The following is a 115,343-nucleotide window of genomic DNA, read 5'->3' as shown; positions in this document are numbered from 1 at the left end:
TTAAGCATCACCACCCTGTCTGAACTCATATCAATAACAAAGCCATGATGTCTCATCATTTTAGTACCAATAATTGCTGTAATGGTTTTTCCTGTTCGTGTTTTAATTGAGTGAACAATATTTGATATATCATATGCTAAAATATTACCTTCAAGTTTCACCTCATGAAAGCCAATTTCTGCTTTTCGGATGGTATACATATGATTTAATTCTGTACCCAGACCCTGAATTTTATATTTTGTATTATCAAGCTTATAAGACTCATATTTAAAACGATTTTTAGTAGCAATGTTTAGAATAGTGTATTCTGATCCTGTATCGAGCAGTGCCCAAATTTTTTTCCCGTTTAAAGTCATTTCCACTATAGGTTTACCTATAAATTTAGATTCTTTACTTACTAACCCTTGCGCAAAACAAGTATTAATGGCCAGTAATACTATTATTACTGCTGTAATTTTAAAAGTTTTCATGGATTTTTAGTTTATGTTTTCATAATTCAAACTAAATCAAATCCATGTTTTCAGGTGTCACGCCCAGGTAAACAAATGTAAAAGATTGTCACAAAGTGTTCATATCATTTTATAACCTACCCCATGCACAGTTAAAATTATTTTAGGGTCGTTAGGGTTAAGCTCTACCTTTTGCCTTAACCTCAAAATAAAGTTATCTATTGTCCTTGTAGTAGGGAACTCATCATAATGCCAAATATTTTTAAGAAGCTCATCCCTGCTCACCACCTGATGCTTATGTTGTAGCAAAAAATGAAGCATCTCAAATTCTTTATGACTCAACTTTACTTCCTCCCCTCTACTATTAGCCAGGTAGTGTTCAAAATCTACTTCAAGCAGACCTATTTTAAAAAGCTTATCCGGTTTAACCGTACCTCCTGAATTTTGTGTCCGTCTTAAAATAGCTTTTATTCTGGCAAGTAGTTCTCTTAAACTAAAAGGTTTGGTGATATAATCATCGGCACCTAACTCTAACCCCAATACCCGATCTATTTCTTCTCCTTTAGCGGTGAGCAATATCACAGGTGTTTGTATATTTTTCTGTCTTAACTTCTTACAAACATCAAATCCAGACATTTCAGGCATCATAACATCTAAAATAATTAGATCAAATGAATTGCTCTCTGCCCTATCTAAAGCTATTTTTCCGTTTTCGGCAAGCACCGTCTCATAGCCCTCAAATAATAAATTATCTGAAAGCCCTTCACGCATTGCTTTTTCATCATCAACTATTAATATTCTGATCATTTTTAACTTCAAGAGGGAATTTTAAAATAAAAGAACATCCTTTACCAAACTTGTTTTTTAATCTCACTTCACCTCTATGCGCCTCCATTATATGTTTTACAAGGCTTAACCCCAATCCTGTCCCTTTCGTTTTTTGGGTTAAAGAACGTTCCACCCTATAAAATTTATCAAAAATCTTGGATTCTTCACCATCAGGTATCCCTATACCATTGTCTTTTACTTCGCAATATGCATACTTGGTATCACTATAGGTTGAGATAATGACTTGTATAGAGCTTTCATTATATTTAATTGCATTATCAATTAAATTAGAAATAGCTTCTTCCAACGCTTGTTTATCAGCAGATATATAAATTTCCTTTTCATTCAATTTCAACTGATTCTGAACCTGCTTTTCCTCAAAGCTATGCGAATATTGCTCATAAACATCCTTAACAACCTCATTTAAAGATATTTTACCCATCTGATAAGTTTTTCTGTTAGCCTCTATCCGGGAGAAATCTAAAATATTATTTACCAGATAAGTAAGTCTGCCTGATTCCTGAAATATAACATTGTAGTAATGCTTCTTCTTTTCGTCAGTAGGAGCTCTACCTAATAAAAGAGTTTCTGAATACATTCTGATAAGCGATAGAGGGGTTCTTATTTCATGGGAAACATTAGCTACGAAGTCAGACTTTAATTCCGCAATCCTTAATGCTTCTCTGATATTTTTAATAATTACTATCACACCTATTACTATAATTAACACTGTGATAATTAAGAATGTGAGATTTTTTCTACTTCTTTGGCGCACTAAGTCAATATAATTTTCCCCGGATGACTGTATTGCGATTTTCATGTTTGGCAAAATCCATAAATTATTCTTTACGTATCCTTTTGCCAGGTTGAAGTTTCCTGTACTGTAAATGACTTGAGGAGGAGCTTCATTATTAAATTGCAAAACTGCCAGTCCAAAATTATCAGTAGCTATTTTTTGCATTTTCCCTCCTAAAACACCCTCAGTCCAATACCTCTCTTCCAGTAAAATCAAAGCATTGTAGAGGGTGGCAGAATCCTGATCAAACAACATAAATGTAACACCTACCTGATTATTCCCCAAGCTATCCTCATCAATCCACTCAACAGGCTGAATTTTCTGAAAACCAGCCTTCATATAGCTTGAGAGCTTATTTAATAGGCTATCATTCTTTGCAAGCCACTTCCTCATTTTCTCGCTATTATGCTGCGATTTGTTAATGTAGTCGCTGTAAAACAGCGTATCTTTTTTGGAATTAATATTGGTTATTGCCAGCAATTGAATGGATTCGTTTGACAAAATGAGCTCTTCAGCATTTTCATATAGGGAACTCTCTCGAGCACCTAACTGCCTGGCCCAGCCCGACATTACATCATCCGCATATTGATTGAGTGAGAAAAGAACAGTTTCCATCTGCTTCTGATATATTTTTTCTGCCATTTGCTCATCATCGCTCAATGATAATAGCTGCAAATATCCATAAAACAAAACCGGAACAATAATGACCGCTATAATTAGTAATATGATGCGAAGCTGCTTACCCATAACCTCTCAAAGGAATAATCTAAAGTAGTAAATTAATCAATAGTTAAACTAATTTCTTCACCTGCTATTTTCATTATAAATTGTTGGGTACTTCCACTTTTCCACTATACCTTTACATAAAATAAAAGGGGGTGCCTTATAACAACGGGCTGAGAGTATACCCTAAACCTGATCCCGGTAATGCGGGCGTAGGTATTTTTAACTTAACTAATTCTATAACAATGCATACTTTAAAAGTAGCACTTGATTGGACTCCCAACACCAATCATACAGGCTTTTTTGTAGCTAAAGCAAAAGGCTTCTATTCGGACATTGGTCTGTCCATTGAATTAAGGTCACCGGAGGAAGATAATTATCAGACCACCCCTGCAAAGTTAGTTGCTGGAGACAAGGCTCATTTTGCTATAGCTCCTTCAGAAACTGTAATCAGCTATCAAACGCTTCCTGCCAAACCAAATTTAATAGCTGTGGCTGAAATGATTAAAAAAGAGGGTGGCAAAGGAAATCATATTAAAATAACACCAGCAAAGCTGGGAATTTGGGCTTTTGAATGGAGCAGCTGAAATTTTAGCCAACTCATCAAAGCACGACAGCTTGAATGATATAGAATTTCTGAAAGAAAGCCAGACGTATATTGCTCAATTCTATGTTAATAAAGAAAACAAATGGGGCCGGATGGAAGCCTCCAGATGGGATTCATTTTTGCACTGGCTCATCAAGAATAAATTAATTACCAAAAAAGAGGAAACTTTGTTGGCTCAACAAACATTGTATACCAACAAGTATTTATCATAAAAATTTAGCTTTACAAAGCTAGGGGTGCCTTAATACAACGGGCTGAGATTATACCCAATGAACCTGATGCCGGTAATGCGGACGCAGGGAGAGGTTTAAGGAAAAACAAAGAGAAGTAAGTACCCCGCTTCTCAAATGTTCAACTTACAAACAACAACTAAAATGTTAAAAAAAATCACCAAGTGTGTAGCAATTATATGGATGTGTATAGCTACTAATGCTGCTGTGGCACAGTACACGCTAAGCGGAAAAATTACTGACAATCAAAACGAACCTTTACTAGGTGCCAATGTGTACCTGCCTGAATTAGAGAAGGGTGCTGCAACAGATGCCTCTGGCAATTACAGGATAGATGACATTACTGCCGGATCCCATCAAATTAAAGTCACTTTTGTCGGCTTTGACGAAGTGCTTAAGCAAGTAAACTTCAGTAAGAACATGATTCTCGATTTCACATTAAGCCCTAAGACATTTCAATCTGAAGAGGTAACGGTAAGGGCTATCAGAGCAGAATCACTTGCTCCTATTACCCAGCAAACGCTCAATCAGGTAGAAATAAATGAGGTTTTTAATGGGCAGGACGGTGCATTTGTATTGGAAACTTTAACTCCCTCCATACAGGTAAACTCGGATGCAGGAACCCGCTTTACCAACTATGGAAGCATGCGACTGCGTGGAATTAGCCAAAAGAGGATTAATATTACACTTAATGGTGTGCCTTTAAATGACATGATGGATCAGGGCGTTTACTTTTCCAACTTTACGGATTTCACCAACAGTATAGAGTCAGTTCAGGTACAGCGAGGGGTAGGCACCTCAACTAATGGAACAGCCTCTTATGCCGGTTCTATCAGCTATGAATCAGAAAATCTGAATCAGCCAAATCCTGAAACAACGGTTTCTTTATTAGGAGGTTCTTTTAATACATGGCAGGGAAGTGCAGAAGTAAAAACAGGCCTTTTGGAGAACAAAACAGCTTTTTATGCCAGAATGAGTAAAACTTACAGCGATGGCTATCGCTACCATTCAGGCACAGATTCTTACTCAATGTTTTTCAGCGGAGGTTATTTCGGAGAAAAAGATGTAGTGAAAGTGACCGGATTTTTAGGTAAAACCAAAAATGACCTGGCCTACAGCCCGGTGCCTCTATCACTTATTCAGCAAGACCCTAAAACCAATGTAAACAGTTCTAACGACAATGATGATTTCGGACAATCTCTGCTTCAGGTGGAGCATGCTCATTTTTTTAGCGGACAAAAAAGTATTACTTCTTCTGTTTATTATGGTGCAGCCGGTGGTGATTTTCCTTATGGTTATGATGATGAAGGAACCTTTACTCAAATCAACTATCCATTGTATAATGACCACTTTGGAGCAATGAGTTATTACAATGAGCAAGCTGGTAATTTAGATTGGAGCGCAGGTGTACATGCTTATACTTTCCTGAGAGAAAATATTGAACAAATTGTACCCAACTATACTGACCCATACTATCAGGATCAATCAACCAAAAATGAAATCAGTGTTTTCGCCAAGGCCTCTTATCAATTGAATAATTTAACTGCCTTTGCTGATGTGCAAGCACGATTTGTAAGTCTGGACATGGAGCCTGACCCAGAGTTTTTAGGTTCTGATCAGACTATACCTACCTATAACTGGCAATTTTTAAACCCAAAAGTGGGAGTTACCTATCAGTTAAATAACTGGAGTAATGTATATGCTTCCTTTGGAAGAAGTGGAAGGGAGCCCAATAGAGGTGACTACCTGGGAGATACACAAATTAATGCAGGAAATATTGACCTTCTGCAAGATCAAGAGGCTGTTCAGGCCGAATATGTGAATGATTACGAGTTGGGATACCGTTTAGGAAGATCAGATTTTCAAGTAAATGTAAATGCTTTCTATATGGATTTTGAAAATGAAATTGCTCCAATCGGTGCGTATATTCCTCAGTATTTCCTTCAATTATATGAAAACCAGGAAGACTCCTACAGGACTGGAATTGAACTGGACTGGAATGCAAAGATCATTAATCCGCTAACATTCTCAGGAAATGCCACCTTTATGCGAAGTATAATTTCCAGCTATAGCCCTGAGGGAAGTACTGAAACCTTTGAGGATATAAAAACACCGTATAGCCCGGAAGTATTATTAAACGCCCTTTTGCAGCTAAAAGCAACCAAATGGCTAAACTTTGGGATTCATGGCAGGTATGCAGGAAAAAGCTATACAGAGCTAACCAACAATGAAGACTTTATTTTACCTTCCTACTTTGTTACCAATGCAAGAGTGAATACTAAATTTGCTAAAAACTATAGTTTTGAAGTAGAATGGAATAATATTTTTAACGAGAGATATTATACTGATGGCGCGCCAAGTGGAAATGAAATGGCGTTCTTCGTGCAGGCACCTAGCCATTTTTACTGCACTTTTACGGCTAAATTTTAATCCTTCTTAATAAGAACCTATCCAATTTTTTCAACTTTGGATAGGTTTATTTCCCTTTAACAAAGAAAAAAATATGACTATCAAGACTTTTATCCCTTTTTACGACATTAAAAATCATCCTGATGAGGTATTAATAATTGATGCGCATCATCCACTGGGGTTTGACCTCTCTCATTGGAGAGGAGCACCCGTGCCGGAAGGATGTGAAGCTGACACAAGTACGGAGATAGTACTTAAAGCTCTTGAAAAAGGCATTCCTGAACTGGATAAAAAGTATGTAACTAACAATCATTATGATATCGATGGTTTTCTGGGGATATGGGCTGTCTGCAACCCGGATTTAGCAATACAAAACAAAAAGCTATTAATTGAAATGGCTCAAATTGCTGATTTTAGAGAGGTAAATTATAACAATCCGCAATGGAAACTTGCTTTAAAATTAGTATGCCTGCTAAACAAACTGGAAGCCGAGAAATTCTATCCTCCTTTTGGAGCACCTGATATTGCAGAAAAAGAGATGGAAGCCTGCGTTCCTAAATACCACTACTTCCTGGAAGAGTTTGGAAAATACCTGCTAAGTCCGCAAAAAGTCGTAAAAACAGAGGAATACCATCAAATCATGCGAGAAATTGAAGGGGAAATAAGCAGAACTACTCTTCCTTCCATAAGAATGCATATTGCGGAAGCCAAAAATCCTCTTCATTATTACAACTTATATGCCCAAAGCCAGCAGGCAGATATAGTAATGAGTATATATGGCGAGAATAGGTATGAGCTGGAATATAAATATACAACATGGGTCAGTACCACCAGAAAGCATTACCCAAGAATAAGTCTTCAATTATTATGCGATACTTTAAACGCATTAGAGCCCTCAGAAAAAAAGTGGACTGCAGAACACTTTACTGATACGGCACCTATACTAAGGCTGCAGGGAAAAAAGTTATCTAAAAAAGAACGCTACCTAAGTCCTACTGAACGCCCTATTTACAGTTCAGGAATCTCTCCGGAAGTATTCAAGAATATTTGTATCGAGTACTTCGAAGAATTCTACAAAGAATTAGAGCCTGGTGAAACACTGGAATGGAATGAAGTGAGAAGAATTAATGAGACACTTTTCAAAAGCGTAAAAAATTAATTGCTCAGCTTTAAGAAAATTAAACAAAGGACAATAATCACCCTTGAAAATTTTACTAACTCCACTAAAAGCAAACTTTTATACTGATTAAATAAATAAAAACCATTAACAAATAACATTTTTTGTGATTTTACTTTATTTCTAAATAATAAAGACTTAGTTTTCGGACATCAAGTAAATAATGTCACAAAATCTAAGTACATATTGCTCTTCTTGTTCCGCTCGTATTTCTCAATACGCCAGTGGATTCATAGCTATTGGCATTTCATTTACTACAGGCATTACAATTACCCCTTTGCGGGGTTAAATTTCACATATCCTCCCAGAAGCAGGGCTTCGCACTTTCAACTTAAGTTTTAATTATTACTTTAATTCAATATTACCATGCAGGTTTTAAAATTTGGAGGTACATCCGTAGGTACCCCGCAAAACATACGTCTTGTAAAAGAAATTGTAGCCGAAAAATCATCTCATGAAGCTACAGTAGTTGTAGTTTCAGCATTCAGCGGCATTACTAATAAGCTTATTCATTGTAGTAAATTGGCAGCCAAAGGAGATGAGAACTATCAGGAATTGCTGAATCAAATCATTCAAAAACATATTGAAACTACCCAGGAGTTAATTAGTGTGAAAAATCAAAGCCCTATAATGGGGCAGGTACGCTTACTTTTAAACGAGTTGGAAGATATTCTCCGAGGTGTGTTTCTGGTACAGGAACTTTCCGCTAAAACCACAGACAAAATAAGCTGTTATGGTGAGATATTATCCGCCAGGATAATAACCTACTACCTTCAGGAAATGAAAATGGATGTTGCTGCTGCAGATCCTAAAAAATTTATATTTACTGACAACCATTATGGAAAAGCCAATGTGTTCTTTCAAGAGACCAACGAGGCCATCCATCAATATTTTGACGGCTCCAGGAAAGTCTACGTTTGCCCGGGCTTTTTAGCATCAGCCCTTAATGGTGAAACCACCACTTTAGGGCGCGGTGGCTCAGATTACACTGCTGCCATTATTGCAGCAGCTTTAAATGCTCCTTGCCTTGAAATCTGGACCGATGTAAGCGGAATGATGACCGCTAATCCGCAATGGGTACCTAATGCTTATGTAATTGATGAAATGGATTATGAGGAAGCGATGGAACTAACGCATTTCGGAGCAAAAGTACTTTATCCACCTTCTATAGCTCCCGTACTGAGAAAAGGAATCCCAGTTTATATCAAAAACACTTTTAAAAAAGAAGATGCAGGCACCAAAATTCATGGCTTAGGTAAAAAGAACGGGAAGATCATAAAAGGTCTTTCATGTATTGAGAATATTGCCCTGCTCAATTTGTCAGGCAGCAGCATGGTAGGTATTCCTCACTTCTCTTTCAGGCTTTTCCAAACGCTGGCTTCAGTAAATATTTCTGTGATTTTAATTACTCAAGCTTCCTCTGAACACTCAATTTGTGTGGCAATTGATCAGGAAGAAGCTGAAAAAGCAAGAGTGGCAATTGAAAAAACCTTTGAAGAAGAAATCCGCCAGCAGAAGTTAAACCCATTGACTATCGATATGGATTTGGCCATTGTTGCCCTTGTGGGTTCCAACATGAAAGAACAGATTGGGGTAAGTGGAAGAATGTTGAGCATTCTGGGAAATAACGGAATCAACATTATTGCCATAGCCCAGGGCTCATCAGAAAAAAACATATCTGCGGTTATTCAAAAGAACCAGATCAAAAAAGCACTTAACAGTTTACACGAAAGCTTTTTCCTCTCTGATATCAAACGTGTAAATCTGTTTGTAGTAGGCACCGGAAATGTTGGAAAAGCTCTTCTTAAGCAGTTAGCACTACAAAGTGATTATTTAAAAGAGAAGTATCATTTGGATTTGCAGATCGTTGGAATCTCCAACTCAAGGAAGATGTGTTTTGATGAAGAAGGGATTGATCTTAGCGATCCTGTTGCAAAATTAGATCAGAGTACAGAAAAAATGGATATCAATAATTTCCTTCAACGTATGATCAGCATGAACCTTCGTAATAGCATCTTCATTGACAATACTGCTAACGAAAGTATTGCTGAAACCTACGCTTCCATCTTACGGCAAAGCATTTCAGTGGTTACACCCAACAAAATTGCCTGCACAGGAAAATATGCTGATTATAAAAATTTGAAGACCACCGCATTACGTTATAAAAGTCATTTCCACTTTGAAACTAATGTGGGGGCAGGCCTTCCTATCATCAATACACTAAATGACTTGATTAAAAGTGGGGACGAAGTAATGGGCATTCAGGCAGTACTTTCAGGAAGTCTAAACTTCATTTTTAATAATTACGATGGCAAAGGAGCTCAATTTTCTGAAGTGGTGAAGCAAGCACAAGTGGAAGGTTATACAGAGCCGGACCCAAGGCTGGATTTAAGTGGTGCGGATGTAAAAAGGAAAATCCTGATTTTATTACGCGAAAGCGGATTTGAAATGGAAATGGATGATATTAAGGCAATTCCTTTTATTCCTGACGAGTGTATGCAGGCTCCAACTGTTGATGCATTCTTCGATTTGATGGCCAAAAACGAACCTGTATTTAAAGCAAAAATAGAAGAAGCTGAAAAAGCAGGTAAAAAGTTGAAATATGTAGCTACTTATAGTAAAGGAAAAGCAGAAACAGGATTGCAGCTGATAGAAAAGTCTCATCCACTTTATAACCTGGAAGGAAAAGACAATATTGTGCTTTTTACTACGAAGCGATATCCGGAACAGCCTTTAGTTGTAAAAGGGGCCGGGGCCGGGGCAGATGTTACTGCCTCTGGAATTTTTGGAGACGTCATGAGAATAGCCAATACTTTTAGAGAAAATTAAAATGGACAAAATTAAAATTTTCGCTCCAGCCACTATTGCAAATGTGGGCCCGGGATATGATATTTTCGGGCTCGCTTTAGAGCATATTGGCGATACTATTGAAATGAGTTGGAGAGATGACGACCAAATTCAAATTGATCCATTAGATGGATTTCCTGAAATTCCGGTAGCAGCTTCCAAAAACATTGCCGGAATAGTAGCACAGGAAATGCTCAAGAAACAAAACATCAAAAAAGGACTGAATATCCGAATCAGCAAAAATGTAATGCCTGGTAGCGGACTGGGGAGTAGTGGCTCCAGTGCTGCAGGGGCTGCCTTCGCCCTGAATGAACTGCTAGGAAAGCCCTTTTCTTCAACTGAACTTATTCAATTTGCTATGTTAGGAGAAAAAGCCACTTCAGGAAAAGCGCATGCAGACAATGTAGCGGCTTCTCTTTTAGGAGGTTTTACTATTATTAAAGGCTACAAACCTTTGCAAATTTTCAATATTCCATTCCCTGAAAACTTGTATATAGCAGTGGTACATCCTCAAATTGAAGTAAAGACTTCTGATTCAAAAAAAGTGCTTAAAAAAGAATTAGGGCTTGATGCCGTTATTCAGCAAGGAGGAAATATAGCAGGACTGGTTGCCGGCTTAATGGGCAATGATTTTAAATTAATTGGAGCCAGCATGAATGATTTAATTGCTGAGCCCATCCGCTCTTTTCTTATTCCTGGCTACCATCAGGCAAAAAAAATGGTGCTTGAAAATGGAGCTATTGGTTGTAGCATTTCAGGATCAGGACCTTCTATTTTTGCTTTTACGGATGGAAAAGCGAAAGCAAAAGAAATTGCCAAATTACTTTCAGATTTTTATAATCAGCTGGAAATTGACAATAAAGTATATTGCTCTGCTATTAATAAAAAAGGATGTGAGGTTAAACTGTAATCCTCACATCCTTTCAAAAAAGTTAAATTCTTTACTTCTTAAATATTTACTAGTATTTAACACAAACATTTTTACTCTCTGTAAAGAAATTCAAGGCCTGTAGACCTCCTTCCCTACCAAGTCCACTTTCTTTCATTCCTCCAAAAGGAGTGCGTAAATCGCGGTTCATCCAGCAGTTAACCCAAACAATGCCCGTTTGTAATTGCTCACTAACCCGGTGGGCTCTATTCAGGTTACTGGTCCAAATAGTACCTGCCAATCCGTAGTTTGAGTTATTAGCCATTGAAAGCGCTTCATTCTCCTCTGCAAAAGATGCTAAGGTGACTACCGGACCAAATATTTCCTCCTGATTCACTCGGCAGTTGGGCCCAAGCTTCTCAAAAATATGGGGGCCTAAAAAGTATCCGTTTTTGCAACGATTATTATAAGCTTCTACTTCTTTTCCATATAAAAGCTTCCCTCCTTCCTCTTTGGCTAAATTGATATAAGATTTGATTTTTTCAAGGTGATTAAGAGATACAATAGCACCTAAATTATTCTCTTCCTCTAAAGGGTCTCCAACTCTTAATTGCGCTACCTTTTCTACAAATCTTTTTTTAAAATCCTCATAAATAGATTTTTCCACAAGAATTCTGGAAGCGCATAAGCAAATCTCTCCCTGGTTGGTAAAGCTAGCTTTTACCAGCTCCTGCACAGTGAATTCTAAATCACAATCAGCAAAAACCAATGCCGGATTTTTACCCCCCAACTCAAGTGAAACTTTCCGCAACATAGGTGCTGAAGTTGCTGCAATTTTTTTACCCGTGGCTGTTCCGCCTGTAAATGAAACTGCTTTTATATGTTTATTCTCAATGAGTGCATTTCCAATTCCTGCTCCTGACCCATGTAAAATTGAAAGCACACCTGTCGGAAGACCTGCCTCTATGCATAATTTACTAAAAAGATAAGCTGTATAAGGAGTTACTTCAGAAGGCTTGGCTATTACACAATTGCCAGTTGCCAATGCGGGGGCTATTTTCCAGGTAAATAAATATAGAGGTAAATTCCATGGAGAGATACAAGCAACAATTCCCAGTGGTTGTTTTAAGGTGTAGTTAATTGCATCAGGTGTAGCATGTGACTCAGAACTGAACTGAGTGATTGCCTGAGCGAAGAAACGCATATTAGCACTTGCCCTGGGAATATCTATTGTGCGAGCCAACCGCAAAGGCTTGCCTGTGTCAGTAGTTTCTGCCAGAGCTAATTCTTCAGCATTGGCTTCTATCAAATCTGCTATTTTAGTTAAAACTGTTGCTCTCTCCATAGCAGAGCTACGGCTCCATAAAGGAAAAGCTGATTGAGCAGATTGAATAGCCTTATCTAAATCAACAGCTTCACACTCGGGTACTAATGAAAAAACTTCAGCCGTAGCAGGATTTATACTTTCGTTATACTTTCCGGACGAAGGAGCGTGAAGTTCTCCCCCAATATAATTACTTATTTTCTCCATTTACATACAATCTAATCTACCTCCATCAACCGGTAAATTGACACCTGTTATATAGGCCGCTCTTTCGGAAGCCAGGAATAAAACAGCATCAGCCGTTTCATGAGGTTCGGCAAAGCGCCCTGCAGGAATTTGCGCATGCATTTCTGTTGTAACTTCTTCCATGGATTTGCCTGAATCTTTACTTTTTTTCTGAATGAGGGATTCCAAGCGCCCTGTTAATGTATAGCCAGGTAAAACATTATTAACCGTTATGCCAAAACCACCTAACTCTTTAGATAGCGTTTTAGACCAACTCGCCACAGCACCTCTAATGGTATTGGAAACACCCAAATTAGGTATTGGCTGCTTTACTGAGGTAGAAATGATGTTGATAATCCTTCCTGAATTAGCTGCTTTCATTCCTGGCAAAACTGCTTGCACCAAATATTGATTACATATTAAATGCTGCTGAAAGGCCTGCAAAAAATCATTGACATGGGCATCGGAAATAGCCCCGGGCCTTGGCCCTCCTGTATTGTTAATAAGTATGTCAATTGCATTTTGCCCTACATAATTATTAATTTCACTTTTAACCAATTGAGGGTTGCTAAAGTCTGCCACTAAAAGATGATGTTCCTGCCCCTCATCAGTGGCTAACATACTTAAAACACCTGCAAGCTTTTCCTGATCTCTGGCCATTAAAGTAACAGCCGCACCTTCTCTGCTTAATCCTATAGCAATAGCTTTTCCTATGCCGGCAGTACTTCCACAAACTAATGCCCGTTTGCCCTTAAGTTTTAAATCCATGATTTCAATTTGTAAATTTTATCTATTTTCAGATCTTTTTAAGATACGATTTTGCGTATATGTCGCTATAAGAATAATGGAATTTTTTACCCTATAATTATCCTTGAGACTTTATTCTCAGTCTTAATTTCATTAAATTTAAAGGATTAACAAAGCGTGAGCTGATTTTACTTCCTGAAAAATATATTAAATATTTGACTTTATGGCAATTAATAAACCTTTCAATTTAATTAAGTGGGTTGAGGAAAACCGTGAGCTATTAAAACCACCAGTTGGAAATAAAAATTTATATACTGAAGCGGATGATTATATAGTGATGGTAGTAGCCGGCCCCAATGCACGTAAAGATTACCATTACAATGAAACGGAGGAGTTATTTTACCAATTGGAGGGTGAAATAACGGTAAAAGTTCAAGATGAGGGAAAAGCTGTTTCTATGGATTTAAAACCAGGAGATATGTTTTTATGCCCGGCCAGAACGCCTCACAGCCCAATTCGTAAAGAAGGTTCTATCGGCTTGGTGGTGGAAAGAAAAAGGAAAGATACTCCAATGCAGGATGGGTTAATGTGGTTTTGCGATAATTGCAACAATAAACTACATGAAACTTTTTTCCCCCTGCATGACATTGAAAAGGATTTTCTTCCTCGTTTTAAGGATTTTTATGGTTCTAAAGCATTAAGAACCTGTAATAATTGCGGGCATGTAATGGAAACAGATCCAAGATTTGTCTGAAATGGAAAAAATAAGCGACATAGCATATAAAAGACCTTTAAAAGTTGATATCCATACCCATATTTTACCCAAAACATGGCCTGACTTAAAGGAACGTTATGGTTATGGAGGATTCATCAGGTTGGAGCACCACAAACCGTGCTGCGCAAGAATGATGATGGACGATAAATTTTTCCGCGAAGTAGAGGATAATTGCTGGGATCCTGAAGTAAGAATCAAAAGCTGCAACCATCATCATGTGGATGTGCAGGTGCTGTCTACCGTACCGGTTATGTTTAGCTATTGGGCAAAAGCACATCATGCATACGATCTTTCCATGATTTTGAACGATCACATTGCATCGGTAGTAAACCGCTACCCCGACAGGTTTATTGGATTGGGCACACTTCCTATGCAATCTCCTGAATTAGCCATTAAGGAATTAGAAAGGTGTGTGAAGGAATTGGGCCTGGCAGGCATCCAAATTGGCACGCACATTAATGAATGGAACCTGGAAGCCCCGGAAGTTTTTGCTGTATTCCAGGCAGCTGAAGATCTGGGGGCCTCTGTATTTATCCATCCGTGGGATATGATGGGTAAAGATGAAATGAAAAAATACTGGCTTCCCTGGCTGGTAGGAATGCCGGCAGAAACCAGCAGAGCCATTTGCTCCATGATATTTGGAGGAGTATTTGAGCGCCTCCCTCAATTGAAAGTCGCTTTTGCGCACGGTGGAGGTTCATTCCCTTCTACTATTGGTAGAATTGGTCACGGATTTGAGGTAAGGCCGGATTTATGTGCTATCGACAATCCCATTCACCCAAGAAATTATTTAGGGAAATTCTTTGTGGACTCCCTAGTTCATGACACAAACAGCCTGAAATATCTGATTAAAACAATGGGGGAAGACATGATTGCTCTCGGAACAGACTACCCTTTTCCATTAGGAGAACTAGAGCCCGGTAAACTTATTGAAGAAAGCAATATAAGCAATACGCTGAAAAATAAATTATTAGGCCAAAATGCCCTCAATTGGTTAGGGATTCATCAGGAAAAACATGTCGCACAATAGCTACTATTATTTACAAACTCCTCTCGGCTTTTTAAAAGTTGAAGTCTTAAAAAATAAGTTAATTGCTATTTCATTTGTGGATGAAAAGCAGGAGACTTCAGGTATAAAACCAGAAGTGATAATGCAATTAGAACAACAATTGCAGGAGTATTTTAACGGTCTGAGAAAAAAATTTACCGTACCTTACCTACTTCAAGGCACTGAATTTCAGATTCAGGTGTGGGAGAAATTAAATGAAATAGCTTGTGGAAAAACCATCAGCTATGGTAAATTTGCTGCACAATTAGGAGATATTAAGAAAATTAGAGCTGTTGCAAATGCAATAGGCAAAAACCCCTTACCTATTATTATACCGTGCCATAGAGTGGTAGGTGCACAAGGCCAGTTAACTGGTTACCTGGGAGGTTTACAGAGAAAAAAGATTTTAATAGAAACTGAGCATCAAAAGCAACTGAATCTATTTGCAAAATAATTGAAGCAGAACAAAGTGGATTAGTTGATAACATGACAGCTGCACAAGCTGTTAGAGAATTAAATTTTATAAGAACTGAATGAGTCAATCATACGAGAACACATTGGCATTTGCCAAAAAAATGGATCAGGAAGATCCTTTAAAAAAATATAGACAAGAGTTTCACATTCCGGTAATTGACGGAAAGCAAGTGATTTACTACACAGGTAACTCATTAGGTTTGCAACCTAAAAGAACACGTTCTTTTATAGAAAAAGAATTGAAAGACTGGGAGCTCTTTGGTGTGGAAGGTCATTTCAATCAACAAAAAGAAAACATCTGGTATAATTTCCATAAGTACAGCAAGAAAGCACTGGCTGGTATTATGGGCGCCAAAGAAGAGGAAGTGGTTTCAATGAATAACCTGACAGTAAATTTACATTTGCTAATGGTTTCCTTTTACAGGCCTACTGCCAAAAAATTTAAAATCATTGTAGAAGCAGGTGCTTTCCCTTCCGATCAGTATGTATTTGAATCTCAACTTAACTGGCACGCTTTCCATGGGGGCAATAAATTATTTGATCCGGTTGAAGCTTTAGTTGAAATAGCACCAAGAGAAGGTGAAAATACCTTAAGGAATGAGGATATTATAAACACTATAGAAAAACATAGTGAAGAATTAGCCCTGGTACTTATGGGAGGCATACAGTACTATACAGGCCAATTTTTCAATTTGAAGGAAATCACGGAGGCTGCACACAAGGCTGGTGCTTATGCCGGTTTTGATTTAGCCCATGCAGCAGGAAACATGCACTTGAAGCTACACGATTGGGATGTTGACTTTGCCACCTGGTGTACCTACAAATACCTTAACTCAGGTCCTGGAAATGTATCCGGAATTTATGTTCACGAACGTTTTGGCAACAGTCCGGAAATTCCGCGATTAGCCGGCTGGTGGGGACATAAACAAGATGAACGCTTTAAAATGAAAAAAGGCTTTATTCCTATGGAAGGGGCTGATGGATGGCAATTAAGTAATATGAATATTATTGCAGGAGCTGCACATTTATCTTCTCTGGAGATATTTTCTGAGGTAGGAATGGAAGCATTGCGCAGTAAAAGTATTTTACTTACCGGCTATTTAGAGTACCTGATCAAAGAAATTAATAAAGAAGAAAAAATCTTTGAAATTATTACTCCGGAAAATCCGGAAGAGAGAGGTTGCCAGCTTTCTCTTTTCACTCTAAAGTATGGCAAATCCTTATTTGATAAGCTGATGAAGAGAGGTGTTTTAGCAGATTGGAGAGAACCTGACGTTATCAGATTAGCTCCAGTACCACTTTATAACACTTTTGAAGAGCAATATCAGTTCGCTCAGATTCTGAAAGAATCTTTAGCAGCGCTTAAACAATAAAATTTTGAGCAGAAAAGTAGAACATATCGGTGTATTGGGTGGCGGTTTAGTAGGAGCCCTTAATAGCATCTATCTCAGAAAAAGGGGATACAGGGTAAGCCTCTTTGAAAAACGCCCTGATATCAGAAAAGCAGGAACTGACTCTGGACGGTCTATTAATTTAGCGCTTAGCAGAAGAGGGATTAAAGCTATGCAAGATATAGGTGCCTTTGAATCAGTAAAAGACATTTTACTACCTATGGAAGGACGGATGATGCACAGCCTGGAAGGCGAACTAACCTTTCAACCTTATGGAAAAGAAGGCCAGTTTATTAATTCAGTTTCACGAGGGAGATTAAATGAAATCCTCATCAACAAAGCGGAGGAAGCCGGAGTGGAAATTCATTTTGAACATACCTGCCATCATGTAGACCTGAATAAAACTGAAGTGAGCTTTACGTCTCCAAAGGAAAATGTAACTTATCAATTTGATTTAGTGATTGGTTCAGACGGTGCATTTTCGCAGGTAAGACAGGAAATGGTTAAAATCCCTCGTTACAACTATCAGCAATACTATATACCTCATGGTTACAAGGAGCTGACCATTCCACCTACTGAGGCGGGAGACTTTGCTATTGCCCCCAATGCGCTGCACATTTGGCCCAGAGGGAAATATATGCTGATTGCACTTCCTAATGTAGATAGAAGTTTTACCTGTACATTATTTTTTCCCTTCGATGGAGACCCGTCCTTTGAGAGCCTAAAAACACCGAAGGATGTAAAGCAATTCTTTCAAAAGACTTTTCCTGACAGCCTGGAACACATCAGAAATATTGAAGAAGAGTATTTTAAAAATCCCACTTCAGCTCTGGTTACCATAAAATGCTTTCCATGGGTGAAAAATAATTTTGTTTTAATTGGCGATGCTGCCCATGCCATCGTTCCTTTCTATGGGCAAGGAATGAATGCCGGCTTTGAGGACTGCCACGTGTTGAACCAACTTTTAGATAAACATAATGACAATTGGGACGCTACACTTACAGAGTATCAACTGCTCAGAAAAGATGATGCAGACGCCATTGCTGATTTAGCTTTAGATAATTTTGTTGAGATGCGGGATTTAGTGGCAGACGAAAAATTTTTAATACAGAAAAAAATTGAAGCTCGCTTGCACGATCAATTTCCGAAACAGTGGATCCCTCTTTACACGATGGTTACTTTTAGCGATTTAAGGTATTCAGAAGCTTTAGAGGCAGGAAAGAAACAACAAGCCATAATGGATGAAGTGATGAAAAGAAAAGATATTTTGAAAAACTGGGAATCTTTAAATCTACAGGAGATAGTTGATCAATTATAACCCTCTGATTAACCCTTATTATTTCTATTCTATCTACTATTAAAAAACAGTCATGATCAGTATGTCTTGTTATATAAAAAAACAAACCAATTGTAACACGCTATGCTATCACAACTTGTATTCAACTGGTTGAAGGGGGAACCTAAAACCATTATGAATTTATATGACAAAATAAAAGAAGATAGCAGACACACTAATTGTATAATGGTATCTCCTTCTCCTAACTAATTAAGGAAAAAACATTTCCAAGCTGGCATATGGGCTCTAAAAATGTAAGTGAAAATATAATGGATTATCACCATAGAAGAACATTTGATAATATACTTGCAGGTAAGGAGCAGGAAGGGGAGAGTGATAAATACTCTTAAGAAATTCTCTAATAGCAACTAAAGCTGCGATTCTCCATGGAGAAGGCCTGTTGATCGGTTAGAAATTTTCTTCCTATTTGATAAGTTCTAACATTATTCTTACAATATTTGGTCTTCCAGCCCTAATTCCTTTGTAAGTTTTGAAATTGTAGAATTCTCTTCAGCCGAAATTCCATCTGAAGCATGTGCGAATAGGTACATTGTTTCAATTACGAACTCTTTAGCCGCTTCATTCTTTTTTAAATATTCCTTCAAAGCTTGTAAAAACTTCTTTCCCCAAAGCTCCGAATTCTTGATCAGATATCTGAATTCTTCTTTGTAAACCAGCATTAGATTCTCTTTCTTCTCCTTACCCAGGTTTTCAGAAGCAAATTCATCTCCCAGAATCTTGGCTAATCTTTTAACAGCAACCCATTCCTCATCGTCTACCAATCCATCACTTAGTGCTACCCTTAATGCAGGAAAAAGTGTGATAAGATACATAAATTGTTCTTTATCCAACCTGATGGATCGCTCATCAGAATATTCAGCATAAAGTTGATCCAACTGTGCCATATTTTCTCATTGTGAATACTTCACTTTAAAGTACGGAATTATTTGCCTGTAAATTGTTATCCTCCGGTTTTTTTAACAATTGTTTATACTGTTTAAACCTTTCAAAAATTTCCTCTACATAATTTACCGGTTCTGATCCTCTGCAATAGCCATATTTCACAACAGGATCAGTATAATATTTCAATTTTGATTTGAGGAGTAAATACTTAGCAACATTTCCTTCCCATACATCAGGATCGCCACCATACTTTTCCGTTAATCTACGAGCATCCTCTACATGGCCTATTCCAACATTATAAGCAGCTAAAATAAATTTTTGCCTCTCTACACTGTCTTCTATATATTCCTTCATGGTGTTTTGCAACCAGTTAATATAGGCCGCCCCTGCCGTTAAACTTTGCCGGGGATCATTGAGATTTTCAGCTCCAAATTCTGCCGCAGTATTCTCTACTAATTGCATAAGTCCCTGCGCTCCTGCCCATGAAGAAGCATTGGGATCAAACCTGCTTTCCTGGTAAATTAAAGAAGCTAAAAGTCTCCAATCCCAACCAATTTTTTCTGCAGTCTCTTTAATTTGTTCATCATAGGGAGAGAGCTTATCTCCGCTTACGGATGAAAATTCACTGTAAGATCGACTAGCAGATCTTTTCAGATTCTTAAAATACTTATTATAGATGACGTAGTAATCCGTCTTTTTCTGTTTATTTTCCAACCATTGATTAACAGTTGTTTCAAGAGAATCTGCATTAGAGCGGATAGCCCAGGCAATGCGCTGCGAGAAGCTGATGGGTGTTTTTACATCTATTATAGGGTAAAATGTGGCGCTAAGCATGGCAACATCTTCATCAGCAATTGTATACTCAATCTCTCCTTCTGCTACCATCCTGATGAGTTCTTCAACTTCCAGGCTACTGCTATCTTCCAGAATTACTATATCTCCTCCTATCTCCTCAGATAAATTTGCCAGTCTGGCCGCAAAAGCCGAACTTTTCCTCACATGTACATTCTTACCAATCAGTTCCACAGGATCCCGGATTAATTCTTTTTCAATTTCATGAATTTTCATTCTGCGCCAGTTCTTCGGCTTCTTTTGCACCAGTACCTGCCTTGCCAGGTATAATGGCTCTGTAAAATCCACATATTTCTTCCGCTCCTTGGTAATGGTAAGGTTGAATGCGGCAATATCTCCTTCTCCACGATTGAGTTTTTCGAGTGCTACTGCGATATCATTGGTGATGATAATCCTGAGCTCTACGCCTAAATCATCGCAAAACCATTTCAGCATTTCATACTCATAGCCCATTGGGCGACCTTTATAGATAAAATAGCTCGTTGCGCTATTGTCTACAATTGCGTTTAAATATCCTCGCTCCTTAATTTTATTAAGGTCCAGATCAACAGGCTCAATTGCATAACTCTTTTCAAGTTCCTGATCACTATTTTGATTATCTGTTCGTGTAGAACAGGAAAGAATCAGGCACAAAAGGGGTAATATTAAGAACGTTTTCTTCAGTAGAATCATAAATTTGAACAGAAAACTAGCTGGCTGACCAGCTGTTTTCATTTTTCCAATTTATAATATACGCCATTATGCCTTATTATGTGACATAAATTTCATTTTTTCGATAAAAAAGTGACTAAAATCGGCAAAAAGTACATTTAAGATAGCCCGAACCTGATAGTCCCTTCAACTGAAAGGCAAAATAGTTCTCTCCTTCCGGATGGCATCCTGATTGAAAGCATGGATAAAATGTATTCGGTCTAACCTATATACTTTCAGGAATAAATGAGATTAATGAAAAAGTAACAAGGAGATTCCTCAATCTGCTACAGCAAGGTTTCCGCTAGTTGCTAATAAATCTATTTCAGCAAGTTTTGCCTGATAAATAGCTGTTAACAATCTGCTTTCCGCTTCTATTGAATTTTGCTGAGATTCCCTTAATTCAATGGCATTAGATCGACCCAATTTATATCTATCCATAGCAATTTCAGCATTCTCCTTAGCCACCTCAACATTAGCATTTTCCAGATCGATCAGGTTAAGCTTATTTTCATAGGTTACATAAAATGAGAGCAGATCTCCTAAGAGTTGATTTTCCAGCTCTGCCACTTCCACTGCATTATTCTCCAATGCAATTTTGGTAGTCTGGTGTCTTCTTAATCTGTCCAGCTTATTAAAAATACGCCAGTTCAGGCTTAAACCATAATTAAATCCGGTTGACAAATTCTGAATTAAGAATCCAGCATCTGAATTGGAATTTTGATAAGCATAACCTCCAAATAAATCTATCTGAGGAGCAAGTTCAGTATGCACAGTTTTATTCTGAATCCTAAGGATATTTTCCTGCTGCATGAGTGCGAGCAATTGCTTATTATGCATTCTGAAATCTTCCCTTAACTGAGATAAATTCAGGGAATTGTTCACTGTTATCGTATCAACAGGAATGATTACTTCGGAAGGATCCTGCCCAATAAGTAAGTTCAAGTTCACAATGGCTTGTCTTACCAATTCATCCTGCTCAAGCACCGCACTTTTATCTCTATTCAGGTCAACTTTAGCTGATAAATAATCCGTTTTTGAAAACCTTCCTAATTCATAATTATTTTTCGCAATCTCTAAACGCTCTTCGGAAAGCTCTACAGCACTTTCAAAAACTTCCTTTCTCTTTCTTTCAAATACCAAATTATGATATGCCTTAGCTATTTCACCAATTGTATTTTCAATAACGGCCCTGGTTTCCAGCTGAGTCTGCTTGTATTCAAGCTTTAGCCCATTATAATCAAGAAACATTTTTGTGCCATCAAAAATTGTCCATGTTACTATTGCAGAAGCTGTTAAAGCATTAGATTTGGCATTATTAATTTCCGTAGGCGCTCTTTCTACGAAAGTTTGGTTTACATCCTGAACCTGGAAATTATACCTTCCTGTAGCGTCCAAAACAGGAAGAAATGAAGAATAAGCCAATTTGGCTCCCACCTGCGATGTCTCTTCCATATTTCTTGCAGTCCTGATAGAATAATTATTTTCAAGGCCGATTTCCAATGCTTCGGAAAGTGTTAATTCCTGTGCTTTTACTGAAATAATAGCAGTGACAAGTATAATTAATAAGCAACTTACTTTTTTAAACATAATATTAAGAATCTACTCGTGCTAACCTTGCTTTTTTACTGGTTAAATATGGATAGATAGCAGGAATAATAAATAAAGTTAATCCTGTTGAAATTATAAGGCCTCCCACAATGGCAATACCCATTGAAACCCTGCTTTCTGAACCAGCACCTAAAGCCAAAGCAATAGGTAAAATTCCCAGCACAGTAGAGAGGGAAGTCATTAAAATAGGTCGGAACCTCGATTTAGCAGCTTCCGAAATAGCATCTACTACGTTAAGTCCCTGCGCCTTTCTTTGGTTAGCAAATTCAACAATTAAAATAGCATTTTTAGATACCAGGCCAATTAGCATAATAATACCAATCTGGCTGAAAATATTGAGTGTTTCAGAGAAATACCATAAAGAGAGGAAAGAACCACCTACGGCTAAAGGTACTGTCAACAATATAATAATTGGATCCCTAAAGCTCTCAAACTGAGCAGCCAACACCAGATAAATTAAAACTATTGCAAAAATAAAGGCAAATAGAAGGCTTGAAGAACTTTCAAAATAATCTAAAGAAGAACCGGAAAGTGAAGTTGAGTAAGTTTCATCTAACACTTCCCCCGCAATTTGATCCATAGCCTCCACTCCATCTCCGATAGTTTTACCAGGGGCCAAACCAGCAGAAAGTGTTGCAGAAATATATCTGTTATACCTATAAAGCGATGGTGGTGTTGAAGACTCACCCAGCTTAACCAGATTATCCAACTGCACCATTTCACCATTTCCCGCCCTTACATACAAGGACCTCAAATCGAGAGGATCATTTCTGTCATTCCGCTGCACCTGCCCAATTACCTGATACTGTTTTCCGTCCATTATAAAATAATCGAACCGCTGCCCACTTAAGCCCAACTGTAATGTTCGGGCAATATCAATTACAGATATATTTAAGGATTTGGCTTTTTCCCTGTCTATTTGAATATCTATCTGCGGTTTAGTAAACTTAAGATCCTGATCAACGATAGTAAAAGTAGGGTTTTGCTGAGCTCTCTCCAGAAATTTTGGCAGAGCTTCCTGCAATTTTTCCAAAGAAGTAGCCTGAATTACATACTGAATTGGTAGACCTGCCCTTCTGCCCCCTATGGTCTGTTGCTGAAAAGCAAAAGCTTTTGCTGCAGGATACTGCCCTAAAAGAGGTGTAAATTCATCAAACAATTCTTGCTGTGATTTATCTCTGTTTTCTGCATCTGTTAATTTAATCCTCATAAAAGCAGAGTTGGTTCCTTGCGTACCAAAACCGGGGGATGTTACTGATATAAGGCCGTTAGTTGGCAATGCTTCCATAGCAACCTCCACCATCTTATTCACATAATCATCCATATATTCAAAAGTGGCTCCTTCCGGCCCTGTGGCATTCACAGAAATCTGTCCTCTATCTTCCAGAGGAGCTAATTCAGAAGGTAAAGTTTTGAACAAAAGAAAAATTAACCCTCCTGCCAACAATACCACCACAAAAGAGAGCCACCTTGCCTTCATAAACGAATCTAAAGCACTACTATACCTTTTATTGAGCCAAACAAAAAATGGCTCGGTTTTTCTGTAAAAGATATTATGGCGTTCCCTCCTTTTCAATATTTTACTACTCATCATGGGGGTAAGCGAAAGTGCCACAAAAGAGGATATTATAACTGCAGTGGCCACTACAATTCCAAACTCCCTGAATAAACGACCTGTTATTCCTTCAAGGAAAATTACAGGCATAAATACAGCCACCAAAGCTACCGTAGTTGCTATTACAGCAAAGAATATCTCTGTTGACCCTTTTATGGCCGCCTCCATTGGCTTCATTCCACCTTCTATTTTGGTGTAAATATTTTCAAGCACCACAATAGCATCATCCACTACCAGCCCAATGGCCAAAACAATCCCTAGCAGCGTTAGTACATTAATTGAAAAACCAGCAAGGTACATCACGAAGAAAGTTCCAATTAAGGATACCGGAATTGTAGCAATAGGAATAACGGTAGTTCGCCAATCACGGAGAAATGCGAAAATGATTAAAATTACCAGGATAAATGCTACCAATATGGTCTGCTGTACCTCGGTGATGGACTCTCTTATGTATTCTGTCTGATCAAAGCCAATACCTAATTTAATATCTTCAGGAAGATCCTTTTTAATACCTTCCAGTCTTCTGTAAAACTCATCTGCTATGGCAATACTATTGGAACCTGGTTGGGGAATTAATACCACTCCTACCATAGGCACTCCATCCCTTTTCAATACAGTTCGCATGTTAAGCGGACCCAATTGCGCATAGCCAATGTCAGAAAAACGGATAAAGCTACCATCCGATTCAGCAATGATCAGGTCATTAAATTGTTTCTCAGTTGATAGCTGGCCTTGCGTACGTACTACCAACTCAATCATATCTCCTTCAATACTTCCTGAAGGAAGCTCAACATTCTGACTCTCCACAGCCTGCAATACATCAAGAGGTGTCAGTTGATAAGCTGCTAACTTAAGCGGATCCATCCATAAGCGCATGGCATAGCGTTTCTCTCCCCAGATTCTCACTTCACTCACTCCTGAAATGGTTTGAAGCCGCTCTTTAAATGTATTTTCTGCAATAGCAGAAAGTTCCAGCAAAGACCTTTGCTCACTATTGATATTTAAGAAAACAATTGGGTCTGAATCAGCATCTGCCTTGTTTACTGTGGGTGGTTCAGCATCTTCAGGCAAGCTTCTTCGTGCCCCTGAAACCTTATCCCTCACATCATTTGCTGCTGTTTCAAGGTTTTCCCCTAAATTAAATTCTACCGTAATCCGGCTTCTGCCTTCAGCACTTGTGGAAGTGAGGGTTCTGATTCCGGCAATACCATTAATGGCTTCTTCCAGTGGTTCTGTTACCTGCGATTCGATAACGTCTGCGTTAGCCCCTGTATAATCGGTTGTTACAGTAATAATGGGCGGGTCTACAGAAGGGTACTCCCTTACACCCAGAAAATTAAATCCGATGGCACCAAAAATAAGTATCACCAGAGATAATACAATGGCTAAAACCGGTCTTTCAATACTAACTCTTGATAATGCAGCCATTATTTTTTTCCTCCTTCCAATCTTTTAATTTCTACAGGTGCCCTATCCTTAAGTTGAGGCACACCTGCAATAGCGATGGTATCACCTCTGGATAAACCTGACAACACTTCCACCTGATCAGCAGTTCTTACTCCGAGTTCTACTCGTTTAGCTAATGCCTCTCCATCATTTATAACATACACTAGATGTCCGTCAGATTCAGGCATAATAGCAGTGGTGGGCACTAAAATAGTTTTGGAATTAGAATCCAATGTTAATTGAATTCTAATAAACTGACCTGGGATAAGTGCCCCATCATCATTATTACTTTGTGCCCTTACTTTTAATGTTCGTGTTACAGGGTCAATTTGCGGCTCTATTGCATACACTGTTGCTTTTCTCTCTTCACTACTTGCTTCTGTTGTGAAACCAATCTCGTTTCCTTGTTTTATCAGTGTGCTATACCTGCTAGGTACAGAAAATTCAACTTTGATCGGATCGATGCTGTAAAGTGAAGCAATCTGTGTAGAAGGGGAAATATAACTCCCTTCGCTTATGTATCTTAACCCAATATAACCAGAGAAGGGCGCAACTATTTTGGATTTGTCAATCTGCGCTTTCAAAGATTCTATTTCAGATTGAGCCGTTTTATAATTAGTGAAGGCAATATCATATTCCTCTTTGCTGATAGCTCCCTTTTCCAATAGTTGCTTTTGCCTGTTTTCTGTTTGCTCATTCAACTGAACCGAATATTGCAATCTCTGAAGGTTTGCCTGAAGATCGGCTACATTGGTAGTTACCAGCAGTTGACCTTTCTTTACATACTGGCCTTCATCAAAATATATTCTATTTACTTTTCCGGAAATTTCACTTGAAAGATTTACAGACTCATTGGCTAACAAACTACCAGTGAGTACAATGTTATTATCAAAACTTTTGAATTGAACGATTTCCGCATCAATGGTAGTAGCTCCTGCGCCAGGTGCAGGAGTATTTTTTGAAGCTGAAGCAGTACCTTCCTCATTAGCAATCGGTAATTTAGGATAGATGATTAATCCTAGTACAATTAAGATTGCAATTAGAGTAATTACTCTTTGAACTGTTTTGGACATTTGAATACTATTAGATTATAATTGGTCTTTTAGAGTTTTGAATCCGTTGAGATGCAATTTTACTATTTATAAACTTCTACTTTTCCTTTTTTGAATTTCCCCGAACAGCCTAGAAAGATTTTATTCTTGAAAACATTTCAATTAAGAATCTTAATTAAAGTTAACTATGATTTTTACCCACTTGAAAAACATGATAAAAAGAATATAAATCGGTTTACATGTACAAACATAAGGGAACTGTAACAGCTAAAAAACAGAAATTGTTGCGCATTAGAAAAGCATTGTCATAAACGGTAAAAGGAGGATATGAATGGAAACAAAAAACCCCAGCCACTAGAAAGTGACTGGGGTTCGGGAAAGATATTATAAATCAGATTATTCTCCGAAAATATATCTTATACCAAATTGCATTCTCCAAATAGACGCAGAATTATCTACTTGCCAAGCCTCTTCTCTGTCAGAGTATGTATATAATGGACGACCAGTATCAGAATCAACACCTCTATAGTTTAGTAAAGAATAAGTATTAAATCCTACAAAATATTGCCTTCCCCAATCTCTATTCAAGAGGTTTGCCACGTTTTCAATATCTAGAGTAAGTTGTAGCTTATTACTTTTACCTCCAACATTTAATTTGAATTCCTGCATGATTCTCATATCTATCAAAGCAGTCCATGGAGTTCTAGCTGCATTTCTTTCTGCTATCTTTCCTCTATTTTCGCTTAAATAATCATCTCTCTCAATAAAAGCATTTAACTCATTCCATGATTCTAACTGGGTAGCAGCATCAAATTGAACAAAAGCACCTTCCGGCTCTCCTGTTTCAGGATCTATTGGACCTATGCTATCATCAAAATTACCGAATAAAATCTCATCCTGACTAGCCGGAATGTATGCCTGATCATTACCGGAGGAACCATCACCGTTTAAGTCTCCGTTTACCATATACGTAAATGGTGATCCTGATTGTGCGTTGAAGAATAAACCTAATGAAGTGGAAGCCAATTTCGAATAATCAAATACATAATTGATATTTGAAACTATTCTATGACGTAAGTCCCATACTGAATAGCTTAGAATAGGTTCATTTGGGCTACCTGGTGTAGGATTAAATTCCCAACCAGAATTGGCTGTCGTGTGAGTTCCTCCATTTACGTCTTTCGCTTCACCATAAGTATATGCTACCATAGCAGAAAAATTTCTCGACCAAGATTTATTCAATTGACCAGTAAAACTATATTGATATCCTTTATTTGTATTACTTAACAAGAAAATATCATTAAAATTACTATTGGTTCTTCTAGTGGCGTAAGTAGGTCTTCCATTTTCAACCGGAATTGTTCCGGCAGGCTCAGGAGTTTGGAGATTGTCATAGTATATAGCATTTACCGCTTTAGTATAGATGGCTTCTACCGTACCTGTCATTCCCCAAGGTAAACGCATATCTAAAGCTAGGTTAGCTCTTAAATTCTGAGGTAATTTAAAATCTGAATCTAATAAATCCACCTGAGAACGTGGTGAGTTTTGCTGTCTGGATTCAATTTCTGCTCGAACAGCAGGGTTATCAACATCTACTCCTAACAAATCAGCAATATAATACTCATATGTTCTGTTACCGTCTGGATAAATAGGCACATCACCAGCATCACCTCTTTGATCAGCTGTACTAAGCGTAGCTCCTGCATTTGTATACGCATTGGATATCCATACAAAAGGAACTCTTCCAGTAAATATACCAACCCCACCTCTTAGTTGCATTGATTTATCCCCTTTTAAATCATAATTAAATCCAACTCTTGGAGACCAAAGTAACTGCCCGTTAGGCAAATTAGTATTATCACGATTAAATTCTTGTTCTAAAAGAGGGTTCGCAGCAGGCTTATCTAAGAAAAATGGAATATCAACTCGAAGACCTCCTGTTAATTTTAAATTACTATTAACATCCCATTCATCTTGCACATAAAAGCCTGACTGAAGAAAATTTAGATCAACAGGTTGAAAACGGTCATTATAATAATCCAATGAATAAGCTACTCTGAACCTTGCACTTCTATTGCCTGCAAATGTATTATTTAAGAAATTATCAAGACCCTGGTATTCATAGTGACCATTATATCTATTAACGAAAGAGTTATAGATATTAAACCATTCATTGTGAGTACCAAATGTAATTGCATGCTTATTTTTAAATATTGTAAAATTATCCGTTAATTGTCCAATACCTTGTCTTAATTCATTTCCAACAGAACTTCTTTGAGATCCTGCACGAATTACCACACTATTTCCTAAATTGATATCTATATGTGGAAATAATGATCCATAATCGTCTAAATTTCTTTCTCTATTAATTTGAGTATAACCAACAATCAGGTTATTAGACATATTACTACCAAATCTACTTCTCAATTCTGCAATAGTAGAATTACTGGTAACATCATTTAAGTAGCCATTATTTGTAAACTCTAAAACATTTTGGCTTCTTCCTAAGTTTTCATCAGTTGCTTTTAAGTAGCTATGTCTTAAAGTTAATTGATGATCATTGTTTATATTCCAGTCAAGCTTACCAAATAGCTTGTTGTTCCTTGTTTCCGGTGTAAATGCACCAAATGAACCTGGATCATAATTGTAATTATCTATTAAATAATCTTTTACAGATTGCGCTTGTTCAATACTGATTCTTGAAACATTAGAAGGAATCTCTCCATTGAAATTATTTAATGTTTCTTGATCCACTAAATTCACCTGAAAAGGAGATTCTGCAACCTGCTGCTCAGCGTTTACAAAAAAGAATAATTTATCTTTTACAATTGGTCCACCAACTCTTAAACCATATTGTCTATTGAAGAATGGTGCTTGTTTTACAGGGTTATCTCCTAAAGTTTTTCCAGCAAGATTTTCATTTCTATTGAAAAAATAGGCTGACCCCGTCAATTCATTAGTACCACTTCTTGTAACCGCATTAATTCCACCACCAGTGAAAGATCCTTTCGTCACATCATAAGGAGCAACTAATATAGAAATCTCTTGAATAGCATCTAAACTGATAGGCTCCGCTCCTGCACTGCTACCTGGCAAACCATTGGGATTCAGTCCAAAAGCATCGTTGTTAATAGCTCCATCAATAGTGACATTGTTACTTCTACTATTACTACCAGCAATTGAAATACCCCCATTACCCACTCCAGAAGCAGCTTGTGGTGTTAATCTGGTAAAATCCTCAATGGATCTACTAATAGAAGGGTTAGTATTAATTGTTTGAGTTCCCACATTAGTTGAAGCACCTGTTCTACCAGAGTTAATTACATCATCTGTTGCAGCTCTAACAACTACTTCTTCTAAAGTAGAAGATTCTTGCTCTAAAGTAAAATCAATATTTCTTTTTTCTCCTAGCGAAAGCTGAACCTCAGTTACAACTTTAGTTTCATAACCTACATAGGAAACTGTAATTGTGTAAGGTCCGCCTACTCTAACATTTGGAAAAAAGAAATATCCTTCAGTATTTGTTACAGTACCATAATCAGTGCCAGTAGGAACATGAAGTGCAATAACGGTAGCACCTACCAATGTTTCTCCTGTGGCATCTTTAACTTGTCCATTCAAGGCCGCTGAAGTTGACCCCTGCGCAAAAGCCGATGATGCCGCCAGTGCCAGCATAATCGTCAAGCCACAAATTCTTTGTAAAATTCTCTTCATTTCGTTTTTGTTTTTTTCTGGTTCAAAATTACGTCTACTTATTCTATTGTTTATTGTACACTCATTAATAATAGGTTAAAAATAGTTAGAAAAAAATTAACATTAAATTAACATTGGCAGATTCTTACAACCTCAAAAAGTGCCCAAAACAAGAAATAACCATTTAAACAATATACAAGCAATTTTCTATATTAATTTCTTACCTTAAAATCTTTAAAAATATATAATCTATGAAATTCACACTTTTACTCTCTTTAATTACATTAAACTTTCATTTGTGTTTTGCACAGACTTCTCTTAACTACTATCTGCCGGATAGCGTAACTTATAATGCTGAAATTCCTACACCTGCTTCAGTAATTGGACATGAAGTTGGGGAATGGCATGTTACCCATGACAAGTTGGTATACTACATGCAAACTTTAGCCAAAGCATCTGACAGAATTGAGATTATTGAAACCGGCAAAACCTATGAGAACAGGCCGCAACTGCTTCTGACAATCACCCACCCCGATAACCTGAAAAGTATAGAGGAGATAAGAATCAACCATAAAAAGCTAACAGATCCTACCCAATCTGGCAATATGAATGTTTCAAAAATGCCTTCAGTCGTGATGATGGGGTTTAGTATTCATGGTAACGAACCAAGTGGCAGCAATGCTTCTATGCTTACCGCTTACTACCTTGCTGCAGCACAGGGACAGGATATTGAGCAAAAGCTTAAAGATGTAGTCGTTCTTTTAGATCCTTCCTTTAACCCTGATGGACTTAACCGATTTGCTACATGGGCCAATATGCACAAAAGCGAACATTTAGTAACGGACCCTAATGATAGGGAATTTAATGAAGTATGGCCAGGAGGCAGAACCAACCACTACTGGTTTGACATGAACCGGGATTGGCTACCCGCACAATTGGTTGAATCGCAAAACAGGCTGAAGCAATTTCATGCATGGAAGCCTAATATTTTGACTGATCACCACGAAATGGGTACCAACAGCACTTTTTTCTTTCAACCGGGCATTCCTGAAAGAACGCACCCAATTACGCCACAGAAAAATCAAGAGCTTACCGGTAAAATAGGAACCTATCATGCAAAGTTCTTAGATAGAATAGGTTCTTTATATTATAGTAAAGAAAGCTTCGATGATTTCTACTACGGTAAAGGCTCAACATTTCCTGATGTACAGGGAGCGGTAGGCATTTTGTTTGAACAAGCTAGTTCCAGAGGCCATGCTCAGGAAAGTGTAAATGGCGTATTAACATTTCCTTTTACTATCAAAAATCAGTTTACAGCTTCTCTTTCTACCTATCAGGCAACTTATGAAATGAGAGAAGAATTACTGAATTTCCAGAGGGAGTTTTATCAAAATGCTGCAAAAGAAGCCTCTAATGCAAGTCAGCAGGCATGGATTATTTCTGACAAAGATGCTTCCAAACTTTACCAGTTTGCCAAAATGCTTAAAAGACATGAAATTGAGGTGTATCAATTGGCCCAAAATTATAATCAATATAAAGCAGGGAATAGCTATATTATTCCTACTAACCAATATCAGAATCAGCTGATTAAAGCAATATTTGATGTGAGAACCTCATTTGCCGACAGTCTGTTTTATGATGTCTCAGCCTTTAATATGGGCATGTCCTTCAATTTAGATTATGAAAGTTTAGATAAAAAAGCCTTCGCTCAAAACCTATTGGGTAAAAAATTTACAGAAGAGGATAAACCTGAGAGTGAAATTTTAGGAGGAAAAAGCGATTACGCTTACCTGATGGAATGGCATGATTTCTATGCACCTAAAGCCTTATTCAAAATTCAAAAGGCTGGCTTACAAACAAGAGTAACTACCGAGCCAATTACAATGACTAATGGTGAAACAATGCCTGTTGGCTCCATCTTAATTCCAGTAAAACAACAAAAGCAAAATGCTGATCAAATTCAGCAAATCGTAAAAAGTGCTATCGAAAACACCGGTGTAACAATGTACGCTCAAAAAAGTGGCAATACAGGTGGTGTAAATTTAGGAAGCCCCTCCATGGAGCCACTTGAGCAACCCGAAATTGCCATGCTGATTGGAGAAGGCATCAGCCCATATGATGCTGGTGAGATATGGCACTTAATGGATCAGCAATATGAGATCCCTGTGACAAAGATTGATATGAATGATTTTGGAAGAGCTGACTTAAGCAGATATAATGTGTTAATTATGCCAGATGGAAGATATAATAGTATCAACCAGAAAGTGCAGCAATGGGTACAAAATGGAGGTACTTTAATTGCCTATCAGGGCGCTGCAAAATGGCTGGCAGACCAGAAATTAATTAAACTTCAGTTTGAAAAAATCAAATCTGACACAACCGGCTACAAACCCTATAAAGATTTAAGAAATAACAGAGGAGCGCAAGTGATTGGTGGAGCTATATTTGAAGTAGAACTCGATTTAAGTCACCCTATTACCTATGGCTTAACCAAAGCTAAAATGCCTATTTTCAGAAATACTACTCTATTTATGGAAAAAGCGAAAAATGAGTATGCTAATCCGGTTCGATATACTAAATCTCCGCTATTGAACGGCTACATCTCTGAAGAAAATCTTAAGTTATTGAGTGGAACGAGTGCCATTACTATTAATAGAATGGGAAGAGGGAAGGTAATTTCTTTTACCGATAATACTAACTTCAGGGCTTTCTGGTATGGCACCAACAGGCTTTTTGTCAATGCAGTGTTTTTCGGTCAAACAATAAGTGGAAGTGCAGCGGAATAATTTATAGATTACAATAACCTGGGTTTTAGATTTAAGACTTAATGATCTAGGTAGATAATTGATAGAGTCTAGATGCTAGAATCCAGCGCATAGACTCTGGTTCGAGGTCTGATAGATAACTCAGAGATGATAATAAAAACTATTGGTTATTGCGAGCATTTAATTCTGGCTTGAAGTCAGAATTAAATGATCGCAATTTTTTTCAAAAGAATTACTCTTCAATTGAAGAAATTACTTTTATACTGGCACATAAAATCGATTATTAGAACTTGAAGCCCAGGCTATATATGTTTTTTTTTTTAAAGGGGGGGGGATTTATAATCTTACAGGATTCCAGAATCTACTTTCTAATGTACAAACTGTAGTTTCTAAAAAAAATATTATCGATTTTGTAATAAAAAACATTTACCAGATACTAATTCAATAAAAACAGTATGATAAAATTTCTCCTTCGCCATCAATGGTACCAATTTAAAAGGTCGGGCAGCTTTGGAAGAGAATTAGGGCTCACTTTATTCATCACTGCAATTGCAATAATTGCTTTTTTGTCTTTGATAAGCCTTTCTTTTACTCTGCCGCATTTAATAAGAGAGATTCCTGCCGCGGCAGATAATCCCTTTCTATTTTTTAACAAGGCACTGATCTACTATTTCCTTGCAGAGCTATTTATTCGCTATTTTTTGCAGAAAATTCCTGTAATGGATGTGGAGCCCTACTTAAACCTCCCCATTAAAAAGGGGAAAATTGCAGGTTTCCTCCTGGGTAAATCACTGATTAGCGTGTACAATTTAATTTCCCTCATTTTAGTTGTGCCTTTCGCAGTTTCAGTTGTGACTCCAGAATTAGGGGCATTGGCAGCATCAGCATGGGTTTTGGCTATTTTCTTCACTTCAATTGCTATTCATTTTTTCAATATCCTCTTTAAGAAGAAATTGGAAAATATGATTTGGGTATGGATCGTGATTTTAGGAGTTGCAGGTGCTAACTATGTGCTGAGTTTATACACTTCTATCGACTTTCTTGCGCCATTGGCAAAAGCTTTAGTCGCTATTACAGAAATGCCTTTATTGGCCATTGTACCGCTCGTTGCTTCAATTAGCCTCTACTTCATCAATTACAGGTTTATTACTCAAAACCTTTACCTTGAAGAAATAGGAGAAAAAAGCAATGACAATGTTGAAAACTATTCGGATAGATTAAGCTTTTTAGGCAATAATGGAGTTTCAGGAGCCATTATTCTTCAGGAAATTAAAATGATTATCCGCCATAAACGGACACGCTCTGTACTCTTTCTTTCTCTTTTCTTCCTGCTTTATGGTCTAATGTTTTTTGGGAGAGATCAGTACAATGACATGAGAGGCTTCTTTGTTTTTGTGGGGATTTTCATGAGTGGACTATTTTCTATTAACTATGGACAGTTCCTTTGGAGTTGGAATACCAACCAGATGGATTTCTTCTTTACCAGACCTTTAGGTATTGAAACCTGGATTAAAGCCCGGTATAAATTAGTGATGTCTTCTGTTGTTCTAGCCACTATATTATCAATTCCTTATGTGTACTTTGGATGGGAAGCACTAGCTGTGATTTTGGCCGGAAGCCTATACAATGCCGGCATCAATATTCCTTTAATGATGCGACTTTCTTTGTGGGGGCCAAAACCTATTGACCTTAATAAAGGTGCTTTCATGAACTACCAGGGAACCGGAGCAGCTCAATGGGTAATGGGCTTACCATTATTTTTAGGTCCTTTTGTTTTCTACACTCCTGTTTATTTCATTTTAGGGCACTGGGAAGGAGTAATTGCAGTGGCCATAGCAGGAATTATTGGTTATATTTTTAAAGACTACTTCCTCAAAAAAATCGCTGAAAAACTAAGCGAAGAAAAATACAGACTTATTCACCAGTTAACGCTATAATTATGCTATCGATATCTAATTTAAAAAAGACTTATAAAGAAAATACCGTTCTCAACATCCCTGGCCTGGAAATCCCTCAAGGGCAGTCATTCGGACTTATAGGAAATAATGGAGCAGGAAAAACCACCCTTTTCAGGATAATTCTGGACCTCATCAGAGCAACTGAAGGCACTGTAACTATAGACAACCAGGATGTGAGTAAAACGGAAGACTGGAAAAAATTCACAGGCTCGTTTATTGATGAGAAATTTCTCATCGGATACCTTACTCCTGAAGAATATTTCAACTTTCTTGCTGAAGTATACGGTTTATCAAAAGTAGATCTCGAAAATTTTCTTCAGCAGTTTAAAGAGCTTTTTAACGATGAAATCTTCGGACATAAAAAATACATCCGAGACCTCTCAAAAGGAAACAAGAAAAAACTAGGGGTAACAGGCGCACTAATTGGCAGCCCAAGTATGGTATTGCTGGATGAGCCTTTCGAAAATTTAGATCCTACTTCCCAAATCCGATTGAAAAAAATTATTGCTCAATACAAGAAGGATAAAAATGTGACTTTCCTCATTTCCAGCCATGATTTAAACCATGTCACTGAAATAAGTGAAAGGATTGTGGCATTAGAAAAAGGAGAAATCATTAAAGATCTTTCAGTAAATGAGCGTACACTGGAAGAATTGAATGAATACTTTCAGGGGAATGCTAACACAGTAGTTGTAGAATAATATAAAAACTACCGAAATGATAGTTTATTGAATAAACTTATCATTTCGGCATAACTTCACTTGTTTTTATTTATAAAGTCAAATACGGTAAATCTCTCACATTTAACCTTTGCTTAACAGCTATACAATAGAAAAAGCTTAAGTTCGCAAAAATTTTAAGTTATAAATCTTTAACCTAAGAGCATTATGCTATTTCAGAAGCTTATGCTTAGCGTTAAAGATTTATAAACTATTCATCTGATTGTTATAAGGTTATTTATGAAGTATCTTTTTTTATTGATATCACTTGCATGTGCTTCTAAAACTGTGGCTCAGGAAAAACAGCAATATGTGTTGATGATTTCATTTGATGGCTTCAGGCATGATTATGTAGAGATGTACCCCACACCTAACTTTGACACATTTATTAAAAATGGTGCAGCTGCTGAATCGCTCATACCATCTTTCCCAAGCAAAACTTTTCCTAATCACTATACACTAGTAACAGGCCTCTATCCTGCAAATCATGGCTTAGTGGATAACAGTTTCTATGACAGAGGCAGAGATGTAGTTTATTCCATGAGAATGAAGGAGTTGGTAACAGATGACTATTTTTACGGTGGTATTCCCTTGTGGCAACATGCGCAAAATAATGGTCTTAAAACTGCTTCTTATTTCTGGGTAGGCTCGGAAGCTCCCGTTGGTGGTAATTTCCCCTCTTACTACTACAATTATAACGGCAGCATTAGCAACGAAATGAGAATTGAACAAGTGCGGAAATGGCTGGAGCTCCCGGAAGAGGAGCGCCCCAGGTTTATCAGCCTATACTTTTCCCTGGTTGATTCAGAAGGGCATCGTTATGGTCCGGTTTCACCACAGACAGGTGAAGCAGTAAAAGAAGCTGATAGGCTGCTGGGGTTGATCAGGAAAGAATTATCCCAAATAGATTTGCCTGTAAACATTCTGATTACTTCAGATCATGGAATGGTTTCAGTGAAAGATGAAAAAGATAGTTTTATACAATTAGAAGATTATTTTGATGCGGAAAACCATGTTTTTCGCATGGTTAACAACAACACCCACGCCCATTTATACTTTAAGGATAAAAGCAAAATAGATTCTGTTTTCAATAAGTTAAGAGATATTTCTAAAGATTTTAAAGTATATAAAAAAGGTGAAACACCTGACCATTGGCACTACAATTCTCCAAATGACCGGATTGGTGATCTTTTAATAAGTGCAGAGCCCGGTACAGTTTTAAGCACCAGAATGTGGGAAAAAGGGGACTCTCCTAATTTTGGCGTGCATGGCTATGATCCCTCATTTAAAACCCTGCATGGAATTTTTTATGCCAATGGCCCGGCAATAAAAAAAGGAGAAACGGTTCCGTCTTTTGAAAATATCCATGTTTATCCACTCGTATGTTTACTTTTAGGCATTCCTGTTCCAGAAAATATTGATGGAAAACAAGAAGTACTTGAAACAATTATCAAAAATAAATAATCAGGGAGCAGATTGATTGATCCGGCAAATCGAAAAGTTGAGAAACTGACTTTGTAAGGCATAAAAAAACCTCATATTTTCACATGAGGTTTCTATACTATGGTGGGTGGAAGATGGGGCTCGAACCCACGACCCTCGGTACCACAAACCGATACTCTAACCAACTGAGCTACATCCACCGTTTTGGAGAGGCAAAGGTAAATCATTATTATCGAATTGTAAAACCCGAAAACAAAAAAATGAAAGATTTTTTTGTTCCTTGTCAACTCTTGAAATCACACAGCTAAATCAGAAGGTGATTTTTCACACATAAGTAATCTAATATGCACATATCTGCCTTCCAATTTGGAATTAACTTGCTTTGTACCAAGCATAATACCCGTTCGGAAATTTCACAAGTTGATAATTTTTGTAATCACCTAAAACTTCAACGGTATCTTTTAAGGAGCCCGAAAAGTAACCAGACTTTTGAATATAAGAGTCTTTTAAACGGGTGGAGTCTGTTAAAACAATAGATTTAAGAGAATTTTCATCTGCCTTTTCTACCAGTGTTTTGTAAATGAAAGCCTTCTCTCCATCTGGCAGGCTTATTCTGTACCAGTTATTTAAAGCAGCATCTACCAACATTAAACTATTTTTATCGAGAGATTTTAAAATAGAAGATTTTGTCGTTGGTGCTTCTCTCAAATTAACTTTCATATTTTTCACCCGGTGATATGTACCTAAGAACGTAGAATCAGATAGCTTGATGTTTTCATCTATTTTTGTGCTGGCAAAAAAAGGATAGGGATTCAAAGCACCTTTCCTCATACTGTAAATACCAAAATGCAGGTGTGGAGCTGTTGTAATAGCATTACCTGTATTTCCCACCAATCCGAGTGTATCTCCTAGTTTTACCCTTTGCCCAATATTGACCAACTGACTATCCAGATGAGCATAATAATAACTATACCCTCCGCCAGATACAAAAATCACCTTGCCCCCCAAATTGTTGTTGCTTACTCTTCTCACAAAACCATGCATTACTGCTACTACAGGCGTTCCCCGAGGAGAGAATATATCTATTCCTTCATGCTTACGTCTGCCGGCATCTCTTGCATCACCATAGTAGCTACTAATATTTTCAAAAGTTTTTCCCGGCACTGGAAATGCCAGCGTAGCACTGAAACCAATATGTATTTTATATAAGCCTCCTCTCAATAGCTCAGGTTGAATCCTTATGAGGTGTTCCGCATCTTCTTCCACATGGTATTTAAGCGAATCACTATCAGCCTCATGAGCCACTTCTTTCATACCTTTCTCACCAACAGCAAACGCGTTAAGAAAAACTTTAGAAGAGTCGTCTGAAATTCTTTGCAGGTATATTTGAATATTCTGCCCTTCTTTTACAGTGTATTTTAAAATGACCGATTTCGGATTAGCGGGATCAAACCTTGTTAACTCTGTATATGGTAGTGAGACAGATAATGAATTTTCACTTGTTATCCGCCCTGCTTTAATCCAATCTTGAGCCAAAGCTGTTTTGGCAAGTTCGATGGTATGCAGCGCTTCAACGTATTTCTCATACTCACTTTGCTGATTGAAAATAGAATCAACTTTGCATGATACCAATAAACTAAGCATGCAAAAGATAAAAAATAAGCTTCGGACACAGTGCATAAAAAGTAGGTTATTTTTGTTCGAGCAAGCAGCTTGCTGAATTAAGATTATCAATTAAACATCGGACTCTGTGCTAAGAGTTCAGAACACGCCCTATAATAATTGTGAAGCATTTCCCCTAATCACTTTTATGGATGTTACTTTGACAAAGTAGTTTCAAGCCCTGTTAGGATACAATTTGCTTCTTCATATCAATTCTCATTATATTTAATGAAAACGATCTGAAAATTTATAACATGCTCTAATGTTTTCCCCCTGATAAGCTTCTAAATTATTTTTCCCATACTACTTCCCAATTGCTACCTCATCTTTTTTATGGTAGATTTTTCCAAACCCGTTGACACACGGCTCTGCACTTTCATTAATAAATGTGATATCATTCTTGCTTTACCGGATAGGCCCTGGAGGGTGCCCTTTCTCAAGTGTAACCGACTTTATACTCCTAACTTCCACTCTGAGCTATCAATGTTTAAAAGAACAAATATCTCCTCTATATAATGTGGAATCTAAAATTAGATTCCACAATGGGCAATCATTGGTTACTGACTTTCAGACACCTATCATTGGTTCTCGTATAATTGCTTAATAAGCTCTATTGAAGAAATAGATAAGCTTCCTTCTTAATAATATGAAAAAATACGAGGATACTGAATTAAGTAGATTAGTAAGTAATCATCAGGGGTATTTATTTTTAATCTCCCATTGGTAAAGAAAAAAGGTTTTAGCAAGAGCAGAGCTAATTCAATCTGATTTTCAACGGCTGTAAAGAGAAGATTTTTAAGCAACAATTCAGGTGCTAAATTGATCAAATTAAACTAAAAAAGCGGTTTTAATACATAAAAATTTTTATCTTGAAAAATAAGAAATCTAAGCAGCAAAGCAAAAATCATCAAGAGATATGAAAAAGTTAAGGAAATTGTTTTTAAATAATGCTATCTCAATTTTGTTGGTAATTGTTGGGGTACTTATGATTTGGTGCTGCTTGCTAATTATTAAAAACAGACGTATAATAGATGATACAATTCAGGTAAAAGAAGCTGCCAATGCAATAAAATTCCAATTAGATGCACATTTGGATATAGTGAGGGAGCTTGACGTTTCCCTACGTGGATTTGCCATCACAAAGGAAGAGCGCTATTTGTACATTAAACCTGATCAATTAAAAGCTAAAATGCAGGCGACTTTTGCAAAAATGGATAGTCTTCTGAATGCACAAGGCTTTGATAATGAAGAAGCTATTCAAGCGCTAAGAGACTACCAATCTGTTATTAGAATGCTAGTGAATGATCATGCTACCATGGCTGGCTACATAAGGAATGGTAATGAGGAAGGTTTTTTAGAGATTTTCATGTTGGACAAAGGGAGCAAACTTGGACCTCCCATAGAAGCCACGAATAAGCTTATCAATGGCTACCAAGATCAATTGACCCAGCAGGCAGAGGAAAGATATCAGGCCGCAATGCAAAACAATATTATAATACAGGTTGCCATGGTACTATTGGGAATTCCAGCGATAGGCCTCGTACTCTACAAGGTGAATAAAGATGGTGAAAGAAGGCAAAACCTGCTCAAAGAGCTTGCAGAAAACAATAGCAAATACCTTTTCAATTCTGGAAAAAAAATAGAGAAAATCACTGCTGAAAATGTGATTGAAGGATCAATTAATCAACTTCAGAAAGCTTCTGATTTTATTAATAAAATTTCAGAAGGAAACCTTGAGGTTACCTGGGAGGGTTTAAATGAAGAAAACCGTCAATTAAATGAAATAAGCCTTGCAGGAAGGTTATCCGTTATGCGAGATAAGATGATCCATGTTAAAGAAATGGATAGTGAAAGAAATTGGACTAACGAAGGGCTAAGCATGTTGGGCGAACTGCTAAGAAAAAACAATGACCTGTCCGAAATCTGTGACGAAATCATCTCTAAATTGATTGTATACCTGAAGGCGAATCAAGGCGCATTATTTTTAATTGAAAAGCAAGAAAGCGATGAAGAGGAATGTTTAATTTTAAAAAGTGCTTATGCTTACAATAGAAAAAAATTTATTGATCGTAAAATATCTTTAGGTCAGGGTCTCGCAGGTCAAACATGGTTAGAAAAAGAAACAATTTATCTTAAAGAAATACCGCAAGACTATATTAAAATAACTTCCGGACTGGGGGAAGCCCTACCCGAAAATATTTTGATTGTACCACTAAAGCTTGATGAGAAGGTTATAGGGGTACTGGAAATAGCCTCTTTTAGCGAGTTACTACCTTATCAAATAACTTTTGTGGAGAGGTTAGCTGAGAGCATGGCCAGTACATTTATTACTCTGAAGATGAATGAACAAACAAAAGAGCTATTGTCCCAAGCACAGCAACAAGCAGAAGAAATGCTTGCACAGGAAGAGGAGATGAGGCAAAATATGGAAGAGCTGGAAGCCACCCAGGAAGAAATGAGAAGAAAGGAGCGACAGTTTTTGGAAGAGATTGAAAATTTAAAAAAACAAATCTCCTAAATCCGTATAAGCTGCAACACTAGATAACCTGCAAATTGCTAAAAACATGGCCCAAATTGCAGAAAATACTTCTTTAGCTAAAGGGTTGCTCCCGTCCAATCACCCTGTGAATTTTCAGAATGCTTTTTAACCTGAGTTAAATTCTTAATTTATTTCAAAGCCCGTCAGAACGTTCCCACTTTGGCGAGAAGCAATTTTATTAATCGAAATCAGGTTACATGTTTCCCCGTTCTTGATACAGTAAAGTCAACTTGTAGAAGACTGAAATCGATCAAAAACATCTCTTTTTCATCGTCACTGCATGCCACGAAAAATACTGGAAGTGCTACTAACATAGTAATTCATTTTCTCATGATTTCTGCTTTTTGTTTTTACAAATTTGGCTTGGGGATATCACAAAAAAGTCACAGAAGTTTAAAGCTTTTTAAATGTCGCAATCCCCCCTTCATTATGTCTTAGCCACACAGCTTCAAAACACTTTGCTTTGATTAATTTTATACTATCATTTAACCTTAAAGATTATGAAAACAACTAAACCCACAAAAATCATCTACTGGATCTCCACAGGTATTATTTTCTTATTTGAAGGTGTATTGGTAGCACTTACAAGTCAAACTGAATTTGCAAAAGAGGGCATCAGGCATTTGGGTTACCCGGAATACTTTGGAGTACTGCTGGCCATCCTGAAAGTAGCAGGTGCCATTGTTCTCATCTTGCCAATGATATCAGCCAGAATTAAAGAATGGGCCTATGCAGGTTTTTCCATCACTATTATTGCTGCAGCTGTAAGCCACTGGGCAGTTGATGGTTTTGGCGGACAAACTATTTTCCCAATAGTATTTTTCGCAATTCTGGCTACTTCGTATATTACTTATCATAAATTACAAAAAAACACTATAGCTGCAGTTAAAACTATATAGTTATGTCATTCCATGCCTATCTAAAAAACATTCAGGGTAAAACAGGGAAATCCCCCTCGGATTTTCAAAAGCTAGCAGAACAAAGAGGCTACATGGAAAATGGCTTACTGAAACCCACCATAAAAGCTGGAGAAATTGTAGAATGGCTTAAAAAAAACTACGCCCTTGGCCATGGACATTCCATGGCTATTTATGCACTCCTAAAAGGAAAAAAAGAATAGCTGAAGTTTATTAAAATCTTTAACTTTATACAAATGAATATTCAGCAAGCATATAACTCCTGGGCGGATCAATACGATACCAACAAGAATAGAACACGAGACCTGGAAGCGTTATCTTTAAGAGAAACACTAGCCAATAGAAAGTTCAACAGTTGCCTCGAAATTGGCTGTGGGACAGGAAAGAATACCAAATCGCTGGTTGAACAAGTAGAAAATTTAACTGCTGTAGACTTTTCAGAAGGAATGTTGGCAAAGGCAAAGAAAAATGTTAGCTCCCACAAGATAAATTTTATTCAGGCAGATATAACAGAGGATTGGCATTTTTCTGAAAGTCACTATAACCTGATAACTTTCAGTCTGGTGCTGGAGCATATTCAAAATTTGCTTCCCATATTTGAAAAAGCTGTGCAACGCTGCAAAAAAGGTGGCCTTATTTATATAAGCGAACTCCATCCTTTTAAGCAGTACAGTGGTTCGAAGGCAAGGTTTGAGACTGAAACCGGGACGCAAGTTGTTACCTGTTACACACATCATATTTCAGATTTCACAGAACCAGCCAAAGCCAGCGGCTTATCACTGGTGCAACTAAATGAATATTTTGATGATGAGGAACGAACTTCTCTCCCCAGACTTATTACTTTTCTTTTTATGAAAGATTAAAAACTAATGAAGTATGAAAACCATCTCCATACTTGTTCCCGAACGCGCTGTACCGGCTGCCATTGTTGATCCGCAGTACATGTTCTCTGCTATCAACATGTTCTATGCACAAGCCGGGATGGCCCCTGCATTTAAAGTAGAATTGGTAGGTGTAACTAAAGAAATCCGATTAAACAATGGTCTGCTAAGTTTTCATCCTGACAAACTATTAACAGAGGTAGAAACGACTGACCTTATCATTATGCCCGCCACAAGTGGTGACATCTCAGAAGCTATTGAACTAAACAAAGCAATTCTACCATGGGTGGTATCACAATATAATAAAGGATCAGAGGTAGCGAGCTTATGTAATGGAGCATTTTTGCTAGCCTCAACAGGTTTACTCTCCGGGAAAACCTGCTCTACTCACTGGCTGCACGCGCCTACATTTCGAAGTATGTTTCCTGATGTAAAACTCGTAGATGACAGGGTGATCAGTGAACAGAAGGGCTTGTACTCAAGTGGCGGAGCAAATACCTACTGGAACTTACTGCTATATATTGTGGAAAAATATACTTCCCGGGAGATGGCCGTAATGGCTTCAAAATTCTTTCTACTGGATATCTCTAAAAATAACCAACTACCTTTTTCAATGTTTAAAGGCCAAAAAGCCCATGGTGATGAAATTATAGTAGCCGCTCAGGAATACATTGAAAAGCACTATGATGCAAAAATTAGCGTGGATGACTTAGCTGAACGTTTTGGAACTGGAAGAAGAACTTTTGAAAGAAGATTTAAGAAAGCAACCTCTAATTCTATAGTGGAATACCTTCAAAGGGTTAAAATTGAAGCTGCCAAGTTGCAATTGGAAACAGGGAGAAAGAATGTGAATGAAGTAATGTACGAAGTAGGATATAATGATCCTAAAGCTTTCAGGGAAGTGTTTAAAAAATATGTAGGTATATCCCCTGTAGATTATAGAAATAAATTTTCAACGGAAGTTGTACCTTCCTGAAACAAGATTAATTATGGAAAGTGAAGTGGATAAAATGAAAAGTATAGCCAGTCAGCTAAGCTGCCCTAGCGGGGAAGCAGGTCTGGATATGGCAGAGCAGATGAACCAATCCAATCATGGCATGACTGCGAATACAATCCATCATTTGGAGTTAAAAGCTAATGAGCATGTTTTGGAGGTTGGTCCCGGAAATGCAAAACATTTATCCGAAATAATGCTTTTAGCACCTTCTATAAAGTATACCGGTCTGGAAATTTCAGTAGATATGAAAAAAGAAGCTGAAAGATTGAATGTAGGGTTTATTAATCAGAAACAAGCACAGTTTCATCTTTACTCAGGTGAAAAATTCCCTTTTGAAGAGGCTGTTTTTGATAAAATAATGACGGTAAACACACTTTATTTTTGGGAAAACCCATCCGCTACATTAAATGAAATTTACAGGGTACTGAAGCCAGGAGGTGCCTGCATAATTACTTACAGCCATAAAGATTTTATGAAAACTCTTCCATTTACCCAATATGGTTTTCAGTTATATAATGATGAGGATGTACTGGCTCTTCTGGAAAGGACAATTTTTAAAGAACCTCAGGTTTTCTTAGAGATTGAGACTGTTAAAAGTAAACATGGTGAAATGATTACAAGACCCTACTCTATTTTAAGGGTTACGAAATAAAGACATAAATACTGAGTTAAGGTAGTATTTATGAAATCTAAACATCACCACTTTTTTATCAAATTATATTGAACCTACTCTTTTTAGTTAGTATTATTCACTCGTCCGTTTTAAAAAATCCATTTAAAGCAAATCCTCTTTTAAATACTTCTACGTTCTTAGAAATACTATTTAATATTGAAAATCCTGTTCAGTGATAAATAAATTACTTCTTCAGCTATAAAAACCAAATGCTTCAACGTAAGCATAGTTTTTATTTCAACTGAAAAAAAATTATATTTACTTACACTCAATTTCAATCAATATGGATCAATTAATCGATTTTTTCAAGAATCTTTTTTCAGCTAACGATTGGCCTGCCCGATGGGTATGCGGGGAATGGTCTACTTTTCATGGTTGGTTATATATTACAAGTGATATCGCCATTTGGCTAGCATATTTTGTAATTCCCGCAATTATTATTTTTTTCATTCAAAAAAGACACAACCTCCCTTTTTTACCTGTCTTTTGGCTATTTGGTGCATTTATAATTTTGTGCGGAAGTACTCACCTGATTGATGCTGTTATGTTTTACTGGCCTGCCTACAGACTTAGTGGTCTATTACGCCTCCTCACCGCGGCAGTAAGCCTGGCTACTGCTTTCGTGCTTATCCGTGATTTGCCAAAATTAATAAAAAGCAAACCAGAAGATAAATTGAAAACCTACCAACTGGAAAAGCAACTTGAAAAGTATGAAGCTGAAATCATAGAACTCAAACAAAGACTCAATAGCAAAAACTAATGCTTTCCAGGCGTAAATCGATGAGGCTTATCCAAAATGCAGGACTTATATTCCTGGCATCAGTTATTACCTACGTCATTTTCTTAATTGATTTGAGAACACACAATAGTTTAGCGGCAGCTTGCCTCTATATTATTGTGATTTTATACAGCTGGCTTTTGCCAGGTAAATACTCTACTATTTATACTGCGGCCCTGTGTAGTGCACTTACTATCTTCTCAACTTTTGATATAGGCGAAATGGATGGTAATAGCAAAGAGGAATTGAATAAAGTGAATATGCTGATCTCACAAGTGGTAATTTGGGTCAGTGTAACATTGGTTTATATTGCGAAGAGTAGTTTCACAAGTCTGGAACACATCAATAAAGAATTATCTGCAAGCTCTGATATATTATTGGAAAAAGTAATTAAATTAGATGAGCAGCAAGAGGAACTCTTTGCGCATAAAAATGAACTTGAACGTTTGAATGAAGAATTAATAATTAAGAACAGAGAACTTGAGCGATTTACAAGTATTGCAAGTCATGATTTGCAGGAACCCCTCAGAACTATAGGTAACATGACTCAGTTAATTGAAAAAAATTACGCTACAAGTTTTGATGATCAGGGTAAAAAATTCCTCCAATATGTTACAAATGCAACAGGAAGAATGACACACCTTATTAAAGGCTTACTGGAATTCAGCAGGATCGGTAACAAAAGAGAGGTACAACAAGTTAATTGCCAGGAATTAATTGAAACAATTGTTGAAGATTTTGAAGTAGCATTAAAGGCAGTGAACGGAACTGTTATGTTTAAGGAATTACCTAAGGTACAAGGCAACCCGATTGAATTAAGAATGCTGTTTCAAAATCTTATTAGCAACGCCATAAAATTTAAGAAAAAAGATGAACCACCTTTTATTTCGATAACTTCTATTGAAAGCAAAGAGAAGGTAGAGTTTTGTATAACGGATAATGGAATTGGAATTGATGAGGAGAATTACGGAAAAATATTCTTTATTTTTCAACGGCTTCATCCGGTGGAAGAATACGAAGGAACTGGGTTAGGTTTGGCTTATTGCCGCAAAATAGTAGAATTACATGAAGGTAAAATATGGGTTAAATCACAAAAAAAAGTGGGGACTTCCTTTTATTTCACATTAAAAAAAACAGTATGACAGCAAAAAGTAACAAATTAGATTGTATTCTTCTTATAGATGATGACGAGGCTACCAATTTTTACCACACTATTATTTTAGAAGGGGAGGGTGTTGATGCACATATACAAACGGTAAAATCTGCCAGTGAAGCATTAGATTTTTTACTTTGTAGAGGTGCTTATGCAAACTGCCCTCAGCCTGGAATAATATTTTTAGACCTTAACATGCCTGGCATGAGCGGTTGGGATTTTCTTGAACAATATGATGAATTATCAAAGGAAATACATGAACGCTCAATAGTAACTATACTAACTACCAGCATGAATCCCGATGATAAGGAAAGAGCTGCCAGAATTCCTGCTGTGAAAGAGTTTGTACCAAAACCCCTTACGCCAGAGGTATTCTGGAAAGTGGCAAATGAGAATTTTATAATAGAAAATTGAGCAGGGTACCTATCAAATCATTAATCTTCAGTACATTCATCAAAATAATGAAGGGTTTATGGCAAGCTTATGAAAAGACAGCTCCATAAGCTTGCCATAAATTGATCAACCTATGCAGCATTTCTGGCAGCATTCACAATTCCAAACATGGCTCTTAAAACCAGTTTCTTAAAAACCTCTTCATCGTCAACTCCTTCTCTTAGTTTTTGAATGGCATATTGCTGAATAGTGATCAATGGAAGTACAATCCGCTCGCGAATAGCAATGGAAGCTTGCGAAACAGGGGCTTCATGTAAAAGGCCTTTCTTCCCACTAATTTCATCTAACTCTGATTTGCTGAGATCGAACTCATTTTTCATTAGATGCCAGAATTCTCCGTATTCCTCATCCTTGCCTAAATAGGCTGTAGCCGGATAGAAAGATTTAGCAATTGACTGCATGGAATTGCCTAATAAGGTCCGGAAAAAAAGCGAGTCCTTGTATAACTGGTTTAATTCAGTACTTTTTCCTTCTTCTTTAATTGATTGCAAAGCCGTTCCTACTCCATAAAAACCGGGAATATTTTGCTTCATTTGCGACCAGGCACCTACAAAAGGGATAGCACGTAAGTCTTCAAATTTTAATTCACCCTTTTTGCCCCTGCTGGTGGGCCTGCTGCCTATATTAGTATCTCCAAAATATTTTAATGGCGTTACCTCTGCAAGATATTTTGTAAATTTAGGATGACTTTTAAAATCCTTGTATAACTGGTAACTCACCTCTGCCAGATCATCTAAAAGTCCTCTTTCCTTATCAGTAAGTACTCTATTTTCATCGGCAAATAAATGATTTTCCAATCCTGCAGAGAGGAGCTGCTCCAGGTTATAACGGCAGGAGCCCGTTTTACCATAATTGGAACTAATGGTTTGCCCTTGTATAGTTACCTGTACCTCCTGATCTTCAATGTTAGAACCTAATGAAGCATAAAAATCGTGCATATTTCCACCTCCACGAGCCGGAGGACCACCACGGCCGTCAAAGAAAATCACTTTAATTCCATACTCTCTGGAAATTTTTGTCAGCGCTTCTTTTGCCTGAAAGATAGACCAGTTAGCCCGCAAATATCCACCATCTTTTGTACCATCAGAAAAGCCTACCATGATTGTTTGCTTATTATCGCATTGCTTTACATGCTCTCTATAGGCAGGTATTTCATAAAGTTGCCTCATGATATCTGAAGCATTGGCTAAATCGTCAATAGTTTCAAACAGTGGTACCACATCCAGATTACCGTAAGACTGCTCACTCATTTTGAGTCTGGCCAGCTGAAAAACCTCCATTACATGCAATGCGGATTGACAGTTACTTATAATATATCTATGGCAAGCTCTATCGCCATTTCTCTTCTTCACCTCTTCCAAAGCATCAAAGCTTTTCAACATCTCCTGATGGAATTCTTCATAATCGTTCACTTCGCCTGGAAGTTCTTTCAGGTTTAGCAGAAAGTTGATCTTATCAGTCTCTTTCATTTTCTCATATTGGCTAATGGTGCTTTTATCATCCATTTTCCCAACTATTTCCTCCCAAAGCGTATCATGCTTCCTGCTATCCTGTCGGATGTCCATAATAGAAAAATGGAACCCAAATACCTTTACTTTCAGTATGAATTTTTCCAGTAACTCAGAAAATAGCCCCATGTGTTCTTTTCTGAGGTAATCTAATGCAGCAAAAAGTGTTGTCAGTAACTCATCGGGTGACTTGTATCCTTTTGACTTATCTCCATACAATGCATGGTAGATTTTACTTTCCGCTTCCTGCAGTTGATTTTCAACTCCTTTAAAAGTAAGCCTTCTTTTTATGGCTCTAATATCTCTATAGTAGCATTTCAAAATGGTTTCCCTCAACCGATCCGCAACTTTTAAAGTAATATCATGCGTAACAAAAGGGTTACCATCACGGTCACCTCCCGGCCAAAAGCCTACATTCAGTAAATCAGGATTTACCCATTCTTCCCATGGTTCATCTAATTCTGAAATTAAATCATATAAAATAGCAGGAATACTTTTGTAAAAAACATTTTCCAAATACCAGCATAAACTCACTGCTTCATCATAAGGGCTTGGCTTTTCCCGATTGATGAATGGCGTTTTACCTAATTGCTGTAACAGGGAATTGATTGTATTTAAATCTCCGGCTCTGACAGCTGCTTCCAGATCATTATTAATTGCCAAAACATTGCCCGGGTAAAACTGAGTAGGATGCGCTGTAAGCACTATTCGGACTGAAAAAGTGCTTAGCTTTTCCTTTAACTGTTCCATTTTATTGGCATGACGCACCCTTCCTATAAGCTCTTTAACAGAGCCCTTACCTTGCATATTAAATATCTTCTCAAAAGCGGCATCCTCAATGGAATCAAATAGTAAAACCTGCCTTTCGATATATTGAATGAGCTGAAACAAAAGCTTATGTAAGTCTGATTCCTGTTTAGCTCCCAGAATTTCCTTCTTAAATTGTTGGATGATTTCTGCCGGTTCTTTCCCTTCTTCATAGCCAGAATGGCTTAATTGCTGGAGAATAGGCAGCATTGTTCCTGTTCTGTAAATATGATCATATGGGAGATCAAGAAACAGACTGTTATAAACCGTGAAACGCGTGGCTACTTCTTCCTGGTAATTTAATTTCTTCATAAAAGGTTGAGCTTTTATTATTTAATTTTTTGTTAAAAAAACGCACTGATTCTTAAATATAACCAATTTAACGTAGGAAAACATAATAAAGATGAGGGGTTAACCCTATTTCAAAAGCAAAAAACACACGTTATTTTTCCTTCTAAGAGGATACAAACGTTTGCATTTTAATTTGAGAAATCATATTGAATGTCTGGAAGAAGGACAGAACTGATCCTTCTTAATGTAAGAATTGTTAGCGCTAAAATATTCCGGGGAAGCATTAACTAAGCAATCAATTGCTTGTCAGCAGTAGAATTCTGTAAGTATTGAATCACCAGTTGCACCACCTCTTCAGATTTTAAGTTATGCCCCAGGCCTTCAGTGGTAATTAATTTTCCTTTTCTCCAGTTTTTCTCAAGAGCAAGGGCATTTGTATAAGGCGTATCAGAATCATCCTTATCGTGTATAATTAAGCCGGGAATGTGCAAGGCCTGGACATATGTAGATGCACTTATGTGTTTGATCTCCTGTTTTGCATACAATTGAAATTCATTTACAATGCCCTCCATTGTTCGGGGCTCCAGATTGAGTGAATCTAAATAAAACTGAAAAAACTCCTCTGCTTTTGCAGGAGAAGCCATTAAAACCAACCTATCTATTTGTAGCTGTGGATGGTAAACATTGGCATACAATACTGACATGCTGCCAATAGAATGTGCAATTACAGTATCAAAACCATTGTACTTTTCGCTTAAGAGAGATAACAGATAAGCATTAAGGGGTACAGTAAATTGTTTATTGCCGCTCAATCCATGGCCGGGAGCATCATAGGCAATTAATGTATATTCATCCTCAGAGAGACCTTGGATATATTTTTTCCAGCGATAAGAGTGACTTTGCCAACCATGTACAAAAAGAACTCTTTTAGGGCCTGATCCCCATTGATAAATTTTAATGTTGATTCCATTAAAATTAAAATCTTCCTGCCTGGCAGTACTTAAAAACAACAAGTGATTTTTCCTTAGTTTTGTTCTTTGTGGCGTACAAAATAATTTAAACCCTACTTTAGCTCCTCTTTCAGGAGATATCTTACTGAGTGTATTCAAATAAAACCCAATAGATTGATAAATAAGTTTCTTCATAGCTGTCTTTCTGTAGGTACCAATCGGTATCTTATTTGTTAAATTTTTTTATATTTTAATTAGCTCAATTTGTGTTTCCAGATGCTTAATAATTATTTTCATCTCTTTATTTCTATTTCTTATTTTGCTTAGTAAAACTGCTCCTTCCAAGGTGGCTACAAAAACTGTTGAAAACGAAACGGGATCTGTTGAAGGTTTTAGCTGCCCATATTCAATTCCCTTTCTGACAATATGTTCCAACGAACCTTGAAAAACCTCCAACAGATTAATCACCTTTTTATTAAGTCCTGGCTTGGTATCATCAGATTCCACACCTGCATTTAAAATCGGGCATCCTCCTTCTATAACTGGGCTATGGATGTAACTGTAGAAAAAGCTACATATAGCTTTAAGCTTATCAGCTGCATTGTTTTTAGTTTTAATAACAGCTTTAAATTTCTCCTGCATCCGCTCAGACATATATTCATAAGCATGCTCTTCCAAATCTTCTTTATCCGTGAAATGCCTGTAAATAGCACCTTTAGTGAATCCAGTAGCAGTAGTGATATCACTGAGTGAGGTAGCTTTAAATCCTTTTACATTGAATAAGGCCGCGGCTTCCGATAAAATCTTCTCTTTGGTTATTTCAGCATTTCGCATAATCAAAGATACCGATTGGTATCTTAAAAGCAAAATTTTCATCCTTAATATCACTATTAAAAATCCAATTCATTAATATCTGACATTACAAATGTCAGATAGAGTAGCAGAACAATGTTTACATTGTAGCTGATTCTCACCAAAAATAGCCTGCCGCAGAAAAATACTTCTTCCCCTTTTCTCCTAAAAGACGACACTACTGCTATCCTAAATAAACCAATAAAAAAGGCTGAACCCCATAAGGAATTCAGCCAAACATAAACCACACTATTGAAATCTACTTATTGAACAATGAGTCTATTAACTATTTGAGCAGGTGTTGTAAAACTTCTTATCTCTTCGTCATTTAATTGACCATTACTTGCCAATTCCAACTCATAGATTAAGCCTGAAACAAAAATGTGTTGCATTTTCAGATCGGTGTAAAAGTTTGCAAATTTTCTCTTGCCCGTTAAATTAATTCCGTATAAGTGAAACACATCTACGATTTTTCTGAGTGATGTATAGTTTTTCATAATCTTTATTTATTAATAGCTATAAGTGGGATTAGGCCAACAAGCTAAAGTACCCGCCAGCCTTTCCCTTATTTAATCAACGTAAGCTGCTGCCTCTGATTCAAATTCTTCAACAGGTGTATCGTCCAATATTATTTCTTGTTTGTTATTCTTCCCTGTCTTCTCTAAAAACCTATCGAAAATATAGTAGATGACAGGTACTACAATTAATGTTAAAAACATAGAAGAAATTAATCCCCCAATAATTACCCAGGCCAAACCATTCTTCCATTCTGCACCTGCTCCTGAGGCCAATGCTATCGGCATCATACCAAAAACCATGGCTAGCGTAGTCATAAAAATTGGTCTGAATCTGATTTTTACCGCTTTTTCCAAAGCAACTCTTAAAGAGACACCCGCTTTCTTTAATTGGTTGGTAAAATCGACTAACAAAATTGCATTTTTAGCAACCAGTCCCATTAACATAATCATCCCCATGATACTGAAAATACTCAACGTCCCTTTAGTAAGGGCCAAAGCCAAAAAGGCTCCGATTATTGCCAAGGGAAGGGAAAACATTACTACAAACGGATACACGTAGGAGTCGTACAGAGCCACCATGATCAGATAAATCAGAAGTATAGACGCAAGCAAAGCAATACCCAAACTTCCAAAACCCTCACTCTGGTTTTTCATATCCCCTTCATAGTTGATTTCTATTTGTTCCGGAAATGTGGTAGCAGCAATTTTTTCCTGTAAGGCAGCACCTACTGTCCCTGAAGGTACACCTGCTACCTGCGACTGAACTTTTATTGAAGAAATACGATCCCTTCTTTCCAACTTAGTTGGGCCTTCTGATTGAGTAACTGTAGCAAACTGGCTCAGTTTAATTAATTGGCCTTTGTTATTTGTGAAGGTTAGATTCTCTACATCACTAATAGATTGCCTGTCAAATTCATTCAGTCTTATTAGTATATCATATTCAAAATCGCCATCTCTGTAGGCAGAGTTGTCATTGCCATTAAAAGCTATTTGCATGGTACCTCCCACCATATCCATTGCCAAACCCAGCTCCGCCATTTGATCCCTGTCAACCTCCACCTTAATTTCTGGATTACCTTCTTCTCTGGAACTCTCTACTTTTCTGGTACCCGTAATGCTGTTCAAAATTTGTACTAACTGGTTGGCTGCAACTTGCAAGCTATCCTCATCCGGACCCGAAACAATTACCTGTATGGGCGCATCGTTGGCTGTACCCATTATTGAAATTGGCACTGCAGTATATTCAGCTCCTATGATATTTTCCTGCAAAGCTCTTTCCACCTGCCTTGCAACCTGCGGGCCTGTATAATTTCTTTCACTGGCTGCCACTAACTTTACCGATATTTCTGAGGTGTAAGGAACTGATTGCGATCCGGAAAGAGAACCACTTGTTCTACCCACAGTGGTAAATATCTCTCTTACTTCCGGCAAGGAAGAAAGGTACTCCTCTACTTCACGTGTTTTAAAATTGGTTTGCTCCAAAGTAGCATCTTTTGGGAGTTCCACTCTAATGATAAACTCCCCTCTGTCTCCCTGCGAAACAAATTCGCTACCTATAAAACCTGCGCCTACCAAAAACAATGAGGTAAAAAATAATACAACAGTAATACTTAATACAATTATTTTGTGGCTAAGGCTCCATCTTAAAATTCCTAAGACCCAATCAATAAAGCTATCCAGCCCTTTTTCAAACCCATTCACAATTTTTCCGAAGAAGGAAGAAGGATTAATATGTTCCAGTTTGGAAAACCTGGAAGTTAATAATGGAATTAAAGTAAAAGCCACCAGTAAACTTATAAGCGTGGCAGTAGCTACTGTTATACTAAATTGGGTAAGAATACCAGAGATTAACCCACCTGTTAAAGTTAAAGGCACAAAAACTACTACAATTACGAGCGTAATGGAAATTACTGTACCGCCAATTTCCCTGATCCCATCGTAGGAAGCCTGCCAAATTGATTTGCCCTGCTCCAGGTGTCTGTAAATATTCTCAATTACTACAATTGCATCATCCACCAAAATACCTACTACTAAGGAAAGTGCAAGCAAACTCATTAAATTGAGTGTAAATCCTGCAAGCAGCATAATAGTGAAAGTAGCAATAATTGATGCAGGAACGGCTATCATTACAATTATTGCATTTCGGATACTATGCAAAAACAGCAGCATAATTAAAGACACAAGTACAATAGCAATAAGCAAATCTTTAATTACATCATTGGCTGCTTCCAAAGTAAACTCTGAACTATCCTGAGAAATCTGGAAACTCAACCCTTCTCTTTTGTAAGCACTTTCTAACTGATGAAGACTCTCCTCCACTCTGTGGGCAACTTCCACTCCGTTAGCATCAGATTGCTTCTGAATAGTAAGACCGATTGCATCTTTTCCATTTAACCTGTTGATGATTTCCTCTTCTTTAAAGTCATCATAAATTTCCGCTACTTCTTTTAATCTGATAGGAGATTGATCCTTCTTATATGCTACAACTATATTTTCAATGTCGTTTAAGGATTTAAACTTACCAGCCAATCGTATTAAAATCTGTCCTTCTTCATTTTTTATTCTTCCTGTAGGAAAGTCAAGATTGCTGGAATTAATAGTGCTGGAAATAGCCAATGGACTTATTCCATAAGCATCCAATTTATTTCTGTCCAGGTTAATTTTAATCTCTCTTTCAGTCCCTCCTAACATATTAACCTGAGCCACACCCTCAATTTGTGCCAGAGAAGGTTGCACCCTATTCTTAATCAGATCATAAAATTCGGCTTTTCCCAAATCAGAATAAATAGCCATTTGCATAATAGGCAAATCTCCTAAGTCAAATTTTCCGAGGCTGGGAGGATCTGCCTCATCCGGTAAATCAGCTAAAATAGCATTGATCTTTCTTTGCGCATCCTGCATTGCTAAATCCACGTTTGCACCACTATTCAGTTCTATTGTTATAATAGAAATGCTTTCTAAAGAGGTGGATTGTATAGATTTTATACCTTCCAGGGAAGCAACAGCATCTTCAAGTTCTTTCGTTACTGAGTTTTCCACCTCCGTAGGAGCAGCTCCCGGATACACTGTACTAATAGTAATAATGTTTGGGCTAAATTTCGGCAGCAACTCATAAGAAAGTTGTGTATATGAAAATATACCCAATAAAGTTAACACCGTAAATAGCACCACAACCATAGTGGGTCGCTTTATCGAAGTTTTTGTAATCTGCATATTATTGTACTTTTACTGTAATGCCTTCTTTTACATTAATTAAGCCTGATGCAATAATCTCATCTCCCTCGTTTAATCCTGAGATTACCTGTACTGAAGAAGAGGAAACAGGCACGATTTCTACGGGTTTTCTCTTTGCTACTCCATTTTCTATCATAAATACCGCAGGGTCTTTCAGTCCACCGCTAATAGATTTTCTATTTACTACCAGAGTGTTCATTTTTCCCGAAGCACTGAATTTTGCTGTACCAAACATTCCGGGTCTTATGGCATCATTATCCACTTTTTCCAATACAATAATTACTTCATACTTAAAGGAGCCATCCGCTTTATTGGAGATGAATTCTACTGTACCTTCAAATGTCTGATTAGGAAGTGCATTGGCTTTTACTGTTACTTTCTGTCCTTTTGATACAGTTGCTACTTCATTTTCAGAAACATTCACCGATAATTTTAATGGGTTGGTATTAATAATTTCAGCTAAAGGCATTCCGGGACTAACCAGCACACCCGGCTCATAATAATCTTCATTGATATAGCCAGAGATTGGAGCAGTTACTTTCGTATCATTATACCTTTTTTGTAAGGCCGATAATTGTGCTTTAGATATTTTAACAGCTCTTTCACTGTCTTCATATTGCTTTTTAGTAATCGCATCAGTTTCAATTAAATTTTTGAATCTTTTTAAGTTATCTTCTGCCTGATTGAGATTTAATTGAGCAATAGTCAATTCAGATTGGATCAATTGATCATTAGTTTTTAAAAGAACATCTCCTTTGCGCACGTAGTCACCTTTTTTCTTGTAAATAGCTACTACAGCTCCATTAGTCTCAGACATAACTTTCACTTCCTGATGTGCCTCAAACACACCATTCGATTCGAAGTTTACATCAATAGTTTGAGACTTTACCTTCTCCACAGTTACAGGCACATACTTACTTTGTTGCATGGCCATTTGTGTATCCGCTTCCATCTCTGTTTTGTTGTTTTTCAAAACAAAAGCAACTGCAACAATAGCTCCTATTATTATAATGATGATGATAATGTTTTTAAATTTCATTGCTTTATGATTTATAAAATGATCTCTTTGATTTTACCTGTAGATTTTAAAATTTCAATTTGTGCGATTTTCACCTGAACTATCTGATTGTTGTAATTAGTCCGTGCCTGGCGCTGTGCAGATTCTGCATCTAACACTTCTGTTAGCGGGCTCAGACTTTCTTTATAGAGCAATTGAGTTTCATCAAGCACTTCATTAGCAAGGCTTAAATTTTCCTCTAAAGATTTAAGAGTACGGATCGAGTTATAATACTTCTTATTAGCATTATCATACTCCATTCGGGCAGCATCTTTTGCAAGGGAGTAGTCCTGTTGAAGCTGCAGCTTTTTAACTTTTACCTGCTGAGCTTTTGATCTGGTAACAAAGCCATCAAACAAAGGAACCTGTAATTTCAAGCCTATCAAAAAACCCTGGTACCAGTTTTTACTTTCCGATAAATAATCAAACTCAGTAGCAAAACTATTGGTATTATAATCTGCAAAAGCCACAAGGTTAGGGTGCAGGTTGGCTTTGGTATTTTTATATTCAAAATCCAATAATGTACTTTGCATTTCCAATACCTGAAGGTCTTTCCTTTCCGTAAGATCCAGCCTATCCACAGAGTAAGTGAGGGGAAGCATTTCAGAAATTATTTCAGATTTTTTTAACTCGAAATCAGTTTCCTGCGGAACCCCCATTAACAGTTTCAGATAGCTCTTATTCTGAAAAATACTAACATCAAGGTTTTCAAGCTCACTATTTAAGCTGGATAAACTCACTTTTATCCTTTTCAGGTCTACACTACGGGCAAGGTCATTCTCCACCTGTGCAGTCACAATCTTCTCTAAGCCTGTTAATTGATCTATATTGGCCAGCAGGTTCTCACGATGAAGTGAAAGCTGTACGGTACCCAAAAAAGCCATGGAAATATCATAAATTACTTCCTCCTCACTCTGAGAGCTAAGTAACCTATAGAACTCTTCAGAAGTTTTAGCAGCTTTTAAACCAATAAAAAAGGAGCTACTGTACAGTAACTGATTAGCCTGAATGCCAGCTTGCAAGGACTGTGGCACACCTAATGCGATTACATCCACCTCTCCGGGAGTGCCTGGACCAAATAACCCACTTGGTACAGCTTGTGGATATACCTCTATAAAATTATTATAATTACCATATGCATTTAACTGAGGCAAACCTGATCCTCTTACTTCTTTTTTGAGCAATTCAGCAGATTCCTCATCAAGAACTGCTTTTTTGAGTTCCCTGCTATTTTCCAAGCCAAGCTCAATAGCATCCTTTAAATTAAGCGAGTCAGATTGTATAATCTGAGACTTTGCAGGAAAGTACATAAATGACTCTACACTCCAGATAAATAAAACAATAAGTAATTGATTCTTTGTCATAGTTAATTCTTTTAGTTCTTTAATAGAAGAACTAAAAAGATAAAATTTTTTATCTCTTTAGGATTCTTAGCTTGAATGTTTTGAAATTATTTTTCACTTTAATTATTCTGAATGAGTTCATAATACGCCACAAATATATAAAGGTTTTTTTAGTTCACAAATAAAAGAACTAACTAAATAAAAAGTTTCATTAGAATTTTACAAAACTGCTAATTCTAAGAAAAAACTCAACCTTGAGGTTTATTGAGCATCTTCTTAAAATTCTCAAATAAAACAGGGATCCTGGTATTAAGGTATTCAAGAAAGAGACATAGCTCATGAATGCTTTGGTTAACTTCAGGCTTTTTGTCACCCCGGACAGCAATCACGTCCTTAAAAAGATTTTTTATTTCAACTATATGAAGAAGCTCCTTTTCCACATCTCTTTCCCAGTGTTTTATAGTGAGATAGAAATATCTTTTTCTTTCGCCTGGCTTGGTTCTGTAAGCCACTTGCTTTTTTATTTGCATAAAATTAAGCGCAGTACTCACTGCACTTTTACTTACTTTGAGATAGTCAATTATCTCATCAAACGTAGCTTCCGCATCGTCCAGGACTAATAGTAACCCTAAAATCCGGCCCATTAAAGGTTGCATCCCATTCTGCTCATGAAATACACCTATTTTCTCAATCAATTCTTTCTGCTGTTCGGTTAGCTGCTGTGTCATTACCAGATATATTTAAATACAAATTTAATAAGTTTTTTTAGTTCACCAAAAAGTGAACTGGCTTTTAGAGCCAATAATATACCTAACTAGCTGCGTTATCTATATCTAAAAATTTAACGAATATATCTCTCTAAATCTAACAAGTTGAATTTGCATAAATGCGAATTCAGGAAGGAATAATTAACAAAAGGCAATTAGATAAATCATTGCCTTTTGTTAATTATTTGAAAGCGTGCTGAAATAATCAGCTATTAATTAAATAGTTGATCAGTTGTTGAGGGGTTTCTACAGTATTGGCTTTATCATCTGCCAATTCTCTTTTTAATTCGTATTCCAACTCGAATACCAGCCCTTGTACAAAGCTTCTCTCCATGTGAAGACCGCTGTAAAAATTGGCAGATTTTCTTTTGCCTGTCAGTGCAATGCCGTATAACTGAAAAACATTGATAATCTTCTTTAAAGATGTAATCTTACTCATGGTTTTATTCTATAATTTTTCTTTTCCTTAATTGAGTCGGCAGTAGCTATTCCTTGAGTATTGTAGCAAGTTAATTTTCAACTGGTATTCAAGCCTCAGCTGTAGATATGAAAATGCTATTGTAGAATTAGTTTAAACCGAATTTCCCCTGCTACACGTAATGAGACATCTAAAGGTTTTTGCCTTCCTTTAGATCTAGCTGGTAAAATTCAATAAAAGAATAGGTTTTCTTACATTCTAAAACCTAAGAAAGAAGGATTAATTGAAAAATCATCTTTGAATAATATTCTCTAAAGATTACTTAAAGAGTAATTCCTGACTATAGCAAGCTTTTTTAGTATAAAGTCATTCCACTAAATAACATCTTTATGTATTACATAAGATCTATTTACTCATACTAACAAAAAGAGTGCAAAATAATATAATTACTTAGCCCTTTTACGTGTATAAATCTCTTCATCCAGAAGCATTGCTTCATTTAAAAGTCGTATTACTTCTTGTTTATCAACTTCCTCAATTGAATAATATATTTTCCTTCCCACTTCCTGCTTAGGTATTACTTCCAATCCTGAAATGTGGGCTCCGTAGCTAAAACCTAGCGCTACTCCCTCATTCACAGAACCCCATGGAATGGAGGCTGGCCAAATAAAACACATTCGGTAGCGCCTGTAATAGAATGGAACATTGTAAGCGAGTTTCTCTACACATTCCGGAGCATTTTCCAGAATTATTTCCCTTAAATAATTAACGATATTCAACTCTGATTCTGGTAGATCTTCTAAAAAGTCTCCGATATTCCTGTACTTAACTTGTTGTGGATTTCCCAAAGCCCTATAATTTTAATGCGACAAAATATCATCTTACAGGTTTTGGTTGAATGAATACTTAAATTACTGCAAATAACCAGCAGATCAAACTTTGTTCATTTATATTTCGATCAGCTAGTGATTTAACTCTTTGAATTACTGATAATAGCAGGTCTTTAGACACTGTAACAGTTAAAATCAAAATTAGCAGATAATGTTTTGGATTTTTATTATTTACTATAAATCACTCTCTAAATGTAATAGCCATTCAGCACTTTTAAAGGGCTGCCACTCTACTGCTGCCAGATTCACATTAGGGTTATATAAGGCGGTTCGTTTTTTTCCATTCAAACCCACCTTTCCTTCAGCATAAATCTCTACTTCAGTTAAACCTTCTTTAGCATACTCTTCTTTTAAATACTGAACATACTGCCAGCAGATATCTGGTTTTGTAGCCACATTACGTTGCTGATCACGAGTTAAATGGAGCGATTGATCTACTATAAAAGTACTGTCATTAACAGGATTCACTACTTTGAAATTGACGTATCCACTTTTACTTCTTAGCATCATCCTCCACGATAAACGATGTCCTTCTTCCGTCCAATTTACGTCTCCCGGGAAAATCCAGTGGCGAAGGGGCAAACTAACTTGCAGAAGCACCCATAATGAAAGCAATGCTATTAATTTTTTGTTAACAAGGTAGAAAGAAGCATCTGCTACCGGCAATCTGTTTTTAAAAAACAACCTCCTAATTGTATCAGGTGGAAAAAAGAAGATGCACATGCCTATGCCCATGAAAGGAAAAATACCAACCTGAAAAACAGCAGAATTAAATAAATGAAAAAATACCGATAGGCCAAAGGCAAATTTACGGGTTCTTTTCCAAAGCAATAAAGGCGTAATAAACAGATCAAAAAAGGCACCCCCTATAGCGATAATCCAATGCGCCCAATTTTCCTGCAAGAATGAACCTACCATCCATAGATCTGCCTTGCTTCTTAAAATAATGGCTACGGATTCAGTGCTTAACCAATCAGGGTTTAATTTAGCAATGCCTCCATAGGTATAAACAATTCCTATCTGCACAATGAAAATAAGCCTGCACCAATTGGGGCAGGTAAAAGACCTGAATTCAGGACTATGTTTAGCATCCAAAGAATAGGATCTGTTGGCCGGCACCAGGCACATAATGAGGCATAATAACACCAAAAGGTAATAGTGATTATTATAATTAGACTTTTGCATGAAGTACACTGCAGCCCACATTAAGCTATATGCGCTAATAGCTAAACGATATTTAAAACCCAACATCACCATAACGCCAAAGCAACCCATTATAAAAAAATAGAAGTACATCCCATTGCCGGGCAGGGGTTGCAACCAAGGAAAATCGATAAACGAAAAAGTAAATGAAGGCGTAATAAAAGTTCTTTCAACCCAACCTGTAAGAATGGCTCCCCAGGCTTCAGCAGTGATTAAAAAACCAAAGATTACTCTAAAAACTACCAAAAAACTATTGTCGACTGGTTTGAATAAAGAGTATTCGAGTTTTTTCATCTGGAGTGTTCTTCAATTAAAAATTATGTATTTACCCCAAAAGTATTAAAAGTTTTAATTTCTTTTTTTTTACAAAGAAGAATATTGAACTCTAAATTTAAGCCTCGATATTAAATAATTATATCATTAGAAAGTCCATTGCTTGATATAGCCGGATTGTTAGGTTGGATATAAGCCTGAATAAAACTATCTCAAAAGGAACTAATTGTATTTTTCCCTTTTGAGATAATATGGCTTACAATATTAATGCCGTAGCCTGAACTGCAACTAAAGCAAATATTAGTTGAAATGAATGAGCAATTTGATACAAACTTAAAGACCCCAATATTGATTGACGAACAAAGCAGAATCAACAATCTCAATCATATATTTTTGTTGTATCTATCTGCTAGCTTCAAAAACCGCATCAATATTATAGGTTACGGTTGCACCATTTGCATTCATAGTTTGGGTAAGACCTGTTGTCAAACGGAAGCTATTAGCTGTTAATTCGCTAAAGACACCTTCACTAGCTTGCCCATCAACTGTTGTAAGTATTTTGTCTCCGTTTAGCTCCCAGGTTCCGCTGCCTATGACCTGCTCTCCGGAAATGGTAGTAGGCTGAGTAATTGTTTGACCACCAAAAGTATAAGTCAAATTTATGGTATAAGACCCTCCGCTTGTGAAAGTGTTGTCGGAATTAAACGTAACCTGAAAGTCACTTTCAGTGCTCTCCCCTGTGAAAGGACTAGTCACAGCAGGTATGCCAGGATAAGTCGTTGTAGCTGTCCCTCCATAGGTGATATTATTCACATTCCAGGTACCCACAAGAGGATCATCTATACTTGGGCCGTCATCGTCAGTTCCGCAAGCATTTAAAATAATAAAAGTAAAAAGTGCTAAAACAATAGTTGAAATATTCTTCATCATGATAAGTTTAAGTAGAATCCTTTCCTACAGCTATAAGCCAATGTATAAATTGACCCTGTAACGGATTGTTTGTTAAATTATGTTTATATGTTACAATAAATAAAATCCAAGTATAGCTATTAAAAATCAATAAACCAATGAATCATTATAGTTGAAGCTCCTTTATGATTCTTATTGATAAAAATGGTAAAGCACGAAAAACTATCTTTTTTTTGTCTGAAAGTTGAAGAGAATAATCTATTCAAAAATTCTTTTCTCTTAACCTGAGTTCGATTTTAGATTTGCTTTTAAAGGCACATTAGAACATTTTCACCTCGATGGGAACGTCATTTTGATAAGTCGAACTCAGATTTTAAATAGCTTTCGCTATAATAAAGAAAACCAAAAACAGGTTCTCTAATAGGTTATTATTCAACAGCTGAACCCCTTAACGTGACATCTTTAATTCATTCCTAAATCAACTCTCCATTTTTCCCATTCATCCAAGAAATAGCTTAAAATTACCGGATTATCAATAGTGTTAATCTTAGTTTCTTGCAGAGCAATATCTTTAGGAAAAATAAAAGAATTGTGAAATACTGTATCAGTTAAAAATTTTAGCTGATCAGGCAATTCTTTATGATTACGAACATCAATTTCTTCACCTGATGCTATCGTAAAGCCCCAATTACCAAAAGAAGGAATATGAGTTTGATATACTTCAACATGATTAAAAACCTGATCGACAGTATTTTTGATACAACTAAATGTATTGTTTGAATAATAAATTTCTCCAGATTGAGTAACAAACAGCCCGTTTTTGCTCAGACTCTTTTTTATCAACATGAAAAACTGTTTGCTATATAAACGAGCCAGTCCATCATTAGAAGGATCAGGCAGATCTGAAATGATGACATCATATAATTTCAAATTATTGTGCAGGTATGAAAAAGCATCATCTACTATCAAATTTACTTTCGAATTATTGGCAGCTCCCTGGTTAATTTTTAGCAGTGTTTCATCGTTTTGGGCCAGATGAAAGATTTCTTCGTCAATATCTACAACATCAATATAATTTACTGTAGAATGTTTTAACACCTCTCTACTTGCCAAGTTTTCTCCCCCACCTAATATTAATATGTTCTTCGGATTTGAATGTATAGAAAGAGGAACGTGCACCAGAAGTTCGTGATAACGGTACTCATCTAAGGAACTAAACTGCAAAGCCCTGTTTAAGAATAACCTTATATCTTCTTGTCTTTTGGTGATCACAATTTTCTGATGAGGCGTTTGTATATTAGTCACTACAGGACTTTTATAAATTTTCTCATCCCATATTTTCAGTAGATAACCTGTAGAAGCCACAAAGCTTAACAATACTATAAGCGACATTAATCCGAAATAAAAGGTTTTATTCCTTTTTCTGATCAACACCAAATTTAACCACAATCCCAGGCAAATATTTATAATACCGAATAATAAGGAGGAATAAAACAAACCTACAAAAGGCAATAATATAAATGGGAAAATTAACGTAGCTATTAACCCACCCAAATAATCAAGCGAAAGCACGTTTGACAGATTGTCTTTATAATCATCATCCGTATTAATAAAAGTAAGGAGTGGTACTTCCATACCTGTAAGTAAACCTATAACAAACATAATAGCTAAGCATATGATTTGTAATACCATAGGGCTTACATATATGAACATAAAATAAAGTAAAGGCACTGACATGCCTCCGATTAAGCCGATTAAAAACTCTATACTAATAAAAAAAGCCAGAGGCATTTGCTTAAAGAATTTTGAGCAATAGGCACCTATTCCCATCGAAAACAAGTAAATTCCAATGAGTATTGAAAACTGCCTAACCCCATCGCCCAAGAAGTAAGAAGCGGTGGCACTAATTAATAATTCATATATTATAGAGCATAAACCTGCAACAAATACCGAAAATGAAAGGATTTTTATTTTGAAATTCAAGATTCTAAGATTACTTTAGTTTTTTATTTAAAACCAAATATGAAAAAAAATACAATCAATATTTCAACTTGGCTGAAAAAAATAGGAGTAATAAGCTTTTCGGGGGTGTTTCTTGCCGTGCAAAGCTGTGGTGGAAATGGAAGTCCAAGGCTAAAAGAAGGCGGTGAAACCAAGACCGTACTTGAGGCCACTAAAGGTACAGCAACTGAATTAGAGGAAATTGAACCTGGCGATGATTATAAAATTATTGACGAGCGCCTTATCGATGAAAGAGAAAATTCTATCGCGATTGTACACAACTTAGATGGCACTACGGACACATTAAGTTTAATGAAGATTAAAGCAGAAAACACTTCTGGTACCGGAAGCCCAAGATATAGAGGTTTAAGTAGCATTTTGATGTTTGGGCTAGCGTCCTCTTTTTTCAGAGGTAATCTTTCGCAAACTACACCTAACCCTGGTGCATATAAAAATCAAAACGCCTATAATAAATCAGTTGCCTTAAACAATGATCTAAAAAATTCAGCTACATCAAGAAGAGTTACCTCTCCTGGTAAAGCTTCAAGAGGTTATGGTGCCGGCAAATCTTTCAGATCGCATGGAGGATAATCGTTTTAAAGCTGCTTCTGAGGTTAAAAACAAGAATTTACCTCATCATCTGAAACAATTAAATGATGATGAGTATTTCTCTGAGGAGTTACTTGGCTTGCACCCCAGTGAATCCCAACATTTTGCCGGGATAGCACAGGAAACTTTTCGACTATTTGAACAAGCCACTGACAAAATCATTAGCGAAAAGGGTTTGTCTTATTTAAACATTCCTCCGTTTTTTCATTCGGTTATTGAAAAAACCTGGAAAAACCGAGAAGAAAACCCCTTTTTGTATGGTCGTTTTGACATTAATGGAGGTTTAGATGGAAAAGAAGCAAAGACAATTGAATTTAATGCCGATACCTGTACTTCCTTGCCGGAAACGATCCATTGGCAAGATATACAATTAAAAGAATTGGGAGGGAATTCAACTCAATTCAATAGCTTATTTGATGACCTCAAGACCTGTTTAACAAAAATAAAGTCACGGTTCTCTTTCGATGATCCATTTATTGTTGCATCATCATTTGGTCATAAAGAAGATATTATTAATTGTAATATTGTATTAGATGCGGGCCGTGATGCAGGCTTTAATTGTTACTACTGCGATTTAGAACAGCTCACTTTCTCTGAAGATGGCATTTTTTATGACGTAGGGGGAGAGTACCAGCCAGTAGATGTATGGTTTAAATTAATTCCATGGGATTGGATTTTTAATGAAGAACCTAACTTAGCAAAGGAATTGATACATATTATTGAGAAAAAACAATGTGTGATATTGAACCCTCCTTACACGGCAATTTGGCAAAATAAAAAGTTTTTAGCATACATTACGCAGCATTTTCCTAATAGAGTAATAGCCGAAACATATACTGATAAATCTTACTTGAGAGGTGAATATGTGCAGAAACCAATTTATGGGAGAATGGGGGAAAATATACGTGTAGTATCAAACATGGAAAATGAAACTTCAGGTGGTGATTACGAAACTCAAGAAAAAGTATATCAAGCGTATTATCCATTACTAAAGGATGGGGAAAATTATTATTACCAATTAGGTTTTTTTTATACAACACAACCAAGTGCTATAAATTTTAGAGCACAGCCTTCGAAGATTATAACTGACGATTGCGAATTTATGTCGCATTACATCATAACCTATTGAATAGAACATTAAACAATTGAAACCAATTATATGAAAAAGATACTTTTAATAGCTGCCTTCTCAATAGCCTTGCTTTCTTGCTCAAGTCAGGTAGATTTAGCAATTGATAACCCTACAATGAATCCTGTAATTGTAAAAATTGACACTTTAGCAGTAGAAATACCAGCTCGTGAAGTTGTATGGGTAGAAATGGGCAAAGGCAAGCACACTGTTACTACAGAAGATAATAACACTGTGGAATATGATTTCCAGAAATCATTGTACATGATTAACCCAACATTATCACAATATTTGGAATATCAGGAAATTTATGGAAGGCCAAGTCCGTTCGATCAACAGATTAATAGCAATAGTGAACAAACTGTTAATTTCTTAGGAATGGAAATGACAGGTAACTATAAAGTATATGACAAATTAATTACCCCAGTAACATGGGATTGTGGCCCAAGAGAAGCATTACCTGAAACCATCGAGATAGAGGAAGGTGAAAGTTCTGTTGTACTTACAAAACTACTTGACCCAATTGAATTTATTGAGTTAGTGCAAGCTGCTGATAGCGAATCTAATGCTGAGTAAATCATTTCATTCTTAATGATCGAAACTTTTAAACATTTTAAATGATTGGATACCACACCATATGGGATATATTTGAATGTAACCCAAATAGTATTTCTTTTACCAATTCGGTAAAAGAATTACTGAATGATATTGTAGCTGAGTTGAATCTATCAAAAGTATCAGAATCTTATAAACAATTTGAACCAGTAGGTGCTACTGGTTTTATTTTGCTAGAAGAAAGCCATATCAGTATTCATACATGGCCAGAGCATGGTTTTGCTGCGATTGATGTGTTTTCTTGTAAATCTTTCAATACAGAAAAAATCAATGATATTATTCATGCTGCTTTGGGAACAAAAAACATCTCAGTTAAAACAATTGAAAGAGGGGTATCTTTTGAACACAAGGTTCTTAAGTGATAAAATTTAGTTAATAATGAAGGGCCTTGAGTGGCCCTCCTTTTGACTCATCACCTCTGACATCCTCTCTTTCTAAATTTCTAAAAGAGTGCCGGATTAAGTTGAATTAAAAACTCCTGAAATTCAACCTGTCTTATTCTTCCCTTTTCTTCTGTTTAGGATTATAAAAAATGATGATTTGAATTAAAATAGCCATCACTATCATTACTATAATCTCAATTTGGGTGAAGAGGTCAATGGTGCTCATGGCCTTATTGCTAATAAACATCTGCCTTCTCCCCTCTTTCAGCTGCACTTTCGATAAATCGTATAAATTATGCGCTATTTCGTCAATACTTTTAAACAATGCTATTCTGTTAGAATAGTTTGAATTGATATGTTTCTCTTCGAGGACGAGTAAATGATCAATTTCCTCCTTCATCTCTTTTAATATCTCTTGCTCCTCACGGGTTAGTTTAGTTTGTTCGTAGCTTTCAATCAAAGCCTGAATATCATCATTGACCTTTTTATTACTCCCCTCAAAAAATGAGGAGTCCGATATAGCCAATGCCACTTCTTTTTCCTGAATAAGAATTTGTAATTCAAATAGTAAATCGCTGGCCACTACTCTATCCTCGTAAATGGTAGTTACTGAATACCTGAGTTTATTAAAATTATCCTTATCTACCAGGTTTGTAATCAGAACAATAAAAAAAACCAGTAAGATACTTGCAACCCATCTAATCTTAGAATATATAGACATGTGTTATTTTTTAAATCTATTTATAATTTAACGTTACCGTACATCAATATACGCTAACTTTTCTGTTTGTAAAATTCAAATACTTAAAATAGGAAGTAAAAAGCATTCCACCAATATTTAAGTCAGTTTTAAAACTATATTTTCAGCTTCACTTCATTTTTGATGCGTAACAATGTACTATCAATGCGCAACAAAGAAGATACTAAGGGCTTTCTTAGCATTTATGAAAGTGAAAGAAAAATAAACACCTCCTCAAATCTCTGCTAAATATTTATGCACCATGCTAATCGTCATGGCACCTTCACCCACAGCGGAAGCTACCCTGTTCATAGCACCTGAGCGTACATCTCCCCCTGAAAAAACTCCGGGAATGCTGGTCTCTAACAAATAAGGATCTCTTGGAAGCTTCCATATCTTCTTAAACTGAGGGTAATGCTTTAAATCAACTCCGGTAATTACATAATTTCGTTTATCCTTCACTACTGACTCAGGCAACCATTCAGTAACTGCCTTTGCCCCTATAAAAATGAACAAAGCTGCTGCCTCTACTTCCCGGCTTTCTCCGTTTTTAAATACTACCGAAATTTTCTCAAGCTTCTCCTCCCCAATTACTTCTTTGACCTCTCCTTCTGTCCAGAGTTTAATGTTTGGTGTATTGTTGATCTGCTCAATCAGGTAAGAAGACATGCTCTCTTCCAACCCCTTTTTCCGGATCAAAATCACTACTTCACTTGCATACTGACTTAAATACATGGCAGCCTGACCTGCAGAATTTCCTCCACCAACTATCATCACAGATTTATCAGTACAAAATGAAGCTTCTGTATTAGCTGCTCCATAGTAAATTCCCGCACCTAATAATTTTTCTATCCCCGGAGCCTCCAGTTGCCGATAGTTCACTCCTGTGGTAACGACTATACTTTTTGCGTTAATCTGTTCACCTGTAGTAAGAATAATAGTTTTATAGGGATCATTAAATTCTACTGCAGAAACTTCCTTCGGAGATAAAAACTCAGTACCAAAGCGAGTGGCTTGTGTAATTGCTCTCCTGGCAAGTTCTGCGCCACTAAGACCATTGGGAAAACCCAGATAGTTTTCAATGCGAGAACTGGTACCTGCCTGGCCTCCCGGTGCTCGTTTATCGATCAACAAGGTTTTAAGCCCCTCTGAAGCTGCATAAACCGCAGCTGCTAATCCTGATGGGCCTGCTCCAATAATTACTGTATCGTATAAGTCGGATGAAGCCTGGGTATTAAGCCCTAATGCCGCACCTAGTTTTTCAGCGCTTGGCTGCAAAAGAAACTCCCCATCTTCAAGAAAAACGGCAGGTAATTGTGAATTTTCTATATTATTTAAGCTCAGCAGAGATTGTGCCTCTTCATTAGTTTGTATATCCATCCATTTGAAGGGAAAAAGATTACCGGATAAGAAATCCTTAAGCTGGTGAGATTTTGGCGAAAATTGATACCCTATTACCTTTAAACCCTTGTAGTCTGGCACATAAATTTGCTCCCATTCTTCCAGCAAGTCATCTATTACGGGGTAAAGTTTTTCAGTGGGTGGGTCCCATGGTTTAAGCAGGTAGTAATCTAACTGCACTTCATTTATAGCCTTAATAGCAGCCTCAGTATCAGAATAGGCAGTAAGTAATACTCTTTTGGCTAGTGGAAAAATGCCCCGCGCCTTTTCCAAAAAATCCACTCCCATCATTTCCGGCATTCTATTGTCAGATAAGAAAAGAGCCACCGTTTCTCCCTGATTCTTCAATTCCAGTAAACTATCCAGTGCTTCCCTGGCAGAAGTTGTGCTCAAAACCCGGTATTCTGAGCGATATTTACTTTTCAAGTCCCGAGTAATAGCCCTCAGCACCTGAGGGTCATCATCAATAGAAAATATAATAGCTAATGACATATTTTTAAGAAATTGGGAGGCATAATTCAAAGGTAGTGCTTCCCGGTTGAGATTTTAACTTAATAGTTCCATGGTGTTTTTCTACAATATCTTTTACAAGCTCCAGCCCCAATCCTGTACCCTTTCCCATCTCTTTGGTAGTGAAAAAGGGCTCCCAAATTCTGGCCGCAATTTCATCCGGTACTCCTTTACCATTATCAATTATACAGACTTGCACATCTTTACCTTTCTGGCGCGTCCGCAGAATTATGCCGGGGTCATCGGATCCTGCCACAGCATCAATGGCATTATCCAGCAGATTGGTCCATACCTGGTTAATTTCGCTAACGAACAGACAAACTGCAGGTATTTCTTCATCAAAATCAAGCTTAATTTTAGTGCCGGAGCTTTTAATTTTGTGGTTAAGAATATTCAGTGTATTGCGGATGCCTTCATGCAAATCTACTTCAGACTTCTCCTGTCCCTGATCCATGTGAGTATATACTTTTACCGAGTTAACCAGGGTAGAGATCCTTTCAGATGATTCCTGGATATCACCCACCATTTTCTCTATGGCGAGGTTATCACTCATCCAATGTAATATGGCCCCTATATCTTCCGGTTTTACCTGCTCAGCTAAAGATTGAATATCTTTTTCCTCAAAACCATAATCAGCTAGGTTTTCAGCAAGTTCCATGGCATCATCCACCTGTAAATCTTCCAAAAGAAAACTTAAATCATCTTCCAGATCCTTTCTTTTCATTAAAGATTTAGGTGCTGAAGGGCTTTGGATTTTATCAAAGAGTAAGTCAGTAATACGATCTGTGAGCTCTTCAGTAAGCTTAATTTTAATTACCTTCTTAAATTTTTTCGGTTGCAGACTTAAATGTTTTTTCAATTCCCCCGCACTTCTTACTATAGCCGAAGCAGGATTATTAAGCTCGTGAGCAAGCCCTGCAGATAATTTGCCCAAAGCAGCCATTTTTTCAGTTTGCTTTTGAAATCCGGTAAATTCACGGACACGGGAAGTCATTTCATGAACCAACACCTGGCAAAGTTCATAATGATCTCTTAGCATTTCTCTCTCGTAGGAGCGATTAAGTCCAAGAATTATGGTTTTTTCTATCACCCTGCCTACTCCTGAAGCATTTTTAGCCCTGGAAAACGGTAGAAAGCCTGAGACCTCTCCTTTTATTTTTGTAGCTATTTCTCTTTCCTGCTGATTACTAATGGAGAGCAACCGAAAAGCTCCCTCAATAATAATGAGTATTTCATCAATTGCATCTCCGGGTTTAAAAATAGTATCCCCCTCCTCATAAAAATGTAATTCCGAATGCTCTGCAAACCATTCCAGCTGCTCTGAGGGTACACCCTTAAAAAGTTCAAACTCTTGAAGCCGTACAAGTATTTCTTCTTTCTTCATCGTATTACTCTTTTTCATAACTCAGGATCTTCTTTTAGAACTATCCCAGGCGACATCCTCTCTTTGATCTAAAAATTTAGCATCCTCAGCCAGCAAACGCTCCTGTATTTCAATTTCATTACGTACGCTTTCTACATAACCCGTTTTTTCATGACGAAATTTGCCAAGTTTATTTAAGGCCTTTTCATCATAATGTATAAATTCGGCAGCCTTTCTACTTGCTGTATATTTCCTTTGACCTAAAGCATGGAGCACATCTATTCCTAAACTTACCGAAGTATGTAATGATTCCCTGTAAACATCATTAACTCCCAACTCAATTAATTCATACGCGTCCATCCGATTCTTGGCCCTCATAAATAACTGCAAATGAGGGAAATGTTTTTTAACCTCATCTACTAATTGATAATTGCGCTCTGGTGAATCAATAGCTGAAATTAATATTTTAGCTTTAGAAGCTCCTGCTGCTTCCAGTAAGTCTACTCGGGTTGCATCTCCATAAAATACTTTAAAACCCATTTTCCTCAGCAGATCCACTTGCTCACTATCATTATCCAAAATAGTGGCCGACACACCGTTGGCACGTAAAAACCTTCCTATAGTGCTACCAAAATGACCAAAGCCTGCAATTATCACACTTTCATTACCCTCCACATCATCCGCTGGCCTGCTTTCAGCCTGCTTTACCCCTAATTTTGGGTCTATAAACCTTTCATTTATATATAAGAAAAGTGGGGAAAGAATCATGCTGATGGTAGTAGCCGCCATTAAAAAATCAAGTGTTTCCTTATCTATTATCTCTAACTGCCTGGTAGAAGCTAATAAAACAAAAGCAAATTCTCCTACCTGACATAGAAGCAAACTAAATAATAAATTCTGATCAAGCTGAATATTAAATATTTTGCCAATGGTAAATAATACAACTGCCTTTATAAGCATAATCAATAAAACAAATGAGAATACAGCTACAGGATCGGCAAAAATCAAATCAAAATTAATAGTTGAGCCTACTGCTGTGAAAAAAAGGCCAAGCAATACTCCCTTAAACGGCTCAATGTCGCTTTCTAATTCATGTCTGAATTCGCTATTGGCCAACAACACCCCTGCCATAAAAGTCCCTAAAGCTGCACTAATTCCAACTTGCTCCATCAGCCACGCAACTCCAATTACAATAAAGAGGGCCGAGGCAGTAAAAAGCTCTCTCATTCTTACTTTCGCTATATAATGCAGGAATGGATTAATAAGAAAGCGGCCCATTATGTAAATGAAAGCTACTACAGCCAGAATAATTAATGTGGAAAAATGAGGATCTAAATCAGCAATTATGCTATGTTTTGAATCCATAGAAGTGATGGTATTGGTAGCCAGCAAAGGAATAATTGCAAGAATAGGGATTACTGCAATATCCTGAAGAAGCAGTACAGAAAAAGAGGATTTCCCCGCATGGGTATTGGTGAGGCTTTTTTCTTTTAAAGTTTGTAAAACAATGGCAGTTGATGACATGGCAAGTGAAAGTGACACCGCTACTGAAGTATTGAAAGCTTTGCCAAGTATAAAATAGAACAAAGCAAAAATTAGTGCAGAACTCCCTATCAGCTGGCTCAGCCCCATTCCCAGGATAGACTTTCTCATTTTCCAAAATGATTCCGGATTGAGCTCTAGCCCAATCAAAAAGAGCATCATCACTACGCCAAACTCTGCAGCATGCATAATATCCTCTCCTTCATTTCCTATCAAACCTAAAATGAAGGGCCCTATTATAATTCCTCCAAGCAAATAGCCCAAAACACTTCCAATACCAGCTTTTTTAGCAATGGGAACAAAAATGAGGGCTGTTCCTAAAAGGATTACTGCTGTTTGTAAAAAAGAGCTTTCCATTTTTCAGAAGATAAGTCGTTAAAGTAATTGTACTTTAAAAATTCCTGTAAAGGAGTTTCGGTATTTTGTATACCTGCTACCAGCTCAGCATAAAACGCACCATAATTTTGCAGTTCCTGTTTTGAACACCTTAAAGCAGAAGGAACAATAAAAGGAGGCAAATAGTGACCAAGGCAATGGTTTACAGTTTGTTCAAAAGGCTGTAATAGTTCTTTATAAGTAAAGTTATTTCTGCCGCCCTTCCTGTACACATCAAAATTACCACCGGATGTTATCGCACTTAAAAAATATTTACCCTTTAGCTGATCTCCATCTTTTCCATAAGCCCATCCATATTCCAGCACGAGATCAATCCACTGCTTCATTAAAGGAGGACAACTATACCAATAGAAGGGATGTTGCCAGATGATGATATCGTGCTCCTTAAGCAGTTGTTGTTCTAATTTTACATCCACATGAAAATCCGGATAATACTCATACAAGTCTCTAAAGGTGACGTTATCTACATTTTTAATAGCAGAAACTAATTCTTTATTTGCCTGTGAATCTTCAAAGCGTGGATGAAAAAAGAGGATAAGAACCTTCTTGCTCATGTTTAGTTTATCCTATACTTAAAGCTCCGCTAGGACATTTGGCCACTGTATCTTTGATTTCTCCAGAGCTACCTTTATCCATCTGGATCCAGGGCTTCTGCTGTGGGTTGAACACTGGTTTCAAATTTTTTACACAATTGCCGGAGTGTATACACTTTGCTGACTGCCATACAACAATAACTTCTCCATTGGAATAGTGCTTGGTTACATCATTTTTATCCATGACGGTAATCATTTAAAAGGTGATAGTGCTACTTTAGTACGTCTCTGATTGCTTCGGTTTTATCGAATACTGACTTGGCAAAGGGACATAGTGGTAATATCTTAAGATTATTTTCTCTGGCATAATTAACGGCTGCCATAACCATCCGCTTTCCGGCACCCGTGCCCCTGAGCGCTTCCGCTACTTCCGTATGATCAATTATGAACATGTCTTCTCTGGCTTTACTATAAGTCATTTTAGCCAGCTTTTTTTTGTCTTTCTCTATGAAAAACAAGCCTTTAGATTCGAATATCTGATGTTGAACTTCCAATTTCTTTTACTTATCTCCCAATTTAAGCCTTTTTTACAAATTCCTTTCTGCTAGAGACTATTTGTGGCAACTTTGCATTAACCCATTCAGCTAGCTGAAGAGCCTGTTGCATTAAGCCTTCACCTAAATCTGTCAATTGATACTCGACCCTGGGTGGCACTTCAGCATAAATTTTTCTACTCACAAAGCCATCCTCCTCTAAATTTCTGAGTGTAACTGTAAGCATTCTTTGAGACACATCGCCAATTTCTCTCTTAAGCGTATTAAAGCGCAATGTTCCATGAGTTCCTAAAGCCAGAATTGATAACAGACTCCATTTGTCACTAATTCTGTGAATGACATCTCTAACGGGACAAATCTCACTATGGTCTTTTACTTTGTCTAAAATAAATTTCAATTTTTTTTCATCCTTGACCGATTCAGCCTCATTATTAGTCACTTCCGTGTTTTCAGATTTGCTCATTATAACTCATTTCACCCCCTGCTAGTTACCAATTAATTTTCAGTCATTTAAAGTAACTATTAATTTTAAATATTAAAATGGGAATGAGAAAATTTTAATTAGCGGCCCCACAGGAATGAAACATTAAAAATCTCTAAAGATGAGTGGGTTCATCTCGATTTTACGAACAGCTACACTTTGTAAGGAATCCACTGAAAATGTAGACAAGGTTTTCTTATTAAGTTAATACATGCTTTAACTTTTAACCATGATAAAATTCCAAAATATTTGATAGATGTTCTCCTGCTAAGGTATTAGCCGATTGGTTTATCTTTCCACTTATAGCAAAAAATAGAAGAAGAATTATTTAGAAAAAACAGGGAAATAAAAGCCTTATAGAAAGGGATAAGGGAAGTGAAAAAAAAAGCAGCTCCCTACCGGCAGCTGCTTTATCAATTTGGAATTACTCCTCAGTAACTCGTTTCACATTATCTTCAGGGATTCTGTCCACCAAATAGTTGTAAGGATCTATCCCTGCTTCATAAGGCTCTTTGTCCACTACAAAGGTAAAAGTGTTTTCAGCCTGAGTAATTTTCTTTCTTTCATAAACCAATGGTTTTCCAAGATTACTTTCTGATTCAGACTTTTCAAATACCGCCACATCAATATAATCAGCTAATGGCTCGTCTGTTTGTGTCCCTAACGAATCAGCCCTGAATTTTTCAGAAAAAGTGGTTAAAGTCACTTCATACTTATCTCCCTTTTCTACATATCTACTATCAACAACTCTATTGGAAAACAGGGTGATATTCTCAAAAAGATCAGCAATTAAATACTGAAGTGAATCAGGAGTTACTTCCCTGAAAGCACTAACCGCTGAGATAGAAGTTGGAAAAGGGGGCTCCTTGTAAGCATAATCATCTAACAACCTGCTTAAGGCCTTGTTCACACTGTCTTCTCCAATCATTTCTTTCAGATAATACATCACTACTGAGCCCTTTTGATAGTGAATATATCCCTGTTGTTCTGTTTCCATAAGTGGTCGCTCTGCTTCAAATTCACCACTTCTTCCATTGAGGTAGCCATCCATTTCATAGCGCAGAAATTTCTTCATTTTATCCCTTCCATATTCCTCTTCCAGCACCATTAATGCCGAATACTGTGCAAAAGTCTCACTCATCATTTCAGAACCACGCATGGCCGGACCAATTAACTGATGTGCCCAATACTGGTGGCCCATTTCATGTGCCACCACGTAAAACACCAAATCTATATCATCATTGGTTACTTCTCTTAAATCTGCAATAAAGCCAATGCCTTCACTATATGGCATAGTACCCGGAAAGGCCTGTGCAAAAGAAGCGTAGCGTGGAAACTCAATAATCCTACATTGTTTGTGGAAGTAAGGACCGAAATTTTTGGTATAGTAAGCCAAAGACTTCTTCATACTACTAATCATGTTAGGCACATTATACTCATGCCCTTTGATATAGTAAACTTCTAAATCGATATCATTCCACTTCTCTCTGGCTACCTCATAACGTGCGGAAATAAAAGAGTAGAAATTTAAAGATTTCTGGTCCAGCTCATACTCAAAGTACTTTCTATCACCTTCCGTCCACTCATTAATAAGACTACCGGGTGCCACAGCAATTTGGTCAGCTGCTGTGCTAATAACAGTATGTACATTCACCCAATCTGCATCTCCGGATATGTAAGGATTTTTTCTTGCTTCATAATTGGTACTATCCAGCTTCGCCAATCTTAACCGCTTAGGCAGATCTAACTTTGCCCGCTTGTTTTTATCTGAAATCTCATAACCTCGGTTATACCCGAAATTAGGCAGCAAATCACCATTATTAAAGAATGTACCATTTTGCGTAAGCGAAGTAAACGAAACACTGTTTTCAAAACCTTTTGTGATTTTGTTAAAAGCTATTTCTATTTCCATACTGTCGCCAGGCTGCATAGGCTGTTTTAAAGTATAAATCCTGTAATTCAATCTATCATCATCTACCTTTATTTTTGCATTAGGAATATTTATTTCCATTGAATCAGGCATGGTAGGAAGCGTAAAATGAAATTCTGTTATTTCTTCATCTGATTTATTCACTACCATTGCATTAACCTTAGTAGAAAGATCTCTTTGATAGGGGAAAATATCTATTTTATAATTCAGATTCACCCAGTGCGGCTGAATGATTCCCTCATATTTTTTATAGGTCAGCTCATAGTCTTTCTGCCTGTTTTCCTGTTCTTTAGAAGAAACATACGTATTAAGTATTTCCGTATTGTAATACACAAAACCTGCGCAAACAATAAAGGCCACTACCGCCACACTTAATAAAACACCTCTTTTCTTTAGTCGCTGAGCGGCAAATTTGGCTCTTATTTTAAACTGAGTTTCCTTACCCCTTACATAGAACGCGTAAATAGCAAAACATAATATTATGCAAAATAAGGTCCAGTAAACATTGAACCAGATAATACCTGGCACAAAGGGGCCAAATCCATTCATATCTGAGTATCTCCCTGAAGGCACAGCTCCAAAATCAAGCATATTGGAGTCAATTTCCATCACCGACCAGATGAAACTGTTAACTATAATAAAGGCAACAAAGGCAAAATAAGCCAGGTAGCGGTTATTTATCAGGTAATGAAAAAGTAGAGAAACCACCACCAGGAATACAAAGCTAAGCATATCTATTACCAATAAAGATTTGATATAAACATCAAGCTCATAGCGTGAATAGCCATAAAAAGTTTGCGCAATCATTCCTACCAATATTGAGGCTACTAATACAATAAAAATACTAATGAACATGGCAATTAGCTTCGAACTGAAAAGCACTCCAGTTCTTGAAGGTGTAGCATCCTGAATTTCGCTTATCTTAGCATCCCTTTCTTTCCATACCAAAACACCTGAGTAAAAAGTAATAATTCCAATTATAAACAAGTAGAACGCACCACGAATTGTATCAATAACATCATAAGTAACAGGGTAACGGGCTGTTCCATAGTTTCCGGTAAAGCTGGTAAGGCTGGCAATTAAATTGATTAAACCTATCAGCACAATAATGATAAAAGTTTGATTCTTGATGATGGACTTTGTCTCAAATACAATCATATGCCATAAAGCCTTCAAAGAAAACTTCTGGTTAGAGGGTGCTTCAAAAGTTTTTATCTCTGTTACAGGTTCGAAAGTTTCCTTTCCCCCTTCTTTCAATTTTTTCTTACTCACCTTTTCCTTCTTATTACTGAAAGAAAAACGGCTATACATAATAAGTAACAGAACTATACTGATCCCAACCCATACCAACCTGTTTATTAACAACTGCCCGGTTACTGCAGTAGCCGTTAAATTCTTTTCATCAATGGTTTTATATTTAGTAAGTGTGCTGAATGGCTGAAAACCGAAAGGATCCAAAATATTGGCAAGCCATTCTTTTTCAATATCGGCTGTGAATCCCTGACTCACTACGTAAAATACGAGTATTAACATGGCGCCCACAAAGGAAACTATGTTGTTCTTGAAGATAATAGCTAATGAATAAAGAATAACACCAGCTATAATGGTATTAGGCAATGCAAAAGCCAAAATCCCCTGAATATGACCTCCCCAAACCACCGGACCATAGCGTTCAGGCTCAACCCATGGCATTAAAGGACCTAAAAGCGCTCCTAAAGAAACTCCCAAAAGAGGAATGATGGCTATTGGCAACACCCCTAAAAACTTCCCGAAGAAATAATGTCCTTTTTTAATAGGAGACGAAAAGACAAACTGGTGCATTCCGGTGCTAAAATCTCGATTAGCAGTTGCATTCATGAATGCAGTAGTCATTAGCAGGCAAAGGAGCGACATTACTCCATAATAATTCTGAATAACGGAAGGCGCATTTTTATAAACATTGCCTACTCCTCCTCCAATTTGAACCTGATCAAGTGAAACTGCCAGGAATACAAGTAGTGTTATAATGATAAAGAAAATCCAGAGCATTGGAGATGTTAACCAATGCTTCCATTCATATTTTATAAATTTCCACATAATTTCAATTTTATTGGTTTACACTAGCTCATTTAACTTGGCAAAAAACACATCCTCAAGCGTCTCCTCTGCAGAACTGAACCCGCTGTTCAAAGGAGTTTCGGAATACACATGAATCTGTGGCTTGCCACCCACCAATTTATTACTGATCACTTTATAATCTGACTGATAAGTGGCCAACTCTGTTTTATCTACCCGCTTCTCATATACTTTATCTTTTATCTGCAGCAATGCTTCATCGGTAGTTCCTGAATAAAGTACTTTTCCTTTATTCATAATGGCCATATTGGTGCAAAGTTCACGCACATCCTGCACAATATGGGTAGAAAGTATAACAATGGTTTGTTCTCCTATTTCACTTAATATATTATAGAATCTGTTTCTCTCACCCGGATCGAGGCCTGCGGTGGGCTCATCAACAATTACTAACTTAGGGGTGCCTATGAGGCATTGCGCTACACCAAATCTTTGGCGCATACCTCCTGAGTAACTGCTAACCGATTTTTTCCTGTGCTCATAAAGATTTACTTTCTGAAGCAGGTAGTCAACCATCTCTTTTCTTTCTTTACTACTATTAAAACCTTTTAGAATAGCCAGGTGGTGCAATAAATCTGTTGCTGATGTTCGTGGATATACACCAAATTCCTGAGGAAGATACCCTAATACCTTTCTTACCTCATCCTTATCGTTTAACACATCAATATTTCCTAAAGTGGCTGTTCCGCTGTCTGCATTTTGAAGGGTTGCCAATGTACGCATAAGGGAAGATTTGCCAGCACCATTAGGACCCAGTAAACCAAACATGCCTTTTTCAATAGTGAGAGTTACATCATTTAATGCATGTACTCCGTTTCCATACTGTTTATTCAGGTTGTTGATGGTTAATTGCATAATATTTATTTAAATGAACGATTGATTTCTATCCCATTAGTAACAAAATAGCTTATTTTATTACAAGATTCCTGTCGAAAATAAAATTTCCTTTGCTGGGTAGATGCACAAGAGTGTGAAGAAGTTGCGTCCAGATTTAAAATATCTTACAATATCTAAAGAATTGGGTAAGTCTATCCAAAACCGCACGTAATGGTTAACCTATCAGTAAATAAAGGATTGTATTAAATTAAATAAAAAAGCCATTTACCCTTAAATCAGAATAAATGGCTCAACTTGAAACAAATATTATTTTAATTATTATCAAACAGTAACCGCCTACTGCTCATACGTTCAATAATTCCACCATTTTCGTAAACCATTTTACCATTCACAAAAGTAGATTGAATGGAAGCATTAAAGGTGTGCCCTTCAAAAGGAGACCATCCACATTTTGATAGTATATTATCTTTCGTTACCTGATAAGGAGCATCCATATCTACCAATACAAAATCCGCAAAATAACCTTCTCTGATATAACCTCGATCCTGAATCCTGAATAAGATGGCCGGATTATGTGCTGCTTTTTGCACAATCTGTTCTAAAGTCATTTTTCCATTCTTGTAGAAATCCAGTAGCGCCAGTAAGCTATGTTGTACAAGCGGCCCTCCTGAGGGTGCATTAAAATAGGTATTCTGCTTTTCTTCCATTGTATGAGGAGCATGATCGGTTGCAATTACATCTATGCGGTTATCCAGCACAGCTTTCATAATTTCCTCTCGGTCATGTGCAGTTTTCACTGCCGGATTCCATTTAATATAGGTGCCTTTTGTTTTATAGTCATCTTCTGAAAACCACAAATGGTGGATGCAGGCTTCTGCTGTTATTTTCTTATCTTTCAAAGGCAGTTTATTGTCAAACAAAGCAGTTTCCTTAGCAGTTGAAATATGCAACACATGTAATCTTGAACCATGTTTCTTAGCCAGTTGAACCGCTAATGATGAAGACAAGTAACAAGCTTCTTCACTTCTGATTTTAGGGTGCATCTCAATTGGCACATTCTCCCCATATTCAGCTTTAAACTTTTCAGTATTGGCTCTAATTGTGGCTTCATCTTCACAATGTGTGGCAATTAACATGGGAACTTTTGAAAAAATATTGTTCAAAGTTTCTTCATTATCCACCAGCATATTTCCTGTTGAACTTCCCATAAAAACTTTTACACCGCAGACATTTTCAGGGTTTGTTTTCAGTACCTCCTCAATATTATCGTTACTGGCTCCCATAAAAAATGAATAATTAGCAAGACTATTCTTTTCAGCAATCCTATATTTATCTTCCAGCAATTGCTGAGTTAAAGCATTAGGCACTGTATTAGGCATCTCCATAAAGGAGGTAACACCACCGGCAACTGCAGCACGAGATTCTGTAAAAATATTGGCTTTATGAGTAAGGCCGGGTTCACGAAAATGCACCTGATCATCAATCAGGCCGGGAAACAAGTGCTTCCCTTTCGCATCAATTACTTGATCAGCTTCTTCTGCATTAATTTGGGAAGCAATTTTTTCAAAACGCTCATCTACGATTAAAACATCTTTCTGCTCAATCTTCCCTTCATTTACTATCTTTGCATTTACAATCAGTAGCTTTTTCATCTTTTTGCCAAAATTTAACGGTTCATGTCGCAAGATATCTCATCATTTCAGGATTTTAAACTAAACAAGCAATTATTCAATGCAATTGATGATTTAGGATATGAAGCACCAAGTGCCATTCAGCAAAAAGCCATTCCTTTAATTCTGAACGGACATGATGTTATTGGCATTGCTCAAACCGGAACAGGTAAAACCGCTGCCTTCGTATTGCCTTTGTTAATGAAGCTAAAATATGCACAGGGTGATGCCCCTCGTGCTCTAATTATAGCGCCCACACGAGAGTTAATAATGCAGGTGTATGAAAATTTAAATGCCTTAGGCAAATATACTGATTTGAGAGCGGTGTGTTTGTATGGAGGGATTGGTCCTAAAAAGCAAGCAGAAGAGGTGGCCGCGGGATGCGATATTTTAGTAGCTACCCCCGGAAGGCTTTTAGATGTTTACAATATGGGAGTGCTTGCTACCAAACATATTAAAACTTTTGTACTGGATGAAGCAGATAAAATGATGGATATGGGATTTATGCCACAAATCAGAAATATTCTGGAAATTTTACCTATGAAGAAACAAAACCTGTTTTTCTCAGCTACATTTCCGGAGAAAGTAGAAAAGTATGCTTATGAATTTACTGATTTCCCTGAAAAAGTTGAAGTAACTCCGCAGGCAACCACCACAGAGTTAGTAAAGCAACAATTATATCACGTACCAAACTTCCTCACAAAAATTAACCTGCTTCAGCATTTATTGTTAAATGAAAAATTAGGAAGGGTGATCATTTTTGTAAGCACCAAAAAAACTGCAGATAATGTCTTTCACTTTATTGACAGAAAAATCACAGATAGTGTAAGAGTAATTCATGCCAACAAAGGGCAATCCACCCGAATTAATTCCATCAGAGAATTTAGTGAAGGAAATATTAGAATTCTGGTTTCTACCGATGTAACTGCCAGAGGAATTGACATACACGAGGTAAGCCATGTAATCAATTTTGATGTACCTAACAAGATAGAAGATTATGTGCACCGGGTAGGCAGAACTGGAAGAGTAAAGCATAAAGGTGTTGCCATCACTTTTGCTAATGAGGCCGAAACTTATCATATAGAAAAGATAGAAGAACTTATCAGAATGAAAATCCCTGTTAAGCAGCTTCCTTCAGAAGTAAATCGTGAAAGAACATTACCTGAAGAACAAAAAGCCATTGATATGGAAATCGACAGACTGAAAAGGATTGAAAATCCTGATTTTAAAGGTGCTTTTCATGAGAAGAAAAATCCGATGACACAGAAAAACAAAAAAGGTGGCACTGGCAAAAAGCAGAAAGACAGAAGAAGGAAGAGATGAATGCAAACTTAGAATTACTTTCTGTTTTTTTAATCTTCTCAAGATTTTCGACATCGTCAAGGTCTTTATGCCTTCCTAAACGCTTCTTCTCTTTGATTAAATCATTTATATGAATCACCTGAAATTTAATGCCATTAATTTCCCCTTTCACTGACCTCTTATATACCTCATTAAAGTCTGCCTGTTTAAAGAAGCTGGTATAGGCCATAAAATAAGCAGTAAAACCAGAATCACCTATAGTTAAGCTACTCCATCCTGGAATGAGAGGTACATTTAAAAAACCTTCAGCAGCAGGAACTCCTATTTGAGATAGTGCATTTACCAGTCTTTTCTTATTTTCGGGCACTTCATTTACCCATAAATCAATATCGCCCGTGGTACGAACATGTCCGTGAAACACTGCTGCTACTCCTCCTACAAGCATGTATTCAACATTACTTTCAGAGAGGCTTTGGAGTAATCCTAATACTTCATTATCATTTATATCCATAAATCCTCTAGGTTCATTTTCTTTATTAGAAAAATAAAGGCTTTTAGCTAAACGAGTAAGTTTGGTAAATTGTATCAGGTTAGCATTATGTTTTGAAACATTCATGATTTTACTATTTTGTAATATTTGATGCTTACGATTACTAACGCACGATACAATTCACCAGTTATTCTTACAGTTTATTCTTCCACCAACGGTCTGTTTTCACGGTTGGCTAATTCCCATGCTGTATAGAAAACCAAATCTGCCCTTTTCTTTAATAAGTCGAACTGAATTTTCTCCACCGTATCAGTAGGCTTATGGTAATCAGGATGAGTTCCATTAAAGTAGAAAATGATAGGCACACCATTTTTGGCAAAATTCCAGTGGTCTGATCTGTAATAGATTCTATCCGGATGGTCTTCTGCATTGTAAGTGTAGTCCAAATCCAGCTTGGTGTATTTCTGATTGATGTTTTCGCTGATATTATGTAACTCAGTAGAAATTCTGTTAGATCCAATTAGATATACAAAATCTCTATTCTCCATATGAATGGAATCCACCCTTCCAATCATATCTATATTTAAATTGGTAACTGTGTTATCAAGAGGAAAAACCGGGTTTTCTGAGTAGTGAGCTGAGCCTAACAAACCTTTTTCTTCACCTGTAACAGGCATAAACAAAATGCTTCTTCTAGGTGTAAAACCATCCTTTTTAGCAATTGCGAAGGCTTCTGCAATTTCTAATACTGCCGTTGTTCCTGAAGCATCATCATCGGCTCCATTATAAATCTCACCATTTTTTATCCCTTCATGGTCATAATGAGCAGTTATCACTAAAATCTCGCCTTTCTTTTCTCCACCTTCTAAAAAGCCCAGTACATTTTCTGTTTCTATTACCTCAACATTTACTTCTCCTGAAAGCTGCGCCTTAGCTTTATCTCCAATTTTCAACTTCTCTAAAGGCTTGCCAAATATTTTGTTAGCCATTTCTTTGTAGGTAACTACACTAACAAGTCCTTTATCAGAAGGCTTATTTCTGGAAAGAGAACCATTAGTAACATAATACTGCCCATACCTGAGCACCATACTCATTTTTGAGCTGTCTTCCGCTAATACCAAAGCTCCTTTAGCTCCTGATTCCTCAAGCCTTTGCAAAACTGGAGTAAACTGACCTTCTGCCTGAAAAACTACAAACTTATCCTTTACTGAAAACTTGGTTAAATCCTCTTTTGAAGCCTTGTTTACATACACCAAATCAACCTTTTCCTTCTTCATTGGGTTATCAGACCAATACACCATTTCCTTCAGGTTTTTCAATGTATCTTTTCCCAATATCATTTCTGCCTTTCCTCTTTTAACTTTATACAAGTTAAATTTCTGATAGTATGAATTCCCATTTACAGGAGCCTGTAACCCTAATTTTTCAAAATGATTTTTGATATAATCTGCAGCCATTTTCTGCCCTTTCTTACCTGTTTCCCTTCCTTCCAGCGAGTCTGAAGCTAAAATAGTAAGATGCCGCGTTAAATCCGCTTCGCTAATTGTTGAAGCATACTTCTTGGCAGCTAGCTCGTTCACCTGCGAATAAGACAGGTATGAAAGTAAAAAGCACGAACTGCAAATAATTAAGAACTTATTCATATTTAAAGATTTAAGTGGGTAAATAATTTTTGTTTTTTTTAAGGTTAACTAAACAAATATACTCTCAAATATATTGTACTTTTGTGGCATATTTCAAAAAGCAGGATATCCTGTAATATTTACAATTGTTATATGACTAATAAATTTCATAAAACAACAACCAAAAAGCCTTCTAAAGTAACCGTTTTACCTAATTGAGTATAATGCTTTTTCTATATAGTAATTGAAAATTAATACAATAAATATGAAATTAAACCCTCGTTACCAAGAAAGATTTGATGTGAGGCATAATGCACCGGATAATCAGCAAATAAAAGAGATGCTTGAAGCGGTGAATGCCAACTCTTTGGAGCATTTGATAGAGGAAACCATTCCTGGAAACATCAGGTTAAAGCAAGATTTAAATTTACCTGAAGCGCAAACGGAATTTGAATTTTTGGAATCTTTCAAAGAAATGGCTTCCAAAAATGAGATTTTCCGCTCTTATATTGGTTTAGGGTATTACAATACGCACGTGCCTGGTGTTATTTTACGAAACATCATGGAAAACCCGGGCTGGTATACTGCTTATACGCCTTACCAGGCAGAAATAGCACAGGGAAGATTGGAAGCCCTCATCAATTTCCAGACAATGGTAATTGACCTTACCGGAATGGAAATAGCGAATGCTTCACTTTTAGATGAAGGAACAGCTGCTGCTGAGGCTATGACGATGTTCTTTGGTATGCGAAAAGGCAAGAAGAAACAAGCCAATATATTCTATGTTGATGAAAATATATTCCCACAAACATTAGATGTGTTAAAAACACGAGCTATTCCTATTGGAATTGAATTACGTGTAGGAAATATTGCTGATATTGATGTAAATGATGACAATATTTTCGGTTTATATACTCAGCAAATTAACAGGCATGGAGATATCATCGATTTAAAACCCATCCTTGAAGCAACTCAGGAGAAAGAAATATTTTCTACTATCGGTGCTGATCTATTGTCTTTAACACTATTAACTCCTCCGGGAGAGATAGGTGCTGACTGCGTAGTAGGTACCTCCCAAAGATTTGGAATCCCTATGGGATATGGCGGTCCTCACGCTGCTTTCTTTGCTACCAAAGAAGCTTATAAAAGACAAATTCCAGGCAGAATTATTGGCGTTTCAGTTGATAAAGAAGGCAATAAAGCTTACAGAATGGCCCTTCAAACAAGGGAGCAGCATATAAAAAGAGAGAAAGCCACCTCCAATATCTGCACAGCACAGGTATTATTGGCAGTAATGTCCGGAATGTATGCTGTGTATCATGGCCCTGTTGGCTTGAAGAAAATTGCTGTAAGAACCCACTCTTTGGTGAAATTACTGGCAAAAGGATTAGAATCTCTTGGATACGAGGTACAAAATAAAAACTATTTTGACACTATTTGTGTAGGGTTAGAGTCCGATAAGCTGAGAGAGAAACTTCATTCAATTACCCTTGAGCATAAAATCAATCTTAATTTTAGTGGTTCAAAAACGGTGACTATAGCCTTGAATGAAACTACCAGAATTGATGATGTAAGTGAATTGATCGAAATTTTTGCGCTAGTACTGGATAAAGATGCTTCTTTATTTCCACTAGAGAAAACAATTGATTCTTTAGAGTTAGATTGGTCTGGTAACCTTATTAGAAAAAGCAACTACCTTGAGCACCCTGTTTTCAATAGTTATTTTGCTGAGCATGAAATGCTTCGTTACATCAAAAAGCTGGAAAACAAAGATCTTTCTTTGGTACACTCCATGATTTCTCTGGGATCATGCACCATGAAGCTAAACGCAACCACGGAAATGATCCCTGTTACGTGGCCTGAATTAGGAAATATACATCCTTATGCGCCTAAAGAACAGGCATTAGGCTATAGAGAAATGTTCATTAAGCTGGAAAACATGCTGACTGAAATTACTGGCTTTGCAGCTACTTCTTTACAGCCTAACTCCGGAGCACAAGGAGAATATGCCGGTTTAATGGTTATAAGAGCCTACCACCTAAGCAGAGGAGATGAACAAAGAAATGTTACCATCATTCCTTCATCCGCACATGGCACCAACCCTGCTAGTGCAGTGATGGCAGGTATGCAAGTAGTGATTGTAAGGTGCGATGACAATGGCAATATTGATCTTCAGGATTTGAAAGAAAAAGCGGAAAAACATTCTGCTAATCTTTCTGCACTGATGGTTACTTATCCTTCTACTCACGGAGTATTTGAAGAAGAAATTCAGGAAATTTGCGAGATTATCCACCAAAATGGTGGTCAGGTTTATATGGATGGTGCCAACATGAATGCTCAGGTAGGATTAACTTCTCCTGCTAATATTGGAGCAGATGTATGCCACTTAAATCTTCATAAAACTTTCTGTATCCCTCATGGTGGTGGCGGACCTGGAATGGGCCCTATTTGTGTTGCAGAACATTTAAAAGAATTCTTACCGGGCAATCCATTAACTCCAACAGGAGGTGATAATGCAATTACAGCTATTTCGGCTGCTCCATGGGGCAGTGCCAGTATTTTAGCAATAAGCTATGCATATATCAGCATGATGGGCTCTCAAGGATTAAAAGAAGCCACACAACTGGCTATTTTAAATGCTAATTATATTAAGGCAAAGCTTAATGACCATTATCCTGTACTTTACACCAATAAAAAAGGCCGTTCAGCACATGAAATGATTATTGATTGCCGTGCTTTCAAAGATTTTGGTGTAGAAGTAGAAGATATTGCAAAAAGATTGATGGATTATGGATATCACTCACCTACTGTATCTTTTCCAGTGCCGGGAACAATGATGATTGAACCTACTGAAAGTGAAACCAAAACAGAGCTTGACAAATTCTGTGAGGCAATGATTTCTATCAGAAAAGAAATTCAGGAGATAGCTGATGGAGTAGCTGACAAAGAGAATAATTTGCTAAAGAATGCACCTCATACTATGTCAGTAAGCCTTGCAGAAAACTGGACACTGCCTTATAGCAGAGAAAAAGCAGTTTTCCCACTGTCTTATATAAAAGGCAATAAATTCTGGCCTAGTGTAAGCCGTATTGATAGTGCTTATGGTGACAGAAATTTAATGTGTAGCTGTATCCCTGTTTCGGAATACGAAACAGAGGAAGAAGCAATGGCATAATAGCCTGATAAAGCTCATTTTTAAAGCCACTTTCAGTTATTGGAAGTGGCTTTTTTATTGAATTTATTTATAGCTTCCAACAAGCTTTTCTGGTAAAAAGAAAACTTTTAAATAGTATTTAAAGCTATTTTTACTGAAAGAAAACATTCTCATGAAATACCTCACGCTGCAATCGCTTACCATTCAACAAAAAGAGGAGATCCTGCAATTATGGAATAATGAATACCCTACAGTTTTAAAACACGAATCAGTAGAAAGTTTTGATCAATATCTAGCCTCTCTATTGATTGAGCGACATATCCTTATAAAAGGAAAAGATGAAAAAATTAAAGGGTGGTGCTGCGTATTCCAAAGAAATAATGAAACTTGGTTTGCTATGATTATAGATTCATCAATCCAAAAACAAGGTTATGGAAGTAAACTACTTTTAAAAATTAAAGAACTATACTCCCCTGTTAATGGCTGGGTAATAACTAAAGAAGGCTATGTTAAACAAAATGGAGAAGCTTATTTCTCACCTGCAAATTTCTATAAAAAGAATGGCTTTACTCTTCACACTGACATCATATTGGAAACAGATAAAATAAAGGCCCTTAAAATAAGCTGGAGCAAATAACTAATTTTTATTTAAGCCGCTTCACCATTCCTACTCCTGAAATAAAAAAAATAAAACCTAAGATGGTCATAGCCCAGGGATTTAATGCTACAATATTACTCCCAAAAATCCCTAAAACTCCAAAAGTAAGACCTAATATACCTGCGATAGTGAGGGAAATTCCAATAATCTTTATTGCCATAATAAATTAAATAATGATTTACCTTTCTAATTAACGACAACATAAGCAATGGGTTTATTATCGGGTATTTAATGCTCTACAGTAGAAGGCTAATTATTATTAAAACTCCTTTTCTTTTTGATTTTGTTACTTTTCAATTATTACAATCTTCTGGTTTACCTATAAGATAAATATAAAATAATTAAATCTTCTTAAAATCTCATTATTAGCTCGCCCTGAGATAAATTATCACTAAATCGATTAAATAATAACGCAACTTAATTGCATATTCAAAATAGCTCCATAATTTTGCAACAATATTGCATTTAATATCTGACTCGCACTATGCGCAACAATAAAAATCTAATTGCATTAATAATTATCTGCTTCATTTCAGGAGCAGATGGGCTATTAATGGCTCAAAGCAAATTGATTTCCGGAGAGGTAGTAGACGAGTACAATAAACCTTTGGAAGGTGCTACAATAAGGCTTATTCCGGGCAACCATTTAACCATTACTGATTCGAATGGTGCTTTCCAGATTTCTCTCCCCTCCACTGGAACACACACCTTAATTATTTCCTACATAGGCTACGCCTCTCAAAAGGTAGAATTGAATGTTTCTGATTTGATAAAAGACATTCATATAAAACTTCAGCCAGAGATAGCACAACTTAATGAAGTAGTTATAAAAAAGGATAGGGTTACATCTCTAAAGAAAGAAGAATCTCTCACCATAGAGTCTGTTAATAAAAATTTTATCAGGCAAAACCTCAGCGGAAGCCTGATGAAATCTATCGAAAGAATACCGGGAATAAGTACAATAGGAATTGGTTCCGGTCAATCTAAGCCTATTATAAGAGGTCTTGGATTTAACAGGGTAATGGTGGTAGATAAAGGTATTAAACATGAAGGCCAACAATGGGGGGCAGACCATGGCCTTGAAATTGATCAGTTCGGAGTAGCACGGTTAGAAGTAATTAAAGGAGCAGCTTCCTTTTTGTATGGCTCTGATGCCATTGGAGGAGTTATTGATATAAAACCGACACCTGTTCCTGATCAAAACACATTAGGTGGTTCTGTTGATTTAGTAGGCAAAACAAACAATAACTTATTTGGAGGCTCTATCAACTTGTATGGCCGCGGTAAAAACCTCTTTTTTAATACAAGAATTACTCACCAGAATTATGGCGATTACCGCGTCCCTGCTGACACTCTCTATGTTTATGATTATGCAGTAAGGCTGCATAAAAACCACTTGCGTAATTCCGCAGGAAATGAGACCAATTTGCATCTCGACTTCGGATTAAAAAATGAACAGGTTCAATCCGCATTTTATTTAAGCAACATTAATAGTACCAGTGGTTTTTTTGCTAATGCACATGGGCTGGAGCCGAGAAGAGTAAATACAGCTTTACATGATGCCTCAAGCAGGGATATACTTTACCCCAGACAGAAAGTAAATCATTTTAAAATTATTAACAAAAGTGAGCTTTACTTCTCGGATCAGTATATGATGGAAACTGAAATAGGTTACCAACATAATTTCAGACAAGAGTACAATCAATATGTAAATCATGGTTATATGCCACCCATCTATCCTGAAGACACTCCTATTCCAATAGATTTAGAGCGAGAATTTGATAAGCATGTTTTCTCTGCAAATATTAAAAACTACCTGTGGTTAGGCAGGCATGAAATTGCGGTTGGTATAAATAGCGAGCATCAGGACAACTCCATCGGTGGATGGGGTTTTCTGGTGCCAGCCTTTAAAAAAACATTAGCTGGCGCATTTATTCATGATAAATACAAGTTTAATGATGCCTTTGTGCTTAATGGAGCACTCCGGTACGATTACGGCATCATTAAAATTGAGCAATACAATGACTGGTTTCCTTCAACAGTTGAGCAGAATGGAGAAACAGAATCCCTTTATATTGAAAGAGCCGGCAACGAGCAGAGGGAATTTAATAGTATTGTATGGTCAGTAGGTGCCAGTTACAATAAGGATAAGTTCAACCTGAAAGCAAATATTGGTAAAAGCTTTCGAATGCCAATAGCTAAAGAGTTAGGAGCAAATGGAGTTAATTATCATTACTTCAGCTATGAACGAGGAAATATTGACCTCAACCCTGAACAATCATATCAGGGTGATTTAGGGCTAAGCTGGACAACTTCGAAGTGGTCAGTAGCATTATCCCCTTTTTACAATTATTTCTCAAATTATATTTACCTGAACCCTACCTCACGGCATGATTACTTATACGGTGCTGGAAACCAGGTATTTGAATATACACAAAGTAAGGTATTAAGGTATGGCTCCGAATTGCAGGCTAAATGGAAATTTCATAAAGCATTAAGTGTTGAAGTTTTAGGTGAATATGTTTATGCCCGACAGCTTTCCGGTGATAAAAAAGGATTTACGCTACCATTTTCACCACCCCCTTCTGCATTGTTTAATCTGGAATGGTCTCCTGAATTTGCCGATAAACTAAATGAATCATTTTTATCAGTCGATTGGCGGGTTACTGCAAAGCAAGACAATATAGTACCCCCTGAGAAGAAAACGAAGGGGTTCAACTTTTTCAATATTAGGGCAGGGACAACAATTGATGTAAATGATAATCCTATAGCTATTAATCTTCAGGTGCAAAATGTACTGAACACCCGGTACATGAACCATACAAGTTTCTACAGACTAATAGGGCTTCCTGAAGCGGGTAGAAACATTATTTTATCTATGAATATACCTTTTAACTTAAAATAAATAATAATGATGACTAAAACAAAACAATTATTCGATTTAGCCAACCTAAAATTATTAGCGATGGCATTAGTACTATTTAGTGTAATGGTAGCCTGTGATGACGATGAAGATCCTACACCGGAAGGACCTGAAATTATGAGCTTTGAATATGGTAGAGGAAGCGATCACGGCAGTGGATCTGTAGCTTACAAAGGTTCGGACATTCACATGGAAGCTGAAATAAATGCTCCTGCAAATGTAAGTAGTATATCTATAGAAATACATGGCCATGACTTAACAGTTGGAGAGGGAGAGGAAGAATGGGAATTCTCAAAAACATTTACTGATGAAAAATACAGGGTTAAAAATCCTGAATTTCATGAGCATATTGATGTCCCTGCAAATGCTCCTGCGGGTGAATACCATATTACTATAACAGTTGTTGATGAATTAGGAAATGAAGTAGAATCCGAAGGACATATTGATATACTATCTCCGATAACCGTAAGTGATATCTCAATTGATGAGTCTGTGGCCCGTGGAAATGATTTTCATGCAGAGTTTATGATAAATGCTGTTCATGGTGTACATCATATAATAGTGGATATTCACGCACATGGAATTTCAGTAGGAGAAGGAGAAGTGGAATGGGATTTTGAAGCAGAATTTGAAGAAGGATATCACGGAGAAACTGAAGTAGAATTTCATGAGCATATTGATGTGCCTGCAACAGCTCCAGCAGGAGAATACCATATGGAAATAACCATAGAAGATGAAGAGGGTAACACTTCGGTAATAGACAGACATTTAGAAGTATCCGCTTCTTAATTAAATTAATTTTTAACTATTCAATAATTAAAATGTATAAAAAATTAAACTTTTTGAAACATGCATTCCTTCTTTTAATAGGAGGAATGTTATTTTTTTCTTCCTGTGATGACAACGAAGAAAATGAAGTAAAACCGGAGCCCGCTATTAGTGAAGTAGAAATAGGTTCAGGTAATAATGGGATAGGCGTCATTGGAAGAGACTTCCATTTCAACGCAGAAATTTTAGCAGGTGATAAAATTGATAGCGTATTATTACAGATAGTTCCAAAAGCTGGTGAAAATTACGAGTCAGATTGGTCTTTTGAAATAGTTTATATGCAGTACAAAGGTTCCAAAAATGCCACTGTACATAAACATTTTGACATTCCTGAAGATGCTGTGGAAGGAAAATACGACTTTTTAATTATGATAACAGATGAAAATGGTACTAGTTTGCTAGAGACTCGTGAAATAAATATTTATACTCCTGAAAACCTACCTGTTGATCCGCAACTTTCCACATTAAACATAGGAGGTCTTGCAAGTGGCTTCTTCTACAGGGATGGAGAATTTATTGATGGTAATGTACTTCAAAAGAACGATACGATATGGTCTCAGGTAACCATCGAAGGTGTAAAAGGAGATGGTATTATGTACGTTTTGCTAATAAAAAAAGACCTGGGGCACAGGCCGGAAACTACCGATGCCATAGATTTTTCAAAAGCCATTGTGTATGATGTGTATGAACATAAAGGGTGGGAAGATGTAGATTATTTCTCGAATGAGGTTTTTGATTTAGAAACTTTCACATTTGTTCGTAATGCGCCAGACTTTAAAATAGGGGCAGAAGCTGATAATAATATACCCGAGCCAAGCCCGATCAGTGGTGAAAAATCATGGGAATCCGGGGAGTATTACTTTGGGGTTGTATACAAGAACACAACTTATAATTTTAATTTTTTCCATTATATAGAGTTTGAGGTGGCTGGCTTCTAATATGTTATATATGTAACTTTATAAGCTTGATGATTTGGGATATCTCTCTCAGATGATATTTTTTGATTATAGTTCACTAGTTTGAAAGTTTCCTGATCCGGCTTCATTAAAGTGATAGATAATAATATACCATATACCACTATTCTAATAGGTGGTGAATAGACTTGTGTAATTAAGAGGCTATTATTTTCTGATGTAACATAATACGTCACCACCTATTATATGAATCTCTCTCCCTACAACTAACTTAAGATAAAGCATTTTAAAAACTGACAAACATTTTCTCTTAATCAATAATCATATACAATGACAAAACTACAAAAGCTGATTTTTAAAAGATTTGTTCAAATTCTGGGCTATGCAGCAATTATAATTGTTACGGCATGCTCCAAGGATGATGAAGCCTCAATTGCGCCAGAACCTTCAATAAGTGAAGTAGAAGTAGGTTCAGGTAATAATGGGATAGGGGTGATTGGAAGAGATTTCCATTTAAATGTAGAAGTGCTTGCAGGAAATAAAATTGATAGTATTACTATTAAAATACAGCCGCTTCCTGAAGAAACATATACCAGTGACTGGAGATTTGAGCTAAACTGGCTGGAGTTCAAGGGAGCAAAAAACGCTACTGTTCACAAGCATTTTGATATTCCTGAGGATGCAGTCGAAGGAAAATATGATTTTATTATCATCGTTAAGGATGAAAACGGAACTCAATTAGAGCAAACATTTTCTTTAGAAATTATTGACCCGGCTAATCTTGCTGTAGACCCCTACTTATATCTATGGGATTTCTACACTACTGATAACCAAATTTATCAGTATGTAAATGAAACGCTTGAAAACCCTGAAGATGTTAATTATGAAAAGGGCGATACGATTCAATCTTCTGCAACTATTAATAAGGTAAAAGGCGATGGAAGTATGTATATTGTTTTTATTAAAAAGTCCGCAGAACATCGTCCTGAAACAGTGGATGATATTGATTTTTCAAAGGTGATCGTCTATGATACCTATGAGCATGAAAGTTGGGAAGATGTAGATTCCTTTAGTAATATTATCTATGGCGGCATCCGTCCAGTACCTAAATTAGTTATAGGAGCATCTGCTGATAACAATACTCCTGAGCCCAACTCAATAGATGGTGAAAAAACCTGGGAAAATGGAGATTATTATATGGGATTAATATACACTAATTACACTTACAAAATAAGTGTTTACCATTATGTAGATGTGACTCTGGAAGGATTTTAATAAAATAAGACTTATCAAGCAGTATTGATCACGAGTCAATACTGCTTTTTTTAAAACAAATATAAAACATATTTAAAAAGATGAATTTCTTAAAACATATATTGACCTCCTCAACCTTCTTAGCATTTCTTTTATTTTGTAGCTGTGAAGAGGAAGTTGAAATTGACACTGAATATCCGGAAATAGACATTGCTTTTGATGAAGCTTTTCCTAAACAATGTAGTAGCATAAACAGAGGAGAGACTTTCATTTTCAAAGCCAGATTTACTGATAATATCCAATTAGGAGGTTACAGCGTGGATATTCACCATAATTTTGACCACCACACTCATAGTACTGAAGTAAATGATTGTGATATGGAGGCTGTAAAGGCACCCGACAACCCTTTTTTATTTATTCAAAATTACGCTATACCTGAAGGACAAAATGAGTATGTTGCCGAAATGGAAATAGAAGTTCCTGAAAATGTAGATAGTGGAGATTACCACTTTATGATCTTACTAACTGATGCAGAAGGTTGGCAAACCATTAAGGGTTTAAGCATAAAGATTAATTAGTGAATTACCCGTTGAAATGGATGATAGATTCAGTTAAATTGTTATTATTTAAGTATCTGAATCATCATTCATTTTGCTAACCAACTGATCCAAATCAAGATATCTGGATGCTTTTAAATATGTATCATCATTGTAATAGGCAAATATTACAGTTTTACCTTTAATAGTATCTATAACTTTTCTGCTTAAGCCTTTAGGTAAGGCCGGGCAGCCGTAACTTCTTCCTAAACGGCCATATTTTTTTACAAAATCTTCACTTACGTAAGAAGCTTCATGCATCACCACCGCTCTTTTCATCATATTATCATTCCACCCTTTTTCATCACCAACTAACCGCATGCTATAACCATTTTTACCCGTATAAGTACCTCCGGTCACATAAAAACCTAAACTACTGGCATTAGAAGATCTTTCATTAGAAAATTTAGTCGCCATATCTCCCCCGGTATTTCTCCCATGGCTTACCAATGAATAATAAAGGAAGTCTAACTCTTTAAGATTTATAGTATAGAACCTTTTATCACAACTGCTTTTAGTAAAATCAATAATAGATAAAATCTCTTTATCATTTAATCTTTCCTCTTGCCTTAAAGTATAATAGCCAATCATAGCATATCTGAAGGGGTCATAATCCATTTTAACCTCTGGATTATTCTCCATTAGTTCTTTATACATAGACTTCAATGTATCCTCAAAGTTCAAGGTATTATTAAATTGGCTATGTTGAAAAGCAGATTTTTTCCTGATAGAATCCACTTCCATATCTTTCTCAAGCACCCTTGGTTGAGTAAGGGAATCCTCCCCTGCATGAATAAGTCGTTCTTCTTTTGCCTCCAACTTCTCTGCTTCACTTGGTTTATTAGAACAGGCTATCAAAGTGACAAAAGAGAATAACAAAGGGAGAAAAAAATTACGTTGTACAAGCATTAATATCAAAAAAAAATTATTTTAACTAAAATCACCCAAATAACGGGGACACTCTATTAAACTTCCTCTTCTTAATGGATACATACCTCAAATAGTTCCTCCGGATGGTGCAAAATCTGAATTTCTTAATTTACAAAACCAGATTAAAAATCATGAATAATCCTTCTCTGCCTTTTTAGCTAATTGCTTTAACTCATTCAGTTTCTCAAGCTGCACCTTATCAAATCCATATATATCATCAAAAAGCTTTAGTCTTCCTTCAGCAGTAATCCATGCCGTTAAATAAGCAATCTGGACATGGTATCGCTGATCTAAATAGATTTTTTCCGGCTCCTCTTTTTGCAAAATATCATACATCTTTTCCTTACTCCAATTTTCATTATCTGAAAGAAGGTAATTAGCAAATTTAAAAGGCTTGTTTAACCTGATACAGCCATGACTCAAATCTCGATTGTTCTTGTCAAAAAGTACATCTGCAGGTGTATCATGCATATAAATACTTAAATTGTTTGGAAACATAAATTTCACTTCCCCTAAAGAATTGGAAGGACCAGGTTGTTGTACAAATCTGAAATAATATTTCTTTTTCAACTCCATATCTTGCCAATCAATCATATATGGATCTACTTCTACATTATCCTGATAAATTTTGAAATCCTCTTCATAGTGGCCGGGGTTCTTCCTTAGCTTAGGTACCATTTCTTCCCAAATGATACTTTGAGGCACTGTCCATGTTGGGTTAAAAACTATATGACTTAAGGTATCACTAAAAACAGGAGTAGGTTTCATTTCTTCACCTACAATTACTTTCACTTTGGCAGTTACTTCATTTGTTCTATAAACTCTCAATTTATATTCAGGAATATTCACCATAATCAGATTTTCTCCTATCCCTTCAGGAATCCATCTCATCCTTTCAAGATTAAGTGCAATGAGGCTCTTCAAGTCATCATCCCGCATGTTAAGGAACCGCAAGGTAGACTCACCGGGAAGCCCATCCGCCTTCATATCAAAAGAAGCCTGAAAATCCTTAATATTCTCAACTAATGCAGTGTCTACCACCAAAGGATTAGTAGCCATATCAGCCTCTACTCCCCACTGATTCAAATTGTTCCGAAGATATTTTACTCTTTTATCTTTAAATCCAACTTCAAAATTTTCAAGGTCATCAAATTGAAAAGGAACAATATCTCTAGGCTCACTATGATTTAATTTTCGGAGTTGATCTCTCAACTGTACATAAAAAGGAAAATTAGGTTGTAATGTATCAATTATATGAGTAATCGTCTCTTGAGGATCTACACTGAGAAGCTTCAGGGTCTCAATTCCCTCCTGATCTCCTTTAAACCAAGGCTTTTCACGATAACCAGGTTCCAAAATACGTCCTTTGTTTAAGTGAATAACAAATAATAAAAATGAAGCGGTAGCATCTCTGTCGAGATTACAAAGTTCCTTAAAATCTATCTTATCAGCCGAATAAACAGCTTTTGATTGAGATTTTAAGTAGTTATAATTATATGTTTCAGAATAAAGCCCATAGTCTTCAGCATTTCCTATCGTTTCAATTAATGAATGGAAAAGATTAGTTGCACCACCACTTAATAACCATTTAGTTTGAGCACCATTTTTCTGATAAAAATTGATCAACTTTTTAACTACTTCGTTCTTTCTGGCGGTATCAAGAACAAGTGCGTTTTTAAAGAAAATAGAATCTGTAGCTACTAAAGTAATGGGAGCACTATTTCCCTGAGATGATTTATCCTTATCACAAGAGGCTAATATTAGAAAAGTAAATATTGATAGAGTTAAAAAAAATCTAGTCACGAAATTGAAGTTTAAAAAATTAGATTATTCACAGAATAATCAAGAATAAAAAAAAATTAAAATCCCACCAGGGATAAAGGCTTTTCACAAAAAAATAGGTAAAAAAAATTAAGCTAAATCAGCATTTATTAAAAGAGAATTATATTCTAAAAATAAAAACACTAAGTCTTTGTAATTCAGCAATCAGTATATTCCTGCTTTGTTTAAAGCCCTAATTAAATATACTAGTTAAGGAAGAATAAGTTACCTTACATCAGAGTTAGTTTATAATTATTTCAGGATTTACTTATTAAAACACTTATTGCTGCATATCAATTTCACCTTACCTTTACTTATAAAATTGATATAGTATCAACATTAAGCATCTGTTATTTTACAAAGAGCAATACCTTGTGAAAAATTACAAAAAAATGAAAGCAGCAACAATCAGTGAAATAAAACGAGAACTAAAAGAAAAGTCATCTGAGGAATTAACTCAACTATGTTTACGGCTGGCAAAATTTAAAAAAGAGAATAAAGAATTACTTACCTACCTCCTGTATGAATCTGAGGATGATACAGCTTATATAAATTCAGTAAAAGCAGAGTTAGACATTCAGTTTGCAGAAATAAATACCACTAACTATTACTGGATAAAAAAAACACTTCGAAAAATTCTTCGCAACACAAAAAAATATATCCGGTACACACAAAGTAAAGCAATTGAGGTGGAGCTTCTAATCTATTTTTGTAGCAAAATGAATTTGATCCAACCTTCAATTCATAAAAATGGCACCTTGAAAAATCTTTATCTGAGACAGGTTCAGTTAATTAAAAAAAACATTTTACTTCTTCCTGAAGATTTACAATATGACTACACAACGATATTAAAAAATGAAAAACTAAGTGAGCATTAAAGCTTCATAGCAGCCTTTATTTTTTAATAAAAATTTGAGTATAGTATAAAGTACCGTTCTCTTTCTCGCAAATACCTATACCTGTAAGGTTATAATTACCTTCAATGTTCTTTTTGTGGCCACTACTATTCAGCCAACCAGCTACCACACTTTGTGGAGTAGGATATCCGTTAGCCACGTTTTCAGCACTTGCTCCACCATCAATTTTTTCATTTATTCGTTTTACCCTATCTCCAAAGCCCTGGTGTCCGAAAGGAACAGAACCTTCTGCCATTTGGCAACTATGTGCACGTGCTTCCTCCATAATAACAGTATTTAACTCCAAGTTGGCCAACCCCAAACTTCTTCTATGGTCATTAATGAGAGACAATACTTCATCCTCCACAGTTGATGGTTGAGGGTCATCATTTTTGTCACAAGAAAATACTGTTATTGTAAGCAGAAGAACTATTATATTTTTTTTCATTAACACCTAAATTAGATTTGGCTCAAAAATGCACTGAAAAAATTCGTGAAAGAGAGAATAAATACTATAAATATTACATTGAATCTTATGAGTCGAAATTTTCTTAAAAAAACAAATTTCAACCCCAAGCCTAATTTATCCACTTCCAATGTAAGAAATCCAGAGTAACTATTAATAGTAGTGAGTTGCCTTCTATTATAAAAATCTATTGCCTAGTCTGCTTTTTTATCAGCTCTAAAGCTTAAAACTACTGCTCCTCCTATTAAAACAGTGCTGAAACCGACTATTCTAAAATCATAATCCTCATCACCTTCAAGGCTAAAGAGTTGTGACGTAATTCCTGTAATTCCGATACCTGCTAACGTACCTGCACCAAAATTGAGTCTTCTACTGAATTTCATTAACTTATTTGTCTGCTTGTTTCCTGCCATCAATTTCACCACCCTTCCGATAGATACCCTCTCCCCCAAAATATAGTATTGATTCTGTAAAATTACCTTTCGCCTATCTACTAAGAAGGAATGTAATCTTGAGCTTTGATAAAACTAAGGTTGGAAAGAATGAGTAGAAAGGACACAATAAAAACTCTCATCAAGATTTAATTAGATTAATATAAAAGTCATATCTCGGAAAGAGAATCACTATGCTTAATCCACGCAATAGAACAGGATTTACACACGTACTTTTGTCAGTAATTTAGATAAATATTATAGGACATAAGTTCCTATTTTTGGGAAAATCTTGAATTAAATGCGAAAACTTTTACTTATCCTATTATTCATTCCCAGTCTTGCATTCAGCCAGGACCCTAAAGTGCTCTATAAATTAGAAGAACTTGGTAAAAATGTAAATACTCGTTATCATGAAACTGCTCCCATGATAACCTCCAATAATAAAAGATTATATTTTACAGTATCCAACCACCCTCAAAACACTGAAGGAACCGATAATACCCAGGACATCTGGTATTCAGATAAGTTAATTGATGGTACCTGGGGGCCGGCAATACATATGGATGCTCCTTTAAACAAAAGGAAATTTAACCAGGTACTTACCATACTTGATGAAGGTAAAACTCTTTTGATCAGGGGAGGAAAAAATAAAAACAAAGAGGGCTTTTCTTTAACTTTTCAGGAAGGTGATGGCTGGTCTAAGCCGCAGACACTTGACATTAAAGATTTTGAAGAAATGAATAAAGGCCGGTTTTCCGGAGCTGTTATCACGCAGGACCGATCAACTATTGTGATATACATGAGTGAAAGAACCGGAAAAGCTTATAGTGACTTATATGTCAGTAAGCTCCAAAGTGATGGTTCTTACTCCAGACCAAAAATGATCGAAAGCCTGAGCACACATCAGGATGAGTTTGGACAATACCTTACCAATAACGACAAAACAATGTTTTTTGCCAGCAATAGAGCCGGTGGACTAGGCGATGTTGATGTTTGGAAAACAGAAAGGCTTGATGACACCTGGCAAAAATGGTCGGAGCCTGAAAACATAGGGCCACCCATTAATACTTCAGGATTCGATTCTTATTTCTCGATAGATGAAAGCGGACTACATGCATTCACTACTCGTACTTATGTAAGCCCGGATGGTAGCAATATGAATATTTACGGTTTAGTGCCAAAACCTAAAATAACTGTGAAAGGAATTGTGAAAGATAGCAAGACCAACGAACCCGTAGCGTTGAATTTAGAAATTACCGAAGGCGATAAAAAACCACAGGTAAAAACTTTAAAAGACGATGGCATGTATAGCTTTGTAACTTATGAAGAAAAACCATTTTCTTTCAGTGCTCAGAAGAGCGGTTACCTCACTTTAGAAGATGAATTAGATCTTTCTAACATACATGGCGACACTACCATTATTAAAAATCTGTTTATTGAACCCATTCAGTCTGAAATTTTCTTATATGGCTATATACTGGAAGCTAAAAGCAAATATCCTGCAATAGTAAATATTGAAGCAACCCAAAAAAAGTGGAAAGATGAAGCGCAAACAAATTATGCTGATGGTGCCTACAGAATGCAACTGAATGAAGAAGGTGTGTATGCTCTGGCTATAAATGATTCTCTTTACAATCCTGTATCTGAAAAGCTGGAGGTCAAACTGGGTGAAGGAGAATTCTATAAAGAAATCAGAAAAGATTTTCTATTAACAAAAAGAGTGATGCCGTATATAGTTTCAGGTTATGTTTTTGATAATAAAACAAAGGAACCAATTGCTGCCAATGTATATTTTGACCTCGATGACAATATCGTAGCCACCACCAAAAGTGATGAGGATGGATTTTACACTATAAACATTAAAGAAGCAGCAAAATACAAAGTGCGGGCAAATAAAGTGAATTACCTAAACCTTGAAGAGTCCATTTCCATTTTCGAAAACCAGGATTTCCTCAATTATAGCAAAGATCTTTACCTTGACCCAATAGAAGTTGGGGTAACTGTTATTATTAAAAACATTTATTTCAATTTCGACAAAACAGACCTTACAAAAGAATCTTACCCTGAACTTGACAGGCTTACAAATCTGATGGAGACTAACCCAGGCATTACTATAGAAATAGCTGGCCATACTGATGACAAAGGAAGTGATGACTATAACATGACGCTAAGCGATGGCAGGGCTAATTCGGTAATGCAATACTTATTACAAAAAGGTATCCGCTCAGATAGAATGGTAGCCAAAGGTTATGGTGAAACAGATCCCATTAGCACTAATTATACTGATGAAGGCAGGGCTGAAAACAGGAGGGTTGTATTTACCATTTTAAGCAAGTAATTAAACATATAGCCCTTATAAAATAACAAGGGCTATATATGTTCTTTCTTAGGCAACCACTTTACCTGTTTTAGGAAATGGTCTGTAAGCGTAATATTGTAAAACAGCTTCAATAGCCACTTCAATAGCTTCATTAACAGGTAGCATTTGGTTCGCTAACCTAAAATCAATTTGCATCAATTTTTTATAATAATCAGAAAATACCGGAACAGGCTCATTCCTTTTTAGCATTTCTATGGCTTTCTCATAATTTTCGAGCTGCTGCTCTTTTATGATCTTACAGGTTACCAACCTTAACTGCCCGTATTTATCTTTTCCGGCTCCATAGCCGAACAACCGACATATTAATCCTCGGAAAGGGTAACTACTACAACTACCTTTAGCTTCATCCGAAACAGAAAGAGGGCTATATAGCATGCAAATGGCAGATTCATTGGCTTGCAATCTGTCCAGCATCTCATTAGCTATACCTTGTTTAAACCAGTGAAAAGCAAGTGGAAGAAACTCTAGTGGAGATGCTTCAATATCAGGTTTATTACAGCACCTTCCACAGCCTGCCAAACATGATATCTCGGTACTTTTCTTAAATGATTTGATATCTGAATCAAGGCGGGAGTATAACTGTTCCACCGCCTTTACTTTTTGAATTATACTCATATAAATTGCGCAAATCTACGCTAATAGAATGAATATTTTCAGTTTGTCACTTAAAAAATATTTAACCTGTAATTAACTGAAAGTCAACACGAAACATTTATTTATACAACTTTTATTTCGCAATAAGTCTGAGAAAAATATTTCTTGCTTATTTCTAAAATCCTGGAGGGCGAAATAGTACGGATGGTATGAATGTATGCATCGAAATAATCCTGATAATTTACTTCTTCTGATAACTTCGATTTATAATTTTCTGCCTGGCTAAAGATAGTGTCCAGATTACCCGCCATTTTGCCTAACATATAGTTTTTCACAGTTTCCAACTCTTCCAAAGAAACTTCTTCCTGCTGCATTTTTTCTATTTCCTTATGAATTTCTGCTATTGCATCATCCACAAAGTCAAGCTTCACATCTGCTCCTATAATCTGATAATCAGCATACTGCTGGTTGATTATCATAGAATAAATCCCATACGTATAACCTTTATCTTCCCTGATGTTTTTCATCAATCGTGATCCAAAATAACCACCCAATATCTCATTAGCAATGGATAAAGCAAAATAATCAGGACTCTTCTTAGGAATACTTAATGCTCCCAGCCGAATAGATGCTTGTACAGACCCGGGTTTTTCAAAAGTTTCTTTAGAGTAATCAGGGCTTAATTTGCCTTCAAATTTCACTCCCTTGCTTGAAAATTCAAGTGTACCAAAGCTGTCATCCATCTGCTTCACTACTCCTTCAGAAATATCTCCTGCTATTATTAAATCTGGCTGGTGCTTATAAGAATTGTTATAAAAACTAACAATGTCTTCCAATTTCAATTTATTGAGGTATTCCTCATCCAGAACTATTGAATAATTGGTACCATTCAGTAACTTATTTCTAAGTAACTTAGTGGCTATCATTGCATTTTTTTGGGCATTAACCCTAACCTTTTGAATTTGCTGAAACTTAATTTTATCAAAATCCGCCTGATCAAAAAGAGGTTCCGTTATCACACTTTTTAAAAGTGGTAAAAGTGTATTTACATGAGTTTTAAGGCATAGTAAAGTAACCGTAGTAGTATCATAATCAACAGCTACATCAAGATGGGCACCATAATGATCCAAGGTGTTCTGAAATACAGCACTGGAATAACTCTTTGTGCCTTCAGTTAATAATTTCGCACATATTTGGGCTTGTCCCGGCACCTCATCATTCAACTTTCCGAAAGGGAAAAGAATATCCACCTTTATAACCGGATTTGTGCTATCGGAAAAGCTATGTAATTCTAATTGATTTTTTAGCGTGCTGATGTCAGGCTGAGATAATGCCAAATCATCAAGCATAAAAGCCTCGGGGGCTTGTGTTCTATCTAACATAAATTTTATTCTGTTACTGAATCGCTACCTGATCTGTTAATGTTTTCAAGGCTAAAAGTTGCTGTAAACCTAAGGGTCTCAGCTAAAGGATTCTGCTGTTTAGTAGGAATCAAATAAGAAAAATCCAAGCCTAAAACCTGGTACCTGAATCCAAGTCCGGCAGTAAAATATTGCCTTCCACCTTTGCTAACATGCTCATAAAAGTAGCCTGTTCTTACTGCAAATATTTTATTATACCAATATTCAACTCCTGAAGCGATACTAATTTCTCTTAGTTCCTCTTGAGCTCCGCCTGGTGCATCACCAAATGAACCGAACATTCCTTCCAACAATGTTATGTTAGAAGACGATGTGTCGTTAGGATCAGGTGTCGGCACCATAAGTTTATTCAGATCAACAGTAAAAGTAAGAGTATTATAAGGATCCAAAGCTGTAGTAAATGCGGTTCCCAATCTTAAATTAATAGGCAAAAACTGCTCATTGTCGTCATTGGAATAGGTCACTTTGTTAGATATATTTGAAATTTGCAACCCAGATGAAAATTCAGATTCATTACCATTAAAAAGAACAGGCTTTGTATAGAACAACCCAACATCTACACCTATGGCTGTAGCGGGTTTAGGGTCTTCCAAGTTTGAGCCCTGATAGTCACCAAACAAGTTTGACCTTACAAACCTGGCTGTTAAAGCAGCACTAAAATTATCACTTAACTTTCTTGAGTAAGCAGCAGCGATTGAAAAATCTTTAGGAGAAGCTTCAAGCCCATCTCCCTGCACGCCAGTATCTGTAAAAAATATACTGCCTAAGTCGAAATACTTCATTGAAAGACCAATTACTTGCTCCTGTCCTATTCTGTAATAACCACTTAAGTAAGAAATTGACATGTCATTAACGCCTATTTTAGTAAGCCATGGAGAATAAGATACTGAAGCGCCTATTTCATTTTCCACAAAGGCTAATCTGGCAGCATTCCATTGCATAGCATTAGCGTCAGGAGAAAGTGCTACTCCGGCATCTCCCATACCTGCTGAACGGGAATCAGGTGATATCAAAAGAAATGGCATCGCTGTTGTAATTACATTTCGATCGTCATCCACAGTAGTGCCCACAGGGGTAACACCGCCTCCGGTAATTTGTGCTTTAACTGATGGAATTATTCCTATTAGAGCAATTACGTAAAATATAAGTTGGGTCTTTCGCATGTTATAGGTATTTATCTCAAATATACTCAATTGATTACAATTAACTTTTTAATTTGCTGGGTTTTTGATTGATCTTCTAAAGAACGAACAAATATCCTGATAAAATATAAACCAGGAGAAACTTTTGATCCATTAGCGGTGCTAAGGTTCCAGGTATCAGTTCTTTGTTGCTCTGTAGTTACAAAACTTTGTTCATATACAATTTTCCCATAACTGTCAGCAATACTGTAAAGCACCTCTACCTCATCATTTTTTCTGTTTTGTGATATACTGAAGTTACTCAACTCTTTTGCAGGGTTTGGGTACACTATAAAATCCATTATCTCAAGTTGCTCATTGTCAACCACAAAAAATTCTATATTGCTTTCAGAAGCATTATTGAATACATCTTTGGCCTGTAATTTCAAATTATGCCAGCCTCCTTCCATATTCCTGAGATTGTAGTTTACTTCCCCCTGCTGGTAGGAATCTTTATTATAATAGAAGAAATCATTCAACTCAACAGGTTCTTCTTCATCTAAGGCGAAAGCGATTCCATTATCTAAGTCGTTGCTGGAAATACTGATACCATGTTCATCAAATAATTGTATCATCAACGTTGCATCGCTCCCTACTTTGTCCCTGTTCTGAAAGTTATAATTATCCATAAAGGCAGAAATAATAGGCCCTTCATTATCATTGATTATAATACTATCGCTTCCGCCAACTACAAAATCATTATAAAAACCATTTGCGTCCTCAATGCCCTGGTCAGGATAAGCATAAAAACTAAATTTACCTTGATCCAATTTATAGTTTAAATTTTTAGGCATATAGAAGGTAAAAAAGAACTCACCATTCACAACGGTGGCTTTGCCTCTGTAAAGTACGCTTTCGAAATTTGTAAAAATTAGCTCCGATGCATTTCGCTCAAAAGTTTTCTTTCGGACAGGCTTATCAAAAAGTTCAGCAATAATAATCCCGTTAAAATCATTTAACTTTTGGTTATTAAAGGAATAAATTTCGCCACTTACAGAAATTTTACTCATGCTTTTTAACGTATCGGTAGCTCCTTCTGTATTAACTATTTCTGTTACCCTCACCTGGTGCATAGGCTCTGCTAAAGTAAGAGCCGGATCCCCCATCAGGATAAAATTCCTGTTATTAACACCATCCAATCCATTATTTTTAGTTAATCTGATAATATCTCCTAGTTTTTGGGGAGTGTTACCTACTCTATCAAACACACTATTATAGAAAGATTCATTTAGCTTATAATTGGAGTTGGAAAAAACAGGTCTTGCTGTGGTTAAAAGACCTATAGCACCTGCACCTTTCTTTAAAATAAGTACTTGTGCACCTGAAGTTATTTCTGGATTATCGTGGCGTCCAAATTCACAAGTGGCAGTCACAAAGAGCGGTAACTTGTCTCTGTTTTGCCACTGGCTAATCATATCTCTATTTAATATACTTTCATCTGCCCATGAGAATTCAGACCCATGCCCTATGTAATTAACTATTAGAGCACCCTTTTCTATCATTTTATCGATAGCTTCATTCATTTTAGGAGACTTCTCAGTGCTTGCTAATACCTCTTGCTCAAAAGCTCCCAGGTAAAGTTTATTAATATTAAAAAATCCATATTCAGAGGCTACATAATCGGACAACTGTTCCGAATCTTGCTGATATCTGTTACCATCTCCATCATCTCCTATAAAATATATTTCATTTCTCCACTTCCTAAAAGTAGAAGGGTTGGTTTCATAATGAATAATTTTCTTCACCACATTCCGTGCTTCTACCAGGGTTTTGCAAGGAATTCTTCCTATTCCTATATCAATATCATCTACATTATTTGAAACTTCTTGCCACTCTCCTTCATTTTCGTCAAGTAACCCATAAAAATCATCAGAGGCATAAGTAAAAACCGGATGTAAAGAATTTCGGGATTGGTAAATAGGAACAAAATTAGAATTGTTATTTACCCTGTCTTTATAATCATAAGAAGCAGCCCCCATCAATAATACATACTTCAATTTGCCTCCGCCATTTTGGTAAAGGTATTTAATATAGTTTCTGATGGCAGAAATATCCCTTCTTCCTGATCCAAATTCGTTAAAAATAGCTTCCGTAGTGGCTACTTCAACAGCAAATTTATTGAAACTTCTACGGTAAGTAGCTAATTCATTTGCTGCAGCCTTAAATTTTGGAGCGGTAATAATTACGTAATCCGGGTTAGTATTATTTTTTAGATTCTGAGCTTCAATACCCGCTATAAACGTTGGAGTAAATGCTGATTGTTTGTCGAACACAACAAATTTAATCTCTTTCTCATTTCCAGGATTTTGAGTAGTAAAACTGCCTGCTTGATGGTCTACAGCTTTTGTTTGCAATGGATTAGAAACATCCCAAATTGAATGATTTGTGATATTTGCAATTGAAATATTATAGATTCCTGCTTGTTGTATTTCCCTATTTCTTAATACAATTTGCCTGTTATTATACTTTAGCTGAAGGGGCAATGTTAAAAATAAATTATCAAGGTAGCCCTCTGATTCCACCTCACCCCCATTTTCAAAAGTAAGTGTTACATTTAATGCGGTACCTGCTAATAAGGAAGTGCTTACTTCCATTTCTTCAGTTACAACATGTCCCTCCAGGTCATACGCTATACCAGAAACTAAAGGAAGAGACAAATTAGCAAGTTGAAGATTATTTAAAGAAATCTTCAGACTGGTGGGAGTTTTAGACTCCACTAAGAAAGCACTACGTAAGTGAAGCTGTTTATTGTTTGCCAGGTTACCTTCCATCTCAAATACAAAATCTCTTGTTCTATTATTGGTAAAAGACTCTCCGAACCATTCTCTTCCTGACTCAAGTCTATTATTTGCATCTAACTCATGAAAAGCAACTTCCTCATACCAGTTTATGGGTGTTAAACCCTCAGTTGTGGCAATTGTTGAATGCGTGGAAAGCTGTAGGCTGATGTCTTCTGCAAAAAAATCTATATAAAAGTAGAGTGAATCTGAATAAAGGTTATTACTATAAATATAAGTGCCCGCTTCAAAATCGTAGTCAATATTCTTAACTGCATCAGAGTAAAAGAACAATACTTCATCAGCCTCGAAAGTTGTATTTTCATTGGCATCAACCTGTACAGGAATTTCACTGGGATCAGAGGGATATTCAATAGCATTAGCCTGGGGAATGTGACCTCCCGGCATTCCATAAATCTTCACTTTATGAGGGTCTATTTCTTCCGGATTCAGCGAATTAGCAATCAGGAAATTCCTATCAATTTTGTAAACTCCTTCTTTGAAAGTAGCAATTTTTATCAGCCCTTGCTTATTTAAAACAGACTGAGCCTTGCCTTCTAAAGAGAATAGAGATATTAATATGAATAGAAATCTGTAACGCATTTACCGGTTGAAGAAAAACATCAAGTGATAAAAAACACTTTTCCTGAAAAATTAATTTCCTCTTAAGGAAAAATACTGAATTGCTGATAAAAAAATATAAAAGAGAATAACGAGCGGAATTGCTGAAAATTTAAAAATTATCAAAAATATTATTGAAAATATAATAGTTAAAAACCTAAAGGCATTCCCTTTCCATTTTAAGTTTTTAAACTTTAAAGCAATCATAGGTAGTTCAATTACCAAAAGAATTGAGAATATAAAAGTTATAATTACTAATGAGGTAGTTTCAAAAACAAAATCCAGAGAAGGATTACCTTCCATAAATATTAAAAAACTAATAAAAAGAGCATTTGCAGGTGTTGGCAATCCCAAAAACTGATCAGTTTGCCTTGTATCAATGTTAAATTTAGCTAATCTGAACGCTGAGCACACCGCTATAAAAAAAGCAATAAAACTCCAATTTCCCATCCCATTGTTTTGCAAATACTGAAACATTACAAAAGCTGGTAATACCCCGAATGTAACCATATCAGCCAATGAGTCTAACTGTTTCCCTATTTCTGAATGTGCTTTTAAAAGTCTTGCCACCATTCCATCTAAAAAATCAAAAACGGCAGCCAGCGCAACAAAATAAGCTACATATATAAAGTTAGACTGAAGTGCAAAGTAAATACCAATACAACCTGAAACTAAGTTAGCTGCTGTTATAAAATTAGGAATATTCTTTCTTATCATATTATGGTCAGGTTAAAAAATTGGCTTAATGAATGGCACAAAAAGGATTTGTATTCTTTTCTTTCAAAAGCGTGGTTTCCGGTCCATGTCCGCAGTATACTACCACATCATCATGGTACTTAAATAATTTTTTCTGAATACTATTAATTAAAGTATCAAAGTCGCCTCCTGGTAAATCTGTCCTACCAATACTCCCGTCAAATAGTACATCGCCTCCTATAAATACACGTTCTTTCTCATTCATCAATCCAATATGCCCCGGAGCGTGCCCGGGTAAAAACAAAACTTCAAAGGGAATACTGCCAATGAAATGCTTTTCGCCTTCCTTTAAAAATTGATCCGGCCTGGAGGGAACGTAATTAGCGAACCCATAACCTGCCGCATAAGAAGGTACAGCTTCAAGTACAGGCAAATCTAGCTCATGCATAATTAACGGAACCTGATACATCTCTTTTACAAAAGCATTCCCTAAAACATGATCTATGTGGCAGTGGGTATTGATTAATTGAGTTACATTTAAATTTTCATTCTTAATGAAAGACGTAAGTTCATTCTGTTCATATCCCTCATAACACCCCGGATCTATAATAGCAGCTTCTTTATTGTCATCATAAACAATATAAGTGTTTTCCATAAAAGGATTAAAAACAAAATGCTTTATATGTATCATATCAATAATCTTTCCTGCAAATTTGTTGAAATTTAAACTGAATGCCTAAAATATGATTTAATTAAATAGGAGCTTTTAGGCAATTGTACCCTAATGATTGAAATTTATTTAGTATCAAAGGTTAATTCTTTTTGTTATTTAATTTTTAGAATACTTAAAAACATATGGTAGTTGATTTTCTTATAGTTGGCCATGGCTTAGCGGGTGTTTGTGTGGCCCAGCACCTGGAAAAATATGATGCATCTTTCACGGTAATTAACCAAGAGCAAGAATTCTCAAGTTCCAAAGTAGCAGCTGGCCTCTATAACCCTATAACGGGAAGAAAAATGAAAAAAACGTGGTTGGCTGATGATATTTTTCCCTATATGGAATCATTTTATGAAGCACTCGAAGAAAAATTGAATTCTCGGTTTTTGATAAAAAGAAAAATCTACCGACCCTTTACTTCTATTGAGGAACAAAATGAGTGGATTGGGAGCGATGACAGTGATGAGAAATTAAATTTCATAGAAAAAGTAAGCACCAATCCTCTTTATGGAGATTTTATTGATGATCCCTATGGAGGAATTTCACTATCTCATTGCGGATTTTTAGATGTAAATGAAATGCTTACTGCACATAAGGAGTACCTTATAAAGCAGGATAAGTATTTGAATAAGAAACTAAATTACAATCAACTAAAAATTTCCAGTTCATTAATTGAGTATGAGAATTTAAAAGCTAAGAATATTATTTTTTGCGATGGTGCCCTTACCGATAACCCTTATTTCAACTGGGTGCCTACTGCACCAGTCAAAGGAGAAATATTGCATATTCAAACTGACAAGCCCCTTCCAAACGATGTCATTTTTAACCGAGGCGTATTTATTGTTAAGCATTCTGAACAGAATTATTACCGCGTTGGTGCTACTTATGAATGGAAAAACCTTGACCACCATCCAACAGAAAAAGCTAGAACTCATTTAATAGGAAAACTAGAAGAACTACTAAAAATACCTTTTAAAGTAGTTGGGCAAGTGGCAGGAGTTAGGCCGGCATCAAAAGACAGAAGGCCTTTAATAGGGAACCACCCAAATAAAAATAACGTTTTACTTTTCAATGGTTTAGGAACAAAAGGTGTCTCTCTCGCACCATATTTTGCCAATAACTTTTGTTTATCTATATTAAAAGATGAAATTTTAAAAGAAGAGGTGAGTATAAGTCGTTACTATTCCCTAAATTCAAGGTAATGTTTTAAAATATATGTCAAAAAATAGTTTTCAATATAGCTGCTGTTTCTTCATTATAATAATGATTTCCTTATCCTCTGCAGCAATTTGCCAAAATAATGATGTTACCTATGGTAAAAATAGGATTCAATACAGGTCCTTCAATTGGAGATTTTATAGCACTCCTCATTTTGAAGTCTATTATTATGACGGGGGGCAGAAAATAGCTAAACATACTGCTGATTTTATTGAGGAGGAATACAACAGGATTACAGATATTATGGGATATGCACCCTATATAAAAACGAAAATCTTCATCTATAGCAGCAATATTGACCTCAACCAAAGTAACGTAGGATTGAAAGAAGCCACTTTTGACATTGGAGGTCAAACTAATTTTTTAAAAACCCATGTAGAAATAGCTTTTGAAGGATCAATTTCCGCTTTCGAAAAAGATTTGGTTTACAAAGTTTCCAAGCTGTTTATTGACGACATGTTATTTGGGGGTTTAATTTCTGAAGTTTTCCAATCTACTTATCTCTTTACTGTTCCTGAGTGGTTTGTATCTGGTATAGCAGCTTACATTGCTTATGGTTGGGACGCAGAAATGGATGATTTTGTCAGGAATTTTCTAAAGGATAATAGTGCAGAGAAAATAAAAAAATTATCCGGAAGAGAGGCAACGCTGGCAGGACAATCCATCTGGAATTTTACCTCTGAAAAATACGGGAGGATAAATATATCCAATATCTTAAACCTTACCAGAATTATAAGAAATGAGGAGAAAAGTATACAAAACACTTTGGGTATACCCTATAAAGCTTTCCTCAGTGAGTATCGCTTCTTCTACCTTAACAGCGCAATTGAGCAGGAAACTATGCAACCTGTTAAGAAAAACCAGCTTTCAAAGCCATGGAAAAAAGAACTTCGCTACAAATCTTCCTTTAGTCCGAATGGAGAGTGGATGGCTTATTCTATAAATGATAAGGGAAAGTTTCAGGTAAAAATTAAAAACCTTATTTCGGGTAAAGAGAAAAAGCTTTACAAAGGTGGAATAAATAGGTTAGATGAGAAATTCTATCAAAATATTCCTGTAATGGATTGGGGAGACAGTGCAACTTTTGGCTTTGTAACCCATGAAAGAGGGATAAACCTACTTAAGTTATACAACCCCTATACAAAAGAGTGGCAAACAAGAGACTTAAGAAAATTTGATCAGGTAAACCAAATGGATATCTATCCAAATGGGAAAACAGCAGTTTTGAGTGCAAATATTAATGGCCAATCAGATTTATACCTGGTAAGTACCGGAAGACCGAATGTGAGAAGACTCACTAATGACGTTTTTGATGATGTTTATCCAGCCTTTATACCTGATACAAAAAAAATAGTTTTCTCGTCTAACAGGTCTGTAGATTCTCTGTCAAGTAACCTTGGATATGACAAAATTTCTGAAAACTATAATCTTTTCGAATATGATATTGATGAAACAAAAGACTTCCTTAATAGAATAACAAATGATTTTGGGATCAACAAGAGTATTAAAATAGTTGATTCAACTAGTTATTATTATCTTAGTGAGAAATCTGGAATTTTCAATTTGTACAAGTTGAACACAGACAAAAAAGTAGTAGACCAGCTTACTTCATTCAGTACAAGCATCAAATCTTATGATATTCTGCCAGATCAGGATAAATTTAGCTTTGTTATTGATAAAGAAAATGGCCAATCATTATTTTATTATCCTGATTTTCAACAGACTGAATCTAAGTTTCTTCCTTCAACCTTAAGAAAACAGGTTCAGTTGAGTAGAAAGCTTTCCGAAACACAGAAAAAGCAATCTTTTCAGCCTAGTTCAGAGCCTCTGAATACTGCCCCCTTTCCTGAAAATGATTCTATAGCAAGTGAAGAACTAAATTTAAAAGACAGTGCTGATGTAGAGGGAAAGCTGAATGCTGACGATTTTAATTTCGAGAGCAGTGCATTTAATCAAAGACCTAAAGAAAGCTCCTTATTAAAGAATCTGAATAAGTTAAGACGCAAGTCTAGCTTGAATGGACCTTATGAGTATAAGCCTACATTTACTGCCGACAATGTTGTTGTTTCTTTTCAAATTGATCCTCTGATTGGTTTCGCCCCTTATACAGAGTATCAAATGAATGACATCATGGAAAATAATAAATTCTTTGGTGGATTTATGATATCTGCAAGAGACTTTAAGAGTGGAAGAATTTTTGGTGAATACCAACATCTTTCAAGACTTTTTGATTATTCCGTAAGATTTGAAAGAAAGGTGTTAAATTTTTCTGATTTTCAGAGTGGATTAGTAGAGCAAACTTACGCTTTAAACACTTTAAGTTTCGGAATCTCTTATCCTTTCACAACTACTTCCAGAATCAGCTTTAAACCTCATTTTTTACTGAAGGAATTCACCGAGACTAGTGGAAATATTCTTAATCCTGGTAACACGCCTGCTAAAAGTCCCATTCAAAATGATTTTATGTTTGGAGGGAAATTAGAATATGTGTACGATAATTCAGAACCAATTGGCCTTAATATCCGCCAGGGCCTAAGGGCTAAAGCTTCATTAGAAACCTATATAAATGCTTCGGAAGGAAATCAATCATTCTCTAAGCTGTATGTAGATGTGAGAAATTATCAGAAATTATTTCGTGAGATAACTTTTGCCACCCGTTTTTATGGCGGAGGATTTTTTGGAAATAATGCTCCCTACTATATGTTAGGAGGAGTTAGTAACTGGATAGGCCAAAAGGTGAATGAAGCTGAAGGGAATGAAACTACTGCAGCTCAAAACCCTCTAGCATTAACTACCACAGAAAGCCCAATTGATAATACCAATATTCTCTTCCATGAGTTTGTTACAGGCTTGAGAGGCTTTAGGTTAAATGAATTTAGCGGAAGAAACACCATACTTTTGAGCAATGAATTAAGAATTCCTATTTTCCGAGTACTTAGTAACGAAGCCATCTCTTCATCTTTTTTAAGAAACTTCCAAATTATAGGGTTTTATGATATTGGCACAGCATGGCTAGGAGGAACACCTTGGGATAGAAATAACAGCATTAATAAACAAGAAATAGATGGTGGTGACGGAGTGTTTAAGGCAGTTATCCGTAACTACAAAAACCCTTGGCTATCTAGCACAGGTATGGGAATTAGAACCACTCTTTTTGGCTATTTTGTTCGCCTTGACTATGCCTATCCTATAGAGGACTACATCCTAAAAGACCCAAATTTTCAATTAAGTATCGGTTACGACTTTTAAATAAATTTATGATTAAATCTATGACTGGCTTCGGTATAGCTGAGGCTCAAACCCCTTCTTACGAGATAACTGTAGAAGTAAAAACATTAAATTCCAAATTCCTTGACTTAACATTGCGTTTACCTAAACTGCTCAATCAAAAGGAAATTGAAATTAGAAATATAATAAGCGATGAATTAATTAGAGGGAAAATATCAATATCCATACAGGTTAATGAAAAAAGCTCAGAAGCTCAACCTCTTTCAGTTAATGAATCACTATTCAATAGTTACTACAATCAACTTCAGGAGCTTGAAAAAAATACCGGAAGAACATTTTCAGATATTTTAAAGATTGCACTTGAATCACCTGAAGTTATCTCATACAAAGAATCAGCACCTTTAAATGAAGAAGATTACCTGCAGATAAAAGAAGTAATAATAAATGCTATAAATGACTGTAATACTCACAGGATTCAGGAAGGAGATACTGTTAGTTCTGTGTTAATCAGTTACATTAAACAAATAGAAAAGGCCCTGGAAATAGTAGTATCTCTTGAGCCAAAGAGATTAGAAAAAATAAGGGAAAAACTAAAAGCTAACCTTTCTGAACTGGTAGGCTCCATCAACTATGATAAGGACAGATTGGAACAAGAATTAATATACTATTCCGAGAAACTTGATGTTAACGAAGAAATTGAAAGGTTAAGGATACATCTGAATTACTTTCAGGATACACTATATAGCAAAGCTCCTTCCCACGGCAAAAAGCTTGGTTTTATAACACAAGAAATGGGTAGAGAGATAAACACATTAGGTTCAAAAGCTAATGATTCCAATATCCAGGAACAAGTAATTCTGATGAAAGAAGAACTCGAAAAAATCAAAGAGCAGATTTTAAATATACTTTAATAAACTCTAACTCACCTAGAAACATTTAAGCTCAAGTTGGGAAACTGATTTGAGCTTTTTCATTTTTCTTTTAAAATAATAAACTATCTCATCACAACTATTTCCTAACCTGAGTTCCATTGTTATAGATACAGTCCGTCATACTGGAAAATTAAGACTTAACTTTTCAAAAGTCTTAATTAATCCTGTCTGTCAAAGGCTACCAGGAATGTTTTAATAAAATATTATATCAATTTTTAAAATCAAACCTAGGTTTCTACATGCAAAAAAAATAGCCGAAGGCTGTTACGTTTAACCCTCGGGACATAAAAAAAGCCTTAGCAGTGTTAGTACTAAGGCTTATTTAATAAAAGGCTGGCAACGACTTACTCTCCCACCTGTTACGGCAGTACCATCAGCGCTGGTGGGCTTAACTTCTCTGTTCGGAATGG

Annotated in this window: 91 protein-coding genes, 1 tRNA gene, 1 rRNA gene and 2 riboswitches (1 of these 95 running past the window's edge); of the genes, 42 read left to right on the top strand and 51 right to left on the bottom strand. The window is 36.4% G+C overall.

Annotated elements, in window-relative coordinates:
• From IEV85_RS05250 to IEV85_RS05240, 3 genes are all read right to left on the bottom strand, one after another.
• Positions 1-470 carry the 5' portion of an aspartyl protease family protein gene (locus IEV85_RS05250; RefSeq protein WP_188460911.1) on the bottom strand. Its footprint begins 52 nt before the window's first position, so 470 of the gene's 522 nt are visible here — the first part of the coding sequence; it begins with the start codon at positions 468-470; its stop codon lies beyond the left edge, outside the window.
• 99 nt (positions 471-569) lie between these two features.
• A complete protein-coding gene (locus tag IEV85_RS05245; RefSeq protein ID WP_188460909.1) occupies positions 570-1,256 on the bottom strand; it encodes a response regulator transcription factor in 687 nt (228 codons plus the stop codon).
• Positions 1,234-2,820 (bottom strand): sensor histidine kinase, encoded by a 1,587-nt coding sequence (locus IEV85_RS05240; protein ID WP_188460907.1) that lies wholly within the window; start codon positions 2,818-2,820, stop codon positions 1,234-1,236. Before IEV85_RS05240 ends, IEV85_RS05245 begins: the two co-directional genes overlap by 23 nt.
• Positions 2,821-2,937: 117 nt before the next feature.
• Positions 2,938-3,033, top strand: a riboswitch (TPP riboswitch).
• Positions 3,034-3,041: 8 nt separating this feature from the next.
• Here IEV85_RS05240 and IEV85_RS05235 point away from each other — a divergent pair.
• The 6 genes from IEV85_RS05235 to IEV85_RS05210 all read left to right on the top strand — a co-directional run bounded on the left by IEV85_RS05235 (position 3,042) and on the right by IEV85_RS05210 (position 10,976).
• Positions 3,042-3,383 carry an ABC transporter substrate-binding protein gene (locus IEV85_RS05235; RefSeq protein WP_188460905.1) on the top strand — a complete coding sequence of 114 codons (342 nt, stop codon included), beginning with the start codon at positions 3,042-3,044 and terminating at the stop codon, positions 3,381-3,383.
• Positions 3,384-3,414: 31 nt separating this feature from the next.
• On the top strand, positions 3,415-3,615 hold the full coding sequence (locus IEV85_RS05230; protein ID WP_188460903.1) for a hypothetical protein: 201 nt from the start codon (positions 3,415-3,417) through the stop codon (positions 3,613-3,615).
• A 10-nt stretch (positions 3,616-3,625) separates the two neighbouring features.
• A riboswitch (TPP riboswitch) is annotated at positions 3,626-3,723 on the top strand.
• A gap of 54 nt (positions 3,724-3,777) precedes the next feature.
• Positions 3,778-6,063 (top strand): TonB-dependent receptor domain-containing protein, encoded by a 2,286-nt coding sequence (locus IEV85_RS05225; RefSeq protein ID WP_188460901.1) that lies wholly within the window; start codon positions 3,778-3,780, stop codon positions 6,061-6,063.
• A 73-nt stretch (positions 6,064-6,136) separates the two neighbouring features.
• Positions 6,137-7,201 (top strand): DUF6687 family protein, encoded by a 1,065-nt coding sequence (locus IEV85_RS05220; protein ID WP_188460898.1) that lies wholly within the window; start codon positions 6,137-6,139, stop codon positions 7,199-7,201.
• A gap of 384 nt (positions 7,202-7,585) precedes the next feature.
• Positions 7,586-10,048 carry a bifunctional aspartate kinase/homoserine dehydrogenase I gene (gene thrA, locus IEV85_RS05215; RefSeq protein ID WP_188460896.1) on the top strand — a complete coding sequence of 821 codons (2,463 nt, stop codon included), beginning with the start codon at positions 7,586-7,588 and terminating at the stop codon, positions 10,046-10,048.
• Between the two features lies 1 nt (position 10,049).
• A complete protein-coding gene (locus tag IEV85_RS05210; RefSeq protein ID WP_188460894.1) occupies positions 10,050-10,976 on the top strand; it encodes a homoserine kinase in 927 nt (308 codons plus the stop codon).
• A gap of 49 nt (positions 10,977-11,025) precedes the next feature.
• On the opposite strand, the gene IEV85_RS05205 is transcribed toward IEV85_RS05210, so the two are convergent.
• Both IEV85_RS05205 and IEV85_RS05200 read right to left on the bottom strand, forming a co-directional pair.
• Entirely contained in the window at positions 11,026-12,465 is a 1,440-nt protein-coding gene (locus tag IEV85_RS05205; RefSeq protein ID WP_188460892.1) for an aldehyde dehydrogenase, read from the bottom strand.
• On the bottom strand, positions 12,466-13,251 hold the full coding sequence (locus IEV85_RS05200) for an SDR family oxidoreductase (protein ID WP_188460890.1): 786 nt from the start codon (positions 13,249-13,251) through the stop codon (positions 12,466-12,468).
• A 202-nt stretch (positions 13,252-13,453) separates the two neighbouring features.
• Between IEV85_RS05200 and IEV85_RS05195 the strand changes: the two genes are divergently transcribed.
• The 6 genes from IEV85_RS05195 (at position 13,454) to IEV85_RS25210 (ending at position 18,464) form a co-directional block, all read left to right on the top strand.
• Entirely contained in the window at positions 13,454-13,984 is a 531-nt protein-coding gene (locus IEV85_RS05195; RefSeq protein ID WP_188460889.1) for a 3-hydroxyanthranilate 3,4-dioxygenase, read from the top strand.
• 1 nt (position 13,985) lies between these two features.
• The gene (locus IEV85_RS05190) at positions 13,986-15,035 is read left to right on the top strand and encodes an amidohydrolase family protein (protein WP_188460886.1); all 1,050 of its coding nucleotides are present in this window, start codon (positions 13,986-13,988) and stop codon (positions 15,033-15,035) included.
• On the top strand, positions 15,022-15,507 hold the full coding sequence (locus tag IEV85_RS05185) for a methylated-DNA--[protein]-cysteine S-methyltransferase (RefSeq protein WP_188460884.1): 486 nt from the start codon (positions 15,022-15,024) through the stop codon (positions 15,505-15,507). The genes IEV85_RS05190 and IEV85_RS05185 overlap by 14 nt, the downstream gene beginning before the upstream one ends.
• A gap of 79 nt (positions 15,508-15,586) precedes the next feature.
• On the top strand, positions 15,587-16,900 hold the full coding sequence (gene kynU / locus IEV85_RS05180; RefSeq protein WP_188460882.1) for a kynureninase: 1,314 nt from the start codon (positions 15,587-15,589) through the stop codon (positions 16,898-16,900).
• 4 nt (positions 16,901-16,904) lie between these two features.
• Complete coding sequence (locus IEV85_RS05175; RefSeq protein WP_188460880.1) at positions 16,905-18,236, top strand: FAD-dependent oxidoreductase; 1,332 nt, start codon at positions 16,905-16,907, stop codon at positions 18,234-18,236.
• A gap of 102 nt (positions 18,237-18,338) precedes the next feature.
• Positions 18,339-18,464, top strand: a complete 126-nt coding sequence (locus tag IEV85_RS25210) for a BLUF domain-containing protein (RefSeq protein WP_188460878.1) — start codon at positions 18,339-18,341, stop codon at positions 18,462-18,464.
• Positions 18,465-18,703: 239 nt separating this feature from the next.
• On the opposite strand, the gene IEV85_RS05165 is transcribed toward IEV85_RS25210, so the two are convergent.
• From IEV85_RS05165 to IEV85_RS05140, 6 genes are all read right to left on the bottom strand, one after another.
• Positions 18,704-19,159 (bottom strand): hypothetical protein, encoded by a 456-nt coding sequence (locus IEV85_RS05165; protein WP_188460876.1) that lies wholly within the window; start codon positions 19,157-19,159, stop codon positions 18,704-18,706.
• A 25-nt stretch (positions 19,160-19,184) separates the two neighbouring features.
• Entirely contained in the window at positions 19,185-20,723 is a 1,539-nt protein-coding gene (locus IEV85_RS05160; protein ID WP_229712516.1) for an MltF family protein, read from the bottom strand.
• Between the two features lie 255 nt (positions 20,724-20,978).
• Positions 20,979-22,289 carry a TolC family protein gene (locus tag IEV85_RS05155; RefSeq protein WP_188460874.1) on the bottom strand — a complete coding sequence of 437 codons (1,311 nt, stop codon included), beginning with the start codon at positions 22,287-22,289 and terminating at the stop codon, positions 20,979-20,981.
• Positions 22,290-22,293: 4 nt separating this feature from the next.
• Positions 22,294-25,353: an efflux RND transporter permease subunit gene (locus tag IEV85_RS05150; RefSeq protein ID WP_188460872.1), complete on the bottom strand. Its 3,060-nt coding sequence runs from the start codon at positions 25,351-25,353 to the stop codon at positions 22,294-22,296.
• Complete coding sequence (locus tag IEV85_RS05145; protein ID WP_188460870.1) at positions 25,353-26,444, bottom strand: efflux RND transporter periplasmic adaptor subunit; 1,092 nt, start codon at positions 26,442-26,444, stop codon at positions 25,353-25,355. Before IEV85_RS05145 ends, IEV85_RS05150 begins: the two co-directional genes overlap by 1 nt.
• A 375-nt stretch (positions 26,445-26,819) precedes the next feature.
• Positions 26,820-30,137, bottom strand: coding sequence for an outer membrane beta-barrel protein (locus IEV85_RS05140; RefSeq protein ID WP_188460868.1), 3,318 nt, complete (start codon positions 30,135-30,137; stop codon positions 26,820-26,822).
• 230 nt (positions 30,138-30,367) lie between these two features.
• Here IEV85_RS05140 and IEV85_RS05135 point away from each other — a divergent pair, with 230 nt between their 5' ends.
• The 4 genes from IEV85_RS05135 to IEV85_RS05120 all read left to right on the top strand — a co-directional run bounded on the left by IEV85_RS05135 (position 30,368) and on the right by IEV85_RS05120 (position 37,022).
• Positions 30,368-32,902, top strand: a complete 2,535-nt coding sequence (locus IEV85_RS05135) for a M14 family metallopeptidase (RefSeq protein WP_188460866.1) — start codon at positions 30,368-30,370, stop codon at positions 32,900-32,902.
• Between the two features lie 434 nt (positions 32,903-33,336).
• Positions 33,337-34,818: a DUF5687 family protein gene (locus IEV85_RS05130; RefSeq protein ID WP_188460864.1), complete on the top strand. Its 1,482-nt coding sequence runs from the start codon at positions 33,337-33,339 to the stop codon at positions 34,816-34,818.
• A 2-nt stretch (positions 34,819-34,820) separates the two neighbouring features.
• A complete protein-coding gene (locus IEV85_RS05125; RefSeq protein WP_188460863.1) occupies positions 34,821-35,540 on the top strand; it encodes an ABC transporter ATP-binding protein in 720 nt (239 codons plus the stop codon).
• Positions 35,541-35,798: 258 nt separating this feature from the next.
• On the top strand, positions 35,799-37,022 hold the full coding sequence (locus IEV85_RS05120; RefSeq protein ID WP_188460861.1) for an alkaline phosphatase family protein: 1,224 nt from the start codon (positions 35,799-35,801) through the stop codon (positions 37,020-37,022).
• Positions 37,023-37,126: 104 nt separating this feature from the next.
• Here the strand turns inward: IEV85_RS05120 and IEV85_RS05115 are convergent.
• Together IEV85_RS05115 and IEV85_RS05110 are read right to left on the bottom strand one after the other, a co-directional pair.
• Positions 37,127-37,202, bottom strand: a tRNA-His gene (locus tag IEV85_RS05115).
• Between the two features lie 171 nt (positions 37,203-37,373).
• The gene (locus IEV85_RS05110; protein WP_188460859.1) at positions 37,374-38,645 is read right to left on the bottom strand and encodes a M23 family metallopeptidase; all 1,272 of its coding nucleotides are present in this window, start codon (positions 38,643-38,645) and stop codon (positions 37,374-37,376) included.
• 934 nt (positions 38,646-39,579) lie between these two features.
• On the opposite strand from IEV85_RS05110, the gene IEV85_RS05105 reads away from it, so the two are divergent.
• The 9 genes from IEV85_RS05105 to IEV85_RS05065 all read left to right on the top strand — a co-directional run bounded on the left by IEV85_RS05105 (position 39,580) and on the right by IEV85_RS05065 (position 47,015).
• Positions 39,580-41,181, top strand: coding sequence for a GAF domain-containing protein (locus IEV85_RS05105; protein ID WP_188460857.1), 1,602 nt, complete (start codon positions 39,580-39,582; stop codon positions 41,179-41,181).
• 521 nt (positions 41,182-41,702) lie between these two features.
• A complete protein-coding gene (locus tag IEV85_RS05100; RefSeq protein WP_188460855.1) occupies positions 41,703-42,101 on the top strand; it encodes a DoxX family protein in 399 nt (132 codons plus the stop codon).
• 2 nt (positions 42,102-42,103) lie between these two features.
• A complete protein-coding gene (locus IEV85_RS05095) occupies positions 42,104-42,322 on the top strand; it encodes a DUF4287 domain-containing protein (protein WP_188460853.1) in 219 nt (72 codons plus the stop codon).
• Positions 42,323-42,355: 33 nt separating this feature from the next.
• Complete coding sequence (locus IEV85_RS05090; RefSeq protein WP_188460851.1) at positions 42,356-42,982, top strand: class I SAM-dependent DNA methyltransferase; 627 nt, start codon at positions 42,356-42,358, stop codon at positions 42,980-42,982.
• Positions 42,983-42,995: 13 nt separating this feature from the next.
• Positions 42,996-43,976 (top strand): GlxA family transcriptional regulator, encoded by a 981-nt coding sequence (locus IEV85_RS05085; RefSeq protein WP_188460849.1) that lies wholly within the window; start codon positions 42,996-42,998, stop codon positions 43,974-43,976.
• A 13-nt stretch (positions 43,977-43,989) separates the two neighbouring features.
• Complete coding sequence (locus IEV85_RS05080) at positions 43,990-44,649, top strand: class I SAM-dependent methyltransferase (RefSeq protein ID WP_188460847.1); 660 nt, start codon at positions 43,990-43,992, stop codon at positions 44,647-44,649.
• Positions 44,650-44,953: 304 nt separating this feature from the next.
• Positions 44,954-45,430, top strand: coding sequence for a hypothetical protein (locus IEV85_RS05075; protein ID WP_188460845.1), 477 nt, complete (start codon positions 44,954-44,956; stop codon positions 45,428-45,430).
• A 20-nt stretch (positions 45,431-45,450) separates the two neighbouring features.
• Positions 45,451-46,590: an ATP-binding protein gene (locus tag IEV85_RS05070; protein ID WP_188460843.1), complete on the top strand. Its 1,140-nt coding sequence runs from the start codon at positions 45,451-45,453 to the stop codon at positions 46,588-46,590.
• A complete protein-coding gene (locus tag IEV85_RS05065; protein ID WP_188460841.1) occupies positions 46,587-47,015 on the top strand; it encodes a response regulator in 429 nt (142 codons plus the stop codon). The genes IEV85_RS05070 and IEV85_RS05065 overlap by 4 nt, the downstream gene beginning before the upstream one ends.
• A 110-nt stretch (positions 47,016-47,125) precedes the next feature.
• On the opposite strand, the gene IEV85_RS05060 is transcribed toward IEV85_RS05065, so the two are convergent.
• The 13 genes from IEV85_RS05060 to IEV85_RS05000 all read right to left on the bottom strand — a co-directional run bounded on the left by IEV85_RS05060 (position 47,126) and on the right by IEV85_RS05000 (position 64,057).
• On the bottom strand, positions 47,126-49,681 hold the full coding sequence (locus IEV85_RS05060; RefSeq protein ID WP_188460839.1) for a phosphoenolpyruvate carboxylase: 2,556 nt from the start codon (positions 49,679-49,681) through the stop codon (positions 47,126-47,128).
• Positions 49,682-49,947: 266 nt separating this feature from the next.
• Positions 49,948-50,805, bottom strand: coding sequence for an alpha/beta fold hydrolase (locus IEV85_RS05055; RefSeq protein WP_188460837.1), 858 nt, complete (start codon positions 50,803-50,805; stop codon positions 49,948-49,950).
• A 48-nt stretch (positions 50,806-50,853) separates the two neighbouring features.
• Entirely contained in the window at positions 50,854-51,486 is a 633-nt protein-coding gene (locus IEV85_RS05050) for a TetR family transcriptional regulator C-terminal domain-containing protein (protein WP_188460835.1), read from the bottom strand.
• A gap of 239 nt (positions 51,487-51,725) precedes the next feature.
• The gene (locus IEV85_RS05045) at positions 51,726-51,959 is read right to left on the bottom strand and encodes an acyl carrier protein (RefSeq protein WP_188460833.1); all 234 of its coding nucleotides are present in this window, start codon (positions 51,957-51,959) and stop codon (positions 51,726-51,728) included.
• A gap of 72 nt (positions 51,960-52,031) precedes the next feature.
• On the bottom strand, positions 52,032-55,193 hold the full coding sequence (locus tag IEV85_RS05040) for an efflux RND transporter permease subunit (protein WP_188460831.1): 3,162 nt from the start codon (positions 55,191-55,193) through the stop codon (positions 52,032-52,034).
• A 1-nt stretch (position 55,194) separates the two neighbouring features.
• The gene (locus IEV85_RS05035; protein ID WP_188460829.1) at positions 55,195-56,253 is read right to left on the bottom strand and encodes an efflux RND transporter periplasmic adaptor subunit; all 1,059 of its coding nucleotides are present in this window, start codon (positions 56,251-56,253) and stop codon (positions 55,195-55,197) included.
• Positions 56,254-56,264: 11 nt separating this feature from the next.
• Positions 56,265-57,635, bottom strand: coding sequence for a TolC family protein (locus IEV85_RS05030; protein WP_188460827.1), 1,371 nt, complete (start codon positions 57,633-57,635; stop codon positions 56,265-56,267).
• A gap of 227 nt (positions 57,636-57,862) precedes the next feature.
• Complete coding sequence (locus IEV85_RS05025; protein ID WP_188460825.1) at positions 57,863-58,342, bottom strand: GbsR/MarR family transcriptional regulator; 480 nt, start codon at positions 58,340-58,342, stop codon at positions 57,863-57,865.
• Positions 58,343-58,586: 244 nt separating this feature from the next.
• Entirely contained in the window at positions 58,587-58,820 is a 234-nt protein-coding gene (locus IEV85_RS05020; protein ID WP_188460823.1) for an acyl carrier protein, read from the bottom strand.
• A 425-nt stretch (positions 58,821-59,245) separates the two neighbouring features.
• Positions 59,246-59,647, bottom strand: coding sequence for a DUF1801 domain-containing protein (locus IEV85_RS05015; protein WP_188460821.1), 402 nt, complete (start codon positions 59,645-59,647; stop codon positions 59,246-59,248).
• A 216-nt stretch (positions 59,648-59,863) separates the two neighbouring features.
• Positions 59,864-61,186: an HTTM domain-containing protein gene (locus IEV85_RS05010; RefSeq protein WP_188460819.1), complete on the bottom strand. Its 1,323-nt coding sequence runs from the start codon at positions 61,184-61,186 to the stop codon at positions 59,864-59,866.
• A gap of 381 nt (positions 61,187-61,567) precedes the next feature.
• On the bottom strand, positions 61,568-62,095 hold the full coding sequence (locus IEV85_RS05005; RefSeq protein ID WP_188460817.1) for a lipocalin family protein: 528 nt from the start codon (positions 62,093-62,095) through the stop codon (positions 61,568-61,570).
• 441 nt (positions 62,096-62,536) lie between these two features.
• Positions 62,537-64,057: a polyamine aminopropyltransferase gene (locus IEV85_RS05000; RefSeq protein WP_188460815.1), complete on the bottom strand. Its 1,521-nt coding sequence runs from the start codon at positions 64,055-64,057 to the stop codon at positions 62,537-62,539.
• Positions 64,058-64,096: 39 nt separating this feature from the next.
• Between IEV85_RS05000 and IEV85_RS04995 the strand changes: the two genes are divergently transcribed.
• Genes IEV85_RS04995 through speD form a run of 4 tightly spaced genes read left to right on the top strand, consistent with a single transcriptional unit; the run spans position 64,097 to position 66,790 of the window.
• Positions 64,097-64,666 carry a Cj0371 family chemotaxis-regulating polar lipoprotein gene (locus tag IEV85_RS04995; protein ID WP_188460813.1) on the top strand — a complete coding sequence of 190 codons (570 nt, stop codon included), beginning with the start codon at positions 64,097-64,099 and terminating at the stop codon, positions 64,664-64,666.
• Positions 64,656-65,813 carry a glutathionylspermidine synthase family protein gene (locus IEV85_RS04990; protein ID WP_188460810.1) on the top strand — a complete coding sequence of 386 codons (1,158 nt, stop codon included), beginning with the start codon at positions 64,656-64,658 and terminating at the stop codon, positions 65,811-65,813. Before IEV85_RS04995 ends, IEV85_RS04990 begins: the two co-directional genes overlap by 11 nt.
• A gap of 30 nt (positions 65,814-65,843) precedes the next feature.
• Entirely contained in the window at positions 65,844-66,389 is a 546-nt protein-coding gene (locus IEV85_RS04985; protein WP_188460809.1) for a hypothetical protein, read from the top strand.
• A 41-nt stretch (positions 66,390-66,430) separates the two neighbouring features.
• On the top strand, positions 66,431-66,790 hold the full coding sequence (gene speD / locus IEV85_RS04980; RefSeq protein ID WP_188460807.1) for an adenosylmethionine decarboxylase: 360 nt from the start codon (positions 66,431-66,433) through the stop codon (positions 66,788-66,790).
• Between the two features lie 133 nt (positions 66,791-66,923).
• Here the strand turns inward: speD and IEV85_RS04975 are convergent, their stop codons facing one another.
• The 11 genes from IEV85_RS04975 to IEV85_RS04925 form a co-directional block, all read right to left on the bottom strand.
• On the bottom strand, positions 66,924-67,532 hold the full coding sequence (locus tag IEV85_RS04975; RefSeq protein WP_188460805.1) for an MCP four helix bundle domain-containing protein: 609 nt from the start codon (positions 67,530-67,532) through the stop codon (positions 66,924-66,926).
• 252 nt (positions 67,533-67,784) lie between these two features.
• A complete protein-coding gene (locus IEV85_RS04970) occupies positions 67,785-69,443 on the bottom strand; it encodes an NAD(P)/FAD-dependent oxidoreductase (protein ID WP_188460803.1) in 1,659 nt (552 codons plus the stop codon).
• 4 nt (positions 69,444-69,447) lie between these two features.
• Complete coding sequence (locus IEV85_RS04965; RefSeq protein ID WP_188460801.1) at positions 69,448-70,863, bottom strand: ATP-binding protein; 1,416 nt, start codon at positions 70,861-70,863, stop codon at positions 69,448-69,450.
• A 3-nt stretch (positions 70,864-70,866) separates the two neighbouring features.
• Positions 70,867-72,723 (bottom strand): monovalent cation:proton antiporter-2 (CPA2) family protein, encoded by a 1,857-nt coding sequence (locus IEV85_RS04960; protein WP_188460799.1) that lies wholly within the window; start codon positions 72,721-72,723, stop codon positions 70,867-70,869.
• Positions 72,693-73,316: an NAD(P)H-dependent oxidoreductase gene (locus IEV85_RS04955; protein ID WP_188460797.1), complete on the bottom strand. Its 624-nt coding sequence runs from the start codon at positions 73,314-73,316 to the stop codon at positions 72,693-72,695. Before IEV85_RS04955 ends, IEV85_RS04960 begins: the two co-directional genes overlap by 31 nt.
• Positions 73,317-73,323: 7 nt before the next feature.
• The gene (locus IEV85_RS04950; RefSeq protein WP_188460795.1) at positions 73,324-73,539 is read right to left on the bottom strand and encodes a (4Fe-4S)-binding protein; all 216 of its coding nucleotides are present in this window, start codon (positions 73,537-73,539) and stop codon (positions 73,324-73,326) included.
• 28 nt (positions 73,540-73,567) lie between these two features.
• Complete coding sequence (locus IEV85_RS04945) at positions 73,568-73,813, bottom strand: GNAT family N-acetyltransferase (protein WP_345259416.1); 246 nt, start codon at positions 73,811-73,813, stop codon at positions 73,568-73,570.
• Positions 73,814-73,871: 58 nt separating this feature from the next.
• Positions 73,872-74,312 (bottom strand): winged helix-turn-helix transcriptional regulator, encoded by a 441-nt coding sequence (locus IEV85_RS04940; RefSeq protein ID WP_188460792.1) that lies wholly within the window; start codon positions 74,310-74,312, stop codon positions 73,872-73,874.
• Positions 74,313-74,754: 442 nt separating this feature from the next.
• The gene (locus IEV85_RS04935) at positions 74,755-78,336 is read right to left on the bottom strand and encodes a M1 family aminopeptidase (protein ID WP_188460790.1); all 3,582 of its coding nucleotides are present in this window, start codon (positions 78,334-78,336) and stop codon (positions 74,755-74,757) included.
• 18 nt (positions 78,337-78,354) lie between these two features.
• On the bottom strand, positions 78,355-79,227 hold the full coding sequence (locus tag IEV85_RS04930; protein ID WP_188460788.1) for an ABC transporter ATP-binding protein: 873 nt from the start codon (positions 79,225-79,227) through the stop codon (positions 78,355-78,357).
• Between the two features lie 293 nt (positions 79,228-79,520).
• Positions 79,521-80,861, bottom strand: coding sequence for a dihydroorotase (locus tag IEV85_RS04925; RefSeq protein ID WP_188460786.1), 1,341 nt, complete (start codon positions 80,859-80,861; stop codon positions 79,521-79,523).
• Positions 80,862-80,885: 24 nt separating this feature from the next.
• Between IEV85_RS04925 and IEV85_RS04920 the strand changes: the two genes are divergently transcribed.
• Positions 80,886-82,202 (top strand): DEAD/DEAH box helicase, encoded by a 1,317-nt coding sequence (locus IEV85_RS04920; protein WP_188460784.1) that lies wholly within the window; start codon positions 80,886-80,888, stop codon positions 82,200-82,202.
• Here IEV85_RS04920 and IEV85_RS04915 read toward each other — a convergent pair.
• The gene (locus IEV85_RS04915) at positions 82,105-82,797 is read right to left on the bottom strand and encodes a DUF6036 family nucleotidyltransferase (RefSeq protein ID WP_188460782.1); all 693 of its coding nucleotides are present in this window, start codon (positions 82,795-82,797) and stop codon (positions 82,105-82,107) included. The two genes, IEV85_RS04920 and IEV85_RS04915, sit on opposite strands and share 98 nt — an antisense overlap.
• 74 nt (positions 82,798-82,871) lie before the next feature.
• Positions 82,872-84,314: a M28 family peptidase gene (locus tag IEV85_RS04910; RefSeq protein WP_188460781.1), complete on the bottom strand. Its 1,443-nt coding sequence runs from the start codon at positions 84,312-84,314 to the stop codon at positions 82,872-82,874.
• 244 nt (positions 84,315-84,558) lie between these two features.
• Between IEV85_RS04910 and gcvP the strand changes: the two genes are divergently transcribed.
• Together gcvP and IEV85_RS04900 are read left to right on the top strand one after the other, a co-directional pair.
• On the top strand, positions 84,559-87,468 hold the full coding sequence (gene gcvP, locus IEV85_RS04905; protein ID WP_188460778.1) for an aminomethyl-transferring glycine dehydrogenase: 2,910 nt from the start codon (positions 84,559-84,561) through the stop codon (positions 87,466-87,468).
• A gap of 151 nt (positions 87,469-87,619) precedes the next feature.
• A complete protein-coding gene (locus tag IEV85_RS04900) occupies positions 87,620-88,084 on the top strand; it encodes a GNAT family N-acetyltransferase (protein ID WP_188460776.1) in 465 nt (154 codons plus the stop codon).
• A 7-nt stretch (positions 88,085-88,091) separates the two neighbouring features.
• Here the strand turns inward: IEV85_RS04900 and IEV85_RS04895 are convergent, their stop codons facing one another.
• The gene (locus IEV85_RS04895) at positions 88,092-88,265 is read right to left on the bottom strand and encodes a hypothetical protein (protein WP_188460774.1); all 174 of its coding nucleotides are present in this window, start codon (positions 88,263-88,265) and stop codon (positions 88,092-88,094) included.
• A gap of 324 nt (positions 88,266-88,589) precedes the next feature.
• On the opposite strand from IEV85_RS04895, the gene IEV85_RS04890 reads away from it, so the two are divergent.
• The 5 genes from IEV85_RS04890 (at position 88,590) to IEV85_RS04870 (ending at position 94,602) form a co-directional block, all read left to right on the top strand.
• Entirely contained in the window at positions 88,590-91,010 is a 2,421-nt protein-coding gene (locus tag IEV85_RS04890; protein ID WP_229712515.1) for a TonB-dependent receptor, read from the top strand.
• 6 nt (positions 91,011-91,016) lie between these two features.
• Positions 91,017-91,817: a DUF4625 domain-containing protein gene (locus tag IEV85_RS04885; RefSeq protein ID WP_229712514.1), complete on the top strand. Its 801-nt coding sequence runs from the start codon at positions 91,017-91,019 to the stop codon at positions 91,815-91,817.
• 53 nt (positions 91,818-91,870) lie between these two features.
• Positions 91,871-92,794 carry a DUF4625 domain-containing protein gene (locus tag IEV85_RS04880; protein ID WP_188460772.1) on the top strand — a complete coding sequence of 308 codons (924 nt, stop codon included), beginning with the start codon at positions 91,871-91,873 and terminating at the stop codon, positions 92,792-92,794.
• A 306-nt stretch (positions 92,795-93,100) separates the two neighbouring features.
• A complete protein-coding gene (locus IEV85_RS04875) occupies positions 93,101-94,045 on the top strand; it encodes a DUF4625 domain-containing protein (RefSeq protein ID WP_188460770.1) in 945 nt (314 codons plus the stop codon).
• Positions 94,046-94,125: 80 nt separating this feature from the next.
• Complete coding sequence (locus IEV85_RS04870; RefSeq protein ID WP_188460768.1) at positions 94,126-94,602, top strand: DUF4625 domain-containing protein; 477 nt, start codon at positions 94,126-94,128, stop codon at positions 94,600-94,602.
• A 48-nt stretch (positions 94,603-94,650) separates the two neighbouring features.
• On the opposite strand, the gene IEV85_RS04865 is transcribed toward IEV85_RS04870, so the two are convergent.
• Both IEV85_RS04865 and IEV85_RS04860 read right to left on the bottom strand, forming a co-directional pair.
• Positions 94,651-95,529, bottom strand: coding sequence for a murein L,D-transpeptidase catalytic domain family protein (locus IEV85_RS04865; protein ID WP_229712527.1), 879 nt, complete (start codon positions 95,527-95,529; stop codon positions 94,651-94,653).
• Between the two features lie 150 nt (positions 95,530-95,679).
• On the bottom strand, positions 95,680-97,353 hold the full coding sequence (locus IEV85_RS04860) for a L,D-transpeptidase family protein (protein ID WP_188460764.1): 1,674 nt from the start codon (positions 97,351-97,353) through the stop codon (positions 95,680-95,682).
• A 410-nt stretch (positions 97,354-97,763) separates the two neighbouring features.
• Here IEV85_RS04860 and IEV85_RS04855 point away from each other — a divergent pair, with 410 nt between their 5' ends.
• Positions 97,764-98,249, top strand: a complete 486-nt coding sequence (locus IEV85_RS04855) for a hypothetical protein (RefSeq protein ID WP_188460762.1) — start codon at positions 97,764-97,766, stop codon at positions 98,247-98,249.
• Positions 98,250-98,265: 16 nt separating this feature from the next.
• On the opposite strand, the gene IEV85_RS04850 is transcribed toward IEV85_RS04855, so the two are convergent.
• Both IEV85_RS04850 and IEV85_RS04845 read right to left on the bottom strand, forming a co-directional pair.
• Positions 98,266-98,715 carry a CAP domain-containing protein gene (locus IEV85_RS04850; protein WP_188460760.1) on the bottom strand — a complete coding sequence of 150 codons (450 nt, stop codon included), beginning with the start codon at positions 98,713-98,715 and terminating at the stop codon, positions 98,266-98,268.
• Positions 98,716-98,927: 212 nt separating this feature from the next.
• Positions 98,928-99,116, bottom strand: a complete 189-nt coding sequence (locus IEV85_RS04845) for a hypothetical protein (protein ID WP_229712513.1) — start codon at positions 99,114-99,116, stop codon at positions 98,928-98,930.
• A 349-nt stretch (positions 99,117-99,465) separates the two neighbouring features.
• Here IEV85_RS04845 and IEV85_RS04840 point away from each other — a divergent pair, with 349 nt between their 5' ends.
• On the top strand, positions 99,466-101,505 hold the full coding sequence (locus tag IEV85_RS04840; RefSeq protein ID WP_188460756.1) for an OmpA family protein: 2,040 nt from the start codon (positions 99,466-99,468) through the stop codon (positions 101,503-101,505).
• A gap of 48 nt (positions 101,506-101,553) precedes the next feature.
• Here the strand turns inward: IEV85_RS04840 and IEV85_RS04835 are convergent, their stop codons facing one another.
• The 6 genes from IEV85_RS04835 to IEV85_RS04810 all read right to left on the bottom strand — a co-directional run bounded on the left by IEV85_RS04835 (position 101,554) and on the right by IEV85_RS04810 (position 109,528).
• Positions 101,554-102,162 carry a YkgJ family cysteine cluster protein gene (locus IEV85_RS04835; protein ID WP_188460754.1) on the bottom strand — a complete coding sequence of 203 codons (609 nt, stop codon included), beginning with the start codon at positions 102,160-102,162 and terminating at the stop codon, positions 101,554-101,556.
• 101 nt (positions 102,163-102,263) lie between these two features.
• Positions 102,264-103,523 (bottom strand): M16 family metallopeptidase, encoded by a 1,260-nt coding sequence (locus tag IEV85_RS04830; protein WP_188460752.1) that lies wholly within the window; start codon positions 103,521-103,523, stop codon positions 102,264-102,266.
• Positions 103,524-103,528: 5 nt separating this feature from the next.
• Positions 103,529-104,725 (bottom strand): type IX secretion system outer membrane channel protein PorV, encoded by a 1,197-nt coding sequence (gene porV / locus IEV85_RS04825; protein WP_188460751.1) that lies wholly within the window; start codon positions 104,723-104,725, stop codon positions 103,529-103,531.
• Between the two features lie 26 nt (positions 104,726-104,751).
• Entirely contained in the window at positions 104,752-108,123 is a 3,372-nt protein-coding gene (porU, locus tag IEV85_RS04820; RefSeq protein ID WP_188460749.1) for a type IX secretion system sortase PorU, read from the bottom strand.
• A 51-nt stretch (positions 108,124-108,174) separates the two neighbouring features.
• Positions 108,175-108,858, bottom strand: coding sequence for a CDP-diacylglycerol--serine O-phosphatidyltransferase (gene pssA, locus IEV85_RS04815; RefSeq protein WP_188460747.1), 684 nt, complete (start codon positions 108,856-108,858; stop codon positions 108,175-108,177).
• 25 nt (positions 108,859-108,883) lie between these two features.
• The gene (locus tag IEV85_RS04810; RefSeq protein WP_188460745.1) at positions 108,884-109,528 is read right to left on the bottom strand and encodes an MBL fold metallo-hydrolase; all 645 of its coding nucleotides are present in this window, start codon (positions 109,526-109,528) and stop codon (positions 108,884-108,886) included.
• Between the two features lie 164 nt (positions 109,529-109,692).
• Here IEV85_RS04810 and IEV85_RS04805 point away from each other — a divergent pair, with 164 nt between their 5' ends.
• The 3 genes from IEV85_RS04805 to IEV85_RS04795 all read left to right on the top strand — a co-directional run bounded on the left by IEV85_RS04805 (position 109,693) and on the right by IEV85_RS04795 (position 114,912).
• Positions 109,693-110,757, top strand: a complete 1,065-nt coding sequence (locus IEV85_RS04805; protein WP_188460743.1) for an NAD(P)/FAD-dependent oxidoreductase — start codon at positions 109,693-109,695, stop codon at positions 110,755-110,757.
• Positions 110,758-110,818: 61 nt separating this feature from the next.
• Entirely contained in the window at positions 110,819-114,022 is a 3,204-nt protein-coding gene (locus IEV85_RS04800; protein WP_188460741.1) for a PD40 domain-containing protein, read from the top strand.
• Positions 114,023-114,030: 8 nt separating this feature from the next.
• Complete coding sequence (locus IEV85_RS04795) at positions 114,031-114,912, top strand: YicC/YloC family endoribonuclease (protein ID WP_229712512.1); 882 nt, start codon at positions 114,031-114,033, stop codon at positions 114,910-114,912.
• A 352-nt stretch (positions 114,913-115,264) separates the two neighbouring features.
• Here the strand turns inward: IEV85_RS04795 and rrf are convergent.
• A 5S ribosomal RNA gene (gene rrf / locus IEV85_RS25205) occupies positions 115,265-115,343 on the bottom strand; the annotation flags it as partial.

The sequence above is a fragment of the Marivirga lumbricoides genome (assembly GCF_014636295.1).
GTDB lineage: Bacteria > Bacteroidota > Bacteroidia > Cytophagales > Cyclobacteriaceae > Marivirga > Marivirga lumbricoides.
Note: the sequence above shows the minus strand (reverse complement) of the source record. Positions and strands in the feature narration are given on the sequence as shown.

Excerpts from the sequence above, each read along its gene's own strand:
- IEV85_RS05245 (WP_188460909.1), bottom strand. The coding sequence starts at position 1,256 with ATGATCAGAATATTAATAGTTGATGATGAAAAAGCAATGCGTGAAGGG.
- IEV85_RS05240 (WP_188460907.1), bottom strand. The coding sequence starts at position 2,820 with ATGGGTAAGCAGCTTCGCATCATATTACTAATTATAGCGGTCATTATT.
- IEV85_RS05235 (WP_188460905.1), top strand. The coding sequence starts at position 3,042 with ATGCATACTTTAAAAGTAGCACTTGATTGGACTCCCAACACCAATCAT.
- IEV85_RS05225 (WP_188460901.1), top strand. The coding sequence starts at position 3,778 with ATGTTAAAAAAAATCACCAAGTGTGTAGCAATTATATGGATGTGTATA.
- IEV85_RS05220 (WP_188460898.1), top strand. The coding sequence starts at position 6,137 with ATGACTATCAAGACTTTTATCCCTTTTTACGACATTAAAAATCATCCT.
- thrA (WP_188460896.1), top strand. The coding sequence starts at position 7,586 with ATGCAGGTTTTAAAATTTGGAGGTACATCCGTAGGTACCCCGCAAAAC.
- IEV85_RS05210 (WP_188460894.1), top strand. The coding sequence starts at position 10,050 with ATGGACAAAATTAAAATTTTCGCTCCAGCCACTATTGCAAATGTGGGC.
- IEV85_RS05205 (WP_188460892.1), bottom strand. The coding sequence starts at position 12,465 with ATGGAGAAAATAAGTAATTATATTGGGGGAGAACTTCACGCTCCTTCG.
- IEV85_RS05200 (WP_188460890.1), bottom strand. The coding sequence starts at position 13,251 with ATGGATTTAAAACTTAAGGGCAAACGGGCATTAGTTTGTGGAAGTACT.
- IEV85_RS05195 (WP_188460889.1), top strand. The coding sequence starts at position 13,454 with ATGGCAATTAATAAACCTTTCAATTTAATTAAGTGGGTTGAGGAAAAC.
- IEV85_RS05190 (WP_188460886.1), top strand. The coding sequence starts at position 13,986 with ATGGAAAAAATAAGCGACATAGCATATAAAAGACCTTTAAAAGTTGAT.
- IEV85_RS05185 (WP_188460884.1), top strand. The coding sequence starts at position 15,022 with ATGTCGCACAATAGCTACTATTATTTACAAACTCCTCTCGGCTTTTTA.
- kynU (WP_188460882.1), top strand. The coding sequence starts at position 15,587 with ATGAGTCAATCATACGAGAACACATTGGCATTTGCCAAAAAAATGGAT.
- IEV85_RS25210 (WP_188460878.1), top strand. The coding sequence starts at position 18,339 with ATGCTATCACAACTTGTATTCAACTGGTTGAAGGGGGAACCTAAAACC.
- IEV85_RS05165 (WP_188460876.1), bottom strand. The coding sequence starts at position 19,159 with ATGGCACAGTTGGATCAACTTTATGCTGAATATTCTGATGAGCGATCC.
- IEV85_RS05160 (WP_229712516.1), bottom strand. The coding sequence starts at position 20,723 with ATGAAAACAGCTGGTCAGCCAGCTAGTTTTCTGTTCAAATTTATGATT.
- IEV85_RS05155 (WP_188460874.1), bottom strand. The coding sequence starts at position 22,289 with ATGTTTAAAAAAGTAAGTTGCTTATTAATTATACTTGTCACTGCTATT.
- IEV85_RS05150 (WP_188460872.1), bottom strand. The coding sequence starts at position 25,353 with ATGGCTGCATTATCAAGAGTTAGTATTGAAAGACCGGTTTTAGCCATT.
- IEV85_RS05145 (WP_188460870.1), bottom strand. The coding sequence starts at position 26,444 with ATGTCCAAAACAGTTCAAAGAGTAATTACTCTAATTGCAATCTTAATT.
- IEV85_RS05140 (WP_188460868.1), bottom strand. The coding sequence starts at position 30,137 with ATGAAGAGAATTTTACAAAGAATTTGTGGCTTGACGATTATGCTGGCA.
- IEV85_RS05135 (WP_188460866.1), top strand. The coding sequence starts at position 30,368 with ATGAAATTCACACTTTTACTCTCTTTAATTACATTAAACTTTCATTTG.
- IEV85_RS05130 (WP_188460864.1), top strand. The coding sequence starts at position 33,337 with ATGATAAAATTTCTCCTTCGCCATCAATGGTACCAATTTAAAAGGTCG.
- IEV85_RS05125 (WP_188460863.1), top strand. The coding sequence starts at position 34,821 with ATGCTATCGATATCTAATTTAAAAAAGACTTATAAAGAAAATACCGTT.
- IEV85_RS05120 (WP_188460861.1), top strand. The coding sequence starts at position 35,799 with ATGAAGTATCTTTTTTTATTGATATCACTTGCATGTGCTTCTAAAACT.
- IEV85_RS05110 (WP_188460859.1), bottom strand. The coding sequence starts at position 38,645 with ATGCTTAGTTTATTGGTATCATGCAAAGTTGATTCTATTTTCAATCAG.
- IEV85_RS05105 (WP_188460857.1), top strand. The coding sequence starts at position 39,580 with ATGAAAAAGTTAAGGAAATTGTTTTTAAATAATGCTATCTCAATTTTG.
- IEV85_RS05100 (WP_188460855.1), top strand. The coding sequence starts at position 41,703 with ATGAAAACAACTAAACCCACAAAAATCATCTACTGGATCTCCACAGGT.
- IEV85_RS05095 (WP_188460853.1), top strand. The coding sequence starts at position 42,104 with ATGTCATTCCATGCCTATCTAAAAAACATTCAGGGTAAAACAGGGAAA.
- IEV85_RS05090 (WP_188460851.1), top strand. The coding sequence starts at position 42,356 with ATGAATATTCAGCAAGCATATAACTCCTGGGCGGATCAATACGATACC.
- IEV85_RS05085 (WP_188460849.1), top strand. The coding sequence starts at position 42,996 with ATGAAAACCATCTCCATACTTGTTCCCGAACGCGCTGTACCGGCTGCC.
- IEV85_RS05080 (WP_188460847.1), top strand. The coding sequence starts at position 43,990 with ATGGAAAGTGAAGTGGATAAAATGAAAAGTATAGCCAGTCAGCTAAGC.
- IEV85_RS05075 (WP_188460845.1), top strand. The coding sequence starts at position 44,954 with ATGGATCAATTAATCGATTTTTTCAAGAATCTTTTTTCAGCTAACGAT.
- IEV85_RS05070 (WP_188460843.1), top strand. The coding sequence starts at position 45,451 with ATGAGGCTTATCCAAAATGCAGGACTTATATTCCTGGCATCAGTTATT.
- IEV85_RS05065 (WP_188460841.1), top strand. The coding sequence starts at position 46,587 with ATGACAGCAAAAAGTAACAAATTAGATTGTATTCTTCTTATAGATGAT.
- IEV85_RS05060 (WP_188460839.1), bottom strand. The coding sequence starts at position 49,681 with ATGAAGAAATTAAATTACCAGGAAGAAGTAGCCACGCGTTTCACGGTT.
- IEV85_RS05055 (WP_188460837.1), bottom strand. The coding sequence starts at position 50,805 with ATGAAGAAACTTATTTATCAATCTATTGGGTTTTATTTGAATACACTC.
- IEV85_RS05050 (WP_188460835.1), bottom strand. The coding sequence starts at position 51,486 with ATGAAAATTTTGCTTTTAAGATACCAATCGGTATCTTTGATTATGCGA.
- IEV85_RS05045 (WP_188460833.1), bottom strand. The coding sequence starts at position 51,959 with ATGAAAAACTATACATCACTCAGAAAAATCGTAGATGTGTTTCACTTA.
- IEV85_RS05040 (WP_188460831.1), bottom strand. The coding sequence starts at position 55,193 with ATGCAGATTACAAAAACTTCGATAAAGCGACCCACTATGGTTGTGGTG.
- IEV85_RS05035 (WP_188460829.1), bottom strand. The coding sequence starts at position 56,253 with ATGAAATTTAAAAACATTATCATCATCATTATAATAATAGGAGCTATT.
- IEV85_RS05030 (WP_188460827.1), bottom strand. The coding sequence starts at position 57,635 with ATGACAAAGAATCAATTACTTATTGTTTTATTTATCTGGAGTGTAGAG.
- IEV85_RS05025 (WP_188460825.1), bottom strand. The coding sequence starts at position 58,342 with ATGACACAGCAGCTAACCGAACAGCAGAAAGAATTGATTGAGAAAATA.
- IEV85_RS05020 (WP_188460823.1), bottom strand. The coding sequence starts at position 58,820 with ATGAGTAAGATTACATCTTTAAAGAAGATTATCAATGTTTTTCAGTTA.
- IEV85_RS05010 (WP_188460819.1), bottom strand. The coding sequence starts at position 61,186 with ATGAAAAAACTCGAATACTCTTTATTCAAACCAGTCGACAATAGTTTT.
- IEV85_RS05005 (WP_188460817.1), bottom strand. The coding sequence starts at position 62,095 with ATGATGAAGAATATTTCAACTATTGTTTTAGCACTTTTTACTTTTATT.
- IEV85_RS04995 (WP_188460813.1), top strand. The coding sequence starts at position 64,097 with ATGAAAAAAAATACAATCAATATTTCAACTTGGCTGAAAAAAATAGGA.
- IEV85_RS04990 (WP_188460810.1), top strand. The coding sequence starts at position 64,656 with ATGGAGGATAATCGTTTTAAAGCTGCTTCTGAGGTTAAAAACAAGAAT.
- IEV85_RS04985 (WP_188460809.1), top strand. The coding sequence starts at position 65,844 with ATGAAAAAGATACTTTTAATAGCTGCCTTCTCAATAGCCTTGCTTTCT.
- speD (WP_188460807.1), top strand. The coding sequence starts at position 66,431 with ATGATTGGATACCACACCATATGGGATATATTTGAATGTAACCCAAAT.
- IEV85_RS04975 (WP_188460805.1), bottom strand. The coding sequence starts at position 67,532 with ATGTCTATATATTCTAAGATTAGATGGGTTGCAAGTATCTTACTGGTT.
- IEV85_RS04970 (WP_188460803.1), bottom strand. The coding sequence starts at position 69,443 with ATGTCATTAGCTATTATATTTTCTATTGATGATGACCCTCAGGTGCTG.
- IEV85_RS04965 (WP_188460801.1), bottom strand. The coding sequence starts at position 70,863 with ATGAAAAAGAGTAATACGATGAAGAAAGAAGAAATACTTGTACGGCTT.
- IEV85_RS04960 (WP_188460799.1), bottom strand. The coding sequence starts at position 72,723 with ATGGAAAGCTCTTTTTTACAAACAGCAGTAATCCTTTTAGGAACAGCC.
- IEV85_RS04955 (WP_188460797.1), bottom strand. The coding sequence starts at position 73,316 with ATGAGCAAGAAGGTTCTTATCCTCTTTTTTCATCCACGCTTTGAAGAT.
- IEV85_RS04950 (WP_188460795.1), bottom strand. The coding sequence starts at position 73,539 with ATGGATAAAAATGATGTAACCAAGCACTATTCCAATGGAGAAGTTATT.
- IEV85_RS04940 (WP_188460792.1), bottom strand. The coding sequence starts at position 74,312 with ATGAGCAAATCTGAAAACACGGAAGTGACTAATAATGAGGCTGAATCG.
- IEV85_RS04935 (WP_188460790.1), bottom strand. The coding sequence starts at position 78,336 with ATGTGGAAATTTATAAAATATGAATGGAAGCATTGGTTAACATCTCCA.
- IEV85_RS04930 (WP_188460788.1), bottom strand. The coding sequence starts at position 79,227 with ATGCAATTAACCATCAACAACCTGAATAAACAGTATGGAAACGGAGTA.
- IEV85_RS04925 (WP_188460786.1), bottom strand. The coding sequence starts at position 80,861 with ATGAAAAAGCTACTGATTGTAAATGCAAAGATAGTAAATGAAGGGAAG.
- IEV85_RS04920 (WP_188460784.1), top strand. The coding sequence starts at position 80,886 with ATGTCGCAAGATATCTCATCATTTCAGGATTTTAAACTAAACAAGCAA.
- IEV85_RS04915 (WP_188460782.1), bottom strand. The coding sequence starts at position 82,797 with ATGAATGTTTCAAAACATAATGCTAACCTGATACAATTTACCAAACTT.
- IEV85_RS04910 (WP_188460781.1), bottom strand. The coding sequence starts at position 84,314 with ATGAATAAGTTCTTAATTATTTGCAGTTCGTGCTTTTTACTTTCATAC.
- gcvP (WP_188460778.1), top strand. The coding sequence starts at position 84,559 with ATGAAATTAAACCCTCGTTACCAAGAAAGATTTGATGTGAGGCATAAT.
- IEV85_RS04900 (WP_188460776.1), top strand. The coding sequence starts at position 87,620 with ATGAAATACCTCACGCTGCAATCGCTTACCATTCAACAAAAAGAGGAG.
- IEV85_RS04895 (WP_188460774.1), bottom strand. The coding sequence starts at position 88,265 with ATGGCAATAAAGATTATTGGAATTTCCCTCACTATCGCAGGTATATTA.
- IEV85_RS04890 (WP_229712515.1), top strand. The coding sequence starts at position 88,590 with ATGCGCAACAATAAAAATCTAATTGCATTAATAATTATCTGCTTCATT.
- IEV85_RS04885 (WP_229712514.1), top strand. The coding sequence starts at position 91,017 with ATGATGACTAAAACAAAACAATTATTCGATTTAGCCAACCTAAAATTA.
- IEV85_RS04875 (WP_188460770.1), top strand. The coding sequence starts at position 93,101 with ATGACAAAACTACAAAAGCTGATTTTTAAAAGATTTGTTCAAATTCTG.
- IEV85_RS04870 (WP_188460768.1), top strand. The coding sequence starts at position 94,126 with ATGAATTTCTTAAAACATATATTGACCTCCTCAACCTTCTTAGCATTT.
- IEV85_RS04865 (WP_229712527.1), bottom strand. The coding sequence starts at position 95,529 with ATGCTTGTACAACGTAATTTTTTTCTCCCTTTGTTATTCTCTTTTGTC.
- IEV85_RS04855 (WP_188460762.1), top strand. The coding sequence starts at position 97,764 with ATGAAAGCAGCAACAATCAGTGAAATAAAACGAGAACTAAAAGAAAAG.
- IEV85_RS04850 (WP_188460760.1), bottom strand. The coding sequence starts at position 98,715 with ATGAAAAAAAATATAATAGTTCTTCTGCTTACAATAACAGTATTTTCT.
- IEV85_RS04845 (WP_229712513.1), bottom strand. The coding sequence starts at position 99,116 with ATGAAATTCAGTAGAAGACTCAATTTTGGTGCAGGTACGTTAGCAGGT.
- IEV85_RS04840 (WP_188460756.1), top strand. The coding sequence starts at position 99,466 with ATGCGAAAACTTTTACTTATCCTATTATTCATTCCCAGTCTTGCATTC.
- IEV85_RS04835 (WP_188460754.1), bottom strand. The coding sequence starts at position 102,162 with ATGAGTATAATTCAAAAAGTAAAGGCGGTGGAACAGTTATACTCCCGC.
- IEV85_RS04830 (WP_188460752.1), bottom strand. The coding sequence starts at position 103,523 with ATGTTAGATAGAACACAAGCCCCCGAGGCTTTTATGCTTGATGATTTG.
- porV (WP_188460751.1), bottom strand. The coding sequence starts at position 104,725 with ATGCGAAAGACCCAACTTATATTTTACGTAATTGCTCTAATAGGAATA.
- porU (WP_188460749.1), bottom strand. The coding sequence starts at position 108,123 with ATGCGTTACAGATTTCTATTCATATTAATATCTCTATTCTCTTTAGAA.
- pssA (WP_188460747.1), bottom strand. The coding sequence starts at position 108,858 with ATGATAAGAAAGAATATTCCTAATTTTATAACAGCAGCTAACTTAGTT.
- IEV85_RS04810 (WP_188460745.1), bottom strand. The coding sequence starts at position 109,528 with ATGATACATATAAAGCATTTTGTTTTTAATCCTTTTATGGAAAACACT.
- IEV85_RS04805 (WP_188460743.1), top strand. The coding sequence starts at position 109,693 with ATGGTAGTTGATTTTCTTATAGTTGGCCATGGCTTAGCGGGTGTTTGT.
- IEV85_RS04800 (WP_188460741.1), top strand. The coding sequence starts at position 110,819 with ATGATTTCCTTATCCTCTGCAGCAATTTGCCAAAATAATGATGTTACC.
- IEV85_RS04795 (WP_229712512.1), top strand. The coding sequence starts at position 114,031 with ATGATTAAATCTATGACTGGCTTCGGTATAGCTGAGGCTCAAACCCCT.